Origin of the sequence: Nonlabens xylanidelens, from assembly GCF_002934445.1 — a bacterium.
In the GTDB taxonomy this organism is placed as follows: domain Bacteria; phylum Bacteroidota; class Bacteroidia; order Flavobacteriales; family Flavobacteriaceae; genus Nonlabens; species Nonlabens xylanidelens.
In genome coordinates this window covers 519041-634383 of sequence record NZ_PTJE01000001.1, presented here as the reverse complement: position 1 = coordinate 634383, position 115343 = coordinate 519041, and the positions used below count along the sequence as shown (strand labels likewise).

Genomic DNA, 115343 nt, shown 5'->3' with positions numbered 1-115343 from the left:
TACACTGCAGCATCATTTAATTGTGGGCTTGCTCCATAGCGTATTCTGCGATCAGTCATGTAGAGTAAACGTTTGATCTCAAGACTAGACTCCTCATCTACTACAAGACCTTGTTCTAGTTTAATAAAGTACTTCATTAAACCTTTGGGTGTTCCTATAGAACCGCCTTTACTACCTACATAGCGATCTGGACCATTTGTAAACAAACTACCTAATCTCCACTCATCATTGGTAATACCTAGATTTCTTAAAGGATCATTTACCACACTTATTGCTATGTCAGTAATTTCACTCTTATCAACCTGATCAAAATAAGCGTCTGCTTGTTCTTGAGTTAAATTAAAGTACTCATCGCCAAAAACACGCATTAACATCGCTTCTCTCCACACGATACTCGCTGCGCCGTTATTACTAACGCTTAGCATGTGATCAACCCATTCATAAAGGGTAAACTCGTCACTAGCGATAACAGTACGTTTTACATAACTGTCCTTTTCTATATTATAAATAGGAATCGTATGATGGTCATAAAGACCCCAATTACCAGATTTTACCACCTTATTACGCATTAAATTAGTACGCACATTAAAATCTTCTGGGCACAGGTTTTTTAACTCTGTAAAAAATGCAGTTGCTACCGCTATTTTACCCACACTACCTGGCTGGAAACCAGTATTCTCATTCATCTCTGCATAGCGCGTGTTGTTGACATCTGTAATATCCAACACTGTTATACCGTACCCAGAACGACTAGGGAAAAGTCGCAACATCTCTTTCTGGAATTGGGTATCTACAGACATAATCTTATCTATGGAATCTGTTTTTTCACACATCCATAGATTGATCTCGTCATACTTTTTAAAAGATCCTTTTCTAAGATAGTATTCATTAAGAGTACTATCTAGAGTCTTTTCAAGTCTTTTAAGTCGCTTTATCCCTGTTTTATTAAATCCATCAATAGGATAGAAAGCTAGCAAGAAAACCGCTGTAAATAAGACCGCTATTATTTTAGTTGTATTTTTCAAATTGCAATAGGTTTATGTAATAATAAAGCAGTGTTTACATCAACATCTGCATCGATAGAATTTAGGTATTCAGAATTTACAGCTTGTGTATTTTCTACAAATGGCCTTATCTGGAATAAGTACATTTTACCATCCTTAAAACCTAACTCAATATCCCATGCGCCAGTATAACTACCGTCTTTAGAACCTGGCATGATCTCGTGCACCGTTTTAGCAAACTCTCTAATGGTTTTTAAATTTTGCGACGTTAATATACTTGTGTCAAAATCTACATGCTCCATCACAGACCCACCAGTTACAGGTAATTTGCGTTGCTTGTTTTCTCTAGCCGGAGAGATCAATAAGCCTTTTCCTTCTTGATCTATTAAATACGTTTCGGCATTCTGTCCATCTACGGCACCACCAGCACCACGACTCATAGCAACCGTAATAGAATTCTCATTATCATTAATAAAATCTTTGGTTATTAATACACCACTATAATCTACATCTACCGTGGGAATAATTAATATCGATGGATATACGTTCTCTGGATTTTCTAGATATACTTGTCTCCATTTAAAACTACGCTCTGTATAAGGACTGGCCCATACCTCACGTATTCCATTGATTACTTTTTCTCTTGCCACAGCATTAAAAACAGTAAGATTTAAACCGGCTCCAGTAAACTCTTCAAGGTCTTCCATATTGGTATCACTACGCAAAAATACAGGCACATTACCTAGTTTATCTCCTAGAATAGATTTAAAATCAGCCTCTAGAGCATTTATAAAACTTGGTTTAAATTCCATTTTAGAAATAGCATCTCTAAGAATAGCTAGTTCACCTAGTTGGTAATCTATAATTTCTTGTTCTGATTTTCCATCTGCTTTTAACTGTTTCGCTTTCGCGAAAGCGGACATCAAAAAATCCCAGTAACTACCATTAGTTTCTGGCATACTTTGATTCATATGATCTTTAAAAACCCCAAACGGAATCACAATCCCATTCACTACTTTATCAGGGAAAAGCTGTTTTAATTGACCCAAATTTGCCGCCTTAGGACCACAAAGAATACCACTGTCCGAACTGCCTACAGCAGCCATGTCTAAAGGTAAGACGCCATCTAGTTTAAGTTTACCTTCTGGAATTCTGATGGTTTTCTTTTCTTTCTTGCTAGCGGTATTGAAAAGAGCATTTTCTTTATCATTCATCTCCCTAGCCGATTTAATAACCACCGTACCACGATTACTCACAGCATAGAAAATCTCTTCTCCATCAAGTTCTTTTAAATCATTTAAGTTATCTATAGAAATAGCAGCGTTAGGAATACCTAAATTACGCGCCAATAATTGCACGTGAGAAACTAGATTACCTTCTGACACTGTTGCTATACCAGCGACAGGTTTTAAATCACTAGGTGGATGATCAAAAATGTAGATTTTATTAGGGTCTACCTGCATACCTTCGGCATTACCGCTTACTACTACCAGTTCTCCTTTTGTATATCCAGGATTAAGACCTCTTATGGTACTCACATTATTTACACTTGCTATCTGACTAGTAAGACCTATCTGTCTAGAGACTAAACCGCCTAAATTACCTATCGCATCACCTAGAGGTAAAAGCAAAGAACTTCTTATACGGTCGTCATAGAAACCATATGCCTTAGGTTCAAACTGAGAATATTGTTCTACCACGTCTCCATAAATAGCGTTTACCATACCTGTTCCCCATTCTACCTGGCTGCGACCAGTATTGATAAAATCGAGTAATTCATGTGCTTTTATAGTCTCACCATTGGCTAGAAATAATTCGCTCTCTATAGCGTCCCATTCCCACATTTCTACATAACCAGCACTTGCCAGCGCCTCACTAAGGGAATATATTTTATCCAAATGTTCTTGAAGATCTACCGGCTCCCAGCTACCTGCCTGCTGAAAGATTAATTCTTCTAATCTTATACTTAATTCTAGTGCATTAGTACGTCGTGTACCTCTTTTATCATCCTTAATATTGGTTTTAATATCGCACATTAAATTTGCAGCTGCAGGTACTAATATGGCAGGATCTGTTTCAGTAGCATAAAATTTTGAGAACCATTCTGTTTGTGTTCTTATGTAGGCGTCTTCATTCCAGTCTGCCACCATTTTACTTAAGTCTTTTACAGATACTGGTTCAAAAAACTCTTGCATGTCAACCATAAGCTTATTGAAGTCTTTTTTAGACTGCTCGCTTATATCGCCTTCATTTTTATCTAACCATTTTTTTACAGACTCAATATCCGCAGCTTGTGGATTACCGTGAATTTTAATCCTGATGTCCATAAACTTTGAGTGACGCTCTGCAAGTACCTTACTTAGACTTCTAATATCTTGAGCCAGGTTAGTATCACCGTCATGGGGTATATCTCGCAAACTCTCTCTTATTAAAAAGAAATCGCGCTCTACCAGATCGTTATCTGATAGTATGGTATAATAGAATTTACGTCCCCATTCTTCTTCGTCCTCAATTTGTTTTGCACCGCGATAAAATTTAGAACGTTCTTGTATCCAGCCATTATCAACAGACTCTAGGTATTTACCTAATTGATATTGTTTTACACGGCTGTGATTATTATTACCATCCCAGAAACTCCATACTTTATTAGAGGCAAGAATTTCGGCAAAATAGATATTGCGTTTTCTAGCCAGTTCTTCAACATCTTTCTTATAACTAGCATGTTGTATTCCTTCACCTATAGCATCTGGACAAGGATCTTTTGCGTCTCTAATGGTACCGTCTGGGCAAAACCAGTTGATACTCTTGTACGGTCCACGATCGAGCTGTCGGTACTCATTGATCATTTCTTTGATACGAGTATCTGTAAATTCTTGTGCAGTGGCAACACTACTCGCAATAATCACTAATAGCAATAAAATTCTTTTCATAGTACCAAAAGTATAAGGAATTAACATAATTAACTACTACTTAAGAGCAGTTTAACTGACATACACGCAATAACTTAATCTTGCGATTACTCTTTAGTTAAAGTAGCCTTTAAATTAAGTGATTTCAATAAAAGTTTAGAAAACAACAGCAACTGTATTAGATCACATACATCACACTATATAATTAAGTTTGGGGATGCAATAATTTCGCTTTCGCGAAAGCGAGACCACAAAACATCTATAACACAAAAAAGCAGCTCTTATATAACAAAGAGCTGCTTTTTAAATTTAAATAAATCGTGATCTATAAATCGTACTTTAACTGTAGATATACATATCTAGGTTGCACAGTATAGAAACTAGTACTAGTAGCTATCTGTCCAAAAGTGTTTCTGTTCAAGGCCTCTGTGTTTAACAAGTTACTTGCCGCTAGTTTATATTCCCATTTAGAATCTGGCTTATTGTAATATAAAGCTGCTTCTAGAAAATCATAGTTGTTATCTACGTTTGCAGATGTATCAAAAAGATTCAAGTCATAATCTACATCAAAGAACCACGCTTTATTGATTTGCCAGTCTGCATTTAAAGTTATCGTTTGTGTCGTTGCATCATTTACCTGCCCACCGTTATCAGAGTTATTGAAAGCGATGTTATACCTTACATCAAAGTTTACTCCATCTTTATAATTACTTCTAAAACTTGCACCATAACTATGTGTTATGTTTTCTGACTCTGTAGCGTTACCGTTAAAGATGTTGTTAAAGGTACTCCAACTTAAATTTGCATTTACGCTAGCTCTTATCTTACCAAATTCTCTAGAAAAACGTCCAAAACCAGTTGCACTTTCATTTGCAAAAGGTGAATTAATTAATGCACTTTCTTGATTAATTCCATCGATAACAATACTGTTTTGAATAGCGTCTGTCTGACGTGAATATGTTACTCCTGCATTAATGTTAGTGTAATTAAACATGTTGAAGTTAAAATAGTTTAAACTAAAACGGTCATTAGTCGCTCCTGTCAATTGATTATTACCGCTAAATAATGCGTTATAATTATTAAAAATAGTTCCTAAAGCGTAGTTTTCTACGTCTGTAAAACTTACCGTCCTGCGGTAATCAAAATTGATGTTCTCACTAGATCTTAATGCAAAACGCACATTAAAATCTGGAAGGATTTCTTCAAAATCAAGCTCGTTAGTATTACCTAACTGTGTATCTTCTATTTTATAAGAATGTGCTGTAACACCTGGTGTGATGGTAAATTTACCAGTGATAAATTTATAATGAATGGCACCGTATAAATCTCTGAACTTATAGTTCACGTCGTTACCAAATTGTGCATCAGTAAGATCATTGCGACTACCGTCATCTAGTATCTGAAAGATGCTAGTATTATAGTCTTGATTTACTATCGAGGTACCTACTGTAAAGTTAACATTACTCTTCTTATTTAATACTCTCCAGAAATCTGCCTTAGCATCTAGCTTAGTGCTTTCTACTAGTTTCTCCTGGTTAATGTCATAAGGATTTGCTGCATCCAGACCTAATGTTCCTGTAAATGGCTCGATATCGTTACCAGCATTATCTACCTCAGGATCTAATATTGCATTATAAAAAGGATCTTCTTCTGCATCAACATACCTACCTTCAAATGCAAAAATGTTTTTCTCACTTTGAGTGTAATATAAGTTAACAGATTGATCTATAGTAATCGGCTTTTGAGATTCATTTTGATCTATATCTCTAACTACACCTTCTTGTGCAGATGTGAAGTCATTGAACTGACTCACATCACTTAAATTAATTTGTCCATCATATTCCAGAGAGAAATCTGCATTAGGTTTATAGTCTGCCCCTAATTTAAAAAGACCTATTTGATTGCGCTGGAAAGAACGGTCTTCTGTATTTTCTTGAACACCACTTTCTGTAAAAGTTCTACTAGCGATAGTTTCTTGCTCTGTATCTACACTAGATAAGATAGCAAATGCTTCTATATTCAGTTTTTTATTTACCGCCCATGATCCATTAAAGGCACCAAATTTACTTTCTATCTCTTTGGCTCTATTAGCTTGTAAATTTAGTAAGCCACCTGCTCCAGCACCTATATCGATAGAAGAACCTGTACTACGAGTATTACCTCTATTAAAACCTACAAAACGTCTATACTCTTGAAAGGTGAATGATTGTAATCCTAAATTATTAAAATCTGTAAGTATGTTAAGTGATACATCTTCACTGTAATAAAAAGCTTTGGGCTTTGCCTGATATCTTAACTCATCACCACCTTCACCTAAAGCGCCAGTAATCTCTCCAAACCAGAAATTCTTCTTTCCTTCTTTTAATCTAATATTGATAGCAATACGGTCTTCATCATTACCTAGTCCTTTTAATTGACTTACGTTATTGTAATTTTTAAGAACCTCTACTTTACCTACTGCGTCTGCAGGAATGTTTTTTGTAGCCAGTCTAGAATCTCCTGCAAAGAACTCTTTACCATCTACCATTACTTTTTCTACTGTCTTACCTTCTACTTGTATATCACCATCTTCATTAACCTCTACACCAGGTAATTTTTCAAGTACGTCACCTAGTTTACGTTCTGTACCATTTGTAAAACTATCGCTGTTATAAACTATGGTATCACCTTTTATAGAAACCGGCATATCATAAACTATGTTTACAGCGTCTAATGTATTTTCATCTTCATACATGACATAATTTCTTACTAGATCACCTTGAACATTTCTCACAGTGTCTTCAATCGTTTTTAATCCTAAGAAAGATACTTTAAGTACATATGTACTATCTTTTTTAAGACCTTGCAACTGGTATCTACCAGCGTCATTTGTAATACCGAAACCACCTAGGTTTTTGTCTTTCTGATAGGCAATCACATTTGCCATTTGTAATGGCGTACCTGTACTATCCACAACTACACCTGATATTTTAATGGATTGTGCGCCTGCTAGAGAAAGCAGGAAGCAAGCCATAAGAGTTAAGAGTAATGTCTTTTTCATGTTAAGTTTTTTGATTAAAAAAAGCGAGAATAATGGTTAGGTTACTCTCGCAAAAAGTTTTGATTTAAGTGTTATTTATCCTCTGCCACGACCGCCGCCGCCGCCTCCACGACCACCACGACCGAAACGTTCTGACATTTCTTTCATCTTTTCATTGAAAAGGACGTTGTACTCTTCTTCATTAGTTTCCTTACCTTTTGTAGCAGGTTTAATCTCTTCCTTATCTTCTGGGTTCACTACTATTTTACTACATAGTAAGGTAGTTTTACCTGAGTTAACTTCTAATATTAAACCAGGTAAGCCAGCATACTCTGCAGGACCATGTTGTACAGGAATTTGAGGTGTAAACCATGCTGTAATTTCTATTTGGTCAACTTTCTCAGCTACTTTTTCCTCTTTTTTATCGTCACTAGAATTGTTGCGTCCACGTCTTCTAAAAGCAGAAAAATCTAATTCATTGTTGTTTTTAACAGCAGTTGCTTTAATGGCCTGATACTGACCTATCATTCTAGTCTCTCCAGTAATTTTCCACTCTAGATTAGGGATACTATCTTTTATCAAGAAAGTTTTACCCATCATATCGCGTTGCTCTATCCACTCACCATCTTTAAGATTCTTGTACTTTTCACCAGCCATAGCTGTCCCTAAAAAGTTTCCAGGGCCACGACCGCCACCTTGTCCAGGTGCAGAAAGTTCTTTCTCTTCTTTATAAGTAGATTCATTACGATTAAATTTAAGTACAAAAGTCTTTTCATTAAAAGCCTTCATTCTTTCCTCAAAACGCTTTTTTTGTTGTGGAGATGCATCTTCTGGTAAGAAACTAGTGTCGGTTTTAGTCTTAGACATATAAGTTGCCTCACCATAAAAATCTTGTGCGCTCAGCACACCAGTGAAGATTATAGCAATGATTAATAATACCTTTTTTTTCATGATCGTGTAATTTGATTATCAGCTTTTAAACAGTTAGCCAAATCTTAGACGTCCAAAAAAAACAATAGTTTCATGTTAAGATAAGTTTAACACAGTGCCTAGTGCGTCTCGATAAAAACACCACCACTGCCGCTTTTAAAACGTTCTCTCATTTCTTTTGCCTTTTTATCTCTTAGTTTGTTGAATTTTTCAGTAGATATCTCTTTTCCTTTTCTAGGCTTTTTAATTTCAAAATCTTCTGGATTCATTTCTATTTTATTACATAAAATAGTTATCTCTCCTTCATTGAGTTCTAGTATTAAACCAGGTAATCCTTGATAAATTCCAGGACCATTACTTATAGGAATATCCATAGTAAACCATGCGGTTACTACGTGTTCTTTGTCATCTACCATGTTTAATAAACTTGTAGATTCTTCTTCACTTTCTTCCTTCTCTTCTTTAGGAAAAGTATAGGTTGCTTTCATCGCAGTATATTTACCTATCATTTTAGTCTCTCCAGTCACTTTCCAATCTAGCTTTTCAATTTTATCAGTTACGAGAAATTCCTTTCCTTGAATGTTATCTTCTCTTAGAAAGGTTTGCGCAGTAAGATCCTTGTAAGTAGTACCATAAGTATCTCCATTACCACTCATTTCAATGGTCATACTCATACCATTTACTGGTTTCTTAGGTGCAGCAAGTTTCTTTACTTTTTCATAAAGCGACTCTGTACGGTTAAACTTGAGAGTAAATTCTGCCTCACCAGCTTTTTTCATAGCCTCTTCTATCATCTCTCGCATAGCAGGCTCTAGTTTTGCCATTTGAGTGCTATCTTCAGATTGTTTCATAGTCATTTTACTTTGGTAATGGGCGATACCAGTAAAGTCTTGCTGTGCTTGTACTGTGTACGCTTTCGCGAAAGCGAGAACGACAAAGAATAACATACTTAGATTAAATGATTTCATGTAGTTGGTTTTTAATTAGTTATTCAAATATCAACTATTTTTATAGTTGTCAGGGTTAAGTTGCGTTAATATATGTTAATCGACTTCTATGTATAGTAGGAATAGCGCACCTTTGAAATTATGAATGATAGAAAATATCACTTTCTTCTAGTTTTAATAAGTGTTGTTATTGCTACTACCCTAGCAATTCAACTATACTGGAATTACAACAACTTTCAAGAATCAAAAAAAAATCTGGTTACTGACTTGCAGAAGAGTCTAGACCAAAGTGTTGATACTTATTATGAACAGCTCGTTAAGGATAATAACGTTGGAATCATTGTTAAACAGACGACTAATCGTAAGAAAGAATTTGACAAACTTTTTAGTAACGTAGATAGTTTAGGTTTTCTGTTAGAAAACAGACCTACTAATGAAATGAGTGAGATTTTCATTACTCAAGGTGGTGATATGGCTAGTTTAAATGAACTAGAACCTATGAAGGATTTGTGGAATTTTCCTAACTATGAAATTCAAAAACCTGATGGTGACTACATTCCTGTAGAAACCTTTTTTACAGACCGAGTTAATTTACCTAGCACCATGTTTACCCTTACTGCAAAAGTGGTGAGAAGTCTACAAGAAAAAGAAATGAATCTGGAAAGACTAGACAGTCTTCTTAATACACATCTCACTCATAGAGGTCTAGATGTAGAGTATGAATTTAAAGTAGTAGAGACAGACGAGAATAATTTTTTATTAAAAAGTATCGACAAAAACGTTCTTAGAGCAAATTCTCAATTAATAAGACGTGGGGATGCGTTGTTATTAAATTACTCTAGTCTGTCCCCTAACATTTATAAACTAAACCTAACCGGTATTCTATTAAGCGCGCTTCTTATCGCAGCAGTTGTTCTCTGTCTCTTTTATCTATTACAGATAATTAAAAAACAAAAAGCTCTAGGAGAGATGAAAAACGATTTAATCTCTAACATCACACACGAGTTTAAAACACCTATCGCTACTGCTAGCGCGGCACTAGAAGGTGTACAAAGCTTTACAAATAGTGGAGATCTCGATAAAACCGATCGGTATTTAAGTATGGGTCGCGACCAGTTAGTAAAGCTTAACGGTATGGTAGAGCGCATATTAGAAACTGCCACGCTAGACAGCAAAGATCTCATGCTACAAAAAAGTGCTTTTGAGATTAATGAATTGATAGATGTAATCATTAAAAAACATCAAAATCAAACTTCTAAAAAAATTACATTTAACGAGTTAGATAAAAACATCACCATTACTGCCGATGCTTTTCACCTAGAAAATGCCATTAATAACCTTATAGATAACGCAATAAAATACGGTGGTGACCAGATCACAGTCGATTTAAAAAACAATTCTAATTCCACTATTATTACTGTTAGCGATAATGGACAGAATTTAAGCAATAAGGACGTAAAACTTATTTTTGACAAGTTTTACCGAGTAGGAAAAGGAAACCGACACGATGTAAAAGGATTCGGTATCGGTTTATTTTATACTAAATCTATTATAGAAAAACACAACGGTACGATTACTGCTGCTGCACAACCACAAACCACTTTTAAAATCACGATGCCTCATGAATAAAAATACCACCATAGACATTATCCTAGCCGAAGATGAACCTGCATTAGGAATGATCGTAAAAGAAAGTCTAGAGACTAGAGGTTTTAGTGTACGACATAAAGAAAACGGTGCACTAGCACTAGATGCTTTTCATGAAAAACAACCAGACATACTGGTACTAGATGTAATGATGCCGCAACTAGACGGTTTTGAACTTGCTAAGAAAATACGCGTAGAGAATGAAGAAATTCCTATTATTTTTCTAACCGCAAAATCTCAAACAGAAGACGTTCTAGAAGGTTTTCATGTAGGTGGTAATGACTACCTTAAAAAACCCTTTTCTATGGAAGAACTTATAGTGCGCATAGAAAACCTATTGAGTAGACAGACGGTTCAAAAAACCGCTGCTATTTATGAACTAGGCGACTATTCTTTTAATTTCCCAAAACAACAACTTATTTATAAAGAAGAGGTTACTAAATTGACTCATAGAGAATCACACTTGTTATACCACCTTGTTTTAAAGAAAAACAAAGTACTAGACCGTACTTTTATTCTTAAAAAATTATGGGGTAATGATGACTTTTTCTCTGGCCGTAGTATGGATGTATTTATTACTAAGTTAAGAAAAAAACTAGCGCAAGACGACCAGTTAGAAATAGTTAACGTGCGTGGTTATGGATATAAATTAATGGCGCCGTAAAATAGTCGTTAGTTAATATTACTAGTTATTAAAGTAAATAGAATCATATTATAAAAGTCCTTAGTTAGTTGTACTTTGCTTTTATGAAATGGATATTCTTTTTACTTTTTATAAGCTCGCTTTCTTGGGCTCAAAAAATAGATCAAGGTTTTAATCTTACGGCAGACTCTTTCTATGGTCTTGATGATTTTGGCGCTGTTTATTATGGTAAAAACGATGCCTTTTTCAAGAAAAACGGTAAAGAGGTCACACAATTCTATGACCTACAATTAGGCGATTTAACTGAGGTAGATCTTATCAACCCATTAAGCATTTTATTATTCTATAAAGACACTCAGACCATAGTTTTACTAGATAATAGGCTTAATGAAAAGCAGCGTATTCTTTTAAATCAACTAACACCTAGCAGATTTATAGAACACGCTAGACTAGCCGGCGAGCGCCGTTTATGGTTACACGATCTGGACCAAAACCGTCTAGAGTTATACGATTACATTAATAACAAGACTCTAATAAGCACTGCTGTTTTAAAAGAAACTACATCTCAATTATACAGTGATTATAATTTTTGTCATGTGCTGAGTGATCATTCTATAGAAACATTTAATTCCTACGGTAGTAAAACCTCTTCCCTAGCTATAGAAAATACCACACTTATAGATTATGATTTTGAAAGTCTAGTTATACTTAAACAAGGTATAATTAAGGTTTATAAGTTAGATAAAACGTTCCGCTTTCGCGAAAGCGAGATCGCAACCATCACCATCTTAGAAAAGGACATTAAAACCCTTTATCTAAAGGGCGGAAAACTTTATCTTTGGCATGATAAACGTGTGGACGTTTATGAGATCAATCCTGTTAAGAAATAAAGATGCATATAGCCGTTGCCGGAAATATAGGTGCTGGTAAAACTACCCTAACTAACTTACTTGCAAAACATTATAAATGGACACCTCAATTTGAGGATGTTTTAGAAAACCCATATCTAGAAGATTTTTATCAAGATATGGAGCGCTGGTCCTTTAATTTACAGGTCTATTTCTTAAACAGCCGTTTCCGTCAGGTGCTGGATATACGCGAGAGTGGAAATAAAATCATACAGGATCGTACTATTTATGAAGATGCAAGCATATTTGCACCTAACCTACATGCAATGGGATTATTATCTCAACGTGATTTTGATAATTACAGTTCCTTATTTGACCTTATGGAAAAGGTAGTTGCTGCCCCTGATTTATTGATCTATTTGCGCAGTTCTATACCTAATCTAGTGAGCCAAATTCATAAACGTGGTCGCGATTATGAAAACACGATCTCTATAGATTACCTAAGCCGCTTAAATGAGCGCTACGAAGCATGGATTCATGGTTATGATAAGGGTAACTTATTAATAATCGATGTAGATGATATCGATTTTGTAAATAATCCTGAAGATCTAGGTGGTATTATTAATAAAATTGATGCCGAGTTAACTGGGCTTTTTGCTTAAAGATTAAAGATATCTGATTAACGATTGGAGATTTTTGATTTATTCACTCTTGTGAAAAGAATATATTAACAAAGCCTGTTCTAAATATTAGAACAGGCTTTGTTATAAAAAGTATTCAAGTATTAATACCCTACTTTACTACGTACACGTTTTAATACATCATTTGCAATATGACGTGCTTTAAAAGCACCTTCTTCTAGTGCCTCATCTATTTCATGTCTATTATCCATAAGATAGTTATAACGTTCTCTGGCATCTTTGAATCGGTCACAAAGTGCTTCAAAAAGCGCTTGTTTTGCATGTCCATAACCATAGTTACCAGCCTCATAGTTATTGCGCAATTCCTGTATCTTTTGCTCTGGTGCAATTAACTTATATAATGCAAAAACATTACAAGTTTCTGGATCTTTAGGTTCTTCTAAAGGTGTACTATCTGTCTCTATAGACATACACTGTTTGCGCAATTTCTTATCGGTCTGGAAAATATCGATATAATTGCCTCTAGACTTACTCATCTTTTCTCCATCAGTTCCTGGAATAAGCATTCCATCCTTTTGAATCTTTGCTTGAGGTTCAATAAAAGTTTCTCCCATCTTATTATTAAATCTTCCAGCAACGTCTCTAGTAATCTCAAGGTGTTGTAATTGATCTTTTCCTACAGGAACGATCTCTGCATCATATAATAAAATATCTGCAGCCATTAACATAGGATAGGTAAAAAGACCAGCGTTTACGTCTTCTAGACGGTCTGCTTTATCTTTAAAACTATGCGCTAGAGTTAGCCTTTGAAATGGGTAGAAACAAGCAAGGTACCAGTTTAATTCTGTTACTTGCGGTATATCACTTTGTCTATAAAAAACGGTTTTATTGATATCTAAACCACATGCCAGCCATGCTGCTGCTGTAGAATAGGTGTTTTCTCTTAATAAATCTCCGTCCTTAATCTGTGTCAAGGAATGCATGTCTGCAATAAAAAGAAAAGAATCGTTTTCTTCATTTGTAGACATTTCAATCGCTGGTAAAATTGCTCCTAGAAGGTTTCCTAAGTGCGGTGTTCCAGTAGATTGAACGCCAGTAAGTATTCTTGCCATTGTTTTTAATTGAGGATCAAAGATAAATAGTAAAAAGCGATCAACACAATGGAAAGGACGTTAAAGCTTTATAAAATATCATGAGGGCAATTATTTTAAGTAGATCCATAGAAATAGATGTCCATAAAGTCATAAATTCTTCTATTTTTGATACCTTGAAATGGATGCGCTACATATTGATGCCTTTGTACCGAGTATGGTTTTATATTTTAATGGGTGTACCTATTATTATTATGTTTCCCTTACTGGTACTGCTTACTATTTCAGAAAAAACGTATCATTTATTCTTTAAGGTAGCTCGATTTTGGTCGGCAATAATTATCTATGGAATGGGTTTCTGGCCAGTTATTAAGCGTGCCCAACCCATGAAAAAGAATCAAAGTTATATGCTGGTTGCCAACCACACGAGTATGACTGACATTATGATGATGTTGTTGATCTCTAAAAACCCTTTTGTCTTTGTAGGTAAAAAAGAGCTTTCTAAGATTCCTGTTTTTGGTTTTTTCTATAAGCGTACTTGTATTCTAGTGGATAGAAAAAATCCTAGAAGTAGAAAAGAGGTTTTTGATCGTGCTAGACAGCGCATGCAAGATGGTGTTGGGATTTGTATTTTTCCGGAAGGCGGCGTTTCTGACGATTTAAATGTGGTTTTAGATCCTTTTAAGGATGGTGCATTTAGACTAGCCATAGAGCATCAAATACCTTTATTACCAGTTACTTTATACGATAATAAAAAACGATTTCCTTTCCACTTTTGGGGAGGTAGTCCTGGGATTATGAGAGCAGAAACTCATGCCCCTATTGAGACGGTAGGTATGAAGGTGATGGAGGATAAGGCACGCTTTCGCGAAAGCGTAAGAAACATCATTCTTCACTCTCTAGAAAAGGCTTAAAATAGAAAAACCGCTCCATGGCACGGAAACGGTTTTTCATCATCATTGCAAAAATTGAGTTTCAATAACCAACCTCAATATTCTTCTTTTTCTTTTTCACTGAAATCTTAACTAGCTCACAATGACTGCTAGTGATTTAAAATTTTAATGCCACACCACTTTGTACCCCAATGGTATAGGGTTTAAAGTCTGCAACGTTATTTCTTAAAGTACTTAATTGATATTTAAATGTAGGTTCTATAAACACACCTAATTTAGATGTAAAGTCATAGCTTAATCCTAATCCAAAGTTTGCGCTCTGGTTGAATTCATTAAAATTACCATCCTCACCTAACTCTAATCGCTGATTATCATTTTGAACAGTCACCATATTATCTGTTAGAAATAAAGCGCTCATACCACCTAATACGTTTATCTTAAATTTGTTGTTTATCAAACTGTATCTAAGTTCTAACGGTACTTCTATGTAACCTAATCGTTGAGAAAGCTCTCCTTTAAAGCCTTGTAACTGACTATCTACTAACTCTTGCACTGCAAAACCAGTATCTAAAGCATCATTAGAAAGTGGGCTAGCATTAGTCACCACTGCACTCGTTATAGCACTAGAAGAATAAGCCTGTGGAAGAAACTGACCGCGACTGGCTATGTCTACATTTACCTGATAATTAACATCTTGTGTGCTATAAGTCATGTTTACTTGATTAAGACCGGTTCTTACACTCCATCGAGGAGAAATCTCATAGCTTAATCCTATACCATAACTCAGGTTGAGCCCTGCATCGCGATTATTATCGATTACTTCACTGTTTATAGCACTACCACTTAAACTGTTGGAATAAACAGGCCCTACTTGTGTACTTGCTGCCCATTTTCCTTTAAACACAGCTACATTTAAACTGTCTTCTTTTTCTTCTTCTGCTGCTATTTCTTCTAGAGTAGGTAGTTTTTTCTTAATGGAATCTACTGCTGCGACAGCACTGTCTAAGGCATCTTTATTTAGAATGTCGTCTACTTTATTCTTAGAACTATCACTAATACCTGCTTTCTTACCAGCCGTATTCAAGCCCGTAGAATTATTTTCTGTGATCGCATTTACCTTGTTAGAATTGTCATTTAGTACATGAGAATTATCACTTTGAGTTGCTAAAACAGATTGATTATTATTTTGAGCAATAGGAGTTTTATTATATCTATCATTAGCTCCAGTTCTGGACGGACTGGAATATGTATTTATTACCGTATTTTTATTTAAATCACTCTTAGTAGAAGAATTACCAGCAGTTAATAAATTACTCGATTTTTTAGGAGCGTTTATTTGAGTCTCTGTTCTCGTATCACTAACAGGGTTTTCATTTAAATTATTTAAACCGTTTTGCTCAGAATCAAGATCCTTAGTTACTAATTGTACATCCTTAATTGATTCTTTACTATAAGATGGTGCTTCTAGACTACTATCAACATCTTTAGTTTCAGTTTTTATTTGAGAATCATTGCTCTTTCTTACTTTTTCTTGAGTGTTAACAATAGGTAAACTGTCATTAATTAAGCTATCGTTATCTACACCGGTGTAAATGAATGTAAATAATATAGCTAGTCCAGCAGCTACACCGCCTAGAATCCACCATAATGAAATAGCTTTCTGCTTTTTATTATGACCTATTTCTTGGCCAATATTATCCCAGACCATAGCAGGTGGTTTCACCTCAAAGTCTTTAAAACCTTCTTGAAAAAGTCTATCTATATTTTTCTTTTCACTCATAATTAGCTGGCGTTAGAATTATGCGATTCTCGCCATGATTTAACCATTATTTGCAAGTTTTGCCTTGCTCGAGCAAGGTTAGATTTTGACGTACCTAAGGTAATCTTCATCATCTCTGCTATTTCTTTATGACTGTATCCATCCATTACATACATAGTAAAGACCAGTCTATATCGTTCTGGTAACTGCTGTACCATAAAAAGTAACTCTTTAAGTGGTACGTCATCAGACTCTTCTACCTCAACGGCTTCTACATCTTCTATTTGATCTTCATTAACTAAGTCAAATACTTTTGTACCTCTATACCTTTGCAAGGCTGTATTTACCGTTATTCTTTTACACCAGCCTTCAAAAGAACCTTTAAATTTAAACTGATCTATTTTTTTAAATATGGTTATAAAAGAATCTTGCAAAATGTCTTGTGCCTCTTGCTCATTAGGAGCATATCTTAAGCAGGATCCATAAAGCTTAGGTGAGAACATTTCATAGAGTTCTCTTTGGGCTTTAGGATCATTTTTTTGACATAATGAAACTATCTTTTTATAAACCACAATTTAAAATTCAATCATTCTTCTACAGGTATTGTATATTCTAAATAAGTAGGTTGGTTATTTACATCAAATCCGGTAAAGAATTTAAATACATAAGTCCCATTACTTGCTGCTAAAAATCTTAAATTTTGTTCTGTTCTAACTACCTCATCAAGACAATTACCGTTACTAACTGATGCTACCACGGTAATGACTCTTTCATTTAAGTTAGAATCTACTTCAAAGCCTGCAAAGTTCTGACAGCTATTAGTAAAATCAAAAGTGACAGGAATTACATGCACATCACCGAAGGTAAACGCTTGTGGCAGCTCTACACTTTCTACAGCTAGCGCTTCATAATTGATGATAGCATTGCTATTACCATCATCTATGCTACAACTATTAAGGGTGATTATTGCTAGTGCAAGAATCATAATAAATTTTAATCTCATCTTCATTTTCAGTATTATACATTATAGATGCTCACTTATATAAAAGGTTGCGTCTAGTTATAAAAAAAACCGCTTCTTTTTAAAGAGAGCGGTTTTAAAGTTTATAATAGGTAAAAGACTAGTTACTTATAGCCTTTATAGAATCCATAATTTTAACTTCTAACTCTTCTACTAGATCTGGATTATCCTTAAGAATAGTCTTAACAGAGTCGCGACCTTGTCCTAGTTTAGTATCTTCATAAGAGAACCATGAACCAGCCTTATTGATGATTTCATAATTAACACCTAAGTCGATAATTTCTCCTAGTTTAGAAACACCTTCACCGTACATGATATCAAATTCGGCCATTCTAAATGGTGGTGCTACTTTATTCTTCACCACTTTTACACGAGTCTTGTTACCTAACACGGCACCACTACTATCTTTAATTTGTGTAGATCTTCTTATATCTAGTCTTACAGAAGCGTAAAATTTCAAGGCATTACCACCAGTTGTAGTCTCTGGATTACCGAACATTACACCTATTTTCTCACGTAACTGATTAATAAATATAACCGTACAGTTAGTTTTAGAAATAGAACCTGTAAGTTTTCTTAGTGCTTGTGACATTAAACGAGCATGAAGACCCATTTTACTATCTCCCATCTCACCTTCTATCTCACTTTTAGGAGTAAGTGCTGCTACAGAGTCTACTACTATTATGTCTATTGCTCCCGAGCGTATTAGGTTATCTGCAATTTCTAGAGCTTGTTCTCCATTATCTGGTTGTGAAATAATTAAATTATCCAGATCAACACCTAGCTTCTCTGCATAGAAACGGTCAAAAGCGTGCTCAGCATCAATAAATGCTGCGATACCACCTGCTTTTTGACATTCTGCTATTGCGTGTAAGGTTAAAGTTGTTTTACCAGAAGATTCTGGTCCATAAATTTCAATAACTCTACCTCGTGGATAACCACCTACACCCAAAGCTGCGTTTAAGGCAAGTGAACCAGTAGAAATAGATTCTACCTCAACAACTTGCTTATCACCCATTTTCATTACCGTTCCCTTACCGTAAGCCTTATCCAGCTTATCAAGGGTTAATTTAAGGGCTTTTAATTTTGCTTCTTTCTCTTTATCGTCTGCCATTGTAATTATTTTAGGTAAAAATACGGTCTAGATAAAGTAGAAACAATAGTATAGAGATTAGGTTATTAACGATGTTTATAAAAGTTCCGCTTTCGCGAAAGCGAATCTTATATCCAACCATTAAACATAAAAAAAAGGGATCTCATAACAAGATTCCCTTTTTAATTAATTGAATAACTTAAAGTTATTTTTTCGCTCTTAATTTTGCTACTCCTATACCGATTGCCGCACAAAGTGCTAGTAAAAGACCAGGAATGGGTGCTACGTCAGTAACATCTTCTTCAAAAACAGGAGCTTGCGCATGCACCATTGTACCTATTAATATAAAGATTGCTAAAACTAAATATTTGTTATTTTTCATTTCCCAATTTTTTTTATTCTAAAATTATCTTTTTTGTTAAATAATATCACCTGCACCTTTCCTTCTATAAACGAGCCTAAATATATAAATTATATAACCATTTACAGGATTAAGATACATTTTTATTCCATTAGCACACAATTGATCATCATTTCTTGATATTGACCCTAGAAAAACTATTTAAAATCTAGCTATACCTTTACTTTGTGCTTCATTTATCGTTTTCGGCACTTTTTAATCAGTACGATTACATAATACAAAACAACTTATTTCATAGATGATTTTATGATATAATTCCGCTTTCGCGAAAGCGGAACAACAACAAATAGAACGGCATAAAAAAAGGGAATCTCATTACAAGATTCCCATTTCTAAATAGATTAAATGTGTAAACTACATTCTTACTCTTTTATAAATTTCAAAGTAGATTGAGAATTACCATTAACTACTTTCACAAAGTACATACCTGTAGAAAGACTAGAAATATTATCAATATTAATTGTATTACTTACTTGGTCAAATGATCGAGTCATTACTTGCTGTCCTATAGAATTATAAATAGCAACCTCTAAAGAAGGTGCACTAGAGCCATTCATATTTATTGTTACCACATCGCCATTTACTGGATTAGGATAAAGAGATAAATTATTTTCAAAAACATCTTCATTACCAGCTGTACCATCTATAATGAATCTACCTACATGAAAATCATAATCTTCAAAATCATCTGCTACCCCATCGCTAGCAAGAAATGCAAACTGAACTGTACCGCTATAAGAACTTAAATCAACAGTTGCTCTTGTACCATCTACTGCAGGCTGGTTTGCAACCGTCCATGTTAGTAAAGAAGTCCATGTAGTACCACCGTCTGTAGTTATAAGTAAATCTACCTGATCATCAGACCCCATAGTATCTGGAACGCTTGTACTATTCCAATTAGTTACTGCCACCTCTACAGTAAGTACGTCATTACTCGTACCTGTCATGTCATATTGTTCAGAAATAAGCCACTCTCTATCTGTATCACCTGCAAAAATATTAATTGCATTACTAGGTATAGAAGTTCCAGCAAAATCAACATAAGATCTAGCTCTCCAGTCTGAAGTACCGAATCCTGAAGGACCATCTACTATCTCACCATTACCAGCCTCATCCCAACAACTATTAGGAACATTTATGGTAAAGTCTGTTGTATAAGGGTATGAAGTAACCACCCCACAAGCTGTAGAGAAGATTAAAGGTGTAGGATTCCATGAACCTTGATCACCATTAGCACAAACTTCTCTTACATATAAAAAATACTCTGTATTTCCACTAAGTCCCATTATTGTATAGGTAACATTAGGATTTACTCCTGCAACATCAGACCATACTCCTGTAACAACTGGCGTTGCTGTAGCTGTAGACATCAATGCATATTCATAAGTACCTGCACTCATAGCATTACTACTATCAAAATTAATAATAGCATCTGTTGCGGTAGCGCTTACTAGCGTGAGATTTGCAGTATCTGGACAGCTAGGTACTTCTCTTACTTGAAACTTACTTACATGAAAATATACATCCTCAGCATCATCTACTGAACCTTCATCTCCTAAAAACGCAAATTGTACATTACCAGTAATTGCAGATAAATCGTAAGTGATTTCTTCACCTACATCTGTTGGCACAGTTCCTTGTACCCAGGCTTGCATCTCGGTCCACGTAGTACCGTTATCAATAGTCATTAATAAACTCACTCTATCATCAGAACCTAAGTCTGCACCAGAACCGCTAGTACCTCCTTCAGTTAAAGCTACGTACACATTTAATTCACTAGGTGCAGCAGTAGATAAATCAAAAGTAGGTGATATAATCCAGTCACTTCTAGTCGCTTGCCACATGTTAATTCTATTACTAGATGTACCATTATGATTTGAAGAAGTCCAAGTACCAGCACCAATATCAGAAGGTCCAGTAGTCATATTTCCACTATCTGCCTCTTCCCAGCAGTTAGGAACATTTACAGACATATCAGCATTATAATCAGGAACAATCGCAATACAAGCTGTCGTAAAACTATAAGGTCCTGAATATTCACTTGTATCACCACCAGTACAATCTGCACGCACATAATAATCATAAGCCGTCTCAGGCATAAGGTTTGTTGCCATAAAAGGATTAGATACCCCAAAATCAGTTGGAGTTCCTGTTGGTGTAAATCCATCAACTCCTAACTCTACATCCCAAGATGCTTCTCCACTACCACCAGATACCCAAGATAACATAGCCGTATTAGTCGTTATATTAGAAACGGAAAGATTATTAGGTGATAAACAGGTAGGCCCCTCTTGAATACATATATCTGTAGTCCCAGTAAGACCTGCAGTAGTACTATCTTTCCACATCACAAGCTTATATATACTACCAGGCGTTAAACCTGTAATAATATCACTTGTAGTAGTTGCAGTACTCTCACAAACTATCTCAGCACCACCACATGTATCAAACAGAGCAAATTCCATTGTAGTACTAGAATTAATAATTACCGACCCAACAGATGGAGCAGTAAATTCAAACCAAGCTCCTGTATTTACACCAAAAGTATCGCAGCTTGCAGCAGTAGTACCTATATCAACTGTAGTTGCAAAATCTAAAGTATATGGAGTTGCAGCACTGCAATCTACCTCAACATTCAATGCTAGAGCAGTTGAGCAAGTATCTCCAAAGCCAGGCACTCTAAAAGTAAATGGTCCTGTATAAACACTACTTCCTGCTGCTGCACAGTCAGATCTTAAATAATAATCATAGCTATTTCCTGAAATAAGATTAGTTGCGATAAATGGATTTGACACACCTATATCCGTTGGAGTTTGAGTAGGTGTAAATCCAGCTGCACCCAACTCGATATCCCATAAAACCTCACCACTAACGCTAGCAGTCCATGATAATTCTGCCGAGTCTGTCGTATTTGACACAGCAGTTAAACTAGTAGGAGGAGAACAAGCTGGTGGATTAGGTACAACTATCATAAAAGAAGCTTCTAATTCATCTGCTGGCGTTTCCCAAGAAGAATCACCATCTACATCATTACCGTCATCTGGCGATACACCACCATTATTACCTATAGAAGTACCATAAGCAGTAACATCTATGGTCGTACCATCCCACGAGTCATCATATCTATCATAACAGTTCACCCAGTAGGTACCAGGCGCTAGAGTAACATCTTGATTAATAACTCCTTGTCCATTTCCATAAGTCCCATCACCTTGACCCCATATTTGAGTTCCTGCACCGTCTGCCATGTCGGTTATACTAACCCATTTTTCTGTACCACAACAAACATCTATAGTTGTTGTTATATTAATAGTAGACTGTCCTTGAGCAACAAGTCCAAAGGTGAATACCACCATAGTGGTTAAGAGTAATTTTAATTTCATATAATATTGATTTTAGATTCTAGAGTAAATTCTAGGCCCAAAAAGTACAGTTAATTTAAACCCTATCTCAAAAACTAGTATTAAGTAGTTGAAATGACTCTTTTAACAGACCAAATACTGCTTTTAGTCTTTTATTAATTCTCAGTATCTTTGCGCAAATTTTCAACACATAAACTGTTTATAGCATGCAACTGTATAACAAACTAAGTGCTGAAGAAAGACGTGTATTAATACGCGAGGCTGGAAAAGAACGCCTTACCATATCTTTCTATCAGTACCACCAGATCGGTAATCCACAACTATTTAGAGATCATCTATTTCTTCACTGGCATCCCATGGATGTTCTAGGGAGAATTTATGTCGCTCATGAAGGTATTAATGCACAACTATCTGTTCCTGGAGATCGTTTTGAAGAATTTAAAACCTTTTTAGACGGTATTGATTTCTTAGAAAACGTACGTTTAAATATCGCAAGAGAGCACGATAACGAGAGCTTCTTAAAACTCAAAGTAAAAGTGCGTAAAAAAATAGTCGCAGATGGACTTGAGGACCAGAGCTTTGACGTTACTAATAAAGGTATACACGTAGACGCGACTGCTTTTAATGAACTTATCGACGACCCTAATACAGTTCTAGTGGATATGCGCAACCATTACGAGTCAGAAATAGGCCATTTTAAAAATGCCTGGACTCCAGATGTGGACACCTTTAGAGACAGTTTAGATTATATAGAAGATAAACTTAAAGATCATAAAGAAGACAAGAAGCTAGTCATGTATTGTACTGGTGGTATACGTTGTGAAAAAGCTAGCGCCTATTATAAACACAAAGGCTTTAAGGACGTTTACCAACTAGAAGGTGGTATTATAGAATACCACAGACAGGTAACTGAACAAAATCTAGAGAATAAATTCAGAGGTAAAAACTTTGTCTTTGACCACAGACTTGCCGAAAAGATAGGTGACGAGGTTATCTCTAACTGTCATCAATGTGGTGCTCCTTGTGACACACATACTAATTGTGAAAATAACGCCTGCCATTTACTATTTATTCAGTGCGATTCTTGCAAAGAGAAGTATGAAAACTGTTGTAGTGAAGAATGTAATGATATTATTAAGCTGCCTTATGAAGAGCAAAAAGCTTTGAGAGCAGGACATTACAACAGCAATAACATTTTCAAAAAAGGCCGCTCAGAAAAGCTGGCTTATAAGAAATAGCTTAAGAAATTTAAATTAAGATTTTACTAGTTCCGCTTTCGCGAAAGCGGAATTTTCATTCAATCCTTACCCTAACAACATGGTTAAAATAGGCGACATAGAATTACCAGATTTCCCACTACTACTTGCACCTATGGAAGATGTGAGCGATCCACCTTTCCGTACGTTATGTAAAGAAAACGGTGCTGATGTGGTTTATACAGAATTCATTTCTAGTGAAGGTCTTATACGTGATGCTGCAAAAAGCACCATGAAACTAGATATTTATGAAAGTGAACGACCTGTAGGGATCCAAATTTTTGGCGCAAATCTAGATTCTATGTTACAATGTGTAGAGATAGTAGAACGCACAAAGCCAGATATTATAGACATCAACTTCGGCTGTCCTGTAAAAAAGGTAGTTTCTAAAGGTGCTGGAGCAGGTATCCTTAAAGATATAGATCTTATGGTGTCGCTTACTAAGGCTATGGTAGAGCACACCTCTTTACCTATTACTGTAAAAACAAGATTAGGCTGGGATGACGACTCGATAAGAATAGTAGAAGTCGCAGAGCGTCTACAAGATGTAGGTATTAAAGCCCTATCCATCCATGGTCGTACAAGAGCACAGATGTATAAAGGTAACGCAAACTGGAAACCCATCGCAGAGGTGAAGAACAACCCACGCATGCATATCCCTATATTCGGTAATGGAGATGTTACCACACCAGAGCTTGCTATGAAAATGCGCGATGAATATGGTCTAGACGGCTGCATGATAGGACGTGCTAGCATAGGTTATCCATGGTTTTTTAACGAGATCAAGCATTTCTTTGAGCATGGAACACACATGGCGCCACCTACTATGGCAGACCGTGTAGAAGTAGCTCGCAGACATTTACAAATGGCGATAGACTGGAAAGGAGAAACACTAGGTGTTTTTGAAACACGTAGACATTATACAAATTACTTTAAAGGAATACCTAATTTTAAAGAATACCGCATGAAAATGGTCACTAGTGACGATTCTGCTGGGGTTTTTGCGGCCTTTGATGAAGTGTTAGCAAAATTCGGTGATCATAATTTTGCCTGAGAAAGCAAACGATCATTTATTCTTCTAGAACCTATATAACTGGCGATTATTCCTAATACGGTAATAGTTGCCAGAGATATAATCACATTCCAAAAATCCATCGCAAACGGATAAGGTAAACCAGGTGCTATGTAAACCAGTTTATACTCCACTTGTAACACTACAAATATTACTCCAATAACAAGACCTATCACACCACCAGAAAGTGTCATAAGACTACCTTGTATAAAAAATATCTTGCGCAATGACGCAACCGGTGCGCCTAGGTCTAACAAGGTTTTCATATTCTTCTTCTTATCAAGAATCATCATGATAATACTACCTACTACATTAAATAATGCAATAATTAAGACCAGTGTAAAGATTAAATAAACGACTAGATTTTCTGAATTAAGCATTTTATAAAGCGCATCATTCATCTGGAATTTATCCTTAATCTTAATAGGCTCTTTAAAAACATCATTAATCGCCCTGCGCACATCGTTCTCGCTTGCCGTAGGAGATAATTTTACCTCAACAGCACTAGCTGTAGAATCGTCCATTTGTAATAATTGTCGTGCTGCACTTATTCTTGTAAAAATGTACTTGCTATCCAGTGCCTCATTAACGCTAAAAGTTCCTACAGGTATGGCATCCATTCTAGAAAATGAACTACTTATATTTAATTTATTAATAGCATTAGTACCTGGTTTAGGCACCATAATTTGCATGTAACTACCATAGTTATTTACAGTAAGTGATAATCGAGAAGCTAGTGAGTATCCTGCTACTACTTGCGCATCGCTTTTAGATAACCAGCTACCGTAATATAAAATAGAATCTGGCTGGATCATGTTCACATAATCATCAGGAACCCCTTTTATAAAAGCTATGTCGTTTTTCTCTTCATAGTTCAAAAACGCCTTTTCTTCTATAACAGCACATATTAATTCTACTCCAGGGATTTTTTCAAGTTCTCGCTTTCGCGAAAGCGGAATAGAAACAGTCTTACCTTTTACCGGTAAAATTTTAAGGTCTGGATCAAAATAATTTGAAAATTCTGTACTAAAATCCTTGAGTCCTGAAAAGCCAGAAAGCACAATAAATAGTGCCGCAGTCCCTACTACAGTAATAATAAAACTAAGGATATTGATAATGTTAATGGCGTTTTTGCCATTTTTTGAAACGAGGTAACGTCGCGCTATGTAAAGAGAAAAATTCACTAAGACTTTTTACGTCGTGGTAGAAGGTCTGGATTATCGATTGGGTTATTCTCTCCTCTCAGTTCACGATCTATTTGATCCATGTATTCTAAAGAGTCATCATTAAAAAACTGTAGTTCTGGCATACGTCTAAACTGGTGACGCACCTTTGCAGCCACTTCATAACGTATCTCATGACCCATTTCTACTATTTCCTTAACAACTGTAACAGATTTCTCTGCTGGAAAAACAGACAGGTACACCTTTGCATAACCTAAATCTGGAGTAACAGTAACCTTAGTAACTGATACTATAAGATTGTTTACAGCATTCTTTCTCATCACGTCCTGAATAACCGTAGATAGGTCTCCTTGTAAAATTCCGGCTATTTTCTTCTGTCTATTACTTTCTTCCATGCTGCAAAGGTAAGTTGTTCCTCATTAATAGTTGATAGACCAGTAGTTAATATGACTATAGAAATACGTTCTATTACCTTATCTATAGTAAATTTGCCTTACAAAAGGTAAATAATATGTTTGGAAAAATAGAACACTTAGGAATTGCAGTTAAAAATCTAGATCAAGCAAATGAATTATACACAAAACTTTTAGGACGTGAACCTTATAAAACAGAGACGGTAGAGAGTGAATCTGTAGACACAAGTTTTTTTAAAAGTGGTGATAATAAAATAGAGCTTCTTGCTGCGACTAGTGAGGACAGTGCTATAGCAAAGTACATCGCAAAGAAGGGAGAAGGTATACATCACGTAGCATTTGCCGTAACAGATATTAAGTCAGAACTGATAAGATTAGAAAAAGAAGGGTTTCAAATTCTCAATAAAGAACCTAAACGTGGTGCGGATAATAAATGGGTAGCATTCTTACATCCTAAAGGAACAAATGGAGTTCTTGTAGAATTATGCCAAGAAATTGAATAAAAGTTTGCAGTTATCTAATAATTGATTAAATTTGCAGACTTTTTAGATAAGATATTACCAGCTATTATCTTATTGGGCCTATAACTCAGCTGGTTAGAGTATCTGACTCATAATCAGAAAGTCCCTGGTTCGAGCCCAGGTGGGCCCACAACAAGACCTTAGTTAACGCTAGGGTCTTTTTTATTTTAATACCTATTCATATATGGCGTGGCTCTATATCATTTTTAGCAAACAATTGAATAAATTCTATGTAGGTATTACTCAAGAGAGTCCTGAAATAAGGCTCAGTGCACACAATCAAGGCAAATACGGTAAAAGAAAATTTACAGCTACTGCTCATGATTGGGAAATAAAACTAACTATACAATGTGATGATTATGCACATGCTACTCGATTAGAAAAGAAAATCAAAAGAATGAAAAGCAGAACGTACATCGAGAACTTAATGAAGTATGAAGAATTACGCGACAAAATCGTAAACCAAACTAAATAATCTGACTCTCCCGATAGCTATCGGGACAGAAAGCCCCTGGTTCGAGCCCAGGTGGGCCCACAAAAGCTTCAACATTTCGTTGGAGCTTTTTTTACCCCCAAAATTAAATATTACTTCCCAAGGTATTCCCAAACTGAGCGAGAAGCCAGTGCCGTGCTTGACACGGTAAGCCCAGGTGGGCCCACAATATCAACCTCAACGCAAGTTGGGGTTTTTTTGTGCCCTAAATCTAGATAACTTATCAATGTTTAACATCAATAAATTAAAATATATAAAGCTCTTATATCAATATTGTTTATCGTTAGACAGATGGACTTATTAAAATTTAAGAAATATCATATTCTCAAAATACATCTTAAATAATATCGATTATTATCAAATAAAATAGCTTAAACTAAATTATTTAAGGTTGGGCAGTATAATGTATTGATGAAGTTTTATTTATCATAAAAAATATGTATCATTATGATTAATAACCAATTAATATCCAACAACCATGAAAAAAACAATACTAACCAGCTCCTTTTTATTACTAGCCATATGCTCAAAAGCACAAACCCATAACGGTTTGGATTTTGATGGAAGTGATGATTTTATTCAAACAAATTTCTCAGGCATAAACACAACTTCAAACAGAACTTTTGAAGCTTGGATTTCTATAAGTCCTAACGCTCCTACTACTAACTTAACAATATTAGATTACGGTTCTGGAGCTTCTGGAGCTAGAAATACATTTATGGTTAATTCAAATAGAGGCTTGTCTTTTTTTGCTGGAGGAACAAATGGTAATCTTTCTTCAACGACAGGAACTATAACAGCCGGACAGTGGACTCACGTTGCTTTTGTTTTAAATAATGGCACCGGTTTTCTTTATATCGATGGAGTTCAAGTAGGAACTGGTAATCTATCTGGGGTGAACACTACCGGATCTACAGATCTAAGAATAGGCCGCCGCGTACCTGGAGGAAACATTTTTTTCGCAGGAAAAATCGACGAAGTAAGAATATGGGACGCAGCACTAAGCGAGACAGTTATCAATACAAATAGAACTAGTGAAGTATGCCCATCTAGCAGCGGCCTAGTCGCTTATTATCAATTTAATGAAGGTGCAGCAAGTGCTAGCAACACAGGTTTATCTACATTACCAGATTTAGTTAACAGCAATGACGGTGCCTTAAGCGGTTTTAATTTAACAGGAACCACATCTAACTGGGTAACAGGAGCTCCTATAACTCAATTAATGGATACAAATATTACTCAAAACACAGGTATTTTAACCGCTGCACAAACCGGAGTAACCTATCAATGGATAGATTGCTCAACAGGTATAGCTATAAATGGTGAGACAGCAGCTACATTCACACCTACCGCAGTAGGAGATTATGCTGTAGAACTTACTTTAAATGGATGTACACTACTATCTAATTGTGAAAATGTAATCACATTAGGTATAGACACAACAGCTTTGAATGATATTAGTATCACTCAAAACCCATCTCAATTCTTAACTTTTAATGGAAACATAGATGTAAATGCTCAAATCTATTTTTACACGCTCTCAGGTAAAGAAGTTTTTACCTCTCAAATAATAGATAATCAAACCTTAAAACCAGAAATATCAAACGGTTTGTACATCGTGACACTATCGCAAAATGGAGCTCAAAAGACTTTTAAGTGGATTAAAAGACAATAAAGAATCAGGCTTACTTTATATAAAACAATCAGAGGTATAGAATGCAATCTATACCTCTGATTTGTTTTTACCTTATTAAATAGAATCTCTCAACTCCTTCATTTGCGCTTCTAGAAAAGCCATTTTATCTTCCATACTGTCAGAAAAGTCAGGCATTCTTCTAAAGAACACATAACGCACACGCCACAATTGTTTCACAGCTTTTTTATCTACAGTAATATCATCAACATTTTTGTGATCTGCTCTCAGGACCAGCCCCTTGTCTGTAATATACAGCCTTCTTAGAATAAGTGTCTTATCAGTTACCGCAAGAACTACAGTTCCATTATTAAGTTTTGTAATTACATTTTTAGGCACCTTCTCACCTATCACTACATCTTTAGGAAACAGTCCTTTGTCATGCGTTGTCATTTCTAAGTTAGTCACCGTATAACCTATAAAGTCCTTTTCTGTATTGAGCGGTAATGTAAGTGTAGGTAAATCGGCAAGAAAAGCATCGTTGTCATAATATTCTATATAATCATGTGCCGTTTTTTCTGTAATACAAGGTATTTGTGCAAACTGCTCTCTCTCTAATTCTTCTGGTGTTAAAGTAAGACTATCGTTAAATCGCAAGAGCTGATTTACGGTTAATTCTGCAGTGAGCATATCTCCTATAGCAATGCTAAAATAATTAGCAATAAGAATTATAGTATCTATCTTAGGCTCACTCCTACCTTCTTCATAAGCACCTAAAGTACCTCTCTTTAAATCAAATAGGTCTGCAAATGCCTGCTGACTTAACCCTTTAACGCCACGTATTTTTTTTATGTTCTTTCCGAAAAATGACATATTTTGCTAATTTTATTTGCAAATATTAAAATATTATGTATATTTACACTAACAATATTAGCTAAATGATTTTATTTACACTAATATTTTGAGCAAAAGTTCTAAAAATGTACCAACCTTTTTAGAACAATTGTTTTTTAAAACCACTGTAATAATGCAATAGGCCGTTGCTATTTACGCTTTCGCGAAAGCGAGATAACCTTAAACTAAAAAACTATGATACCCATTATTATATATGTTATTGAAATAGCTACCCAAATTTTAGTGGGATTACAATAAGCTTTTTCGTAATATTAAACCTGCCAATTAAAACCTATGAATAATTACTTCAATACAATAAAAGACTACCTCTTACAGCTTGATTTTGACATCATCAGAGAAAATCCACAAGATGGAATAATGGTGATAGAAAAAGAAAGCGCTGGTGTTAAAAATATGATTTTAGGAATCGCACCGCCTATTCTCATTATGGAACAATATATTTTTAAAATTAATAATAAAAACGAAGAGGTTTTTAAAAGTCTTTTACAAAAAAATCGAGATATCATTCACGGCGCATTTGTACTCGATGAAAGTGGAACTAAAGTCATCTTTAGAGACACACTTCAAATAGAAAATCTAGACCTTAACGAGTTAGAAGGTACTCTTAACTCATTGAGTTTATTAATGAGCGAGTACTCAGACCAGATTATCAAATTTTCAAAATATTAGTACGGGCGCAACGCTTGCGCCAAAGTATAACAGCGGATGTAATCCGCCATATAAACACAACATTATGAACATATTTAAAAGAATATTCAAAATAGGAGAAGCACAAGCTAACAAAGCAGTTGATAACCTAGAAGACCCTATCACAATGACCGAACAAGGAATACGTGATATGAAAGAAGACCTTAATAAAAGTGTAGAAGCTGTCGCACAAGTAAAAGCAATGGCCATACGTTCTAAAAATGAACGCGACGAGCACACTGCAACAGCCAAGGATTATGAATCCAAAGCTATGTTGATTCTCAAAAAAGCACATTCTGGCGACATGGCAGTAGAAGAAGCAGATCGCCTGGCTAAACAAGCACTTACAAAAAAAGAAGAAGCTCAACAACACGCAAATCGTGCCGCTGCAGACACAGAAAAGTTTGAAAAAAATGTTTCTCAATTAAAAGATACCATTGAGACCATCAAAGGAAACATCACCAACTGGGAAAACGAACTTAAAACACTTAAAGCACGTGTTAAAGTAAGTGATGCAACAAAAAATGTCAATAAACAAATGGCAGAACTTGATAGCGCAGGAACAGTAAGCATGCTCGAGCGTATGAAAGAAAAAGTCGCTCAAGACGAAGCGCTTGCAGAGGCTTATGGAGATCTCGCAAAAACAAATAAATCTGTAGATGATGAAATCGATGCCGCAGCAGACATGACAGAATCTAAACTGGACGACGACCTGGCAAAACTGAAAGAACAACTAGGTATTAAAAAAGATGAGGCTTAATGGCGGTTCGCATCCGCTAGAAGCTCATGCATACCAACACTAACCATTAAAATTAACATTATGAACGCTAGATTAGAAAATGATTTGATAAATCTTTATGATGATAATGAAATATTAATAGGCAGTCTTAAAATAAAATCTAATTTTAAAGAATCAGAACTTGTTCTAAATAATCAAACGTTCAAGTTAATTCGAGATGGTTGGAAAACTAAAATCATAGAAGATTCTATAGAAAAGTTTAATCTTAAAACTAATTCATTATTAGGAAATACAGAAGTATTAGAAACTGGGCATAAAATTACGGGCGAATGGGGAATAAAATGGGCAACTAAATTAATTGATGATAAAGAAAATACTCTTTTAAAAATTAGAAACGAGAACTCTTTTTTAGATAACGGAAAATATGAGATTTAAAGTGACCGATTTAAATGTAAGTAAATTCAATATTTTACTGACATTATATGGTCACTTATACGGATCGAGCTTAATCAGAAATTCAATCGGTGGTGCTGGATGATTTTATCCAAAGAAATCTTAATAAATACTAACCATTAAAAACCAACCAACCTTGGAAAACTATTTCAACATATTATTCTCTGAAGTGAACATCACACTTACCGTGTTGTTGATCATTCTCATTCTATACTGGCTTGCTACCATGATTTCAGGTATCGATTTTGACCTGGACATCGATGTGGACGTAGACGTAGATATAGATGCAGACATTGATCTAGACACTGGTCTAGAAGGTGGAAATATGGATTTTCAAGATGTTGCAAATGCTGAAGTTGATCGTGAGCACGTGGTAAATAAACGCACGCGTAAACTTAAATGGTGGCAAGTCTTTTTGATCTACTTCAACTTTGTAGGCCTGCCATTCATGTTCACATTTACGTTTTGGATTTTTATCTGGTGGATATCATCCGTACTTACCACAATTATAACCAGTAGTTATGACAACTCATTTGGATATGTAATTGTTCTTGCGGCATTTGTACCAGCCTTAATACTGACTAAAGTGATCACCACACCATTTAAATCCTTTTTCAAAAATTTGAATAAAGATGGAGACAAAGCAGTAGACTTTTTAGGTCGTGAAGCCTTACTTTTATCTTCTATTTCTGGAGATAAATTAGGTAATGCAGAGGTCATGGCAGATGGTAACTTGATGAGTATCTATGTAAAATCTTTAGATGGATCAGAATTACGCTTTCGCGAAAGCGTGCTCATCATCAAACGATCTGATGATAAGAACTATTTTTTAGTGAGTAAAGCCTAGAAATTAGAAAAGGAAGAGTTCAAACACCAAATAAATAAAAAATTGCAACAAATACTACCAATTATAATAACAGCACTAGGAATATTGGTGTTTTTTATAACCGTATATTTTATAATCATAGCACTGTTTTTTCATAAAGAAAAGCAAGGACAAGCACTAGTTCGCACTGGTTTGGGAGGTACTAAAGTCGCTATAAATGGTGGCATCTATTCCATACCTATATTTCATCAATTAGAAACGATAGACATATCTATGAAAAAAATTCAGATAGATTGTTTATCAAAAGAGAGTGCTATATCCAAAGATAATTTAAGGACTGATGTTAAAGCGGTATTTTTAATACGCGTAAAGTATGAGGTAGAATCAATCGCCAAAGTCGCTTTAACAATCGGTGCAGGAAAAATTAGAAATACAGAGTCTTTAAAAGACATGTTCCAAGCTAAGTTTTCAGAAGCATTAAAATCAACCATTAGAAAATTTGAATTTACAGAACTACTCGATAATCGAAAGGAATTATGTAATCAAACACTTATTTTGATTGGTACAGACTTACATGGATTTACAATAGAAGACTGTGCTATCGATTATATAGAAAAATCTAATACAAACAAGTAGAACAACTGCAGACTTAAACCTGCTACAACAACAATAAAATTAACTAAATAAACAACAAAAACCAAACAAAAACTATGGACGGAATATTAGGAATCATTGTAATAGGAGTAGGTATTTTTCTATTTCTTGTAATTGTTTACTTCGCAATTATTGCGATGTTTTACAAAAAAGTACATCAAGGACAGGCACTCGTGCGTACTGGTTTTGGAGGTACTAAAGTCGCTACGGATAAAGGACTTTATGTCGTACCGGTATTTCACCGTGTAGAAACTATGGATATTTCTGTAAAGAAAATCCAAATTGAGCGTATGGGCGTAGAAGGTCTTATTTGTAAAGACAACATGAGAGCCGATATTAAAGTAGCGTTTTTCGTGCGTGTCAATAACGAGGTAGAATACATTAAAAAAGTAGCTCAGACAATTGGTGTAGCTCGTGCATCTCGTAAAGAGACACTAGAAGATCTTTTTGAAGCAAAGTTCTCTGAAGCATTAAAAACCGTAGGTAAGAAATTTGAATTTATCGATTTGTATGAAGCACGTCGCGAGTTTCGTGATGAGATCGTAGATATTATCGGTACAGACTTAAATGGTTATACGCTTGAGGATTGTGCGATTGACTTCTTAGAACAAACCAGTGTTTCTCATTTAAAAGCTGACAACATCTTAGATGCTGAAGGTATCAAGAAGATTACAGATCTTACTGCTGCACAAAACATTAAAGCAAACCTGATTAAGCGTGATGAGGAAAAGGTAATACGCAAGCAAGATGTTGAAGCTCGTGAAGCGATTCTAGAACTAGATAAGCAACTGGCCGAAAAAGAAGAGCAACAAAAACGTGAGATTGCCAACATAAAGTCTCGTGAAGATGCTGAAACACTAAAAGTAGCTGAAGAAGAAAGATTGAAGTCAGAAACAGCTCGTATCGCTACTACAGAAAAAGTTCAGGTTGCCGAAGAAAATATGCAACGTCAGATTATCGTTGCAGAGAAAAATAAGCAACGTACTGCTGCTGTAGAGACAGAACGTGTAGAAAAAGATCGCATGCTAGAACTTACCGAGAGAGAAAGAGTCGTAACTCTAGCTCAAATCGAGAAAGAAAAAGTAGTAGAGGTTGAGAAAAAGAACATTCAAGATGTCATTAGAGATCGCGTAGTTCTTGAAAAAGGTGTGGTAGAAGAGCAAGAAAACATGAAAGATATCGAGGCTTTCAAAACTGCTGATCGTGCTAAGCAAGTTGCTATCACAAATGCTGAAGCAAAAGCTCAAGATGATTTAATTAAAGTAACTAAGGCTGCCGAGGCTTCTAAACAAGCTGCAGTTCAAAAAGCTGAAGAAATCAACATAGAAGCACTTGCTCATAAAGAAGCTAGTGAAAAAGAAGCAGACGCACGTAAGATTCTTGCTGAAGCACAAGCTAAAGAAGAAGCAACTGTAGGATTATCTGAAGCACAAGTAATGCACGCAAAAGCTGAGGCTAGCGAGCGTCAAGGAATTGTAGACGCACTCATCATCCAGAAAAAAGCTGAGGCTGAAGCAAGCGGTATCGCTGCAAAAGCTGAGGCTAAACGTAAGGACGGACTTGCAGAGGCTGAGGTAATCAAAGAAAAAGCCCTTGCAGATGCTGCTGGTATCGAAGAGAAAGCTGAAGCAATGAAGAAACTAGATGGTGTAGGTAAAGAACATGAAGAGTTTAAACTACGTCTAGATAAGGAACTTCAAGTAGACCTAGCACAAATCAATATCCAGAAAGATATTGCAGACGCACAAGCGCAAGTAATAGGAGATGCATTGAAAGCGGCTAAGATTGATATCGTAGGTGGCGAGACTATGTTCTTTGAACAAATCATTGGTCAGATCACTAAGGCAAAAGGTTATGACAGACTCGTAAATCATTCTGAGACAGTATCTGAAGTAAAAGATGCCATTTTAGGAAGTGATGATGTAAAGGGAAATTTACTGGATAAAGTAAAAGACTTTGCAGACAAGTATAACATCAGCTCTGAGGACATCAAGAACCTGAGTATCGCAAACATTTTGAACAACCTACACGGTAAATCAAATGATGGTGATGAGAAAAACATGCTGAGCAACTTGTTGAACATGGCAAAAGGCATGGGACTTTCTGGTAAAAAGCTGGGAGATATCTAAACAACCAACCAGTAAGGGCGGATCGCATCCGCCCAATTACTGTAAAGACGCATGCGATGCGTCAACAACGCGCATGCGATGCGTCAACAACGCACATACAATGGGTCGAACAAGCTAAGCTAGTATGAAGCAATATAATCGTAAATCAATACGTCTCAAAGGACATGACTACACATCAGTAGGAAGGTACTTTGTGACTATTGTAATACGTAATCGGTTGCATCTATTTGGAAAGGTGATTGATGAAAAAATGATACTCAATAAATTTGGAGAGATTGCGGCTAAAGAATGGCAGCAAACAATAAATTTAAGAGACAACGTATCCCTGGGAGCATTCATGATCATGCCAGATCATATTCATTTTGTCATTCATATAGAAGAACAAAGAATACAAAAGGAATACACGGCAGAAGAGTTGGAACGCAGAGCAGGAGCAGTTGCAGGAAAACACATGAATAAGCCAGGTTCTTTAGGAGCAGTAGTCAGAGGATACAAAGGTGCTGTGACCAGACAGGTTTTAAGTATCATATCAGAAAATCAGAATAATGAATCGACCTTGAAAAATAGCGAGCTTATGGACATCTATAATCAACTGAGAGCTGAAAAAACCATATGGGTACGCAACTATAACGAAGCTATCATCAGAACTCAAAGACACTATGACAATGTAACCAGATACATCAATGATAATCCAAAGAAGTGGGATGAAAATCTAAAACAGAAACTGGATCTAGACTGATGAAAAGGCGCATGCGCCGCAATGAAAGGGCGCATGCGATGCGCCCCAACACTGAGAAGGCGCATGCGATGCGCTACTAACTAGAAATCAATGGCAGAAAAAGATATAAAAGATACTACACAATTAGACTCAGGAACCTACGAGATCATCCAGAGCCGACTGCTCAAGCAAAAGAATGACTTGCAGCAGCGACTTAATGAGCTTAATGAAGAACGTAAAAAGGTCTTCGGTTCTCTAGAAACTCGATTGATTGCAAACGACCGCGTGAATACAGAAAATAACTGTATCGCTCGTGACATCGTGACCATCGGTAAATACAGCATCTTTGGGTACAACGTGCATCTAGGATTGCGCACTGAGATGCAATTGAGCGATGTTTTTAGTATCTATGAGTTTGATCGTGACGGTGTGGATGGTGATGTGTTACGCTTTCGCGAAAGCGGGAACAAATTAAACCTCATCACAGATCCTATTTTTCAGACTGATTTTGAAAATCTGTACAAATACTATCGCAACACGATATTTTCCAAGTTTGCGATTATGGGGAATTACCTGCATATGGTATTTCAGCTCAGTGATTCGGTTACCGACATCAAGACTTTTAAGTGGTTGATAACTGACGACGGTTTGCAATATGTGGATAACCGTAGTGAGCATGAATATCGTTTTCCAGCGCAATATGGTTTCCAGTGGAAAGAGGCTGGACGCGATAATCAACGTGCTGGTGTGCATGGACATGTATCGATTCTAGACAAGGTTTTTGTAGAAACTATAGGTGGTGATTTAACCATAAAGGTTGAAGATAATACCGACGATGGTCAGGGAATTTATCGTGAAGATGTAGAACACCGCGACCAGACACTAGATGACGGGCAATATCGTTATGCCGATTTAGGCAATCTTATTGTTCTAGAAATAAAGCCGTTTCAAGAAGAGCCTCGTTATTTTGTGTACAACCACAAGATTAAGGAAGTAGAACGCATCAATAGTATTGCAGAGGCTGCAGTATTGCTACCAGATGATCAAGGTATTATTTTCCCGAGTGGTTATTACTTGCAAACTGGAGAGTATAACGTATTCCCTAGCGATGCTGGTAAATTAAAATTTCAGCAAAGAATCGCATCACCTAATGGTGAAGATCATTTGTATGTGTTTTATAATGCTGCGCAGGGATTGTATGTACTCATGTCTTACAATGTGATTGATCAAACGGTAAAGACACCTATCGTTTGTAATGGATTTACGATTTTAGAACAAGGTGAGTTGTGTTATTTCCGAACAGAAGATGAACAGACCAAGCATCACATGATGCAAATATGGCAAACACCATATTTAAAAGGTAATATCATGCCGTCTGAGCATCAAGACACGATGTTATTTAAGATAGGTAACAAGGATATTGTTAAAGCCATGGCGCAGGCAAATGAGCTGCTCACGCTTCTTAACAAAGAAGATAGTTATGGTGGTTTATATGATGACATTGCACGTTCTTCAAAAGATATTCTAGATGCCTATTACTGGTTGCCTGAAGAAGAAACTAAACAAATTAATCTACCTCTTAACGAGATCAACAAAGCGTCTAACGCAGCAATTGACGAGTTTGAGAAAGTAAAACAACTGCGTAAACAAGCAGCTGCAGATACTAAAGATATTTCTAAAAAGGCAGATGAGCTTTTTAGTAAAATTAAAAGCACCTCATTTAAGTCTATCAATGATTTTGTAGAGCTATTAACTCAGTTGCGCAGTTTGCGAGGTGAAGCGATAGGACTTTATGAAATACGTTATGTAGATACCGATTTCATCAAAGGAATCGAGGAGCAAATCGTAGAACAAAATGAAGTGATCTCACGTCGTGCGGTTACTTTTTTACTCGATGATAAAGCACTCGCTCCTTATCACGATGCTGTTGCAGAAAAACAAAATGCACTAGACGACACAAAAAAAGTGATCGAGATTAAAAATCTTGAGAAAGAAGTGAATCAAATTGCTGAAGATCTCGAGCTTTTAATAGACATCGTTTCTAATCTAGAGATAGAAGACACTTCTCACTCTACTAAGATTATTGAGAACATATCGTTGATTTTTGCCACTATCAATCAGGTAAAAGCGGCGATCAAGAATAAAGTGAAAACCGTAGGTAAAAAAGAAGCGCAAGCAGATTTTGCCGCACAGTTAAAGCTGATTGACCAGAGTATTATCAATTATCTGGACATTGCCAACACGCCAGAAAAGTGTGATGAGTTTCTTACCAAAGTTTCTATACAACTAGAAGAGTTGGAAGGGAAATTTGCCGATTATGAGGAGTACATTACAGAGATTATAGGCAAGCGTGAAGAGGTTTACGCTGCTTTTGATAATCGTAAAAGTAGTCTTGTAGAAGCGCGCAATAAAAAGGCAATGGCATTTCAAAATGCTGCCGAGCGTATTCTAAAAGGTGTTCAAAAAAGGGCACAATCATTAGATAGCGTTACCGAAATTAACGGTTATTTTGCCAGTGATTTAATGATCAATAAAGTGCGTGACATTGTCGTGCAATTAAAAGATCTCGATGATGCCGGAAAAGCCGAAGCAATTGAAACAGCGCTTAAAGTGGCTCGTGAAGATGCTTTGAGAAAACTCAAGGATAAGAACGAACTTTATGAAGATGGTGATAACATCATCAAGCTAGGGAAACATAAATTTGGTGTTAATAAACAGCAACTGGATCTGACCATTGTATTTAAGGATAATGCGCTGTTCTATCACCTAACAGGAACTGACTTTTATCAAGAATTGCATAATGAGATTCTCACACAATCTCAAGGAATATGGAATCAAGATTTGGTGTCTGAAAATAACCAAGTCTACAGATCTGCCTACCTCGCCTACTCTATTTTTAAATCTGGAGATAAAGAAGCTTTAAGAATAATGAGTCCGGCAGATTTGCTGACAACGGTTCAAGAAATCGCGAGTGGTAACTATTCTGGTGGCTATGTAAAAGGTGTTCATGACCATGACGCTGCTCAATATTTAAGCGTTTTATTACACAAACACCATGATTTGGGCTTGCTTACTTATGATCCTGATACGAGAGCGCAAGCACAGTTTTACTGGAATGCACTAGATACCAAACATCAATCCAACCTCAACCGTATATTAAAAAGTGCTGGTGAGGTATTATCTGTTTTTCCAGATAGTAAGGAGTACGACTTTATAATAGAAGAACTGGCTGATGAGATTTTTAAAACTTCTGAGTCTGCTAATAGTTTATCTATCGCAAGTTACTTATTCAATGAACTTAAAGACAATGATCATTTCACAGTAAGCACGAGCGCTATTCAATTAAAAGAAGCTTTTGAAAAGAAAATAAAATCTCAAAATGCCGATTTAAAATTTAAGAAAAGTCTAGAAGCTTGTGAGGACGAGAAGTCTAAAGTGGAACTGGTGAGACATTGGGTTTCCGCTTTCGCGAAAGCGGACTCAAAACAATCTTTACTGACATATGTAAACGAATGTGTGGCAAACATACTTTATGGAGAGCTGACAGCTGATAAAACAGTTGCCATCTCACCTAGTGAAAACATCAATGGATTAAAAGGGTCGCACCAGACGATTGAAGAAGGCGTGTTTGTGTTTAATTACCATGAATTTGTACATACACTAGAGCACTTTACAACGATAAAAGTACCTGCTTATGAAACCTTTAGAAAAGCAAAGCAAGAGGTAACTGAAGAGTTAAAAGAGTCCTTGCGACTAGAAGAATTTAAACCACGTGTATTGAGTTCTTTTGTCCGTAACAAGTTGATCGATCAAGTATATTTCCCACTAATAGGTGATAATCTTGCCAAACAATTAGGTACGGTAGGTGATACAAAACGTACCGATCGCATGGGATTATTGCTACTCATATCACCACCAGGTTATGGTAAAACAACCTTGATGGAATATGTAGCAAACCGATTAGGCTTGATATTTATGAAAATAAATGGTCCAGCGATAGGTCATGAGATTACATCAGTAGATCCTGAAGCAGCAACTAATGCAGCAACGAGAGAAGAACTTAAAAAGCTGAATCTTGCTTTTGAAATGGGTGATAATGTGATGTTATATCTAGATGATATCCAGCACTGTAATCCTGAGTTTTTACAGAAGTTCATCAGCCTGTCTGATGGAACTCGTAAAATTGAAGGAGTTTATAATGGAAAGCCTAAAACCTACGATCTACGTAGTAAGAAATTTTGCGTGATTATGGCTGGTAATCCATATACGGAAAGTGGAGATAAATTCCAGATTCCAGATATGCTTGCAAACCGTGCTGATATCTATAATCTAGGTGATATCATAGGTGATACGGCTCATTTATTTGAGCTGAGTCTGGTAGAAAATGCACTGACTAGTAATCCTGTATTGCAACAATTGAGTAACAAGCATTTTGATGATGTGTATGCGCTTATAGATCGTGTTCAAAACGGAGCAAGTGATAATGAGTTGAAAGGAAATCACAGCAATCAAGAAATAGCCGATTATGTAGCTGTACTTGAGAAGGTATTGAAAATACGTGATACCGTTCTTAAAGTGAACCAGACCTACATCGCAAGCGCAGGAATGGAAGACACTTACCGTACTGAGCCTAGTTTTAAACTACAAGGTTCTTACCGTGATATGAATAAACTGGTCGCTAAGGTTGTTCCTATAATGGACGATAAAGAGTTGCAAACGCTCTTATTATCACACTATGAAAGTGAATCACAAACATTAACTAGTGCTGCTGAAGCCAACCTGTTGAAGTATAAAGAACTCGTCAACACCATCACTACAGAAGAGCAACAACGATGGGAAAACATCAAAGGGATTTTTGCCAAGAACAATAAGCTTAGTGGCCTAGGTGGACAAAATCAGATGTCTCAAGTCCTGAGTCAAATGATGGATTTCACCGAAAATCTAGAAGGCATTAAAGAGGTGTTGAGGAAAGGACTTAGTAAGTAATATATATGAAGCTAAGATCACTTAAAGTATTGTTTTACAGCCTGCAATCAATAATTTACGAATGATTGATAATAGAAATGCTAAGAGAATAAAAACCTCTTAGCATTTTTTTTGCTTTAAATATTCTTGAATAGCACATGTTAAAGGTGTAATTTTCGCAAAAATATCAATTCATTGAAGAAAACATTACTTTGCTATTCTATCCTATGTACAGCTTTTATTAAACTAGGTTATAGCCAGACCAAGACACCAACAACGTCTCAAAAAATTGATACTGTTTACATTAAGTCTGCACGTATTTCTACTACAGCACAAAAATTACCTGCAGCGGTATCTGTTTATCAAGCAACAGTTGATGATGCAACAAGACAGCAACTTTCTCTACAAGAATACACACAACAGACTCCAGGTGTTTTTACTCAAAATGCCAATAATTTTGCTCAAGATTTAAGGGTTTCAATGCGTGGATTCGGTGCGAGATCTGCTTTTGGAATACGAGGAATAAAATTAATAGTAGATGGAATTCCAGAAACTACACCAGATGGTCAAGGACAATTAGACAATCTTAACTTGGGGATTATAGACCGTATAGAGGTTTTAAAAGGACCTAGTTCTAGTTTATATGGTAATGCTTCAGGTGGTGTTATCTCTATTCAAACTATAGATCAGGTAGAAAAGCCTTTCTCTACCTGGAAAGCAACTGCCGGATCTTATGGATTTCAAAATTTACAAGCTACAGCTGGAATTAATGCCGGAAAAGCAACCTATATATTCCATGGTAATTATGTAAAATCAGACGGATACAGAGATCAAAGTGGTTTTGAACAATATAATGCTAACGTAAAAGCTAATTTTAAATTAAGTGAGAAGTTTACTTTAAAGGCTTTACTTAATTATAGCGATTCTCCACAAGCTGATGATGCAGGTGGTATCGATTTAACCTCAGTAGAAGAAAACAGAAGACAAGCAAGAGACCGAAATGTACTTTTTCAAACAGGAGAAACGATCCAACAATTTAAAGCTGGACTAAGTGCGATCTGGAATATCAATACAAATACCACTGCAGAAGGTTATTTGTTTTATAACAATAGACAGTTTGAAGGACGATTGCCTTTTGAATTTGGAGGTCTGATCGATTTAGGAAGAGATTATGTAGGACAAGGTGCAAACATCACTTATTCAAAAGGGAAAAACACTTTAAAAGCAGGATATGATTTTGGATATCAAAATGACGATAGACAACGCTTCAGAAATCTAGAAGGTATAAAAGGTGAGCAAACTCTTGATCAAAAAGAGCGTTTTACAAACCTAGGTATATACGTTACCGACCATTTAGAGCTTGACAAATGGTATCTTACTGGAGGAATTCGTTTTGACTATAACAAACTTACTGCAGTAGATGAGTTTTTAGACAATGGTGACGATTCTGGTGATATCACATTAAATTCTTTAAACCCTAGTATAGGTGCTAGTTACGCTTTCGCGAAAGCGCACAACGTATATGCAAACATTGCTACAAGTTTTGAAACTCCTGCATTATCAGAGTTATCTGCAAACCCTACTGGTGATCAAGGCTTCAATGAAAATATAGAAGCGCAAAAAGCTATTAACTATGAAGTAGGAATTAAAGGAAAACTAGCAAAAGGATTAAGTTATCAAACGGCTATTTTTTACATCGATACAGAAGATGATTTAGTCCCATTTGAACTGGCCGCTTTTCCAGATCGTACTTTTTATAGAAATGCAGGAAAAACTACACGTAAAGGTATAGAAGTTGAAGGAGCATATGCTTTTACAAAAGCATGGTCACTTACTGCTGCTTACACATTTTCTGAATTTAAATACAGTGACTTTGTAGTAGATGATGTAAACTTTGATGGTAATTTATTACCTGGTATTCCAAAACACTTAACAAACATAGGATTACAATATCAGTCTGAAAAAGGCTTTTTTGCTACCGTCCAAGCATCACTAGTAGGTAAGCAATATGCAAATGATAGTAATGAAGCTACTGTTGATGGATATGAAAATATCAATTTTAGAACTAGCTATAGTTTTACTTATAAGAAGATTGCGATAAAGCCTTATGCCGGTTTAAACAATATACTTGATCAAGAATATACAGATAACGTAAGGATTAATGCTTTTGGCTCACGTTTTTATGAGCCTGCTCCAGGTATTAATGGTTATGGAGGGATAGAGGTACGATTTTAAGTAAATTTCCCATATCTTATTTTAAATTGAAAAATGCCAAGAGAATGAGATTCACTTTGCATTTTTAATACGACTTATTTCTATAAGCTATTTAAAGAGCTTCTATTTGTTGTGTAGCTTTTGCTATACTTTCTTCTCTATTTACATTAGAAAGATCTGCTGCAATGAAGGTGACATCTGTAATGCCTAAAAAGCCTAAGAAAGTTCTAAGATATGGAGTTACAAAGTCTACCTCACTTCCTACAGGAGTACCACCAGTAGAAACGACTACGTATGCTTTTTTATCTTTTAATAGACCTACAGGACCTTCTGGAAGGTAGTTGAAACTAATTCCTGCTCGAGATATTAAATCGATATAAGTTTTTAAACCTGCAGTAACACCAAAGTTATACATAGGTGCTGCGATTATGTAAGCCTCTGCTGCGGCAAATTCTAGTGCTAGTTCATTACTACCTGCGACTGCTGCTTTTTGAGCGTCTGACTGTTGATCTGCCGGTGTGAAATAACCCATGTAACGGTCTTGGCTACCTAAGGTAACTTTATCGTCATAGTAAAGATCTCTTTTACTAGTTATTTCATGTCCTTGAGATTCTAATTTATTTTGCAATACATCAAGTAGTCCACGACTTACACTCGCTTCTTTTAACGGACTGCTATCTATTCTAAGTACATTCATAATGTTGTAGGTATTATATTTGTATGTACAAATAAAGGGCTTAATGATTAAAACAAAAAGAAAATGTTTGTTAAAATTTAGGGTATAGGATTTTAAAAACGACTATTTCTCTCTATGAGTTCTCATTTGCTGATAGAGGGAAGAGATTCTTTTTAGACAGCTTTCAACATATTTAAAAGATCATTTTCTGTATCTTTTCCCTTGTTCTTGTTGTACCAGTTTTGTAGTTCTTCTTTAAATTCTGGAGAGAGAACACCTTTTGCTGCTTTTTCATCTGCAACTAATTGTGTAGCCGTAGTAGGTCGTGGTCCCCATGTAGTAACTGGTAAACCTGTCTCTTTATTTATTAAAATAAGCTTTGCTATAGAACGACCTCCATTAGTTAGAAACTCATCCATTAAATCTAGATTATCATCCCTTAAAACGACTCTTAGATCTACACCTGCAGCTTGCGCTACTTTATTCATCATGGGCATCGTTTGTGCAGCATCACCACACCAGCTTTCTGTAATGATTAAAAAATACACTTCTTTATCAAATGCCGATAAGAACTCTTGATTTTCGGGAAGAATCTTCATGGTCTTATCCAGACGTTTCATACGCTGGTTATTAAGCATCGTATAATTTGCTAGCGCTTCGGTAACCTCAGCACCTGTGTTGGTATTGTTCTCAGTATGTGTTGCTACTAGATCACGATATTCTTGATAAGAAATTGAATTATCTGTAGCTGTTTTTATGATTTGTTGTAATTCCATAGTACAAAAGTAAGGCGACAAGTAGTTTAAAAAAGGTGATAAAAGTCACAAGCTATGTTACATTATTCCCTGAGACTATATCTAGTAATTAATTTACAAGTTCTAACGTAGCGTTGTAAATGCTTTTATTTTCCATTTTTGCTTTAAGATAAGCATAGAAACTCATGATAAAAATATCTTCTCGATCTACTGTTTTATAGGTAAATGCAGCAGTGACTTTATTTTTAAAAGAATCTTCTGTAATATGAAAAGGATGTTCAAAGTATAAACGTAATAAACTCATAAACGTCAGCACACGATCTTCTTCTAAATCGAGCAAACGCGATCTAAATTTCTTTTTAAAACTACGCATCTTGGACTCTACTAAATCTGGCTGATTGAGTTCCATATAAATCAATATTTCAAGAACATTTTTCTTGAGCACCCACAATAGATTTTCCTTTTTTTCATAAAACACATCGCTATGCATAAATGAATTTATAACACGTCTCGCCTCCTGAGGTTGCTCTTGTTGAAATAAAAATGTTGCATGTGCCAGTCGTATTCTTAAAGATATTTTTTTAAAGCTACTCACCTCTTCTATCGCCTTTGCGGCATTACCTGTATAATTATAATTGAGTGCTTTGAGAAGCAATACACGCTCTTCAAATTGTTTTTTGAACCTCCCTTTTTGTTTTATGATCTCTAGATCTAACTCGTTAATTAATAATTGAGACCTATTAAAATCTTTGTTTCTAAAACAAGAACCTGCCATGAGGTATAATATCTCACAATGGTAGTACAAGTGCTTTGCTGCCTGGTGCTTTTTCAACTCTACAATATCATAGATGTGATTTATAAAAATAGAAACCCCAGCATAGTCAGACTTTAAAGTTGCCGCTTCTGTAGCGATATTCATTAATTGATATAGAGATTTAAAAGAAAGGTGTTGATCTATAGAGATTTGGAAAAGATCTAACTGTGTTTTAATGACCTTATAAACATTTACTGGATGTGTCTTTAATGCTTTTTGCACCGTTGCATAGGCCATCACCAGTCTAGATTCTGCTAGATATCGTTTTTCATTTTCTTGATAAGCTTTTATCGTTTCTTCTAACGACATCACATCATTTAAATGCGCATATTGAACCTGAGTATAATAAATCTCTTGCAGGACAACATAAGATTCTAACGCAATAGCCATAGAAGCGGCCTTTTTAAGCGTTTTAAAACCTAATTTATACTGTTCACGCTCTAAGAATATACGAGCTGCTAGAACCAGTTTAAAAAGCTGCATCTCTTCTTGTGACTCACTGGCAAAACCATTTATAGCTATAAAATCTATAAGGCTCTCTTTTAAACGGTTTTTGAGAGCGTGCAGGGCGTTTTTATTAGGTTTTCCATAGATTTTTATATCGAGATCTACTCTTGCACCTTGTTGTATGAATTGGAATAATGCTATGTTCTTTACATCGGTACGTTGGTTTCTCGCTTTCGCGAAAGCGAGAAAAGCACTCACCTCATCGCTATTAAATGAATTAATAAGACTAATTAAATCGTTCATATAAAAAACTTAATCTATTGTTTTACTGAAGTATATGCTTAACTAAATATTTTTCAATCGTATGAATTGGGCAAAAGTAGGTTATTTACAAGTACGAACTCATCACATATTTGCAGCATCAAAACAAAACAACATGGAAAATCAAGTTAATTACAACACCGAAAAAAAAGAAGTTAAAACAACAGAGGCATTTACTGGTAAACCGACAGCAGCATTTATAGCCGCATCGTGGACAGCATTGCTAGTAGGAATGGTTTCTTACTGTATAGGATTATGGAATGCAGAGATGGTGCTCAATGAAAAAGGGTACTATTTTGTGATCCTACTCTTCGGTTTATTCTCAGTGATATCGGTACAAAAAGCCGTGAGAGATAAACAAGAAGGCCTGGCCGTGACCGATATGTACTACGGTATAAGCTGGTTTGTCACCATCGCATCGATCGTACTGCTGGTTATAGGGTTGTGGAATGCAGACTTGCTTTTAAGTGAGAAAGGATTCTATGGAATGTCCTTTTTGCTAAGTCTTTTTGCCTCTATCGCCGTGCAAAAAAACACCAGAGATGTGAAGTTTCTTGATGGGAATTAGAAAGAGGCAAAATGATTAACGATTGGAGATTAACGATATCAGATTTTTGATTTGTTTACTCTGATGTAAACATCCTTTGTCCTAAAAGACATTTCTTTAAATTGAAACTAAAATAATACGTAGGATTATTATAATCTAGAATTAAAAAATAATGAAATGACTTAACAAAACCGGCTCGTGCCTAATGACGAGCCTGTTTTGATGACAGAAACGACCTTTTCATAATGAAGAGGTCGTTTTTTACTTTACACTTCTCATCTAGAAATTAGACAATGCCAAGACAAATACTTGGCATGTCAATTTTAAAAAGCTTTAATTCGTAATACCATAGAGCGATTTTAGTATTACTATTTCGCTGGAGTTGTTTAGATCTACAAAATAATCCAGCTGCCATTTTTGAGTACGTATGGCAGTGGCATTTAATGGGGTATCCCAAATAGGATATACACGTATGGCTCGTTTGCCTTCTTTTTTACTTGTCGATATAATTCCCTTTTTAATAAGAACAGATTTAGGGAAGACAAACTGACCTAATTTATTTTCAATTCTTACATTGACCACAAAATAATCAAAAGAGTCTGTGTCATCAAATGGTGCTATAGGTCCAGCTCCTTGACGTTTCCAGAAGGTCACAAACTGACCTGTTTTTTTAGGAGTGATTTTAGAACTTCTGGAAATAATTTTTAATTCGTTAAGTTGAAAGGTACAGGCTTCGTATTCTTTGCTTTCTTTCTCTTCTTGATAATGGGATAGCTTGAGACCGCAATTATCGTAGATGTCTTCTTTAATTTGTTTGAGATTTTTATTCAATCTAATTGTATTTAACTATTCATAGGTGCGGACTTAAGTCCTCACCTATGAATAAAATTTCTCTTTTTATACCAGTTGAAATCGCTTTCCAGGCAAAGGTTTAACGACACCTTTTAACTCCATGCTCATGAGTAAAGAGGCTACTTTATGGACTGGTTGTTTAATGTTTAGAGCAATTAAATCTAGTAATTCTTCTTTGTGTTCTTTCAGGTAGCGGTAGATCAATTTTTCGTCTTCAGTAAGTTCTACAAAGAGCTGTTTTTGCACCGCTACGTCGCGTTCTTTCCATCCTAGAATGTAGGGAACATCGGCAGTTTTTGTGAGCATGTGTGCTTTAGACTGTTTTATCAACTCGTTACAACCTATGGCATATTTATCATTCACACGACCTGGAACTGCAAACACCTCTCGATTGTAACCGCAAGCAAGGTCTGCAGTGACTAGTGAACCACCTTTTGAAGCGCTTTCTATAACCACAGTCGCCTCACTCATTCCTGCGATGATTCTATTTCTACCCAAGAAATTCTTGCGATCAAAGTTATCTGTATGCCAAAAATCGGTAATAAAACCACCGTTTTGCAACATCTCTTCATTGTGCGCGGCGTGATTGCGTGGATAGGTTTGATTTAATCCATGTGCCATTACCGCAATGGTCTGTAAACCGTGCTCTATCGCCATTTTATGCGCTAGAATATCGACTCCATAAGCATAACCACTAATTATAATAGGTTGCAGCGGAGCTATTTCTGAGATGAATTTTTCTAAAAACGCGGCTCCATTACTCGTAATTTGTCTTGTGCCGACTATACTAAGTGTGTACGGATTATCTAGGTTTATGTTTCCTTTTTCAAAGTAGATGATAGGCCCATCTACACAATATTTTAAACGCTCTGGATAATCTTCATTATAATAAACACGGTACTTTATTTTATTCTCTTCTATGAATTCCAGCTCCTTTGCTGCTTTTGCAAACAGACCGTCTTTGTTTCTTATAAACTGTGCCTTCTTCTCTCCTATTCCTTCTATGGCAGCTATATCCTTGTATTGCTGTTCAAAAACTCCAGTCGCGTTACCAAAGGTTCTGATCAACCTTTTGGCCATAATATCACCTATTAACGGTGCTTTTTTGAGTGCTAGTAAAGAAAGAAGTTCTTGTTGGTCCATGATAAAAGTAAATTTAAATCTAAGCTAAAATTTAAAAATCACAGCAATAGATGCGATAAATGAAATTGAATTTAATGTTATTTATGCTTTCAAGTATAGAACAGACATCTTCAGCCTTTCCGACCAAAATTCGTTTCACTCATTTTGCCCACCTTTCCTTTTCTAAGGAAAGGAGTTTTTATTTGGTAAATAATTTATAAAATCTATCTCTATAATTGAGAAAGTTTATGAACCCAATTATTCAAAATCTCTTTACGAGAAAAGTGCTTTACAACATATTCTCTCGCTTCTTTTCCCATGGACTTTCTCAAATCAGAATCAAGTCGCCATTTTTCTAATTGATCTACTGCAGTTTGTACATCTGGTTTAGAAAAATAAAGTCCTGCATTTGCATTTTCCATTACTGTTTTTACTTCGCTTGCTTTGTTTCCAAGAATTAATGACGGTTTTTCACTCGCCATCATGCCTAACAATTTTGAGGGCATTACGGTATCTAGCACTTCTGTTTTTTGGAATAGAAAATGGGCATCTGCACTGCAAAGTAAATCTGATAAATCCTCAAAAGGAACTGGATCGTAAAAATCGATGTTTTCTTGTTGAATGCTTTCTTTTAATTGCTGGTATTTTGCTCCAGCACCTACAATTATAATCTCATAAGATTGTTGTGGTAACGCTTTCGCGAAAGCGAGAAAATAATCCCAATCCTGTTTATCACCGACGTTACCGCTATAAAGAAGTTTAAATTTATTACTTTTTAAGTAATCATGTTGCTTTGCCGTAGCTGGATTTACCTGACTCTCATCAATCCAGTTGGGTAAATAATAAGTAGGCTGGCTAGTTTTGGACTTTAACTTATCAATCATGTTATGACTGATCGTGCTTATAACATTTGCTTTATTGAAAATGCGACGTTCAAGACCAAATAAAAATTTAAAAATAAACTTTTTACCACCACTAGAAAGTCCTGATTGCAATGCTGCGTCAAATTCAAAATCCTGAATATGAATCCAGCTTTGAGCCTTGTGTTTTTTAGCATGGTAACTACCTAACCAGGCGCTAGCTGTGAATGGTACGATAGAAATTACAAGATCTGTATGCTTAATCTTTCTCAGATTGAAGAAACTCCCTTTAGTAAAACTTAAAATATGAATTACACGCTTTAAAAAAGTAGGTTGTTCTGGAACGTACTGTTTGTAACGATACAATTTTGCTCCTTTATGATCTTCTTGAATGTAGTTAGGCCTATCTCGATATTCCTGAGCGATTTTCCATTGTGGATAATAAGGAAAGGCTGTAACAACGTTTACTTGCGCGCCAGTATCAATTAGTGCTTCTACCATTTGAGTAGAATACAAACCGATGGCAGTATCTTCTGGTGCATAGTTAAGACCTATGAATGTGATGTGTTTTTCTTTCAAGGTTATCTATCTTTTATCACTTGGGCAGGAGTGCCCAAACATATTTTACCAGATGGTAAATTTTTAAAAACACTACTGCGTGCGCCTACTAACGTGCCTCTGCCTATGGTAATCCCTGGAGCAACATAAACATCTGTAGCGATCCAGCATTGATCTTCTATAATTATTTTATGACCGTAAATATCAAAGTTTACAGCTTGTGGATCATGTGTTCCTGTGCAGATGTAAGATTTTTGAGAGATAACCACATGGTTTCCTATTTCTATCTCTCCAAGACTATAAAGAACCACATCATCACCTATCCAGCTATGATCACCTATATTTACTTTCCATGGGAATTGTGTTCTTACCGTAGGTCTAATAATGACATTTTTACCAATTTTTGCTCCAAAAGATCTTAATAAAAATCTACGCCAGCCATACATGAATTGAGGCGACCACGCAAAAAGTGTATTTTGAACAAGCCACCATAATTGTACAGTAATCGATCCTTTACCACGGAAGTTTTGTGGCAATTGGAATTTATCAAGTTGTTGGTAGTTTTTCAAAGTTAATTTTCAAGTTTTAAGCTTTCAGGTTGGTAAAAAATCAATTTACTATTTAAAAGTGTTCCTTCTTCAACTCTCAACTCTACCGTATGCATTTTATTGTCTAATAGTCTTGCTAAGTTAATCTCTTCTACCTTTTCTATACTAACTGGGTTAATAAAGAGCGGATATACTTTGAAAGAAATCTGTATAACATCTTCCTTTATTGTATTTTCATATGGGAAAGCAGACATGTCTGAAGCTAATATTTCAATAGCTCTATTAAGAGAGACAAAATCCTCACCACTCTTTCCTTTTCCCTGATAACCAGAAACATCACCTATTAATTCAAATTCAAAACTTTGATTTTCAAGATTTAAATTTTTAATATGAATTATCCATTTTTCTTCTATTTGCCTAACACTCTTATTTAAAGTAATTCGATTGAATGTTGGCCACCATTGTTTAGGAAAAGAGGATGTTCTCGACACTGCATATAAATCATTATGTTTATCAATTGGTATTCCATCTAATTTTATAGAGAAATTAGCTCCAATATTCCTTTTTGTTGGGAGAACGTCAAATCTATTCCCATTAAAAGTGAATTTCACAACAGCACCCTTATCCTTAATCACCTGTTCAGATATCATATTAGATTTTTCGTTAGTTTTTTGAACTGCATTGATAAAATGCTTCATTAGAATCCATTCTAACAAAATTTTACCCTCATCATTAGGATGTACAATATCTCGCAAAAGATCTTTAATAGTTAATGATGTGTTTAATTCTAAATAATTCTTCCAAACATCCCTAACACCTATAAAACCAAAATTATACTTAATCGCTAGATTCTTAATTATTTTAGAATTTTCGTCTTGCTTTTTATTTAATTTTTCTTGGCCTAAATCATTATCTACATAAGAAATATGATGATCAAATATGATAACATCACTGGTTAGTCTATTTTTAATATTATAAAATATTTCTTCTAATTCGCCATTCTCAATACCTCCATAAACGTGAAAAATAATAAGATCTGGATATTGAGGATATAGATCATGCTCTGCAGTACGCACCAGTTTTGGTGCCTGATATCCTCCAATTGCATTATTTAAAATTACAAATTTTACGTTTGGGTAGGTATCTTCTAGTAAATTTGTGATACGCCTCATGTCTATTCCAGACACTATAGACTGACCATAGAATTGAATTTTGAACACCTTTTTTTCAGATGTATTTGTCAAAATGGAAGATGTTTTTTTCAAAGATTTTACGAGTTGATTTGACACCTTAATTGTGGGGAGATTATGTTTAGGTATTTCTTGTGAGTAACCTGATAGCATAGAGAAAATTATCAATAGGGGTAATATAAATTTCATATCTTTTTTTTCATAGAGTTATAAAGCGCTTCCCATTTAGGCTTATTTACCTTCCAAGAATATTCTTGAATCATAAAATTACGCAACTTATTACCGTTCAATTTTCTTTGTTGATCGTTCCATTTTGACGCTTCTACTAGAGCTGTTTTCAATTCATTAAAAATAGGATTAATAAGTATGCCTCCGTTATTCCCCCATTCTTTCAGTAATCCAGTTTGAAATGTTGTAATTACCGGCGTACCCATCATCGCTGCTTCTAGATTTACCATACCTACTACTTCAGAGTAGCTAGGAGCAACAAATGTATGTGCATTTCTATAAAGTTCTTTTTTCTTTAATCCTCTAATTTCTCCTATAAATTTAATACGTTTATCATTAAATGCTAATGCTTCTAATTCATTACGATGTTCACTCTCTGGACCTGCAATTACAAGGTCGAAATCGAGGCTTTTAAGCGTCTTAAAAACCTCAATAAGCATTTGCACACCTTTAACTGGATGAACGCGTCCTAAGAAAAGAAAGTATGGTCTTATAGGCTTCTTTCTATCTATAACATCTTCTATTTCAATAGCATTGGGAATACATATAACTTCAGTTTTAGGAAATAAAATTTGTAAAGTTTTTTTCTCTTCTGGTGTTATAGCATGTAAATATCTCGCTTTTGCGAAAGCAGAACTGGTAAATAATTTTAAATATAATTTCTTTTTGAGCTTACCACTTTTCCACAACCATGGTTCAAACATACCATGTGGAGTAATGATAAAAGGAATTTCACGCGCTATCGCAATTTTGGCAGCTATATATTGCGCATGCATCCATACTCCATGGAGATGAAATATTGAATTACTATCTATTGTGTTTAAATAAATTTTTAGATCTTTAGAATATAACCACGGACCTTTATGAGAAAAACTTAATATGTTAAGGTCATCACGATCTTTTTCTGTGGTAAGTATTTGGGAATTGTAGAATTGGGATTGTAGAACTTTAACAACAGGACGGACACCACCACTAGCTCGAGAAATATCTTCGGTAATATGATATAACTGCATTATGACTTAATTAAATTTTCTTTAAAGCTTATTTCTTTTCCATCTAAAGTCCAATCCAACATAATGAAAAAATTAATAAAGAACGCAAAAAACAAAACGCCATTTTCCCGTTCTAAAATATTCTCAGAAAACATAACTATACAGTAAAATAAAATGATAGCTATAAGTAAATAATTCTTCATTGAAAAGGCTCTTAATAAATGGTACAGAATGAATATAGTGAATACGAATAAACCTAAATATCCTACATTGAGAATGAAACCTAAATATTGATTGTGAGAATTATACCTATTTACAGCAAGAAAAGCGGCATCTTGTTCATAACAATTAATGAGTTCATTTTTTCCATCGCCAATACCAAAACCTAAAACTCCAGCTTCAGGTAATATATTAACTGCACAATGATAGATAGAATATCTAATATTAGTAGAATTAGTCATATCACCATTTGAATCCTGTACCTGTAATAATTCTGCAAATCTAGATTGAACTTTAGGGTTGAAAATTATAGTACTTATAATAGCTGCTGCTGCAATCCCAGAAATTAGATACAATTTCTTATTTTTAAATACCAAAGTAAGAAACAGAATAACTAAGACCAGAGCGATAATAGGACCTTTTTTAATCATGATCATTAAGAAAAAAAGCGCTGTAATATTAAGAAATATTAAAATTAGAGTTCTTTTCAAATCTATTCCTTTATTAAAAATGGTTAGTGAGAAAATCATTGATATTCCTATATGCATGCTTAAATAAATGGGATGTATTTTCCATCCTGAAATATCTGATCTAATAATATTTGGAAAGTGTAGAATACTATCATTAAAAGTATAATGAGTAGTAAATTTTAAGAAAGAACCAACACACAGAATTATAGTTCCGATTATAAAGAGCCACATAAGTTCAAATCTCTTATTTAAAATAAAACGAATGCATCTTTTACTCATTAAAGAAAAGATGAGAGGAAATAATAAGATAGATGAGGCGGTACTTATTTTACGGAATCCATAATCAATGTCCTCTGTATATAAAAGACTAATCAAGTAAATAAAGATGATAGAAGAGTTGAGTAGAAAATTCCCCCACCTAAACTTTTCTTTATCAAAAATGGCACTGATAATAGCGCAACAAAGCAACAAAATTATTACTAGTGGTCTTAGTCCACGAGGAATAATAGGCATTAAAAATAATAATGCGCAAAAAGCTAAAACTAGCTGAGGTAAATAAATATCTATTTTTTCCTTGAGACCCATACTTTCTGCTTGAAAACGAAACAATATAATTTGATTATTAATTTAGGGATGATGTACAACCCAAAAAGAGTTCCAATAAAATAACTGTAGCCATTTGTAAAATCACCTCTTAATAAAAATATCAAATGCATAGCAAAATAAAAAGCAACTGATTTTTTAAGTAAATCAGAACTCTTAAGCCATGTGAGAAAATAAACTATCACTAAAGCCAGTACTATTGCCATCACAATTACACCAACAATTCCAAAATTTAAAAAGCCTTCAGCAATATAAGGATTTGCTAAGTTTGTGAAATGAAAATCGTAATGATCTTTAACATGATTACCCACAATTAACCCAGAAGAATCAGGTTTACCGCTCCATATACTTCTAGGAACAAAAAACAAAAGTGCACTTAACAGTTGATACCCATAGGACAAGCCATCAAAACTGACATGCTCAATAACTACTCCTATATTTATAAAAGCATCGTAATTGAGGGACATATATCCTTCATTTAAGTCGTTTTTACGAAAGATAAGACTGGGATTAGATAAAAGATCTGCAAAGCCATAATCAACATGTGTTAAAAATTGTATAGCTGGAAATGCGACAATCATTGAGAAGAATAATAAAAACGTAGTTTTTACATTACTATTCATGAATTTAGGGTAAAACAGAAAAATAAGTAATAGATAGATAGGCCCTAAAGCATTTCTTTTTTCAGTTAATGGATTCTTAAGTAATATTAAAAAAACAAGAAAAAGAAGTATGGCAAATAAGAAAAGGAAAAACCTCTGTCTATTCAATTTGTTTGCTTTAAGAAAAGACAACCCTAAAACAACTCCTGACAATGGAAATAGAAATAAAACTTTTTTCCTTATAAGTAAATCACCTACACTATAATTAGAGACAAGCCAGTTAGGTCTAACTAATTCATCTAATATAAAAGACCAGTTCATTAAAATAATTAGGATACACAATAAAACTAACAAGTATAGAATGGATAAGCTGCTTTTTTTAAAAACATCACTTGTCTTTTTATTTTTTTGTCTGATCAGAGATTTAGCTCCAACGTAAAACAAGAAAAAGGTTATATGAAAAATGGAAATTAAAAAGTTTGTTTTAATAAAAAGAGATTCCTCAAAAGGAAAGTTATTTGAAAAAATGGGAATATCCATTGATGTCATCGTTGTTACCTGTGACATAGGAGCAACAAGAAAAAATAGATAATTAAAAACTATATAAGTACTTAAAAAAGGGCTGTAAAATTTCTCAATAAAAATATGATAGTAAGTAAAAAAGCTGAGAATAACTGCATTACTAAAAAACGAGAGCCATAATGAAATACTCGCATCTAGAAATGAAAATATAGCTACCGTAACAAGTAAATAAACAAGTATAAAAGTATTTCTTAGAATCATTAATCCTTTACTAATTTTATGAAGGTACTTGCCATAGCCTCGATAGAATAATTTTTCTTGCAAAAATCACTAATAAATCCTCGGTTTTCTAAAATAGCTTTTTCTTGCTTAAAACACGTTAAAATTTTATTTGATAAATCTTCTACACTGTCCTCTTTGAACCACCAAGTTCTTAAATTTTGTTGTGCAGATTCAATCTCTGGTCCATGAAGTTCTTTCTTAGCGATAATCATGGGAACTCCAAATCCTAGACTTTGAGTTAAACTTAATCCTACTCTACCTGGAGAAACACTAATTAAACAAGATTTATAATAATCGTAGAGTTTTTTAATATCAGTGACTGAGCCTGGTATAGTCACTCGATCTTGCAAACCATCATTTTTACATTTCTCTATTAAAAACTGTCTTTCTGGACCCTCACCTATCAATATTAAGTTAGTTTCAATAGGTAATTTATGAATGGAGCTTTTAAAAGATTCATATAATAAATCAGCTTTTTTATTTTCAACCATTCTACTTACAAAGATAATGTCTCGCGGTTGCTCTACACAGGCAGCGTTCATCTCTTTTATAGAATACAATGCGTTGGGTGCTACATGTATCTTTTTATGAGGCATCCTGAGCTGTAATTCTTCTTTTTGTCTATAAGTATACACAATAATTTCATCAGATAAAAGACGCATTATGTGCCTTAATTTATCACTGTTTGCTGTTTGTCCGTTTTTAGGCCATGCATGGCCCCAAATTAAGATAGGTTTATTAAATAATTTTCTTAAAATTAATAAAATCCAATTAGAGATTACCCTTGGATTAAGGCTTAAAACCATTATTCCACTCTGCATTCCATGTTTCAATAATCCTGATTGCCATAAAAGACGATTCCCTAAGAAAAAACGGTTTTTCAATAAAATGTCTGGCAGATAGTTATCGCTCAAACGAATGGTCGAATCAAAGAATCGTTCCCCACAAAAAACGGTAAGATTACTTAACAGAGAATCCTTAATTACATGAATTAAAGGAACTCTATAAGTAGCTATGGTAGTTTGCACTAACAGTAATTTTTTATTCATGTCGTATTATATCACTACGGTAAAAATAACTTGCTAAAACCAACAAAATAGCTTCTGTACCAATTGCAGCGATTATTGTCCCTTTTAACCCTAAGTAAGGTACAATAATAAGACTTAGAGTAATATTGAACACACCTGCTATTATCATCATCATCATTCTATTTTTAAACAGCTTTCTAGCCGGAGCATATAAAGCTTGGAATAATGAACTTAATCCAGTAAAAAAAGCAATTATACTCATCCATTTGAACAAATAAGTATTCTTATAGATAGTTACATCATTGTATAAAAATTCAATAATCCAATCTCCTATTAATAGTATGACTACAACTCCAATTAACCCCACGAAGGCAACTATAGGGATAAGTTTTTTCATCATTTGCTTTTTTTCAGAAAATGATTTTCTTGCCATATAAGGATACATCGCTTGATAAAAAGGAAGGAACATTTTCTTAGCGGCTATTATTAATTTATCAAATGCACTAAATATACCTACAACCGCATCCCCAGCAAAGATTCCTAATATGACTCCATTTGCGGCATAACTAAGCTGAGAAGCTATATTTGAAGTGAACACTTGAAAACTCTCTTTGTAAAACTCTTGTGACTCTTTAAAATTGGGCCATTGCCATTTCACATATTTCATACTTAGTAAGAAAGTAAAAATTCCTGCTGTTAAAAAGCCTATAGAATTGAAAATAGGTACATAAAAATAATCAGAAGGAGCGGTTATAAAAACAAAAAGTAATATTGTAAATAAAACTTTAGCAACTACATTAACTACTGTAAGTAGTCGCATCTTTTCGATTCCTTGAAAAAACCAATCAGGTAATAACGTTTGACCTATTACAGCACCATAACTCAGTAAATAAATATGCCATTCTATTGAAAATCTAGGAACACTAAAAACTACTAAAGAAAGCAAACCGAAAACTAAGATCAATAGAATCATTCTAGCCCAAAAAACTTTAAAATATACCGTTGAATAATCACCTCCTTGAGATTTAATTATGGATATTTCTCTTGTAGCTGTTACATTGAAACCAAAGTCAGCCGCTGCAACGCAAAAAGCCATTAAGTATTGAGCAAGCATTACAAGTCCAAATTTTTCTAGACCCAACTGCCTTTCTAAAAACGGAATGATCAGAAGTGGCAATATATAATTAAGACCTTGTAAAACAACCAAAGAACTATAGTTTTTAGCAATAGTCTTTTGTTCAGAAGATAGTTTTTTAGAAAGCTTACTCATTTGACGGTTGGGTTACCTCGATAAACGCTAAAATAGACTTTTTAGTGCCCTTACGAGTTCAAATAAGCCGAATACATCATCTCCACACCTTTTTCAAGGTCTATCTCATGCTCCCACCCTAACTCATGTAGTTTTGAAACATCAGTAAGCTTGCGTGGTGTACCGTCCGGTTTTGTAGCATCCCAATCTAGGTTTCCTTGATAGCCTACGGTGGTTTTGATCATCTCTGCGAGGTCTTTGATAGCGATATCTTCACCTGTTCCTATATTAAGATGTGTGTTTCTTATGTCTTTATCAGTTCCTTTAACCTCATCAAAATTAATATTTTCCATGAGATACACACAAGCTCTAGCCATGTCGTGAGACCATAGAAATTCACGTTTAGGAGAACCGGTTCCCCATAGTGCGATGCCTTTTTCTGTGATACCGTTTTTTTGTAATTCCGCTTTCGCGAAAGCGTAACTATCAACACCTAAATCTTTACACAATTCTTGTTCTTTACCTTCCATAAGCAATTTACCTAGGTGCATTTTTCTAATCAATGCAGGAAGAACGTGAGATTTTTCAAGATCAAAATTATCATTAGGCCCATATAAATTAGTAGGCATCACTGATATGAAGTTGGTACCGTATTGCAAGTTATAACTCTCGCACATCTTTATACCAGCAATTTTTGCAACAGCATAAGGTTCGTTGGTGTATTCTAATGGCCCAGTAAGTAAACTATCTTCTGGCATGGGTTGTGGTGCCATTTTAGGATATATACAGGTGCTTCCTAAGAACAACAATTTCTTCACTCCATTCAAATAACTGTGATGTATCACGTTATTCTGAATCATGAGATTTTTATAAATAAAGTCTGCTCTGTAGGTATTATTAGCAACTATACCACCTACACTGGCAGCGGCAAGAAATACATATTCTGGCTTTTCAATAGTAAAAAAGTCTGCTGTCGCTTGTTGATTTGTAAGATCTAGCTCTTTATGAGTGCGTAGAATAAAGTTACTGTAACCTAGTTTCTTTAACTCGGTCACAATAGCACTTCCTACAAGACCTCTATGTCCAGCAACGTATATTTTAGAATCTTTATTCATTTTTATAAGCTTACCTTAAAATCTTACTTGTTGACAAGAACTTTGATAATTTTTAAAGAGAGAAACATGCCTGTGTCACACCCATCCTAACCTTCCCTCAAGGGAAGGGATTTATTCAAAGTAATTATTGATGCGGTATCCGCCACTTTTTAAATATTCTTCTCGAGACATAAGGTGTAAATCACTTTCCATCATTTCATTCACTAATTCTTGAAGTGCGATTTCTGGAACCCAGCCTAGTTTTTCTTTGGCCTTAGAAGGATCTCCTATCAATAAATCTACCTCTGTAGGACGGAAATATCGTGGATCTACCGCTACTACTTCTCTACCTATTTCTAGTTGGTAATCTGGATTTGAGCAGGATTTAATTGTTCCTTTTTCGTCCACACCTACTCCAGTAAATTCTAATTCAATACCTATGTATTGAAAAGACATGCGTACAAAATCACGCACACTGGTTGTGGTTCCGGTTGCGATAACCCAATCTTCTGGTTGATCGTGCTGCAAGATCATCCACATCATGCGTACATAATCTTTAGCATGACCCCAATCACGTTTTGCATCTAGATTTCCTAAATACAATTTATCTTGAAGTCCTTTTACGATTTTAGAAGTCGCACGTGTAATTTTTCTAGTTACAAATGTCTCTCCACGTACTGGAGATTCATGGTTAAAAAGAATACCGTTACAGGCAAACATACCGTAAGCCTCACGATAATTTACCGTTGCCCAATAGGCATACATTTTTGCAACTGCATAAGGACTGCGTGGGTAGAATGGTGTCGTTTCTGATTGTGGAATTTCTTGAACCTTACCATACAACTCTGACGTAGAGGCTTGGTAAATTTTCGTTTTCTTTTCCATCCCTAACAAACGTACCGATTCTAGAATACGTAAAGCACCGATTCCGTCAGCATTTGCAGTGTATTCTGGCATTTCAAAAGAAACTTGAACGTGTGACATAGCCGCAAGGTTATAGATCTCGTCTGGTTGTGTTTCTTTGATTATTCTGGTTAAGTTAGTCGTATCGGTAAGATCTCCATAATGCAATTTAAACTTTACATCAGTCTCGTGTGGATCTTGATATAGATGATCGATACGATCTGTATTAAATAAAGAAGCACGGCGCTTAATACCGTGTACTTCATATCCTTTTTTTAATAAAAATTCACTTAAATAAGCACCATCCTGACCGGTTACTCCAGTGATTAATGCTACTTTATGATTATTCTCAGACATATTCTAGTTGTAAATCTGTAAAAATACGGTTTCCTTAGGGATTGTAAATCCTCACCACCTCATCAAGTCCTTCCTCGACAGTAGGGATTTGATAATTAAAAACCTGGATCGTATCGCTACCATCCATAACGCTATAAGTAGGTCGTTTTGCGGCGGTTTTAAAAGTGGCTACGGGATGAATGATTTTATCGAGATTTAGTTTTTTATTTATGGCAATGGCAAATTCAAACCAAGTCATCGCACCTTGATTTGTAAAATGGTAAACACCATAAGTCTCTGGGTCGTTTTTAACGAGGTGTTTTATAAATGAAGACACATCTAGGGCGCTAGTAGGAGAACCTGTCTGAGAATCTACTATTTTGAGCTCATTCATATCTGTGCCAGCTACCCATTTAAAGAAGTTCTTACCATGTGGTGCATATAACCACGATATTCTAAAAATATAGTGTCTACCATTAACCTGTGCGATAGATTTCTCACCTGCCAGTTTACTAGCACCATAAACATTTATAGGATCTGTTTCTTGTAACGGTAAATAGGGCTGTGTTGCTGTTCCATTAAACACATAATCGGTAGAAAAATGAATTAATGTGGCCTGATACTGATTTGCCACTTGTGCCATTTTTTGAACGGCAAGAGCATTTATTTTAAGAGCTTTTTCTTGATCCGTTTCTGCTAGGTCTACTGCTGTGTAAGCCGCACAATTAATAATATAATCTGGCTTTATGCTTTTTACTATTTGATCTAGTTTAAAACTACAGGTAATATCTAATTCTTTACTAGAATAACCGTACAAATCATGTCCTTGCAACGCATTGGTAATAGCAGTTCCTAACATGCCAGTTGCTCCTGTAATGATAATTTTTTTCAAGCTATGTGATTTTAATTGACCTACAGATTAAAAGGTGGTTCTATTTAATCCACGTATGGCAAAACTTATAATGTAATAAATCCTAGTTTCTCATCCTTTTCAGAAAGTATGATATCTTCTTTAGGTAATTGCCAGTCTATATTAAGTTGTGGGTCATCATAACGTATACCATATTCCGTTGCTGGCTGGTACGTATTATCTATCTGATAATTTACGATAGCAGTTTCTGAAAGTACAGAAAAGCCATGAAGAAAACCTCTAGGAACTAACAATTGTTTATTGTTTTCTCCTGTGAGCTCAATGGAAAAATGCTTTAAATAAGTAGAAGATTCTGGTCTAAAATCTACTGCAACATCTAGTATTTTACCCTGTATACAACGCACTAATTTTGCTTGTGCAGCATCTCCTTTCTGCAGGTGTAAACCTCTAAGAACTCCATAAGTAGAAGTACTCTCGTTTATGGTAATGAAAGGTTTCTGATTGGGTACCGCTTTCGCGAAAGCGAAACTATCAAAAGCAATACAGAATTTGCCACGAGCATCTGGAAAAACCGCAGGTTCTATAATTTTACAATCTAATAATGGTGTGTCAATTATATTCACGAGTTATGTTCTTTTTGATACGTATTAAGAAATCTAAATACTAGTGGAATTAAAGCAATTAGAAGACCAAAACCAAAGAACACAAAAGCAAAAGTTACCGTAAGATGTTTATTTACAATAACCCCTTTTTTAACAAAATAAGAAACGATGTTTACTGTATTTTCATAACCGTATTTCTTCTCTCTTTCTGTTTCTAGATTAAAAAGCATTCTAGCTTTTTCATTAAATAAGTCTTTAAATGTCTCTGTTTTACTCTGACCGTTTACAAAAACATTAGTACCGCTAGACAGACTAGATTCTTTATCTTTAATAGCCACTTGATAAGCGCTTATTAAAGAATCTATCTCTGCTAGTTGATATTCCATTTTTGAAATATTAAAAGCAGTAGTCTCGCGACCAGCTGTTCTTTGCGCTTTTATTAATGGATTATCCTCCACTTCTATGGCTAGTACGGCTGCTTTTTCTAAAGCAGTCTTAGATTTTGCAGCTATCTCTACTTTATAAAATTGATAATCGATATCTCTTTTGGCTAGTTTAAAGCCTTCAAAAGTGTAATTCTCTAATGCGATAGTGTCTGCACGACGCGCCATGTAATCATACTCTTCAAGAAGCTCGGTATCGTTATAGTCTGCAGTGATTTCAAAACTAACTAGTGTACTGGCCTCATCTGTAGTAAGATTTAATTCCTTTCCTAAAGTTGTAAAATCTTCTTCTTCTACTAAAGAATTATAATATTCTAAGTTAGAAATAAGCTGTCCAGCACTTTCAAAATTAGGTTGTACTCTCAATTGAGCTGTAAAATTCTTTTTAGATTGTCTACTTAGATAATTACCTAATCCAGCTCCTAAAACAAATAGAATACCTAATAGAATAATATTGTTTTTAATAAAGATTAAAAACAATATTAAAAAATGCCCTAACCCTTTAAAAAGACCTCCTATAGCATTGAATAGGTTTTTAAATCCGTTGCTTATCCAGACAAATACAGGTACTAGATCTACTTCTTGTTCTTGGTTATTATTAGGCTGGTTATCCATGAATTTTGTATTGTATAGTTTTCAAATATAATTGAAGTATAGCAATTATAAAGGCGCGATGTTTAAAGTAAGTTTATAGATCTTCTAATTGATCTATTTCTAGATCTTCTACCTGCTCTACTTTGATACTGTTTTCCATGATTTGCTCAAGAATCTTTTCGGTAATCACATATACCGGCTTTACACCTATTAAACCTAGTCCACCACTAGCTAGTGTATGTCCTGTTTTTAATGGGTTATCACTTGCATAATAAGCATATCTTACTTTTACCTTTTTGCGTATGCTGCGTCTTACTCTTGATGCCGCCTGTATTGCTTTCTGGTAGTGAGCACCTTCCATTTCTAGACCTATTACTCTCCAACTAGAATTATAGAAAAATTCTAAGAGGTCTTTATTTTGTAACGATGTTCCTAAAACGGTAACCATAGAACCGGTTACTACTTTAATATCCTCACATTCTAGATCTTTTTTAGATAGTCTGTTCTTAAACGGATAATTATCTGCAGTACCTTCAAATACGTGAGCATCTGGCACCATTATATCACCTTTATCACCTTCTAGAATACCTGCTTTACCCATTACATTAATGGAGTGCATATTCATCTGGTGTGTTTTACCTTGGCCATCTTTAAATGGCTTAAGTAACTCATCCATAGTTTCATATGCTTGCTCACCAAAGGCATAATCCATTACTATAAGAACTGGTTTTGTTTCGGTCTCGCTATTGCGAAAACTTGCATCACAAAAACCTATGTTTTCAAAATCACAGGCTGCTAGATCAAAAATTTGCACATCGATATTAGTACCGCTCGCATCTTTAAGCTCTGTCATACCATTTGCTAGCGCGTGTTTCTTGATCAGGTCACGGTTTTTCTTACCGCTATCGTTACTCAAGTCTGCAAAGATTTCCATGCGACTCTTTTTGGCCATTTGAGCAGCAAGTGCCTTAGGTCCATAAAGCGAGTTCATTACACTGTGCAAGTTTGCACTAATAATGTGCAATGGTCTATCAAAAAGTCCTTGTTCTACTAAGTGTTCTTTAATGCGATATGCCCATCTATCTCCATGAATATGGTGGCCTAATCGTTCTCTTAGTACTGGAGAAAAAGTTACTAGTCTTTTTTCTTCGTCTAAGATTTCTTGTTTTGCTAGTCTACCTAGGTGATAAATAACACTTAAGAAACGGTTAGGATTTTCTTTAGTAGCAAAATCTGGATATACAGATTTCACCTCGTCAAAGGTTCTGCCTAAAATATTTGCTACATGAGTAATAGCAACTTCTTTCTCTTCTTGAGTTAATTTTTTCTTTGAAATAGCGTTTTCTAAGCATTTCCAGTCTCTAGATGTATTACCGTTATCACCTACTATAACTTGTTTCATGATCTTGTGAGACTCGATCATTAAAAAGGTAAGGTGTGTTAATATATCATAGATTTCAGAACGTCCACGAGTTACCTCTATGTTCATTTGCTCGCGATCTATGCGATAGCAATTGCGACGTCTCTTAGAAGGAATGATAGCTTTAAAATGAGAACCTTCATAACCTTCATCACTAGTTAGGTTAATGTAAGTACATTCTTCTATACCTACTGGTAATCTATCCATTACGTATAATAAACCACTCAGTTCTATCTTTTCTTCGGCGATAGAACCATAAATTTCTGGTCTTAATGTAAGAAGAGATTCTCTTAACGATTCACCACTGACACCCATCGGTTTATAAAAGCCTCTATTAAACAGATGTCGCATTGTGATATAAATGCGCTCTATGGCGTTAGTACTTTCTTGAGCTCTGGTACGTGGTTCTACGTTAATTATTGGCATAAATATTATTTCATAGCAAAGATACTATTATTAACTATGTAGTTTTCAGTCCCGGCGCACTGTTTTAAGTAATGTCAATAAGAATTAAAGTTTATTTAATGCCTGCGTTACTTATCAAAGTACAATGCAGTAGAAATCAATTTACAGATTGTAATTCTAATTAACCTATAATCTTCTCGAGTACCTCAGCAATCTTACGATCGTTAGAGAGTCGAGGCAGTTTGTTCTGGCCACCCAGCTTGCCTATTGTTTTCATGTATTCTTTAAAACCATTTTCTGGTACTGCAGTGATAATTAAAGGTTGTAGAATCTTACCAGTGATTAAATCGTCATAATAAGAGTTTTGTTCTCTCATTTGAATATCAAGTACTTGTGCCAGTTTATGAAGATCCACATTTGTAGCATCACCCAATTCTACAAACCACTCATGATATGGCAATTCATTATTTGCTGGGCTTAATTGTGGTGCGACAGTAAATTCATTGATAACAATACTCAATTTATTTGAGGCTGCTTTCATCGCCTCTTCTACTTCTTTACCTATAACATGTTCTCCACTAGCGCTTATGTAATGTTTTATACGACCTGTAACCACCACTCTATATGGTGCCGTACTAGTAAATGCAATGGTATCACCTATGTTATAGGCCCATAATCCTGCTGTAGTAGAAATGATCATGACATAATTAACGCCTGTTTCCACCTCGCCTATGGTTAATCTAGGTGCGTTTTTATCATGAAACTGATCTGCTGGTATAAATTCATAGAAAATACCTGCGTCTAGAAGCAAAAGCATTCCTTTTTCATCTTGTTTATCTTGATAGGCAAAAAAACCTTCACTAGCAGGAAAAAGCTCTATACTATCTACTTTACGACCTATAAGTTGATCAAATTTTGCTCTATAAGGCTCAAAATTAACACCGCCGTAAATGAATAGATTAAATTCTGGAAATACCTCACCTACTTTTTTACCAGTACGTTGCACGATGCGTTCAAAATACATCTGTACCCAACTTGGGATTCCAGAAATAACGCTCATATTTTCTGGTAGAGTCTCATCAATAACTGCTTCTACCTTAGTTTCCCAGTCTTCTATACAGTTGGTTTCCATAGAAGGCAACCTGTTCTTTTGTAGATAATTAGGAACATAATGAGCAACAATACCACTTAATCTACCTAGTTGAATTCCATTTTTAGATTCCATCTCTGGACTTCCTTGTAGGAAAATCATTTTACCGTCTACAAATTGTGCTTTTCCAGTTTCATGAACATAACTCAAAATCGCATTACGAGCTGCTTTTATGTGCTCGGGCATCGACTCTTTGGTAATCGGAATATATTTTGCACCGCTTGTAGTTCCAGACGTTTTAGCAAAATAAAGGGGTTTTCCTGGCCATAAGATATCACTCTCACCAGCTACTACTCTATCTACAAAGGGTCTTAATTCTTCATAATCACGCACTGGTACTTGTGATACAAAGTCTTTATGTGTTTTTATGTTGGAAAAGGAGTGCGCTTTCGCGAAAGCGGTATTACCAGCAGTCTTAATTAAATTATGAAACACTTTTTCCTGAGAGGCTACCGGTTTAGAAGCCCAACTTTTAGTTTTTCTATCGATGATGGTAGCAAAAACTTTTGCACCGAGTGACTTTAACGACATCTATTCAAAGTTGATAAAATTAGTAGGATCTAGTGGGTAACCATCGCTCCATATCTCAAAATGTAGATGTGGACCAGTGGTTAACTCTCCTGTATTACCTACGGTAGCAATTACTTCACCAGCTAGTACCTGATCATTTTGTTCTTTAAGCAAATTACCTGCGTGTTTATATACTGTAATAAGTCCATAAGGATGCTCGATAAGCATGGTATATCCTGTTTCTGAACTCCAGCTGGCAAAAACCACTGTACCGTCTGCAGCGGCTTTTATAGGTGTTCCTACGGTAGTAACAACATCTACGGCATAGTGTTTTATCTCTGTATCATAATTACTAGAAATAGTTCCTTTAACTGGCGGGAAGAAGACAAAATTAGTTTTTGCTTTTGCACCGGCGATAACACTGTAACGGTCTGCTTGTGCTACCTCTTCTCTTAATAGACTATCTTCTTTAATAGGTGTAAGATCTGGAATCTCGGTACTGGTTTCAACTTTTGCAATGCTGTCTATACGTTCATACTCTTCTGTAGTGATGTCACCATTGAGAAGCATTTTTATACGCCCATAAAACTGATCGTTACTTCTTATCGCTATTTCTAATGAGTCTGTTCTCTTTGCCAGTTCTATATTATCGCGACGCATACTCACGTCTGCATAACCAGGAATGTACTCTCTAATAGGTGTAAAGGCTATAAGTGCCGTGGTTAATCCTATTAATAAAATAGCGCTTATTACGGTCACTACAAATACATTAAGTCTGGTGAGTTTGAGACTAAAACGTTCTTCAAAAGTGTCATCGTTGAGCACGACCATGCGGTAATGGTGTGTCCATTTGCTCTTTTGGTTTCTATTTTTTTTCTTCTTTGCCATGTGATCTTAACGTGTAACAAATATAAATAGTTTTTCTAGGTATAGGGTGATTAGGTCTTGGGTATTTAGGTGTTAGACAGCTAGGTGATTAAACGATAGCTATGTAAAATAAAAGCATGACTAATTAGAGTGTAAATATGCTTTTGCTAAACTCGTATTGAGAATAGTACCTGATTTTATTGATATCAACTGAGTATCTCAAAAACAAGTTTTTAGCGTTTTGGGTTTTCAAATAAGCTTTATTAAAGATTAACAGCCTAAAATCTTGTGATTATACCGCTTGTTGTATCTTTGTATCATAAAATCATTAAGCGATGTTATCAAATTATATATTATTAGGAATGCCTGGTGTAGGAACGTGGGTTGTAATCGTGGTTGCTATATTAATTCTTTTTGGAGGTAAAAAAATACCAGAATTGATGCGCGGTATAGGTGGCGGAATCAAAGAATTTAAGGATGCTACTAAAGAAGACGAGACTAAGAAAGAAGATACTAATAATCTAGACAGATAATTTAGAGACTTTAAAAAACAAAAAATGCGCATCATTCATGGAATGATGCGCATTTTTTATGTCTACTATTTTACTATTTCTTCTTCGTTTCCAAAAAATGAACGCTCTTTAAAATAGATTCTATTTCAAATAAATAATTACGCTGTGCACTAGCAGGTGCACTCACATATCCTTCTATAATTAACCAGTTGTCTTTTTCTTTATTGTAAATAGCATAATTAACAAATGGTCCTGCCATAAACATATTCTTTACTTCCCAAGTTCCCTTAGTCTCATAGGCAAATTTACCGTCTATCTGACTTTCATTAAGAAAAGGTGAGAATGCAGGTTCTGTCTGGAATGGTCCTCCATCTGTAAGAATTTTTATGGCACCTATAGAATCACGTACTTTTACAATATCCAGCACAGTACTATCACTACGTTTTATTCTATTTCGCTCTACTTCATAGATCATAAGATCCATAGTCCCTTCTTTAATACTTCTACGTAACCAGAAAAAATCGTTGTCGATCTCTCCATTATAAGTAGCAAAATGATAAGCTCGAGGTACAATAAGTTCTATACCAAAACGGTCTGTAATCCTATCTGTATTTAAGGCCACCTTATCCATAAGGTATTGCTTGCGCTTTACTTCTCCTTTATTAAATACAGCTATCATATCGTCTGCATTATCAGAGATTACCTTTGCTATATCTACCTTATCTGTACCACGTACCACTATACCTAATTGCGGATTTGCGTACAGGTCCTTTTTAATACTCACTCCACTACTATCTGACTGTTTAATGATCAAATAATTACGTGATTTTTTAAGCATTCCAGTGAAGGCAGCAGGTTTTACATGATTTAATGTAAACATAGGCTCTTCTCTTACTATGCCATCTAGTGGTCTAGCAAACTCTTTTCTAATCGTATCACCTAGCGGTCCATCCCAATCGTTATTTCCTATAACTACGAGTATATCATTGAGTCTACCGGCACTATCTTGCACTACAATAGCCTTATCATCACAGCTTATAAAAACTAGACATACTGCAAGTATTACATATAATTTTTTCATTTTACTTTAATTTAAGGGTGGCACCTACCTTAAGGTCGTCAGATGTGGTAGGATTCAATTTACGTATGCTAGCAATAGATATGCCATATTTATTGGCTATTTTCCATAAACTGTCTCCACTTTTAATTTTATAAGTGGCTGGCGCTTTTGAAGAGCTAGATTTAGAAGTAGTTACTGGTTTTCTAGAGTGTATATATAACTTTTGTCCTATTCTCAAATTATTACTTCTCAAGTTATTCCAGCGTTTTAATTGGCTAACTTTTACGTTGTACTTATTAGCTATTTTACCTAGGTAATCACCATTTTTCACTCGATATACAGATCGGCTTTCTGCAACTAGCAATTCTGGAAGAGGTTTTTCTATTTTGTCAAATTCCGCTTTCGCGAAAGCGTACACAGCAGCCTCATTACTAACAAATTTTGCGGCATCTCTAACAGGAAGTCTCAGGTTATGATTTTTACCCTTTACAAAAGGAATAATATCTAATTTATAAGAAGGGTTATGAAACTGTATTACCTCAAGATCTTGGTCTGTAAATTGCGACACATGTTCTAGAGATATCATTCTTTTAACTCTTATCGTGTCTGTTGCAATAGTTTTATAAATAGTCTGTTGCGGCTGGAATCCATGTTCTGGAGCATAAGTAAAGAGATACATCATCGCCTGAAAAGCTGGTACATAACCGGCCGTCTCACGTGGCAAATATGGTCTAATATTCCAGTAGTTTTTATAACCACCACTGCGACGTATCGCTTTATTTACATTACCTGGCCCAGAATTATAAGCCGCGAGAACTAGATCCCAATCTCCATAAATTTTATATAAACTACTCATGAATTTACACGCAGCAACTGTTGATTTTATAGGATCCATGCGCTCATCTACATAAGAATTTACTTCTAGATCATAATTGCGACCTGTGGTAAACATAAATTGCCATAATCCAGTGGCACCTACTCTACTCTTAATACGTGGGTCTAACGCACTTTCTACTATAGCCAGGTACTTCATCTCTAATGGAATATCGTACTGATCTAAGTAAGGCTCAAATAAGGGAAAATAATAATCACTTAACGTCATCAAACGTTCCATGTAAACACGTTTGTAACTGAGTTTTTTATTGATCAGTTTTTCCAGCACCGGATTGTAATCTATCTGGAAAGGCGTGCTTTCATTAATCGCTGCTAGTCTAGCTTTAAGTGTGTCAGTAGGTAAGGTTTGATTTACCGTCTCACTATAATCCATTTGTACAATCTCTTTGTACATATACTCATATAAATCATTGTTATACAATTCATTGAGTAGTTTTTCATCCAGATCATCTACCTCAGGATGCACGATAAGTGGCGTACCTGCAACCGTAGTATCCATCATTATTTCTTGAACAGGTATTTCTCTAGATAATATAGTACCAGATTCTATAGAATCATTTTGAGCTTGTTGTCTTTTATACTCTTCATAAGAAATGACTTTGCCCGTAGTAGCTGTAGAATCTTGTTCTACTTGTGCCGCTAGTGGTGTAAAGACTACTGAAGATAGTAATAATAAAAGGTATTTGTTCATGAATTGTTTCTGTAATTACTGTGAAATAATATTTTCTATTTGATGAGTTTAGATATACAAATAGTAAAAGTGTGAGAATTTTTTAGACAATAACGTCTAACTATATTTATACTAATAAGCTTTGCACAAACATATAAGATTATGCAAAGCCAGAAATTAGTTTGTTTGTAAAATATGGGGTTATCCCTTAATAGCAGCTATACCAGGAAGTGTTTTCCCTTCTAACATTTCTAGCATGGCGCCACCACCAGTAGAAACATAGCTTACCTGATCTGCAAAACCAAATTGTTTTACCGCAGATACACTATCACCACCACCTACTAACGAGAATGCACCGTTTTTTGTTGCCATTGCAACAGACTTACCTAAGGCGATAGTACCATTTGCAAACGGTTCCATTTCAAAAACACCAGCAGGTCCATTCCATAGAATAGTTTTGGCACTTTGTAACACTTCATGAAATAGCTCTCTAGATTTCTCTCCTACATCGAGTCCCATCCAGCCATCAGGAATTTGATCTATGGCAGCTTTATCCATAGTAGCAAGTTCAGAAAAAGAATTTGCAATCACAACATCTACCGGTAAGTGAATTCTGGTATTCGTTTCTTTAGCTTTAGCAAGAATTTCTAGCGCTAGGCTTTGTTTATCATCTTCTACTAGAGAGTCACCTATTTTACCACCTTGTGCTTTGATAAACGTATAAGCCATACCACCAGCTATAATTAAGTCATCCACTTTAGTTAGAATATTCTCAATAACCGTGATTTTAGAAGACACCTTAGCACCACCTAAAATAGCAACTAGTGGTCTTTCTGGCGTTTCCATTACTTTATCTAGACTATCGATCTCACGATTCATAAGTAGTCCAAAACATTTCTCTTCAAAATATTGTGCTATTACAGCAGTACTAGCATGAGCCCTGTGAGCAGTTCCAAAAGCATCGTTTATATATACGTCGCCTAATTGTGATAACGCTTTCGCGAAAGCGGAATCTCCACCAGTCTCTTCACTATAATATCTCAGGTTTTCTAGAAGTAAAACCTCGCCAGGTTGTAAATCTTGAGCAGCTTTTTGAGCTACTTCTCCTATACAATCTTCTACAAATTTAACCTGAACACCGAGAATATCACTGGCTGTATCAACCACATGACGTAAAGAGAAATCATTTTCTTTATTCTTAGGACGTCCTAAATGTGACATCAATATAACAGAACCACCTTTTTCTAAAACATGAATAATCGTGTCCTTTGCTGCCTGAATTCTAGTAGCATCAGTAACCTTAAAATTCTCGTCTAGAGGTACATTAAAATCAACTCTTATAAGTGCTTTTTTATTCTCAAAATTAATCTGGTCTATAGTCATCTTATTATATTCAAAATTGTTTAAAAACAAATATAACGGTTCTCGATCTACAATATCGTTGTAGGGAATGGAAAAAGGTGTAAGTTGTTTACTCTCGAGGGAAAACAGTAATATCTACCTATGTGAAACAGGTTGTTAAATTCATAAAGTATCATCTTCTCTTAAAGGAAGACTAGAGATGGATGTATTCCCATCTTTACCATCATCCACTTATATTTGCACTATGCAATATCAAGATGTTTTAGGACTTACTCATATAAAAAGCCACTTACAGTCTACTGTAAAAAATGGCCGTATAGCACATGCTCAAATGCTGGTAGGACCTACCGGTAGTGGTGTTTTACCACTTGCAATTGCCTATGCTAGAGATATATTATGTGGAGAGCATAATGAGAGTTGCCATGCACAACTTAATAATCTAGCGCATCCAGATTTACATTTTTCTTTTCCTATGCCATCGTCTGCAGGAAGTAGTAGTACAAAAGCAACCTCAGATATTTTTTTAAAAGAATGGCGTGTTTTTTTAAAAGAGAACTCTTATGGTAGTCTACCGGACTGGTACAAGGCCATCGATATAGAAAAAAAGAATGCCGAAATACGTGTAGCCGAAGCGCAACTTATCATGAAAAAGTTGAGCCTTAAATCTTATGAAGGTGGTTACAAAGTACTCATTATTTGGGGTGCAGATAAAATGAATACAGAGGCAGCAAATAAGCTACTTAAACTTATAGAAGAACCACCTAGTAAAACCATTATTTTACTCGTTGCAGAATCTGAAGATAAAATCATAAATACTATTAAATCTAGGTGCCAGATTATACATGTACCAAAACTTAATGCCGCTGTAATAGCCGAAGGATTACAAAAAAACCTTCAATTAACTGAAAGTCAAAGCTCTATAATTGCTAGGCAGGCAGATGGAGATTACAGAAAAGCGGTACAATTTTCACAAAATAATGCCGAAGATTTACAATTTGAACAGTGGTTTGTGCAGTGGGTACGCACCGCATTTGTCGCAAAGACTAAGATAACTGCGATTAACGAGCTTATGGATTGGGCGACAACTATAGCTAGTGTTAATCGTGAAACACAGATAAGATTTTTAAATTACTGTATTGAATTTTTTAGACAGGCTATGCTTAAAAACTATAAGGCAGAGAGCGCTGTATATCTAGCTCCGCAAAGCGGTTTTGACCTAAGTAAATTTGCTCCTTTCGTCGATGGAAATAGAATGATAGAAGTGCAAAAACAACTTCAAGAAGCTATTTATCACATAGAACGTAATGCAAATGGAAAAATAGTGCTTACCGATTTAAGTATCGGAATGACGCGTATATTACATTCAAAAGCCTAGAAATAAGGATAAACTACCATCTTTAAGTACTTTATCGATTAAAAAGCAGTAGTATTTAAAAGGATAGTATAATTGTAACACAATACAAAAGCCATGCTACTTACCTATTCCGGTATTATACTTCTTCTCATCTTCTTACTTGTTACTTACCTCATTTCTTCTTTTGAAAAAATATTTGCTTGGAAACAGACCTATAAGGACTTTTGCGGCTTATTTAAAGATGCTCTAAGCCCTTTTGTAGTTTTGATAAGTACTATAGTAATTCTAGGTATAGAAATTACGACTAGCACGATAATAGGAATTGCATTATTTAATATAGTAACAGAAGAAAGTTTACTTTATGCTCAATATGCATTTATACTATCCAGTATTCTTCTTTTGATTTTATTAGTAGGTCTTAGAATTGTAAAAGATTTTGCTGGCGCATCTAGATTAGGAATTTACTTCATAGTCAGTGTTGCAGGCTTATTTTGGTCTCAATATATATAATCTATCTGAAAATTAATAATGATAGGTACATCTTATTAATATTGACTTCAAATAATGGTTTTTAAGCGGTTTTAAACAAATTGTATACATATGTCATAACAAAATGAAAAAGCGCTTTTAAAACTAATTAAAAGCGCTTTTTGAGTACATAAGTGATAGAACTGGGCTCTTTATTAAATAAAGCTACACAATTTGATAGCAAGCCTATAATTATTCCTTTTATAAAAGGAGAAAATGATTTTTCATATCTCGATGACAAAATAGAAACATAAAAACTATCAAACCACATAGGTTTCATTTTTACGATTTCAAATTCTTTATCAAATAAACTTTTTACTGCTTTTTTATTAAAATGGAATAAGTGCCTTGGGACATCGTAGCCAGCCCAATACTTTCCATAAAATCGTGCATCATAAGATTTATAATTAGGTAAAGCTAGTATTAAAATGCCATGAGATTTTAGTAACGCAAGTATTTCCTGTTTTTGTTTTTCGACATCTGTTACATGTTCTAAAACATGATACATAGAAATAAGGTCAAAACTATTTTCCTTAAAAGATTCTAAATTGGGTTTTAAAACAATTCCTTTTTCTCCTGCTATTTTTCTGGCTTTTGGACTAGGTTCAAATCCAGTTGCTGTAATTCCTTTTTTTTGTAATGCGTTTACAAGGTCTCCTACTCCAGCACCTATATCTAATACTTTTCCATTTTTAATAAATCTACCTATAAGCGAAGTCTTAGATTTAAGATTAAAGGATTTTGCAAAATTATAGCAAAACGCAAAAAATGATTTTTGAGTATCATCGTGAGATAGGTAATCTTCACTCTCATAATAAAGATCTAATTGCTCTGGTTGAGGAATAGTCTTTATCAATTCTGTTTCTGGATCTAGATATAATTCAAACTTTTCTTGAGTTAGAAAGTAATCCTTAAGTTCTAAAAAAGGTTTTGAAAATTTAAAATTCATATAATTGTTTCACGTGAAACTATCGACCCATATGGACTAATAATACAGAAATATCACTAGGTGAAACACCAGAAATACGACTAGCCTGAGAAACAGTAACCGGTTGAATTTTTGTTAGTTTCTCTCTAGCCTCAAAAGAAAGCGATTTGATACTTTTAAAATCATAGTTAGGTGGAATCTTTACATTCTCTAATCGATGTAGCTTATCTGCATTATCTTTTTCCTTTGCTATATAACCTGCATATTTTACATGTACTTCTACCTGTTCCAAAATATCATTATCAAGGTCGTTATCTTCTAAATAAGTTTTAACCTGAGAAATGGTTTTAATATCTTCTAAATCAATTTGAGGTCTAGAAAACACTTTAAATAATTTATCATTTTGAGTAACCTCTTTACTTCCCTTTGCGACAAGTAAATTATTCATCTCTTTAAAATCATAACTAGTATCACGTAAGAACTGAACCATTTTTTCAGATTCTGTTGCTTTACGATCAACTCTTTTAAGAGCCTCATCGGTAATAATACCTAAATCAACCGCTCGTGGTGTTAATCTTAAATCAGCATTATCTTGCCTTAACAAGGTTCTATATTCTGCACGAGAAGTAAACATTCTATAAGGCTCTTCTGTACCTTTAGTAATAAGATCATCTACAAGAACTCCTATATATGCTTCGTCTCTTTTTAATATGAAAGGTTCCTCTTCTCTAATTTTACGCACCGCATTAATACCAGCCATTAAACCCTGAGATGCTGCCTCTTCATAACCTGTAGTACCGTTAATTTGACCTGCAAAATAAAGACCATCTACTAATTTTGTTTCTAACGTATGCTTTAATTGTGTAGGTGGAAAATAGTCATATTCTATAGCATAACCAGGTCTGAAAAATTTGACTTTTTCAAAACCAACTACACTACGTAATGCTTTAAATTGTACATCTTCTGGCAATGAAGTGCTAAATCCGTTTACATAAACCTCGCAAGTGTTCCATCCTTCTGGTTCAACAAACAATTGATGACGATCTTTGTCTGCAAAACGATCGATTTTATCTTCTATACTAGGACAATAACGTGGCCCTAAAGACTGTATTCTACCATTAAACATAGGAGAACGATCAAAGCCTTCACGTAATAAATTATGCACCTCAGGACTCGTATAAGTCATGTGACAATCTCTTTGTTGCTTTAAAGAAGATGTAAGATTACTATAGCTAAACTTAGAAGTATCTACATCTCCAGGTTGCGGCTCCATCTTTGAATAATCTAAAGAACGACCATCTACACGAGGTGGCGTTCCCGTTTTCATTCTACCAGACTCAAAACCTAATTCCACTAACTGACCAGTGATTCCTGTAGAGGCTCTTTCACCAGCTCTACCACCACCGAACTGTTTATCTCCTATATGAATAAGTCCATTTAAAAACGTACCATTTGTAAGTACAACAGATTTAGATCTAATTTCAATGCCTAAAGAAGTACGGACACCTACTGCCTTACCATTCTCAACGATTAAACCAGAAACCATTTCCTGATAAAAATCTAATAGAGGGATTGCCTCTAACTGCAATCTCCATTCTTCAGAAAAACGCATGCGGTCATTCTGTGTTCTAGGAGACCACATAGCAGGTCCTTTAGACTTATTAAGCATCTTAAACTGTATTGCACTCTTATCAGACACAATACCGCTTAATCCACCTAAAGCATCTATCTCACGAACAATCTGTCCTTTTGCAATACCACCCATGGCAGGATTACAAGACATCTGTCCTATCGTTTCTAGATTCATGGTTACAAGTAACGTACTAGCTCCCATATTTGCAGAAACAGCAGCAGCTTCTCCACCAGCGTGGCCAGCTCCTACTACTATAACATCGTATTCTTTATCAAACATTGCTTATTGTTTCACGTGAAACATCACGATTTTTTCATTCTCTTTTTCACGCATAATACGTGCTTCTTCATCACTCTTATCTCCATAACCACATAAATGCAATACACCATGTGCCATGACGCGATGCAATTCATTTATCTCGCTTTCGCGAAAGCTAACAGCATTTTCCTTAACCCTATCCGTACTTATATAAACCTCACCATTTATTAAACCGTCTAGACAGTAATCAAAAGTTATAATATCTGTATAGGTATCATGATCTAAATGATCTTGATTAATTTTCAAAAGATACTCGTCTGAACAAAAAACAAAGGACAATTCTCCTATAGTTTTACCCTCAGAAATGACTATGGATTCTAACCATTTTGAGTAAACAACCTCATCGAGTTGCTCAAAATTATTCTGGTAATTTAATTCAATCATTAGCTTTAAAATACTCCTTTACCTTATTGCGGTATTGGGGCTGCAAAGGTAATACTTGTCTATTTAAAATCTCTTTGTTATTAAAGTACTTAGAAGCATCAGGAATTTCGGCTTTTGTATTGTTATTAAAATCTCTAACATTGGTTGTGGCTTCTCGTTGATTCTCCTCGCCTTGTTCTAAACCGGCATCTTTTAATTTTAATAAATCGTGTTGTATATCCATCATGCGTTGTTGCACTTCTCTATTGAAACCTTGATCCAATAGTTTGCGCTCAACAGCTTTCATTTTATCTGTTATATCACCAACTTTACCTTCCAAACCTTCACGACGTATCATATCTTCTAGCTGATTACGTAACTCCTGTTGTTGTTTATAAATATCATAAATACGAGCAGCCTCCTGTTCACTTTCTCTATAACCTTGTTGTTCCCCATCTTCACCACCAGATCTTCCTCCATTACCAGAACCATTATTGCCGCCTTTTCCAGAATCACCACCTTGGCCGCCTTGTCCACCTTGGCCACCATTTCCAGATTCACCGCCTTGTCCACCTTCACCACCTTCACCTGACTCACCACCTTCTCCACTTTGTCCTGATTTACCAGACTCACCTCCTTGACCTGACTGACCATCCTTACCAGATTGTCCAGACTCACCACCTTCTCCACTCTCTCCGCCTTGACCGCTTTCTCCATCTTTACCACTTTCTCCAGACTTACCAGATTCTCCATCCTTACCTTCTTCTCCTGCCCCAGACTTAGATAAACTTTCTTGTTTTTTAATAATATTAGGTAATTGAAAGCCCTGACCAGAATCACCAGATTGCCCCATACCTGGCATGGGTATACTATTATTCATAGCGTCTAAAGACGCACTCAACATATTTGCCAAAGTGTTAGCACCTTTAAAAACAAATTGCTGAGACACCTGACCCTTATTCATTTCAAATTCTGCAATTTGATCTAGAGATTTATCTAGGTAATAATAAATATCCGTAACCTCTTCATTAATATCCTGACCTACTTTAGGGTTGCGAGTTGCTAGAGCAAATAAACTATCATCCACATGCTTAAAGGCGCTTTCTAAATCCTTTTGAAACTTTAATTTACTTCCCAGATTAGGACTTAATCTATTCATGTCGCGCATAGATTCCATTAAACCCTCTTCCTCTTGAGAGAAAACAATTAAATTATCTAGAATTTGTCTCAAACTATCAGCATCTTCCTTAATTTGATCAGCTGACATTTGAGCCATTTGAGAAGACATTTTCTGAGCTTGTTGCTGCATTTTTTGAGCAGCACTTTTCTGTTTCTTTTGCGCAGCAGATGATTTTGAGTTTTCAAGATCTTGACTAGATTGCTCTTGTTCTTCTTGAATTTCTTCAGAATTTTCAGGTTCAAATTCTAAACTCATAGGATCTTTAAGACCATCATTCTCTTCTTCTAACTCTTTAAGTTGCTTCTCCCATTCTTTGTATTCTTCATTCAACTTATCCTGATCTTCCTTCTTATTATCTTCACCTTCCTTCTCTGATTGTTCCTTTTGTTTCTGTGCAATTTTTTGAAGCTCCTTACCTAATTGTTCAAACTTTTGCTCTACATAATAGCGCTTTGTTAATTCCAATAATTGCTCAAGATTACGTTGCTGCTTTTTAGAATTCTTCTTAGCTTTCTCCACTTTTTCCTTTAATTCTTCAGCGGAAAGTTTTTCTTGATACTCCTGTAATTCCTTTAATAATTCTTCATTCTTTTTAAGTTCCTCGGCACTTTTTTCTATACGATCTTCAAGAACATCTTTCATTTCATATTCTTGTAGATTTGATTTTTGAAGATTTTGTTTCATTTTATCCAACTGCTGTCGCATTTTTTGCTCCTGCTTTTGTTGGTTTTTTAAAGCTTGTTCTAACTTGCGTTTATCATTAAAACTACGATTCTTCTTCTGGAATTGTTCTTGAGATAATTGATCTAGCTTTTCTTGTTGTTTCTGTTGCTCCTTAACAGCTTCTTCTAAATTTGATAAAGATTCTTTTTGTTGAGAGAGTTGCTTTTCTTGAAACTCATCAATAGACAATTTGCGATAAGAAAACACTTCTGACTTTGTAGATTTAAAACTATTCACAGCGTCATTATCGATAACTTCAAAATAAAATTGATAACTCTTACCTCCTTCTAATTTGACATTACCAGGAAAGGTTAGTAAAAATTGATCAAAAGTGCCACGATTAGAACCCAGATCATAATTTTTAATTTTAGAAACATCGTCTACTGGATAATAGACCAACTGCATTTTACGTATACCATAATCGTCGGAAGCTTGACCTTTAAAATACATCAAATCAGAATCCACAGAATCCTTTTTCATCTCTAAATCTAGTTCTGGATATTCATCTTTTACAACATCAATTTTAAAATTAAGAACTTCAAAATCTTTGATGTTATCGTTAGAGGTAGCAATCGAATATTTAAAAGGTTGTGATACCACTTTCGCGAAAGCGAAACTATTATCATTCTTTTTAAACGGAAATCTTTCTTCTGGGGTTATAAAATCTACGTGGCTCGTCTTAGAAGTTTTTAATTTCCAAGTAATCTTAGTGCCTTGCGGTACAACAGTATTACCTGTACTAGCAAGGACATCATCCTTTTTACCAGTATGCGATGGATAATCCAAGAATAAATCAAAACCGTTTAAAACCGGAACGTCATCTACCTGAAGTGTATAATTAAGACTGTTAACTTCATTAGCCGATAGATAAAATTGAGTAGCTTGAGTAGGTTTAGAAAAAATAAAACTAAACTTACCTGGAGAATCTTGAGTTAAAAAATAGGTCTGATCGTTATAATGAATACTCGCATTTTCTGGCAGTTTACGACCACTTACCTCTACATTGAGTTTAAAGTCCCGACGTTGTAAAGTGTTGAGATCTTCATTGAGAATGGTAAAAGTAAATGGCGCAGGTGGAATGTATTCATTATTAAAATCTGCGACACGTTTTGCACTATCTGTTAAAACTTCATTATTACCAGTAAAAAATAAACCAGCTATAATTACCAACGGAATAGCAAGATAAGGTAGGTATTTTTTGTTTTTCTTATAATCTATCGCAAGTGTAAATGGTATGGGTTTAAGACTCTCACTTTTTTGATTAATACTAGCCCATGTGAGCTCATCATCTCCTCCATTTTTATGAAGCTGTAAAACATTAATTAATTTATCTGACACTTCAGGAAAATGAGTACCTATCATAGAGCTCGCATCTCTAAAATCTATACCTCGAGATAACTTAAATAATCTTGCAAGTGGTAAAAGAACAAAACGAACTAATAGAAACAATTCCATCATTATAAACAGACCGAATAATACGGTTCTACCTACTGGACTTAACCACAAAAAAAATTCAATCACTACGGTAAACAAAAAATACAGTAATCCTAAGGCCAAAAATAAAAGTATACCTCTTATCAATTCATTGCGGTAATATTTACTTATAAACCGCTTGAGCTTGAGCTCTATTATCTCAAAATTTGTCATTTTGTATAGTATCATGTGCTTACCGTAAATATAACGGATTACAGCGACGTTTAAATTATCAATATATCCTAGCCTTAAAAAATCTAGAAAGGCCTGTAAATAGCTATTAAAATCAACCGATTTTTTAGAGTTATTTGATTAAAATCTTAAAAACTATAAGATAATCTTATTATTAACAATACTACGAATTTTGTTAATAAACCTAGGTAATCTACAGGTGATAATATTTCTTAAAAAACGCAAAAAAACTTTTTAAAAATATTGGTTTAAAAAAGAAATCCAAATCTAATACTGTTAAGAAATCATAGGGATAGAAGTGAAATCATCTTACTATCTTTGCCGCCACATTTAAAAATGCTAAGAAATGAGTACAGATGTACGTGTAAGATTTGCTCCTAGTCCTACAGGGCCACTTCATATAGGTGGTGTGAGAACAGCGCTTTTCAATTATCTATTTGCAAAGAAACATAATGGAACTTTTATACTACGTATAGAAGATACTGACCAGAACAGATATGTGGAAGGTGCAGAAGATTATATAATAGAAGCATTAAACTGGTGCAAGATTCCTTATGATGAAGGACCAGAAAAAGAAGGAAATTGTGGCCCATATCGTCAAAGCGAGCGCAAAGAAATGTACCGCGCCTATGCTGAAGAATTGATAGAAAAACGGGCTGCATATTATGCATTTGACACAACTGAAGAATTAACCCAGGCAAGAACAACTGCCGAGGCTGATAAAAAGACATTTATATACAACCACAACAATAGATTAAACTTTACCAATTCACTTACTCTAAGTGCAGACGAAGTAAAGGAAAGACTAGACCGTGGAGACGCTTACACCGTGCGTTTTAAACCAGAATTGAAGACTTTAAACATGTACGACGAAATCCGTAAAGGAATAGAAATCGATACGAGTCTATTAGATGATAAAGTACTTTTCAAAAGCGATGGTATGCCTACCTATCACCTGGCAAATGTGGTAGATGACCATACTATGGAAATCTCTCATGTTATACGTGGTGAAGAATGGTTACCTAGTATGGCGTTACACGTGTTGTTGTATGAAAGCTTTGGTTGGGAACGTCCTAAATTTGCACACTTACCTCTTATTCTTAAACCTACTGGTAAAGGAAAATTAAGCAAGCGTGATGGAGATAAAATGGGCTTTTCGGTATTCCCACTAGAATGGAAAGATCCTAAATCTGGAGAGCTTTCTACCGGTTTTAGAGAAGATGGTTTCTTACCAGAAGCTATGGTTAATATACTTGCTTTCTTAGGATGGAATCCAGGTACGGAGCAAGAAATCTTTAATTTAGAAGAACTGATCGCTGCATTTAGCCTTGACAAAGTAAATAGCTCTGGTGCAAAGTATGATCCAGAAAAAGCAAAATGGTTTCAACAACAGTGGTATGTGCAACAGGATGATGCTGTTATAGGTTCCGCTTTCGCGAAAGCGTTACAAGAACAAAATATCTCTTACGGTTCTGAAGATTATGTAAGCATGGTAGCAGGCATGGTCAAAGAACGCGCTGTTTTTACAGAAGATCTTTTTGAACTAGCAGGCTTCTTCTTTACAGCACCTTCTAGCTATGACGAGAAAAATGCAAAGAAAGCATGGAAGGAAGATACTAACGAGATCATGTCTCAAGTAGTTCAAATTATAAATGATACAGAAGATGATAGCGCCGCAGGATTAAGCACCGCTATTAAAGGCTGGATTGCTGCTCAAGAAATGGGATTTGGTAAAGTAATGATGCCATTAAGACTAGCTCTAGTAGGAAGTCTTATGGGACCAGATGTTTTTGAAATAGCCTCTATGATAGGTAAAACAGAAACAGTAAATCGCATAGAAACTGCAATGGAGAAATTGGGATAATAAAATCTCTTTGTAATACTAAAAAAAGCCTGCTAAAAATATTTTAGCAGGCTTTTACTTTATGATATTTATAGACTAGAAATATAGCCTAGCTCCTACACTTATAAAACTGAAGTTACCATCTATATTATCACCAGCAACAGTAGTACCAGCTAGTGCATCAATAAATGAATAGTGATAATGAGCAGTTACCCTAAAATTTCTCGCACCACCTGAAAAACCTATAATTCCATTAACATTTATAGGAGATGTTTCTTGAAAATCTTTTAAAATTACAGGATTTACTACACCACCAGTAAAAGAGTTTTCATAACGATCTTCATCATCTATTTTTAGTTCTCCATTGAGCTGTAACGCAGGCCCAGCTTCTATAGAAAAGAAATCACTTTGTGCAATTTTCCAAGCCAGTAAAAACTTAACCTCTGCTCCTATCACGCTCATGTCTATCTGATCATTAGTGATATTTTCATTTACAGAAAAATTGTGATTAAAGATTCCGATAGAATAAATCATATCAAAATCATCTCTAAAATCTCCACGAGTCTCTAGAGAGGCAGACCATCCAGTTCCCTGGGTAACTTCGACATTATCACTATCGATATTGAAAAAAGTGGCATCACCACCTAATCCTATGCGATTATTATAGGAATATTTACGAGTTGCAGGTGCATTGATAGTTAATTCTTCTACTATAAACACATCGTCATTTACAGACTCATTTACCTCAAAAATAGAGTGATCTAACGTGGATAAATTATCAAATTGATCTTGAGCTAAAGCTTTATTCATAGCCAAAACAACGAGAAATACTAAAAAGGAATTTTTCATAGAGGTTGTAACAAAGTACACAAACATACTACTAATCTATAGTAAGCTAGAAGATTGCTATTAAAATGTAGCCTTACTGCCACTTTAACGATAAACTAGTTTACTTTTATAAACATCTAATCAACACTAACCATTAAAAAACAAAAATCATGGATTTAATTATTTATGCCATACTAGGCCTACTAGCATTGGTAGTTCTATTAGGTACCTTTTTTACTGTAAAACAACAAACTGCTGCAGTAGTAGAGCGTTTTGGTAAATTTACCAGTATGCGACAGTCAGGATTACAGCTTAAAGTACCTATCATTGATAAGATAGCTGGAAGAATCAATTTAAAGATTCAACAGCTAGATGTAATCGTAGAGACTAAAACAAAAGATGATGTATTTGTACGTCTCAAAATATCTGTACAGTTTCAAGTAAGAAGAGAAAAAGTATATGATGCCTACTACAGACTTCAAAATCCTCATGATCAGATTACCGCTTATGTATTTGATGTAGTACGTGCCGAAGTTCCTAAAATGAAACTGGACTACGTTTTTGAAAAGAAGGATGATATCGCAATCGCGGTAAAACGTGAATTGAACGAAGCAATGATGGATTATGGATATGACATCATTAAAACGCTTGTAACGGACATAGATCCAGATATACAGGTAAAGGCAGCCATGAACAGAATTAACGCTGCAGAGCGTGAGAAAACAGCTGCTGAGTATGAAGCAGAGGCTGACCGTATCAAGATTGTTGCAAAAGCACGTGCAGAGGCTGAATCTAAGCGTTTACAAGGTCAAGGTATCGCAGACCAGAGACGTGAAATAGCTCGTGGATTAGAAGAAAGTGTAGATGTACTTAATAATGTAGGTATCAATTCTCAAGAGGCAAGTGCTCTTATAGTTGTTACACAACATTATGATACATTACAGTCTATAGGTGAGGCAACACAGTCTAACCTGATCTTACTACCTAATTCACCACAAGCTGGTAGTGATATGTTAAATAACATGATCGCTAGTTTTACAGCAAGTGCACAAATAGGTGAGCAAATGAAGAAGACTAATGCTAATAAAGAAGAAAAGGTAAAACAGTCTTCTAGATCGCAAAGAGATAAAGAAAGTGGCTATGATGATGATGGCCTAGAAGATGGATGGATAGAATAATTTACGTCCATTTTTATAAACACAAAAACGCTATCATTACTGATAGCGTTTTTTTTATATCATTGCTTTTTTAAACAATTCACTTTACCACAAAATATTATTTTTTCCCTTTAAGACCTACTAGTTTATTTACAACCTTCAGGACCACAGCTTTCTTTGCGATGGAACTGACTACACTTGTTAAAATAGAAACGGCAGAGAAACTCTCTTTTACTTCATTTAACTCTAACTTCATCGTCTCTTGATGTATTTGTTGCTGTAATTTAAGGTACCTTAAATCACGATCTATTTCATCAAAATTATTGTAAACCCTCATGTTGTTCTATTTTAATATCCTCATTATCGTTGAAAAATTGAGCACTAGCTTTTTTAACCAATATTTTTTCAAGAGTTTTTTTAAGAAATAAGGATAATACAATCATTAAAAGTATATAAAATACACCCATTATAAGATATCCTAATGCAATGTTTTCTAAAACATTTCCTAGATAAATAGCCATGGCTACACTTAAAAAAATAAGCGCTATAAGGAAGAAAAAACCTAAAATAATCTGGTAACTACTAGATACCACACCCTTCATAACCTTCTTAAAAAGGTCTAGTTTGTGATAACTTATCGACGACTCGATGTAATCTTGAGTCGCCGTAGTAAATTCTCTAAAATTGTCGGTTAGTTGTTTTCCCAAATCCTAAGTTTATATATTAACTTTAGCTGATGCTGTTTTGATACCTTCTTTTACAGAATTAGGTTTCTGTAATTGAGAATTTTTCATACGTAATTGTTCTAGTTTTTCTTCTAGAGCAACGATAGCATCGTCTGCTTTATAGCTTGCACTAGAAAGAGCTGTTTCAATTCTATCACCTACAGTACCTCTCAATTCAGTAGCTCTAGAGTTTACTGTAGAAGAGATTTGAGATGCTTTTTCTGATACTTGAGCGTACGTTTTACGAGCCTGCGCATCAATATCTTTTTGAGCTTTTTTTGCTTGTTTCTTTAATTTTTTTCTAGTTTTCTCTCCACTATCTGGAGCATATAACATTCCTGCAGCAGCACCTATTGCAGCACCTGCTATTAAAGCGATTAAGGTATTAGTTGATTTAGACATTTTTTTTCTTTTTTTGTTCACTAACAAAGGTAAATCTAAACACATTTTAGTGTAGTTAATAGTGAGTTAAGCTTACATGAATTACTATTAAAAACATGCTAAAAACTTATATTTAATATTAAAATTAGTTAAAATAGTAGATACTTATTATCATTTATCAAAAAAGCCCACGATTAAGTGGGCTTTAAATTATTCTATATATGTAATGTAAATAGGTTTAAAGTGATCTCGCTTTCGCGAAAGCGGAACCTCTATCCTACTCTATCTAAGCATCTAACTTAGCCCATGTATCACGCAATGTAACGGTACGGTTAAAGACCATTTTATCATCTGTCGTGTCAGGATCTACGCAAAAGTACCCCATACGCTGAAACTGCACTGTTTCTCCTATAGAAAGGTTTTTCATTGCAGGCTCTGCCATAGCAGTGATCACCTCTAGAGAATCTGGATTTACAAATTCCATGAAGTCCTTTTCTTTATCTGTGTCTGGAGATGGTACGGTAAATAGGCGGTCATACAGTCTCACCTCTACTGGTAGGGCTTGTGCAGCACTTACCCAGTGTAATGTTCCTTTTATCTTGCGCATACTTGCTTCTGTACCGCTTCCACTCCTAGAATCTGGATCGTAAGTAGCATGAATCTCTGTAATATTACCGTCTTCATCTTTGATACAACCTTCACCTTTTATGATGTATGCATTTTTAAGACGTACTTCTTTACCATTCTTTAAACGGAAAAATTTCTTGTTAGCTTCTTCTCTGTAATCTTCACGTTCTATGTAGATCTCTCTAGAAAAAGGAACTTCTCTAAAACCTCTAGACTCATCTTCCTGACTATTTTCTGCCTGAAGCATTTCTACTTGATCTTCTGGATAGTTAGTAATAACAACTTTAATAGGATCTAGAACACACATCACACGGTCTGCGACTTTATTAAGATCATCTCGCAAGTGAAATTCTAGGTGATTCATGTCTACCAGATTATCACGTTTACCTATTCCTATAGACTCAGCAAAATTCTTAATAGATGCAGCGGTATAACCACGACGTCTTAAACCAGAAATAGTAGTCATGCGTGGGTCATCCCAGCCTGTAACAATATTTTGTTCTACTAGTTTTTGCAATTTACGTTTACTAGTAACAGTATGAGAAATGTTTCTACGTGCAAATTCACGTTGTTTAGGGCGTACTTTGTCAGTATCTACTATTTGATCTAAGAACCAGTTATAAAGCTCTCTATGAGGTTTAAATTCTAGTGTACAAAAAGAGTGAGAAATTTGTTCCATGTAATCACTTTCTCCATGAGTCCAGTCGTACATAGGATAGATTTTCCATGTATCACCGGTTCTATGATGATCGCGATTTACGACACGATACATGATAGGATCACGCATGAGCATGTTGTTGGACTTCATATCGATTTTGGCACGTAGGATATGTTCACCTTCACCGAAATCTCCATTTTTCATTCCTTCAAAAAGAGTCAAATTCTCTTCTACCGATCTATTGCGGTAAGGTCCATCTACTCCAGGTTCTGTAGGAGTTCCTTTTTGAGCAGCCATTTCTTCACTAGATTGTGAATCTACATAGGCTTTTCCTTCTTTAATAAGTTGAATGGCCCAGTCATAAAGTTCTTGAAAATAATCTGATGCAAAGCAAAGGTTATCCCATTTATAACCCAGCCATTCTACATCTTTCTTTATAGCATCTACGTATTTTGCTTCTTCCTTTGCAGGATTAGTATCATCAAAACGTAGATTTACTGGTTTATTAAACTTTTCTCCTAAACCAAAGTTTAAACATATAGCACTGGCGTGACCTATGTGCAGGTAACCATTAGGTTCTGGTGGAAAACGGAAACGTAATTTATCATTAGAGAGACCATTGTTTAAATCGTCTTCTATGATATCTTCTATAAAATTATTAGGCTTTTTCTCTTCGCTCATGATATTCTCTTTTACTAACACAAATTTACAGTTTATTTTACTCCTAACACTGTACGGCCTATCTTTGTTCTATGCATAAAATACAACTAGAAAACGTAAGGGTATATACCAACCATGGTTGCCTACATGAAGAGGACTTAATAGGTAGTGAATATCGTGTAGATTTAGAAATAACAGCAAACCTTTCTAAGAGTGCACAGTCAGATTTACTGGCAGATACAGTAGATTATGTATCACTGAATAAAATAATAGTAGAAGAAATGGCTATAAGGTCAGAACTTTTAGAGCATGTTGCACAGCGCATTCTTACTCGCATTTTTAAAGAAGAATCTCTAGTTCAAAATGCTGAAGTTAAAGTAGCTAAGATAAATCCACCTATAGGTGGTGATGTGCAAAGTGTAGTAATTATAATGAGTGAAGAGAGAAAATAACTTTTCAATTTTATCAATTTTAGATTTAATAAAGTAGGAATAGAGCAAATTATTGTTATTTTTGCCATCCATTATGGTACCATGGCCGAGCGGCTAGGCATGGGTCTGCAAAACCTAGTACAGCGGTTCGAATCCGCTTGGTACCTCTTAAATCCTCAATCTTCACTGATTGGGGATTTTTAAGTTTTTAAGGCTGTGGATAATCTTTGTCTGCGTCTATTACAGGCATTACCTTTTCATTGAACTCTTCCATACCTTCTAGATCTGGATCTATAGGCTCTACTTGTTCTGGTAAGATGTGAAATTGATTCTCAATATTTTCTGTGGCACTAGGAAAAACACCTTTAAAAATTAAAACCGCTCCACTTATAAACATAATTACGGCGATTAAACGCTTTAACCAGAATATTCTAGAAGGAGTTAAATAACGGTTTAAACTCTTAGCAAGTATGATTTTACCTATATCAACAATAAAATAAGTAAGTAAAACGGTAGAGAAAAATATAGTTATACGCTCTCCATCATTTTCTAATTGCGGACTAAAAACTACGATCAATCCTAACCAAAAACCTAGTACACCTATGTTTATAAAATTGAGTAGAAAACCCTTTATAAATAAAGCGATGTAATTTTTCTTTTGAACTATGAGAACCTTAGTATCAACTTCTTTTAAATAGGATTTATCGGTCTTAACAAAGGATACAATACCATAAATACAGAGTATACTACCGCCAAATATGAATAGTCCTGGGTCATCTTTTAATTTTTCAAGAATACTAGAAGTCATAAAATATGCCGCTAGTAGAAAAATAATATCTGCAATGAGAACACCTGCATCTAATGCAATAGCCGCCCTAAATCCTTTTATAGCACTAGTTTCAAGTAGAGCAAAGAAAACAGGTCCTATAAGAAAAGCCATAACAAGGCCTAATGGAATGGCCTTTAATATATCGTCAAGCATTCAGAATTGTGTTGAACCTCAAAGGTAGGAAAACACATAGGGATTTCAAATACAGAACTAGAAATGTTATTTATATGGTTTAGGAAACATATTGAAGCCTTAGAACGCTTTTAATAATTTTAATTAATCATTATCAACGATCTTAATTCTACCACCGAATAGAGTTTTTTTCTTCACATCTTTAGGGTTACCATAAACCACAACATCACCACCAGCTCTAACATTTATATCCACAGATTGTGTTGCAAAGATCTCTACTTCACCACCGGCCTGTACTTTTACTTTAGAATAATCAGATTTAAGTTTTTCGTTTTCTACTTTTCCACCGGTGTTAACAACTAGAATTTGATCTTCTACCTGACCGCTTAATCTTACAATACCGCCAGTAACCGCTCTTACATCAAGATTCTTAACAGTTAATCCTGCTGTTACCATAGCACCTTCTTGTACTTTTATTTCTAATCTGTCCTGTTCAATTAATTCATTAGATAAAACTCTAGCGCCTTCATTTGCGTCGATTATATCTAATTCTTTGTAGTATACATGTACAAACGTTTTTGTACCGTCAAAAGTCTTCTCTGAGCGCATACGGACTTTTAATAATCCATTTTTTTGAACGTACTCGACGTCATCTGCATCTTTTCCAGAAATGATGATCTTATTTTCTGATGATTTTACCAGATTAACTGTGACTAGATCAAAAACTTTAATGGTATCAAAATCTGAGATGGTCATTTCAATTGGGTTTTGTGCTATAGAAAAGGCACAAAAAAGTATAGTTACTATAGATAATAATCGATTCATGATAAGAGTATTTTTATAAAGACTTTATTTATTAGGTGATGTTACAGTCCACGATAGGTTAAACATGAAAAAACGATGCTTATTGCTAAACATCGTCTTTTACTAACCAACCAAAAAACTTTATGAAAATTACTACTAATAACCTTCTCTATATATTAATCAAATCGTGTGCCAAAGTAGGATAACAGCATATAATGATACGTTAAGAAAACATCTTAAACGAAGAAATCCTAAGTATCAAAGACGACAACTTAGGATTCCCTACTAACCAACCAAAAAACTATACTAATGTTTCAATTTACTTCTCAAAAACCTTACAATTGAGAAGCTTTATAAAAATGAAACTATTATGAAAAATTGAATTAAAGTTTCTCACGCTCTAATTACAGTACAAATATCTAGCTATACCATTAATAAATTAAAAATGAATATTTTATAATTCTAATTATAGATAATATGTACAATAAATACGTTGTATTACGCAAAAAGAGCATTTTATTGCTTTATAAATTTGAAATCAATCTGTAAACTATCATTAGAAACTAGCGCTTTAAGTGTATCATTTTTATAAGAATACCTAATATGTGTAGGAAATTCATTCTCTAAGTTAACCGCTGTAAAGCTATTTACAGTAGTGTCTTCAATATTAAAAATAGTAGGTTCTTCATTAACTCCAGTAACTTTTAGAACCCATGAAGATTCTTTTCCTTTAGATAATTTACTTAAAGGTTTTATGGATAAAAATTCTTCAAATACCGTATCTTTTTTATGAAGAGTAAAACCATGTCCGTTGTAATTACCATTAATAGTAGGTATCCATTTTTCATATGTTTTATTCTCTCCTGCTTCTTCTACTCTACTCCATGATCCTGATAACCATGAAAAATTTGTGGTATCCCCAGTCTCATTTTTACAAGACAGAAATAATAATGCTACAACTATTAATAAAATACTTTTCATGATCGGACCTATTTATAATTTGAATTTAAGGTGTAAAAAAACGATCCATTTTATAAAAAATGGATCGTTTATAATTTAAAATAGAATAGTTTATTTTTCTACTGCTTCTCTACTACCTATCATCCAGAAATCTAGATGTTTCTTAACAAGGTCTGCATTTTTTACTTTTACATAAACCTCGTCACCTAGCGTGTAAGTGTTCTTAGTCTTGCGACCTACAACAGCAAACTCTTCTTCTACATATTCATAACTATCGTCATCTAGGTCGCCTAGTCTTATCATTCCTTCACACTTGTTAGAAATGATTTCTACATAAATACCCCAATCAGTAACCCCAGAAATCACACCTAAGAACTCTTCGTCAGAGTGATCTTTCATAAATTTAACTTGCATGTATTTAATAGAATCACGCTCTGCCTTAGAGGCTAGAATTTCCATTTCTGAAGAGTGTTCTGACTTTTCTTCATATAATTCTTCACTTACTGTTTTACCACCATCTAGGTAATGCTGTAATAATCTATGCACCATAACATCAGGATAACGACGTATAGGACTAGTAAAATGAGAATAATAATCAAACGATAGACCATAATGACCTATGTTATTAGTAGAATAAACAGCCTTAGACATGGTTCTTATCGCAAGCGTGTCTACCATATTTTGCTCTTTATTTCCTTTTACATCACTTAATAACTTATTAAGCGACTTAGTAACCGTTTTACGATCTCTTAAATCTAGAGTATGGCCAAATTTTACAACTATATTCTTAAGTGCTCCTAATTTCTCATCATTAGGCTCATCATGAATACGATAAATAAATGTCTTTTTAGGTTGTTGTTTACCTATAAAACCAGCCACCTTTCTATTAGCCAGTAACATGAATTCTTCTATAAGTTTATTAGCATCCTTAGATGTTTTAAAATAAACTCCTACAGGTTCTGACTTATCATTAAGATTAAATTTCACCTCTGTTTTATCAAAACTTAAAGCTCCATCTTCCATACGCTGTCCACGCATGATCTTAGCTAGTTCATCTAACTTTAAAGTAGCTTCTACTATTGCAGGCTGTATGGTTGTTTGCTTTCGCGAAAGCGAAATATCACCAGGAATCTCTCCTTTTCTAGTTTCTATGATATGTTGTGCTTCTTCATAAGCAAATCGCTGGTCAGAGTGTATTACTGTACGACCGAACCACTCGTTATGAATCTTACTAGAATTATCCATTTCAAAAACGGCAGAAAAACACAATTTATCTTCATGTGGATTTAAAGAACACACACCATTAGAAAGTACTTCAGGTAACATAGGCACTACTCTATCTACAAGATATACAGACGTCGCACGTTCATAAGCCTCGTCATCAAGAACAGTTCCTTCTTTTACATAATGAGAAACGTCTGCAATGTGAATACCTACTTCATAATTACCATTTTCTAGAACCTTAAATGATAATGCATCATCAAAATCCTTTGCGTCTGCAGGATCTATGGTATAAGTAAGCGTGTCACGCATGTCACGACGCTTTTCTATTTCTTGAGAAGATATAGATTTATCCAGTTTTTCTGTGTATTCCTCCACCTCTGCAGGGAATTCATAAGGAAGACCGTATTGTGCTAGAATAGCATGTATTTCTGTATCATGTTCTCCAGGTTCTCCTAGAATATCTTTAACACGACCGTTAGGAGAATCTTGTTTATCATTCCATTCTACAAATTCTACTAGAACTACCTGTCCATCTTTTGCCCCATTGATCTCTCGACCTGGTATAAAGAAATCTGTTTGAATCTTAGGATCTGTAACGTTTACAAAAGCAAATTTTTCATGCACCTGTATCTCACCTACAAATTCAGTTTTCTTACGTTTAATAACCTTAGTTATCTCACCTTCTGGTTGTGAGCCTCGTTTTCTATTATAAACATATACTTCTACCTCATCACCATTAAGCGCCTGGCCTAGTGATCTTTTAGGTATCATGATATCTTCTTCTAGTTCTTCGGTAATTACATAACCGGTACCACGTGTACTTACATCTATTCTACCAGTGTAATAGTCGATAGCCTTAATAATTTTAAATTTACCACGGTCTATCTCTTCTATCTTTCCTTTAGATTTGAGTTGATGTAATTTTTTTATAACCTGATTGCGGCCACTAGAATCTGATATTCCTAGGTGTGCACAAATTTGCTTGTAGTTGTAACTTTTATTCGGATCTTGCTTAATAGCACTGAGTACCGACTGACTCAAATTCTGAAACTTAGTCTTTGAGCTTCTTTTTTTCTTTTTATTCATATTACTTACAAAGTTAAACTTTTAAAGTTGCTGTATATTAAATACGTGTGAAAACCAGTAATATAACCCTCTAGATAACATTCATTAACATTAAATTAAGAAATAAAGTTATCTTTGTACAACTATTTCTTCATAGAAATCGTTAAAGCTGTCATATGCGTGTAAAAAAACCACTCTTATCTACATTGATTTTTGCAGGAATTCTTCTTGTCGGGATAGTGGTACTATACATTTTAGTTTCTAAAGCGCTAGACACTACTACAGATGTTACTAATGATGGTAACCTTACTAAGACTATTAAAGTAGAGGCTACCGTTTAACTACCTACTGTAATAAACCACTCGTTTTACCTTATTCCTTTTTAAAAATTACACTTTTCTATTTTTAATAGAGAACAATTACTCTGTTTTCGTTTTTTAAACGATGCCCTATTTTATTTTAATTGAGAATACCATGAGCTTGTATAACTCCTTCTTTGTTTTTTAATATTTACTGTTATCAACACATATAAACAATATCATTTTTCTTTTTTAAAATTTAAATAAAATATGTTGCTTATTATATAGTGTTAATAGCGGTATAACTTTTTAAATAAAAATTAGGATTAGGTAGAAATGGTAACTTATCTATAGTTATACACATGTTATCCTAGCGTTAACTCATTGTAAAGTAAATTGATACTCATTAATAGTTATGGTTATTCACATTTGTTGACAACCGTTATCCACATATAAATGTAGAGAAAATGACCTCTTTTTCATTGTTTATTTCTCACCATATGGGTCTGAAAAGTCATTAGAAAATTGATGAGTTATATTTTGGTTTTCTCAATTAAAAGTGGGTATGGACTATTCATATCAATATTCCTAATATAACTTTTGCAATTCTATTAACAGGTTATCCTTTGTTTATGAATAGTGTAAAACCATCGATGTTAATAACCTTAAAATATGGTTGAGTAAGTGTAAATTTGTATAACAAACACACAACACATGAAAATCTCAATAGGAAACGATCACGCAGGACCAGATTATAAACAAGCAATAGTAAAAATGCTTAAAGAAAGAGGTCATGAAATTAATAATCACGGTACTGATACCTTTGATAGCGTAGATTATCCAGATTTTGCTCACAAAGTAGGTCAGGATGTTGATAAGGCCGTTACAGAAATAGGAATAGTTATTTGCGGTAGTGCACAAGGTGTCTCTATGACTGTTAATAAGTACCAGAATGTACGTGGTGCAGTATGCTGGACTAAAGAAATAGCTGGACTAGCACGTGAGCATAATAATGCAAATGTTATTTGTATTCCAGCACGTTTCACTTCTATACCACAAGTAATTGCTATGGTAGAGACTTTTCTAGATACAGAATTTGCTGGTGGACGTCATGCTACTCGTGTTAACAAGATAGCTTGTTCATAAGTACGCTTTCGCGAAAGCGGAACATATAAAAGGTTCTATATAATGATTTTACATGGTGATACAAATGCTTATTTGATGCTCGCTTTAATAATAATATTCTTACCTAGTATCATATTATTTTTAGTTTTAAGGTATGTTCTATTTATAAAACTTTTTAAAAGAATAGAAACGAGATTATATAAGTTTTTGGCAAGTGTTTTTATATTCATAATATCTATTTTATTTGTGATCTTATTTTTTAACTTATTTCAATACTTTTAATGAATCTTAATAAAAGACAACAGTATCTGGATTTAGGTAATCAATTACCTAATAAACATTTACACCTAGATTTTGATAATCATTGTTACTGGCGCATTGCGTTAGATAATACTTTGTTTGCAAGATGGAAAGATGTGGTACCAGCTCCTGCCTATAGAAATATAACAGAAGACCAACTGGATTATGTCATTCATTTATTAAAAAGCTATTTAAAAGATGAGCAATTATTAATGGAACATAATAGGATTTCATTAGCATATCGAGAGAAGAAATCATTGTAAATTTGATGTAGTAAAAAGATCAATATTTTTCTACTGCGGTAGTAAATAGACAATAAATTTAAATTAGGTGCAGGTTTCTTAATGATTCTCACCTGTGTGGAATTCATGAAAAAAGAAGCAAGTATTATTATCCACCAGTTAAGAACTGCGGTGCATCCAGAGAAAAAACTCATGGAAATATGGCGCGAGCTAGAGTTATATGAAGAAGATGAAAAAGAAGAAACTCTAGAAGACCTAGATACAAGACGCCAGGAATTAATGGCTACCGGTGATGAAGAATTCGGTAATATGCTAGAAAAAATTATCACAGATATAAGAATAGGTATTAAACCACCACAACCTAAAAATGTTCCTAAACAATTTTAAATATGGAGGTTTTTATAAAATCATTTAATGATTATTCTACCCTAGAACTATATAACGTCATGCAATTACGCTCTGAAGTGTTTGTGGTAGAACAAGATTGTGTCTATCAAGATCTAGACGGTAAGGATAAAGAAGCCATACATATTTTAGGTTATAAAGATCAAGAACTTGCTGCATATACACGCATCTTTAAACCAGGTGATTATTTTGAAAAGGCGAGTATAGGTCGTGTGGTAGTAAGTCCTAAAATGCGTGGTCTGGCTTATGGTCAGAAAATCATGACTGCCAGTATAGATTACTGTAAAGATCAAGGTTATCCTTCTATTCAAATATCTGCACAATGTTATTTACATAAGTTTTATACCGATTTAGGTTTTGTATCTCAAGGAGAAAAATACTTAGAAGACGGTATACCTCATCAAGAGATGGTTTACACATTTTAGTAAGCTCGTTTTAAACTATTTGTTGTTAACAAAGTCTTAAAGGAATAATTAACCTTTCCTTTGAAACTTATTTTACCTTTTATCTTTTCAATTTTCTTCCTTATGTATATAGGAGGAATAAAAGAACATGTTTTAAATAGAGAAGAAGTACTGGTAGTAAAGATTAAACCTACTTTTAATGGTCATTCTTTTACTAAAAACACTTGGCTTATTACATCTCAAAATGATTCTATTCAAATTAGTAAACTAAGATTTTATCTCACCAATTTTGAATTTATCGATGCTCAAAATAATAGTATAAAAATACCAGAGAGCAATTATTTAATAGATGCTTTTGATCAAGAAACACTTCAATTTGATTTAAAAACTATTAAGAAAACTAATTTTAAGCATATTTTATATAAAATAGGCGTAGATGAAAAATTACACGATGCTGGAGCACAAAGTGGCGCATTAGATCCTATAAACGGTATGTACTGGGCATGGCAAAGTGGTTTTATTAACTTTAAATTAGAAGGAAAAAGCCCTAGTTGCAATACTCGTAAAAATAAATTCACTTTCCATTTAGGCGGTTATAAAATGCCTTATTCCACCACTAGAGATGTAAGATTAGATCTATATAATAAGGAAAAATATATTATTATAAAAATGGATATTTCATCTTTTTTTAATGACTTATCTCTTACAGATATAAATCAAGTGATGACTCCTGGAGAAGAGGCATATCAATGTTCTTTACAATTACCACAGTTATTTTCTATTACAAATGAGTAAAAAGTGGATCTACATATTACTCACTGGCTTATTGTTATTTACAACTGCTTTTACAGTTATAAAAATTAAAGAGAACTACTTTGATTATCCTGATTACTGGCCAGTTCCAGTATATGATTTTAAGAAAAATCCGGTAACTAAAGATGGTTTTCAATTGGGTAGAAAATTATTTTATGACCCTATACTTTCTAGAGATAGCAGTATTTCTTGCGCGAGTTGTCATTTACAAGCTACTGGATTTACACATGTAGATCATGATCTTAGTCATGGAATAGAAGGTAGAATAGGTACACGCAATTCCTTAGCATTAATAAATCTTGCATGGAATGAATCTTTCATGTGGGATGGTGGTGTTAACCATATAGACATGCAAGCGTTACAACCTATTACTAATCCAGATGAAATGGATTCTTCACTACTAGAAGTAGTAGATAAACTTAACGACATCCCAGAATATAGAACCTTATTCTATCAAGTTTTTAATGATAGTATTATTACAGGACAACATACATTAAAAGCGTTATCTCAATTTACTATTTCGCTTAATTCTTATAATTCAAAGTACGATAAATATATAAGAAAAGAAGATCATGTTACCTTTTCACAACAAGAACTCAGCGGTCTAGAACTCTTTAAAATTAATTGTTCTAGCTGTCATAAAGAACCACTTTTTACTTCTACAGAATTTAAGAATAACGGTTTATCTATAGACCCTACTTTAAATGATTATGGTAGGTATAGAGTGACTCGTGATCCTTTAGACTCTTTAAAATTTAGAGTTCCTACACTTAGAAATATCCAGTTTACAGCACCTTATATGCACGATGGCCGTTTTGAATCTTTGAGAGAAGTACTAGATCATTACACAACTGGGATGGAGTATTCAAAAACTCTAGCTCCAGAACTTAATAATAAAATAGAATTAACTTCTAATCAAAAAACAGATCTTCTTGTGTTTTTAAAAACACTTTCAGATTTTGAATTTTTATACAATAAAAAATATTCCTTTCCTAGAACTTTTAATTAATCTAACTTATGAAAAAAATACTACTACTATTATTTGTTATTACAACTTCTATAGGACAAGCACAAACTAATCCTATAATAACAGAATGGCTTCAAAATACTACAGGTATACAAGGAAGGCATTACATAGATGGTAATCCTACACCTATTACAGATAACGTAGATGCAAATGTCCAGCAGGTAGAATATTCTACAAACTGGGTTTATGTTTCTGCGACTGGTATTCCAGCTTATATAACAGGACCATTTTTAGATAGAAATCCATCACTAGCGACAGATCAAAATGCCATTTATAGATTTCCATTAAACCCTACTCAAAATACTGGTACGCTTACAGCTACTTCTGGTGGTAACATAGGTGTTTTTATAAATGGCGTTTCTTTATTTGATTTTAGAGATGGAGTATCATGGAATAACAATACAAATGCGCTTTGTGGTGGACCAGGCAACGCAAATTGCCCAGGTGGACCTATGGCTAATCAAGAATGGAATAGAGATGCAATTCCTGCCGAAATGGGCGGCTTTGATTGTAATAAAGCACATCCTGCAAATGGTAATTATCACCATCATCAAAATCCGAGTGCTTTTGATCTAGATCTTATCGTACTTTCTAACGTTTGTGCTACTTATCCAGCAGATGGACTATACGTTATTGATCAAAATACACATTCTCCACTTATAGGTTTTGCCTACGACGGTTACCCTATTTATGGTGCATATGCTTATACTAATACAGACGGTACAGGAGCAATCACCAGGATGAAATCTGGTTATAATCTCAATACAGCAACCACTAGAACAAATGGACCAGCAGTAGATGCTACTTACTTTAATGGATATTTTAGAGAAGATTACATTTTTACAGCAAACGCAGCACCAGATTATCTAGATGAGCACAACGGTAGGTTTTCCATAACACCAGAATACCCTAACGGTACTTATGCCTATTTTGCTACTGTAGATGCAAATCATAACAGTGCTTACCCCTATGCTGTAGGGCCTACTTTTTACGGTAATGTAACTGCGAGTAATGTAACGAGTATTACAGAAACGACTACTGCATTTGTATTAAGTAATGAGAGTGTAGATATCCTAGATGCTTTAAAAGTTTACCCTAACCCATCACAAGATTTTATCGCTATACAATCTACTTTATCTCAATCAGATTTGAATGTAGCTATTTACAATAGTATAGGTCAGATAATACAGGAGCAAAAAATTCTCCAAGGTAGTACGTTGAGTATTTTAGATACTTCGGCATTTTATGATGGGATATATTTTGTGAAAATAAGTAACGATGCAAACATGGTTACACATAAGATTATTATAAAGAGATAGAACCTTTCTAGTATTATTTATAAGTGTTCCGCTTTCGCGAAAGCATACTTATATCACACATAGTAAATTCTTTAAAGAAGAAGATTATGAAATATTACTTATTGTCAATTGCATTTATTTTGAGTCTTTTTACAAATGCTCAAACCGTAGGTTTACAAAATAATACTGCAGGAAATCTAGATAATGGTTATGTGCTTTTTGCTCCTATTTCTAGTCAAGACACTTTTTTAATAGATAAATGTGGCAATGAAGTGCATAGATGGAGCAGTAATAATAGACCGGGACAGTCTGTTTACTTACTACCAGATGGAGATTTATTACGTACAGGAAATGTAAATAATCAATCGTTTAATGCTGGCGGTAAAGGCGGTCTTATAGAACGTATAGACTGGAATGGAAATGTAGTGTGGAGTTATACAGTTGCCAGCACTACAGAGTTGCAACATCATGATGTGAAAATGATGCCTAACGGTAATATTTTGATTATTTCATGGGAATTAAAAACGGCTGCAATGGCTATTGCACAAGGTAGAAATCCTGCACAAGTACCTAATGATTTATGGTCAGAAAAAATAATAGAAGTACAACCAGTAGGTACAAATGGAGGTAATATAGTTTGGGAATGGCATCTTTGGGATCATCTTACTCAAGATTTTGATACAAATAAGCCTAATTATAGTGCCGTTATAGAAGAAGAACTTGTGGATTTAAATTATAAAGCAACTGCAAATCAAGAAGACTGGATTCACTTCAATTCGGTAGATTATAATGCAGCACTAGATCAAATAGTTATAAGTGTACATAATTTTGATGAGGTATGGATTATAGATCATAGTACAACTACTACACAAGCGGCTAGTCATGCTGGTGGTAATTCTTTAAAAGGTGGTGATTTATTATACCGTTGGGGTAACCCTGCGGCTTATGGTATGGGAACAGCAAGTGATCAAAAACTCTATGGACAGCACAATGTGTACTGGATAGAAACTGGTTTTCCATATGCTGGACAGTTGATGATTTTTAATAACGGTCTAGGAAGAAATTTTTCTAGTGTAGAGATTATCGATACACCACAAACAGGATTTACATATAATTCAACCTTGCCATATTTACCTGCAAGCGCCTCTTATGAATATAATGCTGGAAATACAGAAAACCTATATGCTCAAAACATATCAGGCTCTCAATTACTATCTAATGGAAATGTGTTGATTTGTAGCGGTCCTACTGGTGAATTTATAGAAGTAGATACTAACGGTTCAGAAGTATGGAGATATATTAACCCTATAAATGGTTCTGGTGTGATTAATCAAGGTATTACTCCTACTCAAAATGCAGTGTTTAGAGCTACTTTTTATCCCGATAGCTATTCTGCCTTTAATGGAAGAATATTAACACCTGCTGGCACCATAGAGAGCTCTAATACTGTTACAGCAAATTGTACAACGAGTTTAGGAATAGAAGAAACTACGATTAATAAAATAGAGTTATATCCTAATCCTGCGAGTGATTTTGTTTTTATAAATTATGTAGTTGCTAATGATAATGAAACTATATTGATTTATAATACATTAGGACAATTGATTAAAAATGTAAATTTAATACAGGGAGATTCTTTCACGCGACTAGATGTATCTTCTCTAAACAGTGGTATATACTTACTTAAGGTAGGAGAAAGCAATGATTCTCAGATATTAAAATTAGTTGTTAAATAAAACAACTAATTTTAGTTATTAAAAATATATAGTTTGAAAAACATTTTCCCATTTTTTAAAAGCGAGTTAATTATATTATTAACGAGAGAATGTGAAATTATTACTGTACCTACACAACAAGAAATACTGCGCAAGGGTCAGTATGTAAAAGTAATTCCAGTTGTTTTAAAAGGTCTATTGCGTGTGTATACAACGCATGAAGATAAAGAACTGTTACTCTATCACATTAAATCTAGTGAGAGTTGTGTAATGTCATTTGCTGCAGGTATTAAGAATGGTACTAGCGAGATTTATGCACAGACTCTAGAAAAGACTGAAATTCTTCTATTACCAGCGCAAAGACTTAAAAAATGGCTAGAGCAATATCCAGAGTTGAATGTCCTTTTTAACTTACAATATGAAATGCGCTATGCAGACTTATTGCATACCATAGAAAACATGGTATTTCATAAAATGGATCAGCGTGTTTTAAGTCTACTGCATGATAAAGCAACTCTATCTAATACAAAGATTATAAAGATATCTCATCAAGCACTAGCCGACGATCTAGCAACTTCTAGAGAAGTAATAAGCCGTATTTTAAAGAAGTTAGAGAACGAGAATAAGCTTGTTCTATCACATCAATCTATTAAAATTTTATAGTTGTGACTTTAGTCACTTTTTATAACGAGCTACTAGACTACTATTGTACCTCAATTTAAAAAGGTATAAGTCATGAAAAAAAATCTAGGAACCATCGATAGAATAATTAGAATATTATTTGCAGTAGTAGTATCTATTTTATTCTTTACTAATGTTGTTACAGGTACATTAGGCGTTATTTTATTAATAGTAGGTGGAGTTTTATTAGCCACTAGTTTTATGAACTTTTGTCCATTATACGCTGTTTTAGGCATTAATAGCTGTCCTATTAAAAAGTAATCTTATTACATATAAAAAAAGCTCGTTTTGATAATTTTATCAAAACGAGCTTTTTATTTTTAGAAATCACTTAATCATCATGATGTCCATGACCGTGGTGACTTTTATTACCGAATGGTTTCCATATCACACCAGCACTAAATATAAATCCATCTGTTGGAGCATAGATTTCATTAAAAGTAGGTGCACCACCAGCATCTATAGTTACCGTAGGTGAATAACGACTTTGTCTTCTATCTGTCAGGTTTTCAAAATTCATGTATAGATTTCCCCAGTCAAAGTTTTTCATAACCAGTAGCCCCATTAATAAATAATCTCTAGATTCTGTCCCATCAAATAGTAGTTGCTTTCCTGTATAATAGGTTTCATAACCTATGCGCCATTTTTCATTTTCATACATAATAACACTACCAGCATTATGTTTTGCAGTTAATGGTTTTTCAGGATTTCCATCTAAGTAATTAAGTTGTGTATCGATTAAGGCATAGTTTAAGAACCATTTAAAGTCTTTGTAGGTAAACTTTATATTAGTTTCTGCACCGCGACTTAAAGTTAGATCACTAGCATTACTATACTCAAAACTACCTGGACTAGTTGTGCTAGAATTAAGTAGTAGACCGTTATCAATAGCTGTTAAATAAAAGAGTTGATTTATTGAAAAATTAATCTGATCTGTAATAGCAAATCCATAGTCAAAATCTAGATTCATCCCATAAGAAGTCTCAGCTACTAGTTCATTTTTATCGATCGCTAGTACGTTTTGAAAATTTAATCTCTCAGCATCTTCCGTAAAAATATCTGGAATTTTATAACCTAGACCACCACCTAGACGACTGGTAAATCTACCATCAGATTTAAATAAAATAGAAGCTCTAGGTAAAATAAAAGAACCCCAATCTGTAGTAAAATCTGTGCGTAAACCTGTTTCTAGTATCCAGTTATCACTTAAATCGGTCACGTTATTAACAAATAATCCGGCAGTAAGATCTTTTTGATCTCTTTGATTGATTACCGCATCTTCATCAAAGTCCGACGTGTATAAATTACCACCAAAAATCCAGTCCGTTTTATCCGTATTAGTTTTATAATTAGCCTCTGTAAACGTATTCACCTGACTTCCTTTAAAGTCCATACTAGGTATCAATAGTTCTCTATTAAAATAAGCAATACTATTTTTAAATTGAAAACTAGAATGGTCTGTTAGATTAGTTTCCCAAACTGCTTGTGTACTGAATCTTCTAGAAATATTCTCTTCGGTATATGCATTACTTTCATCATTGATAGCATCTAGATTACCACCTTTACGCTGGTCATAAGTACCATTAAGACCTAGCCATACCGTAGTTTTATCACTAGGGTAATAAAAAACTTTGGGATTAAGAGATACGGTACGTGCTTGTGGTAAATTAGAAAAATTATCTCCATCAGGATCGTATTCCTTTTGAGAGTTTGCACTACCATATAGAGTTACTCCCCATTTTTCTTTACGAGCGCTATAAAATATATTTCCTGTAATACCTAGTGCCTGAGTTCCTACCAGCATTAAATCCAGTTCTTTTTCTTCTTCTGGTCTCTTGGATTGCATGTTAACTAGTCCTGCGATAGCACCACCACCATAAAGAGTAGAAGAACTACCTTTTATAATTTCAAATTGAGCAATATCTAGCGGCGGTATTTGCATAATACTTAATCCGCCAGCAAAACCTCCATAAAGCGGGAAACCATCCTTTAAAAGCTGTGTATAACGTCCATCTAGACCTTGAATACGTATAGACTGGTTAGCACTACTTTGTGAGGTCTGTTGCATTTGTATCCCAGTACTTTCTCGCAACATCATAGCGATATTTGTACTGTTCATAGCGGTCTTTTCTACCAGCTCCTCTCCTCCTATTAATTCTATACGTGTAGGTGTACGTTTAAAAGTACGAGAAGAACGAGTGGACTGTATGACTATCTCGTCTAGTTCACCTTCTACTTCATGAAGATTAAAATTATAGTTTAATTGATCTGGTATAACTGCTGTTATCGTTTTACTTTCATGTCCTACATAAGAAACGGTAAGTTCATAAGTACCTGCCGGTACATCTTTTATAATTCCTTTACCATTAATGTCAGACATTGCCCCTTTTTTAAGGGTTGTGATAATAGCATTTGCCCCTAACAAGGGTTCGTTATCTTCTTCTGATACAACGGTAATGTTGATATCATAGGTTGTTTTAGATTGCGCTTTCGCGAAAGCGTAACACAGCAACAACACACTGCATAAAATAAGTTTTTTCATGTAATAAGTTTAAATAGTCTAAAAAATGGAGCATAATACTCCCAATAAATTCTAGCTATTTAATTGTGGTGGCTGTAAAATAGAGCCATCATATCCATCATAAAATGGATTGATATAAGAAGAAATTTGTGAATTGATTTCAGGAATATCGGTCAATTCCTGCGTTTCAAAAAGGTAAGTTATTACGTGTACAGAGCAGCAATTGCACTGACAGAATGGTGAGCAATCATCTTTATCTTCATGATCATGATCTTGTTGATTATCAAAACCTCCAGTATCTACAACTTGTTCTACCTCATCATGAGACTGGCCTTCTACATCATTACATGGCATGATGTTGAGTCCCAGGAAGTAAAACGAAAAAAGGAATAGTATGAATTTCACGCGGTAAAGATAAGGATGGTCATTTGATTACTGAAACTTCTTTGTCCCTAAACTTATAAAGTGGAGCAGATAGAATATTATAAAACTAAGACTTGGAATAACAAAAAAGTAATGACCTTTTATCTCTGGATAAGCATCTAACTTATAAATTAGTGGACTTAAAAGCAGTAAAAATGCTATTATTTCCAGTAGGACTTTTGTTATGGAGCCTAGTTTTATAAAAGTCAATAAACAACTAATAAATCCAACTGAACCGAGAACTGCAAACGTGAAATCTAGGCTTGAATCTGGATTAAATGGTTTAAAAATTAACCATAAAATAAACGGTACAGGAATCATACTACCCATTAAAAAGATGCAGCAGTAAGATGCTAAGGCTATTATTTTGAAGTAAATTTTCAGTTTTAAATAGTAATTTATTCAACGCAAATATGCGGCAAATAAGGTTTTTATTCACCGCAAAATATGTCATTGAGTTTGTAAAAGATTGTAATATTCAACTATCAAAGGAAGATTATTTTTATTTAATTTATTTCTTTTCATTTCATTCCAGATCATTGGATTTTCTCTGAAAAGGCGATTGCAAACGCCTCTTGTAAGTTTATGAATTCTATTTAATTTACCGTTTTCAAAAACATAATAATCAACTTCTTTATAGGGTATTATAGGCATCATACCTACTACCCCAATAGGTAGAACGTGATGTCCTTTTTTGGTAATACCATACAAACTTAATGATCCAACAATGATTTCTTCATAAAAAGCACCCTTTTTCTTTAGCTGGTTCAAACGTTGGAAAATCTTATTTTTGAATCGGTAACTCTTAATTTGTTTAGGACTAATTTTAGTTAGTTTAGAATCTTCTATATAGTACGGTTTGCCAAAAATATTTTTATAAATAATACTGTAGATAGTGTCATTACTTTCCTTGACTATATAATCTGGTAATCGTTTTTCTTTCTTTATATGGTTGATAAAATATTCCTCTATAAATAAAGAATCCGTTTCTTTATCTTCATAAATACCATCGTAATATTCTTTTTCAAATTTTTTAAATTTCTGTTTATTTCTCACAAAGGAATCGACTTTTCTTAAATTGTAATAATCAAACTGCTTAGTGATATTATCATATACCTTTAATTGATCACCAATTACAAAGCCATAAATAGTGTCGTTGTTGGTAAAAATATAATCTTTTGGAATGCTTTGAGAAAGAAGTGTATTGCAAAAGAAAGCTCCAATTAGTACTATAACATATCTATTTATCATTGTATTAGTTTAGTTAGTGAGCAAATCAATCTGTTTTACAAATATCGTCGTAGTTTATCAAAGTACAAGATTTCAAATCTGTTCACCGTAAAATATGTTATCTAAATTTTAAAAAGCTTTTAATAATACTTCTTCTTTAACCAGAAAGCTACTCTAACCAGCAGTATCAATGCAGGAACTTCTACTAGCGGCCCGATGACACCAGTAAATGCCTGACCAGAATTAAGTCCAAAAACAGCAATAGAAACTGCGATAGCAAGTTCAAAGTTATTACCTGCTGCGGTAAATGCGATAGCTGCATTTTCACTATAACTAGCACCGCGGTATTTACTAATAAAGAAACCTATCAAGAACATGACTATAAAATAGATCATTAATGGAACAGCTATTAATAGTACGTCAAATGGTATTTGAACAATCAACTCGCCTTTTAATGAGAACATTAAAATGATGGTAAGCAATAATGCGATTAAGGTAATAGGTGAAATAGCTGGTATATATACATTTTCATACCAGTCTTTTCCTTTGGCTTTTACTAAAAAATAACGGCTTAGTACACCCATAAGAAATGGAATACCTAGGTAAATAGCAACACTCTCTGCAATGGTAGGTATTGAAATATCTACTATCGCACCATCAAAACCAAAATAAGGTGGCAACACGGTTATAAACAACCAGGCATAAAAGGAATAGGCAAATACTTGAAAAACGCTGTTTAAAGCTACTAATCCTGCACCATATTCTGGAGAACCGTCTGCAAGATCATTCCATACCAGTACCATCGCTATACATCGCGCTAAACCTATTAAAATAAGACCTACCATATATTCTGGATAGTCATGTAAGAAGACTAATGCGAGTACAAACATTAAAACTGGTCCTATAATCCAGTTGAGTAATAAAGAGATGCTTAGAACTTTAGTATTCTTAAAAACTTTAGGTAACAATTTATAGTCTGCCTTTGCGAGTGGTGGATACATCATTAATATCAACCCTATCGCTATAGGAATATTAGTTGTTCCAGAACTCATAGAGTCTATAGAGCTCGCAATATCAGGAATGGCATATCCTAAACCTACTCCTATGGCCATGGCTAGAAAAATCCAAAGCGTTAAATACTGATTAAGAAAGCTTAATTTTTTAGCACTCATAACTTTACTTTATTTGAGAGAATACATATTTTAATTCTGTAGCAATCTCTAGACTTTTTAATCTATAGACTTCATCCTGTTGTGGTGTACCGTCAGAGTTTTTAGGATCTTCATAAGTAACTGCTACTCGTTGATTTGCGCCAGGTATAAAAGGACATCCTTCATTTGCACTATCGCAAGTCATAATCGCTGCAAAATCACTTTCTGGATTATCGACATCATCATATACTTTAGAAAAACAAATTACAGGATCGCAATCCTCATCAAAGTATACTGCATACAAAGGATTTTTTCCTTCTTCAATAACCTCTATTTGAAAACCTTGATTTTTCATGGTTTCCACAATTTTAGGGAAAACTGCAGTAGCTTCTGTCCCACCAGAGTAGGCTTTCAAGTTTTCTATTTTATAAAAGTTAGCTAGCGTTTGTGCCCATATCTGGCCTAGGTGACTTCTACGAGAATTATGAGTACAGATAAAGTTGAGGTTAATAGACTCTTTTTGATCTACTTTCTGCTGTATATATCCGGTTAATTTATCAAGAATTTGCTTGCGTTCTTCTGCAATACTTGCCGTATCTAACGTATCGATAGTATTTTCTATGGTAGTAAATGTCATGACTATTTTTTATGAATTTAGCAACATCCAGAACCAGGTGCGCAAGAATTTTGAGCGTCTGTCTGTACATCTATTAGTTTTAATTTTGGTTTTTCTTGTGGTATACCGCAGGCGTCTTTTGCAAGGCAGTCAGTTAGCTTATTAGTTAGTAAAAATGATGTACCATTAAAATCTATACCATATTTACCTATGGTACCAGCCTGGTACTCTACCTCTATTTCTGCATCTGGTAACCCCAGTTTGTTTTGAGAAAGCTCGATAATAGAAACTAGTTTTTCTGGGTGAAGTCTGTGGTCATAATCATTTGCTTCCCATAACTGAAAGTTAATTACAGTTTCTAATCGCTCTGTACCACCGCAGTCTATAAAATGCTTAATTACTTTACCTACCTCTGTCACATGAAAATGTGATGGAACTAGGCTACCATCTGGTAGTTGAAAACTAATAGTTTCTTGGGCTGCGAGTACTGTTTTAAATTCTGATATTTTCATGTTCTTAATTTTTATCTATTGTAATATTACGATTAAGAATAGTAAATTTTTTTAGCAACAACTATCTATAGATTTAGTATCTAAATCTAGAATAGTAGAAAGCATGTTTTTCATTAATAGCCAGTTATCGTGATGGATACAATAACACACACTGGTACCTTCTACATTACCTTTTATTAAACCTACTGTTTTTAATTCTTTTAAATGTTGTGATATTGTGGGTTGTGCAAGACCTATTTCATTTACTATATCACCACACACACAAGAATCTATAGAGAATAGATATTCTAAAATAGCTATTCTAGCAGGGTGCGCAAGAGCTTTGGCCATGCGCGCCACTTGATTTTGATGCTCGGTAAATTTTTCGGTTTTAGTAACTCCCATAATATTAATCGTAAAATTACGATATAAAAACTAATTAGATATAATTTATATTAAAAATTTACTGTTCGTCTATCTTAGTAATATATAATTCTACCCTACGGTCCAACTTATCGATACCGCCCAATGGCTTAGTACGACCGAATCCCTTGTACTTCATTCTATCATAAGAGACACCACTTTTCTTAAGAATAAAAAAGATAGCCTTTGCTCTATCATGAGATAGATTAGACTTTTTTGTGTCTCGATTATAGGCATCTTTATATACAGGGTTGATACAACATACATGACCGTGTATTTCAAAATGTATGTCTTTACGTGCAACAAGAATTTCTGCAACACGATCTAGAAGCGGTTGTGATTCTTCTAGGACAGTAGATCTACCTTTGTAAAATAAGATGTTTTCTAACCTAATAACTTGACCTTTTTTAAGGTTTTTACTTAGTAGGGATTTAAAAGGTTCTTGTGTATTATCCACCGGCGGATCTAGATTTGTAGGTATATCTAGATACTCATCATCTATACTTTCTGTAGGTTCTACCGGTGCAGTTTCTTTTACTTTTTCTTGAGGTGTTGTTTTAGAATTCTTTGATACAGGAATGGCAACGGTGCTTTTTTCATCTTTTAAGACAGCCTTTACCACTTTCTTTTCATAGGTCTTTATCTCTACTGCCTCACTAGTAGTAAGATCACTTTTATTTAATTTCTTTATTTCTAGGCGTTGTGTTATACTTTCTTTAAGCGAGAATATAATATCTACCCTGCGGTTTTGAGCACGCTCATCTTCTATGGATAACTCTTCAGAGCCTTCTTCTAGAGCTACCTCTCCACGACCTTCTATGATTTTAGAAATATGTTCTACAGTAATAGAATGTTCTTGTAACCATTTAGAAACGGTCTCTACACGTCTATTAGATAGATCTAGGTTATATTCATAAGAACCACGATCATCACAATAACCTAATATTTTTACATCTAGGAGCGGTTTATATAACAGGTCATCAAAGAAGGAATTGAGTTGTTTTCCTTCGGTAAATGGAAACTGATCTTTATCTAGATCAAAGTATACAGAATGTGTTTCTGTAAGTTGGGCTGTACTTACTAGGGCAAGGAATAAAAAAAATGGAGTTACTAGTTTTATAAAATTCATTATTTGAGTATGCGATTGTATTTTCCCTCATCATTAAGGACTTCTATGGCTGCTCTTATTTCTGGATTGTATTTAATCTGGTAATTGTAAAGGCCTTCTTTGTAGAAGTATCTCTTCACAATCTCGTCGGTAAGTAGACTTTTAATTTCGGCTTTTTTATCTACTACTTCTTTCTTTTTTGCTGTCTTGATGTTTTCTAGCATGATCTCATAAGAGTTCTTAATATCATCATCTAGTTCTTCATTTGCTGCTGTTTGGTACGCTTTCGCGAAAGCGGACTCTGTAACCGTCTCAAATTCAAAACCACGTTTTTCTATCCATGATACAAACTCTTGAAAATCTGCATCTGTGAACTGAATCTCGTCCATAGAATTAAATTGATGCTTATAATAATACTCTGTAGCATAATCAAATATGGAATTTTCTTTAAGAAGTGCTGTTGTAATAGGTGAATACACTGCAGACTCTATATTGATATCTGGTTCTACACCACCACCATCATAAACCGTACGACCACTGTTTACGGTCTTAAAGGCTTTATAATCTTCTTTTTTAGTTCGTACAGCATCTCCATTTTCATCACGATTCCAGTAATCTAGTGCCTGTATGCAACGACCACTAGGTGTGTAATATCTAGAAATGGTAATCTTAACCTGTGTACCATAAGAAAGTGGTTTAGGACGTTGTACAAGTCCTTTACCAAAACTTCTTGCACCTATTATCACACCACGATCATAGTCTTGTATACTACCACTTACTATCTCACTAGCACTGGCACTGCGACCGTTAATAAGTACGGCCACTTTCATACCTTCAAATTCTTCACTGCGCTTAGTAAGATATGTTCTATTGTATTTAGAAACAACAGATTGTGTGCTGGTGATTAGTTTCCCTTTAGGAATAAAAAGATTAGAAACATTTACAGCTTCACTTAATAACCCACCTGGATTACCTCTTAAATCAAGTATAACTTTAGTAGCACCTTTTTCTTTTAATTCTTTTATAGCAGCCTTAGTCTCTCTAGATGCTTTTTCATTAAACTTAGATAAGACCACATAGCCTATTTCTGGTGTTGCCATTTCATAAAATGGTACGGCATTTACCTCTACACCTTCTCTTTTAAGTGTTGTGGTTTTATTTTTTCCCTGGCGTGTGTAGGTAATACTAAGCTCTGTCCCGGCAGATCCTTTTAATAAATCACCAGCGTTTTCTTTATAATCCTTAATCTTTACACCATCTATTTCTATGATGTCATCGCCTGCTTTAAGTCCAGCTTTATCTGCTGGATAGTCTTTCCAAGGCTCAATGATGGTAATTTTATCTTCTTTAGTACGCACGTTTGCACCTATACCGGTGTAAGAACCACGGCGGTTTATTTTTGATTTTTCTACCTCTTGCTCTGTCCAGTATACGGTATATGGATCTAGTCCTTCTAGCATTCCTTCTATGGCATTATCCATAAGGTCTGCTGGATTTGTGTCATCCACATAGTTCATATTGAGTTGTTTATACATCTCTGTAAAAATCTCAATCTGCTTTGCGATTTCAAAAAAATCGTTTTGAAAACTAGCTGTAGTAAATAATAATCCAGCTGCAGCGATAGGTAGCAGGATCTGTCTTTTTATATTAATCTTTTGACTCATCTTCTTTATTTGTGGCTCAAGTAAGGTGCATTAAATATAGGATAAATAGTAAGAAACACCATAATAGTTACTAACGACACTTATTTTAAACAATTGTACGCAAGGTTAGTGCCAGTTTTAAGGGATGAGGTTTTGGGTAAAAGGTATTGGGAATAGTTATCGTTTTCGATTAAGCTCCTAACAATTTTATTATTAGTGTTCTATTTTTTACTCTCTATAATCTTACACAGCAATTTTCTTGCTTAACTCCTTCAACAGCTTTTTAGTAAGCTGCTCGACATATTCATAATCAGGCATTTTACCAGATTGAAATATAAACATAGCCTTTAAATGGACACCATTTGTTACAGGTAATAACTCTTGATGCAGTCTATAAGATTCACGCATTAATCGTTTTACACGATTGCGGTCTACGGCACTTTTAAAGAAACGTTTTCCTACGCTCACTCCTACTTGATGTTGTGTTGCAGTGGTAGGCTCTATGAAATAAACGACACGCAAAGGCCCTTTTCTCAATGATTTTCCATCACTGAAAATTAAGTCTGTAGCCTTTTTGCTTTTTAATTTTTTATTTCTGCCTAGGGTTAATTTCATAGCGCTGCAAATATAGTCTTTGAGTTTGTTAATGGGTGAATGGATAAGATGGTTTACCTACTCTAGCCATAAAAGATGCGCATACCGCGAGTGTTTAGAATAATAGAAAACAAAATAGGCAGCCTTTAAAAAGACTGCCTATTGAAAACTGCGACTGTTAACTGAAATCTATTCTTCTAGTTGCCAAGTATTATTTTCTTTATTCACATCGGCCATCATTCCTTTAGGGTCTATGGTGACACTTCTTATGTTTTTCATATCAACACCGTCTAATTCTAGATCATAGGTTGGGTATGCCCAAGCCCAGTCTGCAACAGTAGTTACATTTCTAGCTACTTTCTTCTCACCACGCATCTCAGATAATGGTATGTAATACATTTTTTTACTACCGTCATTCATAGTTACCTCTACATCTAGTGGCATAGGCATTAATCCATTTCTTTTAAAAGTAATGACATCTACACCATCTAGTGTGCTCATGTTTTCTACAGAGTAATCGATAGTATTTGTAGTCATAGTCCAGTCTCTTAAGTACCATTCTAGGTCAAAACCACTTACACGCTCTGCAACTCTTTTAAAGTCATTAGGATCTGGATGCTTAAATTTCCATGTATTGTAATATTCTTTGATAATATCATCACGTACATCATCACCTACTACATAACCTAATTGTGCCATAAAAACAGCACCTTTAGAATAAGCTGTTGTGCCGTATGCTGCGTTATATGCATAACGATCTGCATGAGTAGTTTGTGGTTGCTCTTTACCAGAATTTGCAAGACCTATATAACCTCTATAAGAACCAGAGTTAGGATTTTCTTTACCTTCATTAAAAACAGCATTCATTGCATAGTTAGAAATGTAAGTAGTAAAACCTTCGTCCATCCACTCGTCTTTAGACTCGTTAGTTGCAAGAATATGGTTGAACCATGAGTGTGCAAATTCATGAGCTGTAACACCAGCAAGACTACCAAAACTGCGCTCTCCTGTAATTAAAGTACACATAGCATACTCCATACCACCATCACCACCTTGTATAACAGAATATTGCTTGTAAGGATAATCACCTACATGCTCATTAAAATACTTTAAGAACTCGTTAGTCTTAGGTTGTAATTTTTTCCAATTCTCTTTGATCGCTTCATTATCCTTGTAGAAAAAATGAAGATCTACTCCATTTGCTCCTTTATAGATATCGTGTATAAAATCTTTATCTGCTCCCCATGCAAAGTCATGTACTTGAGGTGCTTTAAAGTGCCATTTTAATTTTCCATCTTTACTTTTTGCAGGACCAGAATTTGCTTTGTCATAACCATGACCTATTTCTTTAGGATTTTGTAAGTAACCTGTTCCACCTACGGTATAATCTTTATCGATAGTAAGTTCTACATCAAAATCTCCCCAAACACCGTGAAATTCACGACCTATATAAGGACTGGTATTCCAACCGTATTTATCAAATTCGGCCATTTTAGGATACCACTGTGTCATAGAAAGCGCAACACCTTCTTTATTATTACGTCCACTTCTTCTTACTTGTACAGGAACCTGACCATTAAAATCTAATTCTAGTGTAGTAGACTCACCTGGAGCAAGAGACTTTGCTAGTTTTACAACCAGTACAGTTCCTTCTTCGTCTGCAAGTACAGCCTGACCATCTTGTGTCATGTTGCTTACATGTAAATAACCTATTTCATTAGGTTCTAATGCCGCAATGCGAGAACCTACTCTTCTATCAGGGTCTGCAATAGTGCGAGAACGTACATCCATCTCACTACCTGGCTGGAAAGCGTTAAAAAATAAATGATAATACACACGATCTAGTGTCTCTGGAGAATTGTTAGTATAAACCAGTTTTTGCTTACCAGTATATTGATAACGGTCCACGTCCATATTTACATCCATGTCATAATTAACATGTTGCTGCCAGTACGTACCAGAACTAGCGTCCTGACTAGAGACTACATTTTTAGAAGAACTACAACCTGCTAGTGCAATAGCAGCTGTAAGAATCAAAGCTATTTTTTTCATGAGATAATTTTAATGTTGCTAAGATAAGGATAACGTAACTGAACTCGAATTGGAAGTTTAAAAATGATTAACGACAGCATATTTTTGATTTGATTGCTCTGTTGTAAAATACATAGTTTCATTTTCATGATAGATTGAAGCAGTGCTGCTATCTAGAACAATGACCTGTTTACTTCAACTTCCTTTTTACAACCCATTCTCAAAATTCTACAATTCAGTCATCCTTAATTTTAAAAAGCCTTGATCGGTCGCAAGTTTGTTTTATCAAACCACAAGATATGAAAACGCTTTTCTCGATTATTTGTCTATTAATTGCCTCTTTTACTTTTGCGCAAACTACTGTTTCAGGTATTGTACTAGATGAAGAAAAACAACCTGTTATGGGTGTAAATGTTTACCTAGAAGGTACTTATGACGGTACTACTACAGACATCGAAGGAAAATTCTCATTTTCTACAGAAGAAACTTCAACAGGAATATTAATTGCCAGCTATATAGGTTATGAAGATTATAGATTAGAAGCTCTTATAGTAGATATGGTGGGTTTAAAATTACGCTTTCGCGAAAGCTTAAACGCATTAAACACCGTAGTCCTAAGCGCAGGAAGTTTCAGTGCAGGAGATAGTTCTAAGGCCAGTGTTTTAAAACCGTTAGATATAGTTACTACGGCTGGTGCGGTGGGCGATTTTGTAGGTGCGTTACAGACCCTACCGGGAACATCTAATAATGCAGACGACGGCCGCCTTTTTGTACGTGGTGGTAGTGCAGAAGAAACCCAAATTTTTATCGATGGTGCTCGTGTTTTCAGACCCTTTACACCTACTACTGGTAACATTCCTACACGTGGTCGTTTTTCACCGTTCTTATTTGACGGTATTTCATTTTCTACCGGTGGTTATAGCGCAGAGTATGGGGACGCACTTTCTAGTGTATTACTCTTAAATACAAACGATGTGCCCAAAGAAGAAAAAACCGAAATAGGAATCATGAGTTTAGGAGCTAATTTGGGCAACACAAAAATTTGGGGTAAAAACAGCATTAGTTTAAATGCCCAATACATTAACCTAGCTCCGTATAATGAGTTGGTTCCCCAGAATAATCAATTTGAAAAACCCTATCAGTCTCTTAATGCCGAAGCTGTTTTTAGACATCAATTTGATAAAGGACTTTTTAAAGCATACAGTGCATATTCCTATAGTGATCTAGCATTGATTCAAGAAGATATTGATATAGAAGAAGGCTTCTATTTTGGATTAAGAAATAGAAATTATTATGGTAATTTAAATTATAACGGTTATTTATCAGATAGTTGGAATATAGAAACAAGTTTAAGTCTAGCACATGATAATAATGACATGACCATAGAAACCACAAAAATAGATGCTGTAGAAAATGCACTGCATGCTAAATTTAAATTGCAAAAACGATACAATAATTACTTTAAAATCAACATGGGTGTAGAACAGTTTCTTATTAATTATAAGGAAGATGTGTTAATGGAAAACGACACTTTTGAAACCGGTATTAATCATGGAATAACCGGTGCTTTTACAGAGGCTGAGGTTTTTGTTTCTAAAGATCTCGCCTTTAAAGCAGGTTTACGTGGCGACTATTATGGAGCCAGTGATCAATTTAAAGTGTCACCAAGATTAAGCGCTGCGGTAAGTATCAATCCATCTTCACAATTCTCTCTAGCTTATGGTAATTTTTATCAATCTGCTCAAAATAATGTGCAGCAGTATGACAAAGAACTCCAACCAGAAAATGCCCAACATTACATCGCAAACTTCCTTTATAAAAAGAACGATCGCATGTTTAGAGCAGAGGCTTATTATAAAAAATACGATCAGTTATTAACATACAACACGACTCGTGTACAATTTGATAGCGATTTAAGTAACGATGGTGACGGTTATGCCGCTGGATTAGATCTATTCTGGAGAGATGAGAAATCTATTAAAAATCTAGATTATTGGGTAAGTTACTCTTATTTAGATACGCAACGACAGTTCCGTAATTACCCTATAGAGGCAACACCTAATTTTGCAACAGATCATAACTTCAGTATGGTGACTAAATACTGGATAG

At 34.7% G+C, this 115343-nt stretch carries 101 protein-coding genes and 2 tRNA genes (2 of these 103 running past the window's edge); 40 read left to right on the top strand and 63 right to left on the bottom strand.

Annotated elements, in window-relative coordinates:
* The 5 genes from LY01_RS02845 to LY01_RS02825 form a co-directional block, all read right to left on the bottom strand.
* Positions 1–1025, bottom strand: partial view of a serine hydrolase gene (locus LY01_RS02845; RefSeq protein WP_211289257.1) — the 5' portion only. Its footprint begins 241 nt before the window's first position; only the first 1025 of its 1266 coding nucleotides appear in the window; it begins with the start codon at positions 1023–1025; its stop codon lies beyond the left edge, outside the window.
* Positions 1022–3934 carry a PEP/pyruvate-binding domain-containing protein gene (locus LY01_RS02840; RefSeq protein WP_104514721.1) on the bottom strand — a complete coding sequence of 971 codons (2913 nt, stop codon included), beginning with the start codon at positions 3932–3934 and terminating at the stop codon, positions 1022–1024. The genes LY01_RS02845 and LY01_RS02840 overlap by 4 nt, the downstream gene beginning before the upstream one ends.
* Before the next feature lie 304 nt (positions 3935–4238).
* Positions 4239–6953: a carboxypeptidase regulatory-like domain-containing protein gene (locus LY01_RS02835; protein ID WP_104514289.1), complete on the bottom strand. Its 2715-nt coding sequence runs from the start codon at positions 6951–6953 to the stop codon at positions 4239–4241.
* Between the two features lie 75 nt (positions 6954–7028).
* Complete coding sequence (locus LY01_RS02830; protein ID WP_104514288.1) at positions 7029–7883, bottom strand: GLPGLI family protein; 855 nt, start codon at positions 7881–7883, stop codon at positions 7029–7031.
* Between the two features lie 98 nt (positions 7884–7981).
* On the bottom strand, positions 7982–8830 hold the full coding sequence (locus LY01_RS02825) for a GLPGLI family protein (RefSeq protein WP_104514287.1): 849 nt from the start codon (positions 8828–8830) through the stop codon (positions 7982–7984).
* 120 nt (positions 8831–8950) lie between these two features.
* On the opposite strand from LY01_RS02825, the gene LY01_RS02820 reads away from it, so the two are divergent.
* The 4 genes from LY01_RS02820 to LY01_RS02805 all read left to right on the top strand — a co-directional run bounded on the left by LY01_RS02820 (position 8951) and on the right by LY01_RS02805 (position 12609).
* Positions 8951–10438: a sensor histidine kinase gene (locus LY01_RS02820; RefSeq protein ID WP_104514286.1), complete on the top strand. Its 1488-nt coding sequence runs from the start codon at positions 8951–8953 to the stop codon at positions 10436–10438.
* Positions 10431–11120, top strand: coding sequence for a response regulator transcription factor (locus LY01_RS02815; RefSeq protein WP_104514285.1), 690 nt, complete (start codon positions 10431–10433; stop codon positions 11118–11120). Before LY01_RS02820 ends, LY01_RS02815 begins: the two co-directional genes overlap by 8 nt.
* Before the next feature lie 83 nt (positions 11121–11203).
* A complete protein-coding gene (locus tag LY01_RS02810; RefSeq protein WP_104514284.1) occupies positions 11204–11989 on the top strand; it encodes a hypothetical protein in 786 nt (261 codons plus the stop codon).
* 2 nt (positions 11990–11991) lie between these two features.
* Positions 11992–12609 (top strand): deoxynucleoside kinase, encoded by a 618-nt coding sequence (locus LY01_RS02805; protein WP_104514283.1) that lies wholly within the window; start codon positions 11992–11994, stop codon positions 12607–12609.
* 122 nt (positions 12610–12731) lie between these two features.
* Here LY01_RS02805 and trpS read toward each other — a convergent pair whose 3' ends face one another.
* Positions 12732–13700: a tryptophan--tRNA ligase gene (gene trpS, locus LY01_RS02800; RefSeq protein ID WP_104514282.1), complete on the bottom strand. Its 969-nt coding sequence runs from the start codon at positions 13698–13700 to the stop codon at positions 12732–12734.
* A gap of 212 nt (positions 13701–13912) precedes the next feature.
* Between trpS and LY01_RS02795 the strand changes: the two genes are divergently transcribed.
* Positions 13913–14593, top strand: coding sequence for a lysophospholipid acyltransferase family protein (locus LY01_RS02795; protein WP_104514281.1), 681 nt, complete (start codon positions 13913–13915; stop codon positions 14591–14593).
* Positions 14594–14729: 136 nt separating this feature from the next.
* On the opposite strand, the gene LY01_RS02790 is transcribed toward LY01_RS02795, so the two are convergent.
* From LY01_RS02790 to LY01_RS02770, 6 genes are all read right to left on the bottom strand, one after another.
* Positions 14730–16352 carry an outer membrane beta-barrel protein gene (locus tag LY01_RS02790; RefSeq protein WP_104514280.1) on the bottom strand — a complete coding sequence of 541 codons (1623 nt, stop codon included), beginning with the start codon at positions 16350–16352 and terminating at the stop codon, positions 14730–14732.
* A 2-nt stretch (positions 16353–16354) separates the two neighbouring features.
* Positions 16355–16834: an RNA polymerase sigma factor gene (locus tag LY01_RS02785; protein ID WP_394340824.1), complete on the bottom strand. Its 480-nt coding sequence runs from the start codon at positions 16832–16834 to the stop codon at positions 16355–16357.
* An 83-nt stretch (positions 16835–16917) separates the two neighbouring features.
* Positions 16918–17340: a hypothetical protein gene (locus LY01_RS02780; RefSeq protein WP_104514278.1), complete on the bottom strand. Its 423-nt coding sequence runs from the start codon at positions 17338–17340 to the stop codon at positions 16918–16920.
* Positions 17341–17452: 112 nt separating this feature from the next.
* A complete protein-coding gene (recA, locus tag LY01_RS02775; protein ID WP_104514277.1) occupies positions 17453–18466 on the bottom strand; it encodes a recombinase RecA in 1014 nt (337 codons plus the stop codon).
* A gap of 184 nt (positions 18467–18650) precedes the next feature.
* The gene (locus tag LY01_RS15085) at positions 18651–18827 is read right to left on the bottom strand and encodes a hypothetical protein (RefSeq protein ID WP_170034485.1); all 177 of its coding nucleotides are present in this window, start codon (positions 18825–18827) and stop codon (positions 18651–18653) included.
* 401 nt (positions 18828–19228) lie between these two features.
* A complete protein-coding gene (locus tag LY01_RS02770; protein ID WP_104514276.1) occupies positions 19229–22249 on the bottom strand; it encodes a T9SS type A sorting domain-containing protein in 3021 nt (1006 codons plus the stop codon).
* Positions 22250–22434: 185 nt separating this feature from the next.
* On the opposite strand from LY01_RS02770, the gene trhO reads away from it, so the two are divergent.
* Positions 22435–23466, top strand: coding sequence for an oxygen-dependent tRNA uridine(34) hydroxylase TrhO (gene trhO / locus LY01_RS02765; RefSeq protein WP_104514275.1), 1032 nt, complete (start codon positions 22435–22437; stop codon positions 23464–23466).
* 79 nt (positions 23467–23545) lie between these two features.
* Complete coding sequence (gene dusB / locus LY01_RS02760; protein WP_104514274.1) at positions 23546–24538, top strand: tRNA dihydrouridine synthase DusB; 993 nt, start codon at positions 23546–23548, stop codon at positions 24536–24538.
* Here the strand turns inward: dusB and LY01_RS02755 are convergent.
* On the bottom strand, positions 24523–25740 hold the full coding sequence (locus tag LY01_RS02755; RefSeq protein WP_104514273.1) for an ABC transporter permease: 1218 nt from the start codon (positions 25738–25740) through the stop codon (positions 24523–24525). The genes dusB and LY01_RS02755 overlap by 16 nt on opposite strands.
* Positions 25740–26135, bottom strand: a complete 396-nt coding sequence (gene rbfA / locus LY01_RS02750; protein WP_104514272.1) for a 30S ribosome-binding factor RbfA — start codon at positions 26133–26135, stop codon at positions 25740–25742. The genes LY01_RS02755 and rbfA overlap by 1 nt, the downstream gene beginning before the upstream one ends.
* Before the next feature lie 116 nt (positions 26136–26251).
* Between rbfA and mce the strand changes: the two genes are divergently transcribed.
* The 4 genes from mce to LY01_RS02730 all read left to right on the top strand — a co-directional run bounded on the left by mce (position 26252) and on the right by LY01_RS02730 (position 28842).
* Positions 26252–26656 (top strand): methylmalonyl-CoA epimerase, encoded by a 405-nt coding sequence (gene mce / locus LY01_RS02745; protein WP_104514271.1) that lies wholly within the window; start codon positions 26252–26254, stop codon positions 26654–26656.
* A 74-nt stretch (positions 26657–26730) separates the two neighbouring features.
* Positions 26731–26804 (top strand) — tRNA-Ile (locus LY01_RS02740).
* Positions 26805–26858: 54 nt separating this feature from the next.
* On the top strand, positions 26859–27149 hold the full coding sequence (locus LY01_RS02735; protein WP_104514270.1) for a GIY-YIG nuclease family protein: 291 nt from the start codon (positions 26859–26861) through the stop codon (positions 27147–27149).
* Between the two features lie 496 nt (positions 27150–27645).
* Complete coding sequence (locus LY01_RS02730; RefSeq protein ID WP_104514269.1) at positions 27646–28842, top strand: LamG-like jellyroll fold domain-containing protein; 1197 nt, start codon at positions 27646–27648, stop codon at positions 28840–28842.
* A 75-nt stretch (positions 28843–28917) separates the two neighbouring features.
* Here LY01_RS02730 and LY01_RS02725 read toward each other — a convergent pair whose 3' ends face one another.
* On the bottom strand, positions 28918–29673 hold the full coding sequence (locus tag LY01_RS02725) for a helix-turn-helix domain-containing protein (protein ID WP_104514268.1): 756 nt from the start codon (positions 29671–29673) through the stop codon (positions 28918–28920).
* A gap of 315 nt (positions 29674–29988) precedes the next feature.
* On the opposite strand from LY01_RS02725, the gene LY01_RS02720 reads away from it, so the two are divergent.
* From LY01_RS02720 to LY01_RS02680, 9 genes are all read left to right on the top strand, one after another.
* A complete protein-coding gene (locus LY01_RS02720) occupies positions 29989–30384 on the top strand; it encodes a type III secretion system chaperone family protein (protein WP_104514267.1) in 396 nt (131 codons plus the stop codon).
* A gap of 64 nt (positions 30385–30448) precedes the next feature.
* Entirely contained in the window at positions 30449–31162 is a 714-nt protein-coding gene (locus tag LY01_RS02715) for a PspA/IM30 family protein (RefSeq protein ID WP_104514266.1), read from the top strand.
* 60 nt (positions 31163–31222) lie between these two features.
* A complete protein-coding gene (locus LY01_RS02710) occupies positions 31223–31576 on the top strand; it encodes a hypothetical protein (protein ID WP_104514265.1) in 354 nt (117 codons plus the stop codon).
* A 154-nt stretch (positions 31577–31730) separates the two neighbouring features.
* Complete coding sequence (locus LY01_RS02705) at positions 31731–32441, top strand: OB-fold-containig protein (RefSeq protein ID WP_104514264.1); 711 nt, start codon at positions 31731–31733, stop codon at positions 32439–32441.
* A 42-nt stretch (positions 32442–32483) separates the two neighbouring features.
* Positions 32484–33056, top strand: coding sequence for an SPFH domain-containing protein (locus tag LY01_RS02700; RefSeq protein WP_170034483.1), 573 nt, complete (start codon positions 32484–32486; stop codon positions 33054–33056).
* Between the two features lie 74 nt (positions 33057–33130).
* Positions 33131–35203 (top strand): flotillin family protein, encoded by a 2073-nt coding sequence (locus LY01_RS02695; protein WP_104514262.1) that lies wholly within the window; start codon positions 33131–33133, stop codon positions 35201–35203.
* A gap of 124 nt (positions 35204–35327) precedes the next feature.
* Entirely contained in the window at positions 35328–35942 is a 615-nt protein-coding gene (locus LY01_RS02690) for a transposase (protein ID WP_146080362.1), read from the top strand.
* A gap of 90 nt (positions 35943–36032) precedes the next feature.
* On the top strand, positions 36033–40907 hold the full coding sequence (locus tag LY01_RS02685) for a DNA repair ATPase (protein WP_104514260.1): 4875 nt from the start codon (positions 36033–36035) through the stop codon (positions 40905–40907).
* A 174-nt stretch (positions 40908–41081) separates the two neighbouring features.
* On the top strand, positions 41082–43121 hold the full coding sequence (locus LY01_RS02680) for a TonB-dependent receptor family protein (protein ID WP_104514259.1): 2040 nt from the start codon (positions 41082–41084) through the stop codon (positions 43119–43121).
* Positions 43122–43212: 91 nt separating this feature from the next.
* Here LY01_RS02680 and LY01_RS02675 read toward each other — a convergent pair whose 3' ends face one another.
* The 3 genes from LY01_RS02675 to LY01_RS02665 all read right to left on the bottom strand — a co-directional run bounded on the left by LY01_RS02675 (position 43213) and on the right by LY01_RS02665 (position 46095).
* Entirely contained in the window at positions 43213–43797 is a 585-nt protein-coding gene (locus LY01_RS02675; protein WP_104514258.1) for an FMN-dependent NADH-azoreductase, read from the bottom strand.
* Between the two features lie 152 nt (positions 43798–43949).
* The gene (locus tag LY01_RS02670; RefSeq protein WP_104514257.1) at positions 43950–44552 is read right to left on the bottom strand and encodes a thioredoxin family protein; all 603 of its coding nucleotides are present in this window, start codon (positions 44550–44552) and stop codon (positions 43950–43952) included.
* A gap of 88 nt (positions 44553–44640) precedes the next feature.
* Complete coding sequence (locus LY01_RS02665; protein ID WP_104514256.1) at positions 44641–46095, bottom strand: hypothetical protein; 1455 nt, start codon at positions 46093–46095, stop codon at positions 44641–44643.
* A gap of 133 nt (positions 46096–46228) precedes the next feature.
* On the opposite strand from LY01_RS02665, the gene yiaA reads away from it, so the two are divergent.
* The gene (gene yiaA / locus LY01_RS02660; protein ID WP_104514720.1) at positions 46229–46681 is read left to right on the top strand and encodes an inner membrane protein YiaA; all 453 of its coding nucleotides are present in this window, start codon (positions 46229–46231) and stop codon (positions 46679–46681) included.
* A gap of 312 nt (positions 46682–46993) precedes the next feature.
* Here the strand turns inward: yiaA and LY01_RS02655 are convergent, their stop codons facing one another.
* From LY01_RS02655 to LY01_RS02570, 18 genes are all read right to left on the bottom strand, one after another.
* The gene (locus LY01_RS02655) at positions 46994–47491 is read right to left on the bottom strand and encodes a MepB family protein (protein WP_104514255.1); all 498 of its coding nucleotides are present in this window, start codon (positions 47489–47491) and stop codon (positions 46994–46996) included.
* Between the two features lie 66 nt (positions 47492–47557).
* Positions 47558–48655 carry a DNA-processing protein DprA gene (gene dprA, locus LY01_RS02650; RefSeq protein WP_104514254.1) on the bottom strand — a complete coding sequence of 366 codons (1098 nt, stop codon included), beginning with the start codon at positions 48653–48655 and terminating at the stop codon, positions 47558–47560.
* A 209-nt stretch (positions 48656–48864) separates the two neighbouring features.
* A complete protein-coding gene (locus LY01_RS02645) occupies positions 48865–50073 on the bottom strand; it encodes a WcaI family glycosyltransferase (protein ID WP_104514253.1) in 1209 nt (402 codons plus the stop codon).
* A gap of 2 nt (positions 50074–50075) precedes the next feature.
* Positions 50076–50621, bottom strand: coding sequence for a putative colanic acid biosynthesis acetyltransferase (locus tag LY01_RS02640; protein WP_104514252.1), 546 nt, complete (start codon positions 50619–50621; stop codon positions 50076–50078).
* 2 nt (positions 50622–50623) lie between these two features.
* Positions 50624–51979: an SGNH/GDSL hydrolase family protein gene (locus LY01_RS02635; protein ID WP_146080361.1), complete on the bottom strand. Its 1356-nt coding sequence runs from the start codon at positions 51977–51979 to the stop codon at positions 50624–50626.
* Positions 51976–53031 carry a glycosyltransferase gene (locus LY01_RS02630; protein WP_104514250.1) on the bottom strand — a complete coding sequence of 352 codons (1056 nt, stop codon included), beginning with the start codon at positions 53029–53031 and terminating at the stop codon, positions 51976–51978. Before LY01_RS02630 ends, LY01_RS02635 begins: the two co-directional genes overlap by 4 nt.
* Positions 53031–54284 carry an O-antigen ligase family protein gene (locus LY01_RS02625; protein WP_104514249.1) on the bottom strand — a complete coding sequence of 418 codons (1254 nt, stop codon included), beginning with the start codon at positions 54282–54284 and terminating at the stop codon, positions 53031–53033. Before LY01_RS02625 ends, LY01_RS02630 begins: the two co-directional genes overlap by 1 nt.
* On the bottom strand, positions 54263–55750 hold the full coding sequence (wzy, locus tag LY01_RS02620; protein ID WP_245890612.1) for an O-antigen polysaccharide polymerase Wzy: 1488 nt from the start codon (positions 55748–55750) through the stop codon (positions 54263–54265). The genes LY01_RS02625 and wzy overlap by 22 nt, the downstream gene beginning before the upstream one ends.
* Positions 55687–56757: a glycosyltransferase gene (locus tag LY01_RS02615; RefSeq protein ID WP_104514247.1), complete on the bottom strand. Its 1071-nt coding sequence runs from the start codon at positions 56755–56757 to the stop codon at positions 55687–55689. The genes wzy and LY01_RS02615 overlap by 64 nt, the downstream gene beginning before the upstream one ends.
* Positions 56750–58006 (bottom strand): oligosaccharide flippase family protein, encoded by a 1257-nt coding sequence (locus LY01_RS02610; protein WP_104514246.1) that lies wholly within the window; start codon positions 58004–58006, stop codon positions 56750–56752. The genes LY01_RS02615 and LY01_RS02610 overlap by 8 nt, the downstream gene beginning before the upstream one ends.
* A 50-nt stretch (positions 58007–58056) precedes the next feature.
* Entirely contained in the window at positions 58057–59100 is a 1044-nt protein-coding gene (locus tag LY01_RS02605) for a GDP-L-fucose synthase family protein (RefSeq protein ID WP_104514245.1), read from the bottom strand.
* A gap of 111 nt (positions 59101–59211) precedes the next feature.
* Complete coding sequence (gene gmd / locus LY01_RS02600; RefSeq protein ID WP_104514244.1) at positions 59212–60339, bottom strand: GDP-mannose 4,6-dehydratase; 1128 nt, start codon at positions 60337–60339, stop codon at positions 59212–59214.
* 34 nt (positions 60340–60373) lie between these two features.
* Positions 60374–61210 (bottom strand): dTDP-4-dehydrorhamnose reductase, encoded by an 837-nt coding sequence (rfbD, locus tag LY01_RS02595; RefSeq protein WP_104514243.1) that lies wholly within the window; start codon positions 61208–61210, stop codon positions 60374–60376.
* Between the two features lie 65 nt (positions 61211–61275).
* Complete coding sequence (gene rfbC, locus LY01_RS02590) at positions 61276–61812, bottom strand: dTDP-4-dehydrorhamnose 3,5-epimerase (RefSeq protein ID WP_104514242.1); 537 nt, start codon at positions 61810–61812, stop codon at positions 61276–61278.
* Positions 61809–62849, bottom strand: coding sequence for a hypothetical protein (locus LY01_RS02585; RefSeq protein WP_104514241.1), 1041 nt, complete (start codon positions 62847–62849; stop codon positions 61809–61811). Before LY01_RS02585 ends, rfbC begins: the two co-directional genes overlap by 4 nt.
* Before the next feature lie 73 nt (positions 62850–62922).
* Complete coding sequence (locus LY01_RS02580; protein ID WP_104514240.1) at positions 62923–64674, bottom strand: DUF6909 family protein; 1752 nt, start codon at positions 64672–64674, stop codon at positions 62923–62925.
* Between the two features lie 160 nt (positions 64675–64834).
* Positions 64835–66334: a GH3 auxin-responsive promoter family protein gene (locus LY01_RS02575; protein WP_104514239.1), complete on the bottom strand. Its 1500-nt coding sequence runs from the start codon at positions 66332–66334 to the stop codon at positions 64835–64837.
* The gene (locus LY01_RS02570) at positions 66335–67201 is read right to left on the bottom strand and encodes a M23 family metallopeptidase (protein ID WP_104514238.1); all 867 of its coding nucleotides are present in this window, start codon (positions 67199–67201) and stop codon (positions 66335–66337) included.
* A 314-nt stretch (positions 67202–67515) separates the two neighbouring features.
* Here LY01_RS02570 and LY01_RS02565 point away from each other — a divergent pair, with 314 nt between their 5' ends.
* Positions 67516–67713, top strand: a complete 198-nt coding sequence (locus LY01_RS02565) for a Sec-independent protein translocase subunit TatA/TatB (RefSeq protein WP_104514237.1) — start codon at positions 67516–67518, stop codon at positions 67711–67713.
* A 73-nt stretch (positions 67714–67786) separates the two neighbouring features.
* On the opposite strand, the gene LY01_RS02560 is transcribed toward LY01_RS02565, so the two are convergent.
* From LY01_RS02560 to LY01_RS02550, 3 genes are all read right to left on the bottom strand, one after another.
* Positions 67787–68773 carry a DUF4837 family protein gene (locus LY01_RS02560; RefSeq protein WP_104514236.1) on the bottom strand — a complete coding sequence of 329 codons (987 nt, stop codon included), beginning with the start codon at positions 68771–68773 and terminating at the stop codon, positions 67787–67789.
* 1 nt (position 68774) lies between these two features.
* Entirely contained in the window at positions 68775–70337 is a 1563-nt protein-coding gene (locus LY01_RS02555; RefSeq protein ID WP_104514235.1) for a lytic transglycosylase domain-containing protein, read from the bottom strand.
* 180 nt (positions 70338–70517) lie between these two features.
* On the bottom strand, positions 70518–71699 hold the full coding sequence (locus tag LY01_RS02550) for a phosphoglycerate kinase (RefSeq protein WP_104514234.1): 1182 nt from the start codon (positions 71697–71699) through the stop codon (positions 70518–70520).
* Between the two features lie 223 nt (positions 71700–71922).
* On the opposite strand from LY01_RS02550, the gene LY01_RS02545 reads away from it, so the two are divergent.
* Positions 71923–73053, top strand: a complete 1131-nt coding sequence (locus LY01_RS02545) for a DNA polymerase III subunit (RefSeq protein WP_104514233.1) — start codon at positions 71923–71925, stop codon at positions 73051–73053.
* A gap of 93 nt (positions 73054–73146) precedes the next feature.
* Positions 73147–73542: a hypothetical protein gene (locus LY01_RS02540; RefSeq protein WP_104514232.1), complete on the top strand. Its 396-nt coding sequence runs from the start codon at positions 73147–73149 to the stop codon at positions 73540–73542.
* A gap of 127 nt (positions 73543–73669) precedes the next feature.
* Here the strand turns inward: LY01_RS02540 and LY01_RS02535 are convergent, their stop codons facing one another.
* Genes LY01_RS02535 through LY01_RS02520 form a run of 4 tightly spaced genes read right to left on the bottom strand, consistent with a single transcriptional unit; the run spans position 73670 to position 80367 of the window.
* Positions 73670–74509, bottom strand: coding sequence for a class I SAM-dependent methyltransferase (locus tag LY01_RS02535; RefSeq protein WP_104514231.1), 840 nt, complete (start codon positions 74507–74509; stop codon positions 73670–73672).
* 19 nt (positions 74510–74528) lie between these two features.
* A complete protein-coding gene (gene mnmG, locus LY01_RS02530) occupies positions 74529–76400 on the bottom strand; it encodes a tRNA uridine-5-carboxymethylaminomethyl(34) synthesis enzyme MnmG (protein WP_104514230.1) in 1872 nt (623 codons plus the stop codon).
* 3 nt (positions 76401–76403) lie between these two features.
* Entirely contained in the window at positions 76404–76823 is a 420-nt protein-coding gene (ybeY, locus tag LY01_RS02525) for an rRNA maturation RNase YbeY (protein ID WP_104514229.1), read from the bottom strand.
* Positions 76816–80367, bottom strand: coding sequence for a DUF4175 family protein (locus LY01_RS02520; protein ID WP_245890611.1), 3552 nt, complete (start codon positions 80365–80367; stop codon positions 76816–76818). Before LY01_RS02520 ends, ybeY begins: the two co-directional genes overlap by 8 nt.
* A 349-nt stretch (positions 80368–80716) precedes the next feature.
* On the opposite strand from LY01_RS02520, the gene gltX reads away from it, so the two are divergent.
* Complete coding sequence (gltX, locus tag LY01_RS02515) at positions 80717–82234, top strand: glutamate--tRNA ligase (RefSeq protein WP_104514227.1); 1518 nt, start codon at positions 80717–80719, stop codon at positions 82232–82234.
* Positions 82235–82309: 75 nt separating this feature from the next.
* Here the strand turns inward: gltX and LY01_RS02510 are convergent, their stop codons facing one another.
* Positions 82310–83062 carry a hypothetical protein gene (locus tag LY01_RS02510; RefSeq protein ID WP_104514226.1) on the bottom strand — a complete coding sequence of 251 codons (753 nt, stop codon included), beginning with the start codon at positions 83060–83062 and terminating at the stop codon, positions 82310–82312.
* Positions 83063–83211: 149 nt separating this feature from the next.
* Here LY01_RS02510 and LY01_RS02505 point away from each other — a divergent pair, with 149 nt between their 5' ends.
* Positions 83212–84219: an SPFH domain-containing protein gene (locus LY01_RS02505; RefSeq protein ID WP_104514225.1), complete on the top strand. Its 1008-nt coding sequence runs from the start codon at positions 83212–83214 to the stop codon at positions 84217–84219.
* Between the two features lie 97 nt (positions 84220–84316).
* Here LY01_RS02505 and LY01_RS02500 read toward each other — a convergent pair whose 3' ends face one another.
* The 4 genes from LY01_RS02500 to LY01_RS02485 form a co-directional block, all read right to left on the bottom strand.
* Positions 84317–84535, bottom strand: a complete 219-nt coding sequence (locus LY01_RS02500) for a DUF6327 family protein (RefSeq protein WP_104514224.1) — start codon at positions 84533–84535, stop codon at positions 84317–84319.
* Complete coding sequence (locus tag LY01_RS02495; protein ID WP_104514223.1) at positions 84519–84905, bottom strand: phage holin family protein; 387 nt, start codon at positions 84903–84905, stop codon at positions 84519–84521. Before LY01_RS02495 ends, LY01_RS02500 begins: the two co-directional genes overlap by 17 nt.
* A gap of 9 nt (positions 84906–84914) precedes the next feature.
* Positions 84915–85325, bottom strand: coding sequence for a YtxH domain-containing protein (locus tag LY01_RS02490; RefSeq protein WP_104514719.1), 411 nt, complete (start codon positions 85323–85325; stop codon positions 84915–84917).
* A gap of 265 nt (positions 85326–85590) precedes the next feature.
* Positions 85591–87270 (bottom strand): glutamine--tRNA ligase/YqeY domain fusion protein, encoded by a 1680-nt coding sequence (locus LY01_RS02485; RefSeq protein ID WP_104514222.1) that lies wholly within the window; start codon positions 87268–87270, stop codon positions 85591–85593.
* 71 nt (positions 87271–87341) lie between these two features.
* Here LY01_RS02485 and folB point away from each other — a divergent pair, with 71 nt between their 5' ends.
* Both folB and LY01_RS02475 read left to right on the top strand, forming a co-directional pair.
* On the top strand, positions 87342–87701 hold the full coding sequence (folB, locus tag LY01_RS02480) for a dihydroneopterin aldolase (RefSeq protein WP_104514221.1): 360 nt from the start codon (positions 87342–87344) through the stop codon (positions 87699–87701).
* A gap of 75 nt (positions 87702–87776) precedes the next feature.
* Positions 87777–87847: transfer RNA gene (locus LY01_RS02475), tRNA-Cys, on the top strand.
* A 41-nt stretch (positions 87848–87888) separates the two neighbouring features.
* Here LY01_RS02475 and LY01_RS02470 read toward each other — a convergent pair.
* The 4 genes from LY01_RS02470 to rnr form a co-directional block, all read right to left on the bottom strand.
* Positions 87889–88662, bottom strand: coding sequence for a LysE family translocator (locus LY01_RS02470; protein WP_104514220.1), 774 nt, complete (start codon positions 88660–88662; stop codon positions 87889–87891).
* Positions 88663–88785: 123 nt separating this feature from the next.
* Positions 88786–89466 carry a head GIN domain-containing protein gene (locus tag LY01_RS02465; protein WP_104514219.1) on the bottom strand — a complete coding sequence of 227 codons (681 nt, stop codon included), beginning with the start codon at positions 89464–89466 and terminating at the stop codon, positions 88786–88788.
* Between the two features lie 495 nt (positions 89467–89961).
* Positions 89962–90426, bottom strand: a complete 465-nt coding sequence (locus tag LY01_RS02460) for a DUF6265 family protein (RefSeq protein WP_104514218.1) — start codon at positions 90424–90426, stop codon at positions 89962–89964.
* Positions 90427–90516: 90 nt separating this feature from the next.
* A complete protein-coding gene (gene rnr, locus LY01_RS02455) occupies positions 90517–92715 on the bottom strand; it encodes a ribonuclease R (protein WP_104514217.1) in 2199 nt (732 codons plus the stop codon).
* 155 nt (positions 92716–92870) lie between these two features.
* On the opposite strand from rnr, the gene LY01_RS15080 reads away from it, so the two are divergent.
* The 11 genes from LY01_RS15080 (at position 92871) to LY01_RS02405 (ending at position 101264) form a co-directional block, all read left to right on the top strand.
* Positions 92871–93035, top strand: coding sequence for a hypothetical protein (locus LY01_RS15080; protein WP_170034480.1), 165 nt, complete (start codon positions 92871–92873; stop codon positions 93033–93035).
* A gap of 672 nt (positions 93036–93707) precedes the next feature.
* Entirely contained in the window at positions 93708–94139 is a 432-nt protein-coding gene (locus tag LY01_RS02450; RefSeq protein ID WP_104514216.1) for an RpiB/LacA/LacB family sugar-phosphate isomerase, read from the top strand.
* Between the two features lie 260 nt (positions 94140–94399).
* Positions 94400–94681 (top strand): acetyltransferase, encoded by a 282-nt coding sequence (locus LY01_RS02445; RefSeq protein WP_104514215.1) that lies wholly within the window; start codon positions 94400–94402, stop codon positions 94679–94681.
* 105 nt (positions 94682–94786) lie between these two features.
* Positions 94787–95047, top strand: coding sequence for a hypothetical protein (locus LY01_RS02440; RefSeq protein WP_146080360.1), 261 nt, complete (start codon positions 94787–94789; stop codon positions 95045–95047).
* Positions 95048–95049: 2 nt separating this feature from the next.
* The gene (locus tag LY01_RS02435; RefSeq protein ID WP_104514213.1) at positions 95050–95490 is read left to right on the top strand and encodes a GNAT family N-acetyltransferase; all 441 of its coding nucleotides are present in this window, start codon (positions 95050–95052) and stop codon (positions 95488–95490) included.
* Between the two features lie 60 nt (positions 95491–95550).
* The gene (locus LY01_RS02430) at positions 95551–96264 is read left to right on the top strand and encodes an MbnP family protein (RefSeq protein ID WP_146080359.1); all 714 of its coding nucleotides are present in this window, start codon (positions 95551–95553) and stop codon (positions 96262–96264) included.
* Entirely contained in the window at positions 96257–97291 is a 1035-nt protein-coding gene (locus LY01_RS02425; RefSeq protein WP_104514211.1) for a cytochrome-c peroxidase, read from the top strand. Before LY01_RS02430 ends, LY01_RS02425 begins: the two co-directional genes overlap by 8 nt.
* 8 nt (positions 97292–97299) lie before the next feature.
* Complete coding sequence (locus LY01_RS02420; RefSeq protein WP_104514210.1) at positions 97300–98628, top strand: YHYH protein; 1329 nt, start codon at positions 97300–97302, stop codon at positions 98626–98628.
* Positions 98629–98714: 86 nt separating this feature from the next.
* Complete coding sequence (locus LY01_RS02415) at positions 98715–100343, top strand: aryl-sulfate sulfotransferase (protein WP_104514209.1); 1629 nt, start codon at positions 98715–98717, stop codon at positions 100341–100343.
* Positions 100344–100376: 33 nt separating this feature from the next.
* Positions 100377–100985: a Crp/Fnr family transcriptional regulator gene (locus LY01_RS02410; protein WP_104514208.1), complete on the top strand. Its 609-nt coding sequence runs from the start codon at positions 100377–100379 to the stop codon at positions 100983–100985.
* A 72-nt stretch (positions 100986–101057) separates the two neighbouring features.
* A complete protein-coding gene (locus LY01_RS02405; protein WP_104514207.1) occupies positions 101058–101264 on the top strand; it encodes a YgaP family membrane protein in 207 nt (68 codons plus the stop codon).
* Between the two features lie 70 nt (positions 101265–101334).
* On the opposite strand, the gene LY01_RS02400 is transcribed toward LY01_RS02405, so the two are convergent.
* The 11 genes from LY01_RS02400 to LY01_RS02345 all read right to left on the bottom strand — a co-directional run bounded on the left by LY01_RS02400 (position 101335) and on the right by LY01_RS02345 (position 113255).
* Complete coding sequence (locus LY01_RS02400; RefSeq protein WP_104514206.1) at positions 101335–103545, bottom strand: TonB-dependent receptor; 2211 nt, start codon at positions 103543–103545, stop codon at positions 101335–101337.
* Between the two features lie 51 nt (positions 103546–103596).
* Positions 103597–103929, bottom strand: coding sequence for a DUF6660 family protein (locus LY01_RS02395; RefSeq protein ID WP_146080358.1), 333 nt, complete (start codon positions 103927–103929; stop codon positions 103597–103599).
* Positions 103930–104397: 468 nt separating this feature from the next.
* On the bottom strand, positions 104398–105198 hold the full coding sequence (locus LY01_RS02385; RefSeq protein ID WP_104514203.1) for a hypothetical protein: 801 nt from the start codon (positions 105196–105198) through the stop codon (positions 104398–104400).
* A gap of 119 nt (positions 105199–105317) precedes the next feature.
* On the bottom strand, positions 105318–106349 hold the full coding sequence (gene arsB, locus LY01_RS02380) for an ACR3 family arsenite efflux transporter (protein ID WP_104514202.1): 1032 nt from the start codon (positions 106347–106349) through the stop codon (positions 105318–105320).
* A gap of 4 nt (positions 106350–106353) precedes the next feature.
* Entirely contained in the window at positions 106354–106965 is a 612-nt protein-coding gene (locus LY01_RS02375; protein ID WP_104514201.1) for a low molecular weight phosphatase family protein, read from the bottom strand.
* Between the two features lie 17 nt (positions 106966–106982).
* Complete coding sequence (locus LY01_RS02370; RefSeq protein ID WP_104514200.1) at positions 106983–107456, bottom strand: DUF6428 family protein; 474 nt, start codon at positions 107454–107456, stop codon at positions 106983–106985.
* A 51-nt stretch (positions 107457–107507) separates the two neighbouring features.
* On the bottom strand, positions 107508–107840 hold the full coding sequence (locus LY01_RS02365) for an ArsR/SmtB family transcription factor (RefSeq protein WP_104514199.1): 333 nt from the start codon (positions 107838–107840) through the stop codon (positions 107508–107510).
* A 58-nt stretch (positions 107841–107898) separates the two neighbouring features.
* On the bottom strand, positions 107899–108987 hold the full coding sequence (locus LY01_RS02360) for an OmpA family protein (RefSeq protein WP_104514198.1): 1089 nt from the start codon (positions 108985–108987) through the stop codon (positions 107899–107901).
* Positions 108987–110630, bottom strand: coding sequence for a S41 family peptidase (locus LY01_RS02355; protein WP_104514197.1), 1644 nt, complete (start codon positions 110628–110630; stop codon positions 108987–108989). The genes LY01_RS02360 and LY01_RS02355 overlap by 1 nt, the downstream gene beginning before the upstream one ends.
* Before the next feature lie 222 nt (positions 110631–110852).
* The gene (gene rnpA, locus LY01_RS02350; RefSeq protein ID WP_104514196.1) at positions 110853–111224 is read right to left on the bottom strand and encodes a ribonuclease P protein component; all 372 of its coding nucleotides are present in this window, start codon (positions 111222–111224) and stop codon (positions 110853–110855) included.
* 168 nt (positions 111225–111392) lie between these two features.
* The gene (locus tag LY01_RS02345) at positions 111393–113255 is read right to left on the bottom strand and encodes a M1 family metallopeptidase (RefSeq protein ID WP_104514195.1); all 1863 of its coding nucleotides are present in this window, start codon (positions 113253–113255) and stop codon (positions 111393–111395) included.
* Between the two features lie 278 nt (positions 113256–113533).
* On the opposite strand from LY01_RS02345, the gene LY01_RS02340 reads away from it, so the two are divergent.
* Positions 113534–115343 carry the 5' portion of a TonB-dependent receptor gene (locus tag LY01_RS02340; RefSeq protein ID WP_104514194.1) on the top strand. The gene runs 335 nt beyond the window's last position, so only the first 1810 of its 2145 coding nucleotides appear in the window; its start codon is at positions 113534–113536; its stop codon lies off the right edge, out of view.

Bases quoted from the DNA above. Each gene is read 5' to 3' on its own strand.
- LY01_RS02545 (WP_104514233.1), top strand. From the start codon at position 71,923: ATGCAATATCAAGATGTTTTAGGACTTACTCATATAAAAAGCCACTTA.
- LY01_RS02630 (WP_104514250.1), bottom strand. From the start codon at position 53,031: ATGCAGTTATATCATATTACCGAAGATATTTCTCGAGCTAGTGGTGGT.
- LY01_RS02365 (WP_104514199.1), bottom strand. From the start codon at position 107,840: ATGGGAGTTACTAAAACCGAAAAATTTACCGAGCATCAAAATCAAGTG.
- rnr (WP_104514217.1), bottom strand. From the start codon at position 92,715: ATGAATAAAAAGAAAAAAAGAAGCTCAAAGACTAAGTTTCAGAATTTG.
- LY01_RS02675 (WP_104514258.1), bottom strand. From the start codon at position 43,797: ATGAATGTACTTAGAATAGATAGCAGTCCGTTAAAAGAAGCGAGTGTA.
- gltX (WP_104514227.1), top strand. From the start codon at position 80,717: ATGAGTACAGATGTACGTGTAAGATTTGCTCCTAGTCCTACAGGGCCA.
- LY01_RS02815 (WP_104514285.1), top strand. From the start codon at position 10,431: ATGAATAAAAATACCACCATAGACATTATCCTAGCCGAAGATGAACCT.
- LY01_RS02710 (WP_104514265.1), top strand. From the start codon at position 31,223: ATGAACGCTAGATTAGAAAATGATTTGATAAATCTTTATGATGATAAT.
- LY01_RS02735 (WP_104514270.1), top strand. From the start codon at position 26,859: ATGGCGTGGCTCTATATCATTTTTAGCAAACAATTGAATAAATTCTAT.
- trhO (WP_104514275.1), top strand. From the start codon at position 22,435: ATGCAACTGTATAACAAACTAAGTGCTGAAGAAAGACGTGTATTAATA.
- LY01_RS02445 (WP_104514215.1), top strand. From the start codon at position 94,400: ATGAATCTTAATAAAAGACAACAGTATCTGGATTTAGGTAATCAATTA.
- LY01_RS02780 (WP_104514278.1), bottom strand. From the start codon at position 17,340: ATGAAGATGAGATTAAAATTTATTATGATTCTTGCACTAGCAATAATC.
- LY01_RS02425 (WP_104514211.1), top strand. From the start codon at position 96,257: ATGAGTAAAAAGTGGATCTACATATTACTCACTGGCTTATTGTTATTT.
- rbfA (WP_104514272.1), bottom strand. From the start codon at position 26,135: ATGGAAGAAAGTAATAGACAGAAGAAAATAGCCGGAATTTTACAAGGA.
- LY01_RS02370 (WP_104514200.1), bottom strand. From the start codon at position 107,456: ATGAAAATATCAGAATTTAAAACAGTACTCGCAGCCCAAGAAACTATT.
- trpS (WP_104514282.1), bottom strand. From the start codon at position 13,700: ATGGCAAGAATACTTACTGGCGTTCAATCTACTGGAACACCGCACTTA.
- LY01_RS02820 (WP_104514286.1), top strand. From the start codon at position 8,951: ATGAATGATAGAAAATATCACTTTCTTCTAGTTTTAATAAGTGTTGTT.
- recA (WP_104514277.1), bottom strand. From the start codon at position 18,466: ATGGCAGACGATAAAGAGAAAGAAGCAAAATTAAAAGCCCTTAAATTA.
- LY01_RS02550 (WP_104514234.1), bottom strand. From the start codon at position 71,699: ATGACTATAGACCAGATTAATTTTGAGAATAAAAAAGCACTTATAAGA.
- LY01_RS02665 (WP_104514256.1), bottom strand. From the start codon at position 46,095: ATGAACGATTTAATTAGTCTTATTAATTCATTTAATAGCGATGAGGTG.
- LY01_RS02810 (WP_104514284.1), top strand. From the start codon at position 11,204: ATGAAATGGATATTCTTTTTACTTTTTATAAGCTCGCTTTCTTGGGCT.
- LY01_RS02570 (WP_104514238.1), bottom strand. From the start codon at position 67,201: ATGGCAAAGAAGAAAAAAAATAGAAACCAAAAGAGCAAATGGACACAC.
- LY01_RS02510 (WP_104514226.1), bottom strand. From the start codon at position 83,062: ATGAAAAATTCCTTTTTAGTATTTCTCGTTGTTTTGGCTATGAATAAA.
- LY01_RS02720 (WP_104514267.1), top strand. From the start codon at position 29,989: ATGAATAATTACTTCAATACAATAAAAGACTACCTCTTACAGCTTGAT.
- LY01_RS02725 (WP_104514268.1), bottom strand. From the start codon at position 29,673: ATGTCATTTTTCGGAAAGAACATAAAAAAAATACGTGGCGTTAAAGGG.
- LY01_RS02500 (WP_104514224.1), bottom strand. From the start codon at position 84,535: ATGAGGGTTTACAATAATTTTGATGAAATAGATCGTGATTTAAGGTAC.
- LY01_RS02520 (WP_245890611.1), bottom strand. From the start codon at position 80,367: ATGATACTATACAAAATGACAAATTTTGAGATAATAGAGCTCAAGCTC.
- LY01_RS02450 (WP_104514216.1), top strand. From the start codon at position 93,708: ATGAAAATCTCAATAGGAAACGATCACGCAGGACCAGATTATAAACAA.
- LY01_RS02785 (WP_394340824.1), bottom strand. From the start codon at position 16,834: ATGTTCTCACCTAAGCTTTATGGATCCTGCTTAAGATATGCTCCTAAT.
- LY01_RS02790 (WP_104514280.1), bottom strand. From the start codon at position 16,352: ATGAGTGAAAAGAAAAATATAGATAGACTTTTTCAAGAAGGTTTTAAA.
- LY01_RS02585 (WP_104514241.1), bottom strand. From the start codon at position 62,849: ATGGATAACCAGCCTAATAATAACCAAGAACAAGAAGTAGATCTAGTA.
- LY01_RS02490 (WP_104514719.1), bottom strand. From the start codon at position 85,325: ATGTCTAAATCAACTAATACCTTAATCGCTTTAATAGCAGGTGCTGCA.
- LY01_RS02805 (WP_104514283.1), top strand. From the start codon at position 11,992: ATGCATATAGCCGTTGCCGGAAATATAGGTGCTGGTAAAACTACCCTA.
- LY01_RS02770 (WP_104514276.1), bottom strand. From the start codon at position 22,249: ATGAAATTAAAATTACTCTTAACCACTATGGTGGTATTCACCTTTGGA.
- LY01_RS02565 (WP_104514237.1), top strand. From the start codon at position 67,516: ATGTTATCAAATTATATATTATTAGGAATGCCTGGTGTAGGAACGTGG.
- LY01_RS02505 (WP_104514225.1), top strand. From the start codon at position 83,212: ATGGATTTAATTATTTATGCCATACTAGGCCTACTAGCATTGGTAGTT.
- LY01_RS02575 (WP_104514239.1), bottom strand. From the start codon at position 66,334: ATGTCGTTAAAGTCACTCGGTGCAAAAGTTTTTGCTACCATCATCGAT.
- LY01_RS02560 (WP_104514236.1), bottom strand. From the start codon at position 68,773: ATGAAAAAATTATATGTAATACTTGCAGTATGTCTAGTTTTTATAAGC.
- LY01_RS02730 (WP_104514269.1), top strand. From the start codon at position 27,646: ATGAAAAAAACAATACTAACCAGCTCCTTTTTATTACTAGCCATATGC.
- LY01_RS02610 (WP_104514246.1), bottom strand. From the start codon at position 58,006: ATGAGTAAGCTTTCTAAAAAACTATCTTCTGAACAAAAGACTATTGCT.
- folB (WP_104514221.1), top strand. From the start codon at position 87,342: ATGCATAAAATACAACTAGAAAACGTAAGGGTATATACCAACCATGGT.
- LY01_RS02795 (WP_104514281.1), top strand. From the start codon at position 13,913: ATGGGTGTACCTATTATTATTATGTTTCCCTTACTGGTACTGCTTACT.
- LY01_RS02840 (WP_104514721.1), bottom strand. From the start codon at position 3,934: ATGAAAAGAATTTTATTGCTATTAGTGATTATTGCGAGTAGTGTTGCC.
- LY01_RS02835 (WP_104514289.1), bottom strand. From the start codon at position 6,953: ATGAAAAAGACATTACTCTTAACTCTTATGGCTTGCTTCCTGCTTTCT.
- LY01_RS02400 (WP_104514206.1), bottom strand. From the start codon at position 103,545: ATGAAAAAACTTATTTTATGCAGTGTGTTGTTGCTGTGTTACGCTTTC.
- LY01_RS02625 (WP_104514249.1), bottom strand. From the start codon at position 54,284: ATGGGTCTCAAGGAAAAAATAGATATTTATTTACCTCAGCTAGTTTTA.
- LY01_RS02385 (WP_104514203.1), bottom strand. From the start codon at position 105,198: ATGATAAATAGATATGTTATAGTACTAATTGGAGCTTTCTTTTGCAAT.
- LY01_RS02715 (WP_104514266.1), top strand. From the start codon at position 30,449: ATGAACATATTTAAAAGAATATTCAAAATAGGAGAAGCACAAGCTAAC.
- rnpA (WP_104514196.1), bottom strand. From the start codon at position 111,224: ATGAAATTAACCCTAGGCAGAAATAAAAAATTAAAAAGCAAAAAGGCT.
- LY01_RS15085 (WP_170034485.1), bottom strand. From the start codon at position 18,827: ATGAAAAATAACAAATATTTAGTTTTAGCAATCTTTATATTAATAGGT.
- LY01_RS02360 (WP_104514198.1), bottom strand. From the start codon at position 108,987: ATGAATTTTATAAAACTAGTAACTCCATTTTTTTTATTCCTTGCCCTA.
- LY01_RS02825 (WP_104514287.1), bottom strand. From the start codon at position 8,830: ATGAAATCATTTAATCTAAGTATGTTATTCTTTGTCGTTCTCGCTTTC.
- LY01_RS02470 (WP_104514220.1), bottom strand. From the start codon at position 88,662: ATGCTTGACGATATATTAAAGGCCATTCCATTAGGCCTTGTTATGGCT.
- LY01_RS02415 (WP_104514209.1), top strand. From the start codon at position 98,715: ATGAAATATTACTTATTGTCAATTGCATTTATTTTGAGTCTTTTTACA.
- LY01_RS02440 (WP_146080360.1), top strand. From the start codon at position 94,787: ATGAAAAAAGAAGCAAGTATTATTATCCACCAGTTAAGAACTGCGGTG.
- LY01_RS02465 (WP_104514219.1), bottom strand. From the start codon at position 89,466: ATGAATCGATTATTATCTATAGTAACTATACTTTTTTGTGCCTTTTCT.
- LY01_RS02555 (WP_104514235.1), bottom strand. From the start codon at position 70,337: ATGAACAAATACCTTTTATTATTACTATCTTCAGTAGTCTTTACACCA.
- LY01_RS02605 (WP_104514245.1), bottom strand. From the start codon at position 59,100: ATGAATAAAGATTCTAAAATATACGTTGCTGGACATAGAGGTCTTGTA.
- LY01_RS02420 (WP_104514210.1), top strand. From the start codon at position 97,300: ATGAAAAAAATACTACTACTATTATTTGTTATTACAACTTCTATAGGA.
- gmd (WP_104514244.1), bottom strand. From the start codon at position 60,339: ATGTCTGAGAATAATCATAAAGTAGCATTAATCACTGGAGTAACCGGT.
- LY01_RS02635 (WP_146080361.1), bottom strand. From the start codon at position 51,979: ATGAAATTTATATTACCCCTATTGATAATTTTCTCTATGCTATCAGGT.
- LY01_RS02615 (WP_104514247.1), bottom strand. From the start codon at position 56,757: ATGAATAAAAAATTACTGTTAGTGCAAACTACCATAGCTACTTATAGA.
- LY01_RS02535 (WP_104514231.1), bottom strand. From the start codon at position 74,509: ATGAATTTTAAATTTTCAAAACCTTTTTTAGAACTTAAGGATTACTTT.
- LY01_RS02460 (WP_104514218.1), bottom strand. From the start codon at position 90,426: ATGAAAAGTATTTTATTAATAGTTGTAGCATTATTATTTCTGTCTTGT.
- LY01_RS02540 (WP_104514232.1), top strand. From the start codon at position 73,147: ATGCTACTTACCTATTCCGGTATTATACTTCTTCTCATCTTCTTACTT.
- LY01_RS02355 (WP_104514197.1), bottom strand. From the start codon at position 110,630: ATGAGTCAAAAGATTAATATAAAAAGACAGATCCTGCTACCTATCGCT.
- LY01_RS15080 (WP_170034480.1), top strand. From the start codon at position 92,871: ATGCGTGTAAAAAAACCACTCTTATCTACATTGATTTTTGCAGGAATT.
- arsB (WP_104514202.1), bottom strand. From the start codon at position 106,349: ATGAGTGCTAAAAAATTAAGCTTTCTTAATCAGTATTTAACGCTTTGG.
- LY01_RS02485 (WP_104514222.1), bottom strand. From the start codon at position 87,270: ATGAGCGAAGAGAAAAAGCCTAATAATTTTATAGAAGATATCATAGAA.
- yiaA (WP_104514720.1), top strand. From the start codon at position 46,229: ATGGAAAATCAAGTTAATTACAACACCGAAAAAAAAGAAGTTAAAACA.
- LY01_RS02670 (WP_104514257.1), bottom strand. From the start codon at position 44,552: ATGGAATTACAACAAATCATAAAAACAGCTACAGATAATTCAATTTCT.
- mnmG (WP_104514230.1), bottom strand. From the start codon at position 76,400: ATGTTTGATAAAGAATACGATGTTATAGTAGTAGGAGCTGGCCACGCT.
- dusB (WP_104514274.1), top strand. From the start codon at position 23,546: ATGGTTAAAATAGGCGACATAGAATTACCAGATTTCCCACTACTACTT.
- ybeY (WP_104514229.1), bottom strand. From the start codon at position 76,823: ATGATTGAATTAAATTACCAGAATAATTTTGAGCAACTCGATGAGGTT.
- LY01_RS02830 (WP_104514288.1), bottom strand. From the start codon at position 7,883: ATGAAAAAAAAGGTATTATTAATCATTGCTATAATCTTCACTGGTGTG.
- LY01_RS02690 (WP_146080362.1), top strand. From the start codon at position 35,328: ATGAAGCAATATAATCGTAAATCAATACGTCTCAAAGGACATGACTAC.
- LY01_RS02580 (WP_104514240.1), bottom strand. From the start codon at position 64,674: ATGCCAATAATTAACGTAGAACCACGTACCAGAGCTCAAGAAAGTACT.
- dprA (WP_104514254.1), bottom strand. From the start codon at position 48,655: ATGGACCAACAAGAACTTCTTTCTTTACTAGCACTCAAAAAAGCACCG.
- LY01_RS02685 (WP_104514260.1), top strand. From the start codon at position 36,033: ATGGCAGAAAAAGATATAAAAGATACTACACAATTAGACTCAGGAACC.
- LY01_RS02375 (WP_104514201.1), bottom strand. From the start codon at position 106,965: ATGACATTTACTACCATAGAAAATACTATCGATACGTTAGATACGGCA.
- LY01_RS02695 (WP_104514262.1), top strand. From the start codon at position 33,131: ATGGACGGAATATTAGGAATCATTGTAATAGGAGTAGGTATTTTTCTA.
- LY01_RS02405 (WP_104514207.1), top strand. From the start codon at position 101,058: ATGAAAAAAAATCTAGGAACCATCGATAGAATAATTAGAATATTATTT.
- LY01_RS02435 (WP_104514213.1), top strand. From the start codon at position 95,050: ATGGAGGTTTTTATAAAATCATTTAATGATTATTCTACCCTAGAACTA.
- mce (WP_104514271.1), top strand. From the start codon at position 26,252: ATGTTTGGAAAAATAGAACACTTAGGAATTGCAGTTAAAAATCTAGAT.
- LY01_RS02345 (WP_104514195.1), bottom strand. From the start codon at position 113,255: ATGAAAAAAATAGCTTTGATTCTTACAGCTGCTATTGCACTAGCAGGT.